Below are 112,921 nucleotides of genomic sequence, written 5' to 3' on the forward strand. Positions count from 1 at the left end.
CTTGGCTGAGCGCCTGTCGATGTATCTGCAAGCGCCCGTCGCGCCGCCTGCATCGGTTCCTCAAGACCAGCCGCCAGCGGCTGCCGAAGGGCCCGGTCACTGGCATCTTTCCGTGCGTTTTGGTGCGGACATGTTTCGCAATGGCATGGACCCCCTGGCGTTCCTGCGTTACCTGAGCACCCTGGGGCACTTGGCGCATACCGTCACGCTGCTCGACGCATTGCCGCCTTTGCTATCGATGGACCCGGAAACCAACTACCTGGGCTTTGAACTGGCGCTGGTCAGCGACGCCTCGCGGGAAGTCATCGACGGCGCCTTCGATTTTGTCCGCGATGACGCCCTGGTGCTGATCCTGGCGCCCCAGGCCGATATCCAGGCGTATCGCACGCACATCGACGGGCTGCCGGAAGACAATGCGGTGTTGCTGGAGCTGTTGGTTCGCTGCGGCACTTTGACTGAGGCTCAGGCCGCGCTCGTTATCCAGGAAGGGTCGCCAATGCCTGCCGCGCCTGAAGTCGCACAGGATTCGCCGCCCAAGGCCGGTAAAGGCGCGGCCAATAATGAAGGCAGCCTGATTCGGGTCGATGCCGCCAAGCTGGATCAACTGATCAACTTGGTCGGTGAGCTGATCATCGCCGGCGCCGGCGCCAACCTGGTGGCGGTGCGCAGTGGGATTGGCGAGATGATCGAGGCGACCAGCCTGTTATCGCGGTTGGTGGAGGAGGTGCGTGACTCGGCACTGACCTTGCGCATGGTGCAGATCGGCGCAACCTTCACCCGCTTCCAGCGCGTGGTCCGGGATGTGTCCAAAGAGTTGGGCAAGGACATCGTGCTGCGCATCGGCGGTGGCGAAACCGAACTGGACAAGACGGTCGTCGAGCGCATTGGCGACCCGTTGACGCACTTGGTGCGCAATGCCATGGACCATGGCATCGAGGCGGTGTCGACTCGCCTGCAACGGGGCAAGCCGGCCCAGGGCACCGTACGCCTGAATGCCTACCATGAATCCGGCAGCATCGTGATCGAGGTGTCGGACGACGGTGGCGGCCTGGCCAAGCACAAGATCCTTGCCAAGGCCCGCGAGCGTGGCCTGGTCGGGGAGGGCCAGGTACCGGCCGACAAAGACATCCTGAACCTGATCTTCGAGCCAGGCTTCTCCACCGCCGATCAGGTCAGCAACCTGTCCGGCCGCGGGGTCGGCATGGACGTGGTCAAGCGCAATATCACCGCATTACGCGGCAGCGTGAGCCTTGAGAGCGAAGAGGGGCAGGGCACCACGGTACGCATTCGTTTGCCGCTGACCCTGGCAATCATCGACGGCTTTCTGATCGGTGTGGGCAAGGCCTCTTATGTCATCCCGCTGAACATGGTGGAGGAGTGCATCGAGTTGGCGCCTGGGCAGGGGGCTGAATCCGGCTTCCTGGACCTGCGCGGCGATGTGCTGCCGATCTTGCGGCTGCGCGACATGTTTGCCGTGCAAGAGCCGGGCGGCATCCGCGAAAACGTCGTCGTCGTGCACTACGCCGGCTTGCGTGCCGGCCTGGTGGTCGATCGCTTGCAGGGGGAGTTTCAAACCGTGATCAAGCCCTTGGGCAAAGTCTTCGGAGAGGCCCATGGGCTGGGTGGTTTCACCATCCTCGGGAGCGGGGCCGTGGCCCTGATCCTGGATATTCCCAATCTGTTGGGACTCGTTGCCAAGGAAGCCACCAACCGTTCGATCCCACGTCCTTTATCGATCCAATAAGCGTCATCAGGAGTTCCTCGCCATGACCGTTATCAAAAATATTACGCTGTTGATTTTCACGGCAATGCTGGGCGTCGTCGTGTTGGGTGGCACCAGTTTCTATCTGACCAGTGAAGTCAACTCCAGCGCCAGTTTTGCCAGCGTCAACACGGTACCCAGCCTGCTTGAGATCGATCGCGCCGCCGAGGCTTTCGCCAGCCTGCACGCCTTGCAATGGGAGCACCTGAATGAATCGGGCAAGAGCACGGTTGCGCCGTACGCCGCACTGATAGCGCAGCATTTGGGTAATATCGACAACGCCCTGGAGCGCTACCGGACCCAACTGGCTATCGACGCGCATGATGCGGCGTTGTTGAGCCAGTTGCGCACCCGGTTTGACGAGTTTGCAACCTTGCAGGGGCGATTCGACAAACTGGTTGAAACAGGCGATATCGCCGGCGCTCGCGCGTTGCTCGAAGCGAGCCAGCCTCTGCAAACGGCGACCCAGGCGGCAATCGCCGATGTGCGCCAATACAACCTGGAGCTGGGGCGCAAGGCACAGCTGCTGGCCACCAGCACTGAGCAGAATGCCCGCTACATTATTGTGCTGATCGGCGCGCTCACACTGCTGGTCACTGGACTGATGGGCTTACTGCTGGCACGCAATCTCATGCGCCAGCTGGGTGGTGAACCCGCGAGCGTCCGCGCCTTTGCTGCGCGCTTGTCAGCCGGCGAGTTGGAAGCAAAAGCCACCCTCAAGGCCGGTGATACCACGAGCTTGATGGCTTGCATGCAACAGTTGGGCGCGAACCTGCAGGCGCTGGTCGCGCAGATAAACACGATGTCCAGCGAGCATGACAAGGGTGAGATCGACGCACAGATCGACGTAAATCGCTTTCACGCAAGCTACCGTTCGATGGCCCAGGGCATCAACGACATGGTCAACGGCCATATCGCGGTGAAGAAAAAAGCCATGGCGTGCATCCGTGCCTTTGGCGAAGGTGATCTATCGGCGCAGTTGGAACAGTTCCCCGGCAAGAAAGCCTTCATCAATGAAAATATCGAGCTGCTGCGTAGCAATATCCTGGCGCTGATCAATGAAATGCAGCACATGTCCAGCGAGCACGAGAAAGGTGACATTGACGTCATGATCGATGTCGAGCGCTTTAGCGGTTCGTACCGTGAAATCGGCCAGGGCATCAATGCCATGGTCAGTGGCCATATCAGTGTGAAGAAAAAGGCCATGGCCTGCATTCGCGCGTTCGGCGAAGGCGATTTGGCTGCGCCCCTGGAGCAGTTCCCTGGCAAGAAAGCCTTCATCAACGAGAACATCGAGCAATTGCGCGCCAACATCCTGGCCCTGGTCGAAGACACGCGCCAGATCAGTGACAGCGCGATGATCGGCAAACTCGATACCCGGCCGGATGCCTCTCGCCATCAGGGCGATTTCCGTCGCATCATCCTGGGAATCAACGGCTCGCTGGATGCGATCATCGTGCCGATCACCGAAGCCATGGACGTCCTGGCGTCGATCTCCAGTGGCGATCTGACCCGGACCATCGTAGGTGACTATCAAGGCAAGTTCCTGGAGCTGAAAAACTCGGTCAACGGCACCGTGGAAAAACTCTCGGAAATCATCGGCGAAGTGCGCGGGTCGGCCGACTCGTTGTCCAGCGCTTCCGAGGAGATCTCCGCCACCGCCCAGAGCATGGCGCAATCGGCGTCCGAACAGGCGGCATCGGTGGAGCAAACCTCGGCGTCGATGGAGCAAATGTCAGCGTCCATCGCCCAGAACACCGAAAACGCCAAGGTAACCGATGGCATGGCGGGCAAGGCTAACAAAGAGGCGTCCGAAGGCGGTCGCGCCGTGAAGGACACGGTGGCGGCGATGAAGACCATCGCTGAAAAAATCGGCATCGTCGATTCCATCGCCTACCAGACCAACCTGTTGGCGCTCAACGCGGCGATTGAAGCGGCGCGGGCCGGCGAGCACGGTAAAGGCTTCGCGGTGGTGGCAGCCGAGGTGCGCAAATTGGCCGAGCGCAGCCAGATCGCGGCGCAGGAAATCAGTGAAGTGGCCAAGAACAGCGTGGCCCTGGCCGAACGGGCGGGCAACCTGCTGGATGAAATCGTGCCTTCGATCGCCAAGACCTCTGACCTGGTGCAGGAAATTGCGGCCGCCTCGGAAGAACAATCCATTGGCTCCGAGCAGATCAACAGCGCGATGTCGCAAATGAGCCAACTGACTCAGCAAAACGCATCGGCCTCCGAAGAGTTGGCCGCGACTGCCGAGGAAATGAGCGGCCAGGCCGAGCAGTTGCAGGAACTGATGGGCTTTTTCACCGTACAGGGCAAGCGCGTCGGGCGCGCTGTTGCACCGTCGGGTCTGGGGCGTGCGGCGTCGCTGTCGGATCATGACAGCCGTGCGGTGGAGAGCGGTTTCGTCCGCTTCGGGAGTTGACCCATGAGTGCCTCAGCCGTTGTGCCTGGCACTTCAGCCCCAGCGCTGCAAGGCGGCGAGCCCTTGCAGTACCTGACCTTCTCGGCTGATCAGGAGATGTACGCGGTCAACACACTGAGCGTTCGCGAAATCATCGAATACAGCCAGGTGACCAGCGTGCCGATGATGCCGGAGTTCCTGCGCGGGGTGATCAATCTGCGTGGCTCGGTGGTACCGGTGGTGGACCTCAAGGCCCGGTTCGGCAAGGGCGTGACGGACCTTGGCAGCCGCACGTGCATCGTCATTCTCGAAGCGGCCAAGGAGGGCGAGTCCCAGGTGCTGGGAGTGGTGGTGGACTCGGTCAGCGAGGTGATCGAGATCCTCGATATCGACATCAAGCCCGCGCCGGCCTTCGGCAACCCTATTCGTACCGACTTCATCAGGGGGATGACCAAGGTGCGAGGTGCGTTTGTCACGCTGCTGCAAATCGAGCAGGTGCTGTGCGTCGATGAGATCGCCGGCCTGATGCGCGCTTGAGGTGTACGACCGTGCCCCCCAGGTGCGGGCGCAAAGCAATTGATCCGAGGTGAATCATGGCGTTATCCATCGAAAGTCCTGGCAGTGCTGCGATCTCGGGCCCGAGCCAATACCTCACCTTCGAGTTAGGCGGGGAGATGTTCGCGGTCGGCACGCTCAACGTGCGCGAGATCATCGAATATGGGCCGATCACCCATGTGCCGTTGCTGCCGGCCAGCCTGCGCGGGGTGATCAATCTGCGAGGCGCTGCGGTGCCGATACTGGACCTGGGCGTGCGCTTTCGCGGCGAACGGACGCTGCAAACCTCAAGAACCTGCTTTGTGATTCTGGAGGTACTGGTCGGTAGCGTGCGCAAGCCGGTGGGCATCATTGTGGATGCAGTCAGCGAGGTGCTTGAAATCGCCGAGCAGGATATCGAACCTTCGCTGAGTGTCGGCACCGAGGTCAGGGCCGATTTTCTGTTGGGTATCGGCAAATTGGACAGCGGTTTTGTGCTGTTACTGGATATTGGTCGCGTGTTGTCCCTGGAACCGATCGAGGTGCTGGCAGACCTTGAAGCCTTGCTGCCTGCCACCGCCTGATCAACTTTTGGGATGCCCTTATGAACGTTATTCTTTCCGACGCCGAGTTCCAGCAGTTTCGCAGCCTTATCCATCAGATCGCCGGCATCAGCCTGTCCGATGCGAAAAAACAGTTGGTCAGCGCACGGCTTGCCAAGCGACTGCAGGCGTTCGAGCTCACGACCTACGGTGCTTACTACAAGGTGTTGATGAAGGACGCCACGGAACTGCAGGTGGCAGTAGACATGCTGACCACCAACGAGACCTATTTTTTCCGTGAGCCCAAGCATTTTGACTTCCTGCGTGACGTGGCCCTGCCCGAACTGCGTGGCAACGCAACGCTGCGGGTATGGAGTGGCGCCTGCTCCACCGGTGAAGAACCTTACACCCTGGCGATGGTGCTGGCCGACAACCTGGCCGGTCGGCCCTGGGAGATCATGGCGTCGGACATCAGCAGCCGTGTGTTGGATAAAGCCCGCCAAGGGCGCTACCCCCTCGAGGGTATACGCGGCATTCCCGAAGCGCTGCTGCACAAATATTGCCTCAAGGGCGTCGGCGCCAACCACGGTTGCTTCATGATCGAGCCGGCGCTCGCGGCGAAAATCGATTTCCAGGCGATCAATTTGAACAATCCGCTGCCGAAAGTCGGCATGTTCGACGTGATCTTCCTGCGCAACGTGATGATCTATTTCGACAGCGATACCAAAGTGCAGGTCGTCAAGCGTCTGGTCAGCCATCTCAAGCCCGGCGGCTATTTTCTGGTCAGTCACTCGGAAAGCCTCAACGGCGTGACCGACGAGCTGAAGCTGATCAAGCCGTCGATCTATCGGAGGCCACATGCCTGACACTCAACCTTCCCGCGAGGTGTTCCTGAATCCTGGCGAGTGGTTTTTCGGCACCGGCGCGATCCGGCTGCGCACGGTGCTGGGCTCCTGCGTGGCCCTGGTGTTCTGGCATCCGCAGCGCTTGTTGGGCGGCATGTGTCACTACCTGCTGCCCCAGCGTGCTGCGACGAGCGCCAAGCCCCTGGACGGTCGATATGGCGATGAGGCGCTGCAACTGCTGCTCGATGCCATGCGCGCGAGCAAGGTGCCGCCGACGGAGTTCAGGATCAATGTGTATGGCGGCGGGAATATGTTTCCCGGGCTGGTGCGCCCGGACAACCACTACGTCGGGCAACGCAATGTCGAGCAAGCCCGGCGCCTGCTCGACGTGCATCACCTGCGGTGCCTGAACTGGCACGTGGAAGGCGTGGGGTATCGCGCCGTGGTATTCGACCTGGCCAATGGCGATATTCAACTCAACTATCTGGCGCTGCAGCGCCCCCTCAGCAGCCCTCAACGAGAGCGTGCGCTATGAGTCCTATCAAAGTACTGATCATTGACGACTCTGCCGTGGTCCGCCAGGTATTGACGGCGACCCTTGGACGAGACCCCGCCATTGAAGTGATAGGCGCGGCGGCGGATCCGGTGTTCGCCATGGATAAAATGAACAAGCAATGGCCGGATGTGATCGTGCTGGACGTCGAGATGCCGCGCATGGATGGCATTACGTTCCTCAAGAAACTCATGGCCGAACGCCCCACGCCGGTGGTCATCTGCTCGACCTTGACCGAGAAGGGCGCGGCCACCACCATGCAGGCGTTGGCGGCAGGGGCCGTCAGTATCGTCACCAAGCCGCAGTTGAATTTGCGCCAGTTCCTGACCGACAGCGCCGATGAACTGGCGGGGGCCGTCAAGGCCGCAGCCAAGGCCAACATGAAACGGATGGTGGCGTGCGGTGAACGTGCTCCCCAGAGGGTGAGTGCCGACGCCATTCTTGCGGCGGGCGCCCAGGCAATGGCGCGTACCACCGAAAATATTGTCGCCATCGGCACCTCAACAGGCGGTACTCAAGCCCTGGAGTTCATACTGACCGCGCTGCCCAGGGTGTGCCCGGGCATCGTGATCGTGCAGCACATGCCTGAACACTTCACCGCGGCGTTTGCCGAGCGACTCAATCGACTGTGTGAAATCGAGGTCAGGGAGGCGAAAAATGGCGACCGGGTCATCCCCGGTTGCGCATTGATCGCCCCCGGCGGCCGACACATGGTGCTCAAGCGCAACGGTGCCCAATACCAGGTGGAAATCGTTGACGGCCCACCGGTGAGCCGGCATCGGCCCTCGGTTGACGTGCTGTTTCGTTCCGTTGCCCGCAGTGCCGGTGGCAACGCGCTGGGCATCATCATGACCGGGATGGGCGACGACGGCGCGCGCGGGCTCAAGGAGATGTTCGACGCCGGTGCCGCCACGGTGGCCCAGGACGAGGCCAGTTGCGTGGTGTTCGGCATGCCCAAGGAAGCGATCAAGCTCAACGCCGCCCAGCGCATCATGGCGTTGGAGGATATTCATCGGGCGATTTTGCATCGGTGAACTTGTCTGCCAGGCTGCTTATGCCGGTACACAACTCTGGCGTGACCCTGAACCTGTAACGAGTTAGCTTGATTTCGTGGCGGTCTGCTTGACTGCACGCGATAAAAATGTGGGAGGGGGCTTGCCCCCGATGGCCATAGGTATCTACACAACTTTGGGGCGACGCTGGACCTGTGGCGAGGGAGCTTGCTCCCGTGACGGACTGACAGCCGACGCTGATCGAGCTGACGCACCGCGATCCAAATGTGGGAGCTGGCTTGCCTGCGATGACGGCCTGCCAGCCGATGCCAATCTACCTGACACCCCGCAATCAAACTGTGGGAGCGGGCTTGCTCGCGAAGGCGGCCTGACAGGCGACACAGCTAGGAGGAACCGCGCGTAAAGGCTGCGCTGTTACGTAGCCTGCTTCTGTTTGGATTGTCAGATGAGCTCACGTAGAGCTGGAATGCTGAGGTGATAAAGGACGAGACCACATGAACGTGCGCTTTTCTGTTCGAGCTTGATATCCCCCAAAAAAACTACACATCCACTGCGGCGGCTTCTTACACACTTTAAGCGTGTTACCGGCTCATTACCGCAATGTGGTATTGCGCAGGTAACGGGCCGGTGAGGTGCCCAGGGTTTTACGAAACATCGTGATGAACGAGCTGACAGACTCATAGCCGAGGGCTTCAGCGGTTCTCTGCACCGATTGCCCTTCGGCCAGGCTTTGCAGGGCGACGATGATCTGCCACTGCTTGCGCCATTGCCCGAAGGTCAGGCCGGTTTCGGCTTTTACCAGGCGGGCCAGGGAGCGTTCGCTCATGGCGACGTGACGCGCCCAGCTCGCCATGGTGGCGCGGTTGGCGGGATCTTGCGCCAGTGCCCGGGCAATGGTGCGCAGCGGGTTTGAGGCGGGTAAAGGCAGGTAGAGCTGTTCGGTGGGGGCCAGTTCAAGTTCTTCAAGCAGTACGTGGGCCAACCGCGCACTCCGTGAGTCGGCCGGGTAATCCTGGGCCTGGCCGCTCAGGTGCAGGATCAGTTCCAGGATCAATGGCGACAGCGCCAAGGTACAGCAGCGATCCGGCAGCGACGCGACGCCGGGCTCCACGAACAGAAAACACACCTGCCCGTTGGCCGTCACGCGGTTGCTGTGGGCGACGCCCCCCGGAATCCACACGCCGAACCCTGACGGCACCATCCACACGCCATCTTCCACCGTACACACAATGCCACCGCAATACGCCACCACCAGTTGCCCCTTGCGGTGCTTGTGTACGGCGGACTCGCTGTCGTTGCGCTGGGTTTCCAGCATCAGCGCTACGGCGGGCTGGGAAAGGGTGTCGTACTCAAACTGATCGACGTGGATTTCGGCCATGCACGGTCATCCAAGGTTGTCCGAATTTGGTTATATTTTGGCAGTGTACTCAATATCGGCAGTGGCAGTCATTCCCTAGCATTACCTGCAAGCCCCGCCTTCAGTAGGCGGGCGAATGCCAGACCTTCCGAACCCGGTGCTTGCCATGCTCAGCGAAATCTCGATTGCCAACCTCTACTTTCCGCCCTTGCTGGTTTACCTGGGTGCATCCGTCCTGGCCTACCAGTTGATCGAGCGCCTGACCCGCCGCTGGCTCGACCGGGCGTGGCACCCGGCGCTGGCGCGTTTTTTCGTCTCGCTCATTGTCGTGTCGACGATGGTCGTCAATTACTGAGTGAGGCCGCGCATGTCTATCGTCAAACTCCTTAAAACTGCCGCCACCCTGGGGCTGGGCGTGTTGGCCCTGTTGTTTTGCCTGCAACTCTGGCGGGCCTACGTGCTGGCGCCCTGGACGCGGGACGGGCGGGTGAGTGCCCAGGTGATCCGCATTGCCCCCGAGGTGTCCGGCCAAATCGATCAGCTGTGGGCCAGTGACAACCAATGGGTGGCAAAGGGCGACCCGCTCTATCGCATCGATGCGCGTGCTTATCGATTGACCCAGCAGCAGCGCACCGCAGAGTTCGCAGAAGCGCGCAGTGTGTTCGAGCAGCGCAGCGCGCAATTCAAGCGGCGAGCGCAGCTGGGCGGCGCCATTGCCCGTGAAGAGATCGACAATGCCGCGCGTGACTTGGCCGTGGCCCAGGCGCGCCTGGACGCGGCACGCAGCCAGTTGGCCCAGGCCCAGCTCGACCTGGACCGCACCACCATTCGTGCACCGGTGGATGGCTATGTCACGCAACTGCGCCTGCAGCCCGGTGACTATGCGCAGGCGGGCACCACCAACCTGTTTGTAGTCGACGGTCATAGTTTCTGGATCACGGGCTATTTTGAAGAGACCAAGCTGCCGGGCGTACGCATCGGCGCAGCGGTGTCGATCAAGCTGATGGGCTTTGACCCGCTGCTGCAAGGTCACGTGGCAAGCCTGGGCAGAGGCATTGCCGACACCAATGAGTTGCGCAACGACAGCGGCTTGCCCCAGGTGAGCCCGACCTTCAGCTGGATTCGGTTGGCGCAGCGTGTGCCCGTGCGCATCGAGTTGGACAAGGTGCCGGACGGGGTAGAGTTGGCGGCGGGCATGACCGCCAGTGTCGAAGTGACGCAGCCGGGTGCCGCACCGCGTTGGCGACTCACCCAATGGCTGCAGGCGTTCATGTGATGACTGACCTGGCGACACGCTTTTTCGCGGCGATCCCTCGGCCCTGGACATCCGCCACGCTTGCCTACGTGCTGCGCAGTCTATTGGCGGCCGGCCTGGCACTGTGGCTTGGCTTGCAACTGCATCTGGATTCGCCGTTCTCGGGTGCTTCCACCGTGTTGCTGCTGGTGCAGCCTATCCAGGGGGCGGTGCGAGGCAAGGGTGTGTACCGGATGCTGGGCACGCTGGTCGGTATGGTCGCGGCCTTTGTGCTGATGGGGTTGTTCGCGCAACAGATGCTGTTGTTCATACTGGGCGTCGGCATATGGCTGGGCCTGTGCGTCGGTGCAATGACGGTCCTGCGTCATTACCAGGCCACCGCGGCAGTGGTGGCGGGCTATACGGTGTGCTTGGCGCTGGGCCCTGCCATCGTCGCCCCGGAACAGGGCTTCGACCACATCATCACCCGTGGCACGGCGGTAGCGCTCGGCGTGCTCAGCTTGAGCCTGGTAGCGACGCTGTTCAGCGCCAAGACCATGGAGCATAAAGTTCGAAGCTCGCTCGTCGACGCCTGCGCGCGCAGTGCCCGGTTGCTCGCGGCAAGCCTTGTGGGCGAAGAGCCTGCGCAGCTGGCGACGCAACGGCACCAGCTCGCGATCGATATCGGTAAGGTGGACGACCAGCTGGGGCTCGGCCGTGGCGAATCGTCGCTGATCCGCTCGCGGCAGCTGGCGATTCAGGCCGGTCTGGCGCATCTGCAATCGGCGGTGCTCGACGCGCACCCGGAGGACCCATACCACGGAATCGACCCGGCGTTGCGCGCCCGGATAAGCACAGGGTTGCAGCAACTGAGTGAACGCCTGGCGGATGCTCGCTGCGGCTTTCGCGCCGCAGCCGATACGCTGGAGCCGTTGCGTCGCTGGGCGGATGATCTTGCCGACTCAAGCCCACACTCGCGGTTGCGCAGCGAACGCTTGGACGACCCACTGACAGATCTGCGCGAGGCCCTGCTGAATTTCTCCAGCCTCGACCAGGCTCGGCGCGGGCCGATACGCGCCGTAGGGTACCACCGCAATTACGCGGATGCGGCGCGAAACGGCATCCGGGCACTGCTCGCCACACTGAGTGCGGGTGCGATCTGGTATTTCAGCGGTTGGGATCAGGGCCCCACCTTACTCGCGGTGCTGGGGCCGTGCTGCACACTGGTGGCGACGGCTGCCGCGCCGGCCCAAGGCATCAACGGCTTTATCCGCGGCACGCTCTACGCGATTGTGGCGGCGGCGCTGTGCAAATTCCTGCTGATGCCCCAGATCAACGGGTTTCCTCTATTACTCCTGGTAATGGCTGCGTTCTGGTCATTCGGCATCCATGCGACGAGCCAGCCTCGCCACGCGCTGCAAGGGGTTGCCTACCTGATCGGGTTCAACACCCTGGTGAGCACCGGCATGACCGCCACCTACGATTTCGTCGGTTTCGCCAACCAGGCGCTGGCCTGGATCGTGGCGATGCTTGTATGCCTCTTGGCGTTCCAGATCCTGCCCAAAGACCCAGCCAGGCAGGTACGCGCATTGAAACGTGCGCTCCACCAGCACACACGCCTGCTGCTACGCCAGGCCAGTACAATCGATCATGCTCAATGGCAAGCGAAGCAACAACACCGGTTAGTTACGTTGAAGAGTTTGCTTGGTGCTGATCACCCGCACATTGACCCGGCGGGCTACTTGTCGCTGCAACTGAGCAAGCAATTGAATCGGCTACTGCGCAAAGCCAGCGGTATTGATCCGGCATCTCCCGTCGCCCGATGTGTGCAAAGCGGTGCGCGGCGGGTTGCACGATATGCCCATCATCCCGCAATCGGCGCCGCACAGGCGCGGCGCACATCCCGGTCGTTGAGCAGGCTCGGCGCGCCTCATCTGGCGAGCGGTTATCAGGACTTGGCGTGGTTGCTGGAGCAGTACGCGAACATCGTGCATTAGCGCTAACATGAGTCAGCGTTCATGCTCAGCGCTTACTGCCAACTCGACGGACCCTGCCTATGAGAGATCTGCCGCCCACTGCGACCTTGCGCGCCTTTGAAGCCGCCACTCGGCACCCGACCTTTACGGCGGCCGCCCAGGAGTTGCATGTCACCCAGAGCGCAGTCAGCCACCAGCTCAAGCATCTGGAGGCGCTGTGGGGCTTGGCGTTGTTCGAGCGTGGCCAGTCGTTACGCCTGACCCCGGCGGGGGCTACGCTGGCGCCCATCGTGCGCGAATTCTTCACGAGCCTGGAGGCCACCCTGGCCGACCTGCGCGAGCAAAAGGGCAGGGTGCGACTCAAGGTCAGCACCACTTATTCCTTTGCCTTGAAATGGCTGCTGCCACGCTTGCCGAACCTCGCGCGCCAGCACCCCGAGCTGTTGGTCGCGCTGGACACCACGGACAACGTCATTCACTTTTCTGACGCCCAGGCCGATGTCGCGGTCCGGCTGGGCAAGGGGAATTACCCGGGCCTGTATTCGGAGTTTTTATTCGGCGAGCAGGTGTTTCCCGTGGCCAGCCCCGAACTGTTGCGGCGTCTCGGCACCCCGGACAGCCCCGCCCATTTGTTGGATTTCCCGCTGCTGGCCCGGGATGGCGCCGAGCTGGCGCCGAAATGGGAGGTCTGGTTTCAAGCCGTGGGGCTGGCCTTTTCGCCGCTCAGGGAAAGCGTCAGGTTTGGCGACACCAACATGACCGTCGAGGCGGCCTTGCTCGGTCATGGTATCGCCTTGGTGCGCAGCGGGCATGTGGAGCAGGAAATCAGCGATGGCCGCCTGGTGCGCCTGTTCGATGTGCCGTTCCCGTCACCGCTTGCCTACTATTTTGTGTGCCCCAAGGGCATCGAGTCGCAACCCCATGTGGTCAGCTTTCGTCAATGGTTGCTCGCAGAGTCGCTGAAACTGCAACGGGCGGTATGAGTATCTGTTCATGCTGTGATGAGGAGACTTCGCTGTAAGCCGGGGCCTTGGCTTGCCTAAGATGGCGCATGCCGACTCATATCATCTTCCTGGTGCTGTTCGCCGCACTGCTGCATGCCAGCTGGAACGCGCTATTGCGCGGTGGTGCCGACCGGCTATGGTCGATGACGGTCATGTGCATGGCCATTGCCGTCACCTGTGTCATCGCCGCAGCGTTCATGGCACCGCCGGCGATTGAGAGCTGGGGCTATGGGGTGCTTTCGGCGTTGCTGCATGTTGGCTACAACCTGTTCCTGGTGCGCAGCTACCGGGTGGGCGACCTGGGGCAGATCTATCCGATTTCCCGTGGCTCATCGCCGGCACTGATCACCCTGGGAGCTGCGGTCTTCGCCGGGGAGCGCATCGCCCCCAGCGAGTTGCTGGGGGTTGCGCTGGTGTCAGGCGCGATTATTTCCCTGGCCTTCAGTGGGCGCCGGCTTTCGGTTCCCAGCCTGCCTTATGCGCTGGGAACGGGTTGTTTCATCGCCGCCTACAGCGTCGTCGATGGCATTGGCGCCAGGCTCTCCGGCGCGCCGCTGGCCTACACCGTATGGATGTGCGCGTTGTGGGGCGTGCTGATGCCAGCGGTGTACATCGGCCTGCGCGATGCCCGCAGTTTATTAAGCCTGCGCCCCGGAACCCTGGCCGCGGTGGTCGGCGGGCTGGTGTCTTTGCTCGCCTATGCGATCGTGATCTACGCCATGAACGAAGCGCCGTTGGGCGCGGTGTCGGCATTGCGCGAGACCAGCGTGTTGTTCGCGATGTTGATCGGCTACTTTTTTCTTGGCGAAACCCTTACCGCACGCAGGATCCTGGCGTGTGTGGTGATCGCCGGCGGCACCTTCATCATCGGCTGACATAGCCATTTTCTAAGGAGGTATTTTCAATGGTTGACGTATCGCAGGCACCGCTGATCCTGATCACCGGTGGCAGTCGCGGAGTGGGTGCCGCGACCGCCCGGCTGGCTGCCGCAAAAGGCTATGACGTGGCGATCAGCTACGTTGCCAACGAGTCCGCGGCGCTGGCGGTGGTTGCGGATATCGAGGCCATGGGCCGCAAGGCCCTGGCCGTACGGGCCGATAGCGCCGACCTCGATCAGGTCGCCGATTTATTCACGGCCATCGACCGCAGGTTCGGGCGCCTCGACGTCCTGGTCAATAATGCCGGCGTGCTGGCGACTCAGTCGCGCCTTGAGGGCCTGAGCCTGGAGCGCATGCAGCGCATTTTCGCGGTCAACGCCATCGGCCCGATGCTCTGCGCCCAGCAGGCGGTGAAGCGCATGGCGTACCGGCACAACGGTGCGGGCGGCGTGGTGGTCAATATCTCCTCGGCCTCGGCGCGCCTCGGCAGCCCGAATGAATACCTCGACTACGCGGCGTCAAAGGGCGCCCTGGAAACCTTCACCATCGGGTTTGCCAAGGAAGTGGCCCGGGAAGGCATCCGCGTCAACTGTGTTCGCCCCGGGCACATCTACACCGACATGCATGCCAGCGGCGGCGAGCCGGGGCGGGTTGATCGGGTCAAGGACTCGATCCCCATGGGGCGTGGCGGCCAGCCGGAGGAGGTGGCGCGGGCAATTTTGTGGTTGGCCAGTGCCGAGGCGTCATTCGTGACGGGTACGTTCCTGGATGTGACGGGAGGCAAATGAGTCAGTCATGCCGGCGTCGGTGAGCGCCGGCCAGGCCTGACGGCAGTCTAGACCAACGCTGCTTGGATTTGATCATCAAAGCCGGCGAGAAAATCCTGCATGCTGATTTCTCCGAGATCTACCGCTTTAGCGCCGCCGGCTGCAATAAAGGTGATATCGGTGATGCCCAGGACATTCAGGATCAGCTTCAAATACTGGCTCGCAATGTCACGCTCCCTGATCGGCGAATCCCCGCTGTACACACCGCCCGAGGCGATCAGCACCGTGGCCTTTTTACCGGTCACCAGCCCCTTGCCGTCAAAGCCCAACGTCAGGCCTTTGCGTACCACGTGATCCACCCACGCCTTGAGCGCGGCAGGCACATTGTAGTTGTAGACCGGTGTCGAGATAACCAGGTGATCGGTTTCCAGTAACTCGGCCACCAACTGATCAGAAAGCTGCAACACGGTTTTCATCTCTGGCGAGTGTTGGCTCTCTGGCTTGAAGTAAGCCTGGAGCCAGGGAGCCTCCACGAACCTGAGCGGCGTGTCAGTCAGATCGCGTATTTTGATCGTGCCTGCCGGATGTGCAGCTTCCCATGCGTCGATAAACCGGCGAGTGAGTTGCCGGGAAATCGAGGCAGCGCCGCGTGGGCTGGTTTCAATGCTCAGTAGCCGGGACATGAACGTAACTCCTGGGACGATGGTGTGTTTTGCGTTGTCGCTGTCGGCGATGTGCGACACACTCTATCCAATGCGATCTCTAAGCAGGAGTGATGTAAATATGATTGAGTCCATCTGTCCAAGTGATAGGTCATGATCGGGAACCTCAGCCTGGATCAGTTGCGGATTCTGGTCACCATCGCAGATACCGGGAGTTTTTCAGCCACCGGACGCCAGCTGCGCCGCGCTCAATCTGCCATTAGTCAGTCAGTTGCCACGCTCGAGTCCGTTCAAGGTGTGCAACTGTTTGATCGCAGCGGCCATCGTCCGATGCTCACTGAGGTGGGCAGGGTGCTGGTGGTTCAGGCTCGCGCCGTGCTGGCCAGCGCTGCCCAGTTCGAAGCAATGGCTGCCAGTACGGCAGCAGGGCTTGAGCCGGAGCTGGCGCTCGCCATAGACCCGCTGGTCCCCAGCGCACCGCTTATTGAAAGCCTGCGCGCTATCCGTGAGGCTTTCCCGCACCTGGCCGTGAGTTTTTCCACGGAGGGCCTGGGTGGGGCAGAGCGCCGACTGCGTAACGGCGCGGCGGCATTGGCGCTGTGCACACTGATTCCCACCGTGCCCGATGATATCCACGCCTTGGCGCTGCTCAGCGTCGCCCTCAGGCCTGTCATCGCCAGCGGGCACCCCTTGGCGATGCTGGGCCGTCCGGCTACCCGTGCGGACCTCGCGCCCTATGTACAACTGGTACTCTCCGATCCGGTTTCCCCCGACGGCCCCAACTATGGGGTGGTGGGCAGTCAACCGTGGCGGTTTGTCGACCTGGCACGGCGCCTGGATTTTTTGCTCGCCGGGTTTGGTTGGTGTCGCATGCCCGAGCATCTGATTGCCGATCATCTGGCATCAGGGCGCCTCCTGCCCCTTGAACTGAGCGCCGAACTTCAGCGTACCCCCGACACACTGACGATCTATGCGGCGCACATGCAAAATCGTTCTCTGGGCATAGCAGGCCGATGGCTTCTGAATGATCTGGCCCGGCGTCTGTGCGGGTAGGTCTTGACGCAACAGCACGGATTCAACCTATGCGCTCACAGTAGCTGCAGCCACGCCAGACTGCTTGTATGCTTGCGCCGCGGAACATGTGGCCGCGGTAAGCGCCGGCGTTTGAATGACGACTGGAGTGGGAAACCGGACTTCCTTAAGGGGCTGACGTGAAGCGTGATATTCGCCTGGTGATGCTGTTGCTGTTGGTGATTGGCTGTTCCCTGACCTCCCTGACCATCTGGAAAGTCCTGTCTTCCCGTGAGCGCGCGCTGGCGGAGGTGGACGTGCACGGCCTTAACCTGACCCAGGCACTCACCACCTACACCGAAGGTATCGTGCGGCAAAGCTCGCTGCTGTTGCTCGGGCTGGTCGAACGCCTGGAAACCGAAGGCAGTGGCCCGGCGCAGATCCAGCGCATCAGTGCCTTGATCGGGCGTCAGCAGCCGTTGATGCCGCAACTCAGTGGCATCACCGTCTACGACCATCACGGCCACTGGTTGATGTCGTCCAACCGGCCGATCCCAGCGGGTGCCCACAGCAGCGATCGCGCTTATTTCATTCATCATCGCGATGATCCGAGCCGTGAGCCTTTTATCGGCCCGCCGATCCAGAGTCGTACCAACCATGAGTGGGTGGTGACCATCAGCCGCCGCTTCAATGATGCATCGGGCAACTTCGCCGGGGTGGTTGCGGTCACCCTGGGGGTGGAAAACTTCCTGCGCGTATTCGGCAAACTCGATGTAGGCCAGGAGGGGGCGATCGGTTTGTCCTACGCCGATGGCACGCTGTTGGTGCGCTATCCTTTCCGCGAACAGGACATGGGCCGCAACTTTTCCAAGTCGCCTATCTATGCCAAGTACCTTGTCGACCAATCGGTCGGCACCGCCGCCTACACTTCCAGCCTGGACGGTGTGGAGCGGCTCTACGCGTTCCGCAAAAGCGAGACCCTGCCGCTGATCACCACTGTCGCATTGGGCAAGCATGAAGCCCTCGCTGCGTGGCGTATCGAGGCGGCGTTGTCCGCAGTCGTGGTGGCAGGGCTGCTGGGGCTGACAGGGTTGATCGGCTGGTTCCTGATCCTCGATATCCGCCGACGTACAGCGGCGGAAGATGCGCTGCGCGTCGCCCAGCAACAGTTGCTCGACTCCAATCGGCAATTGGCGCTATTGGCCAGGAAGGATGCGCTGACCGGCCTGGCAAACCGCCGCTGCTTCGACGAAACCCTGGCCCTGGAAGCGCGTCGAGCGCAGCGTGAAGGCACCTCGCTGGCGTTGCTGATGATCGACATCGACTATTTCAAGCGCTACAACGACGCTTGCGGTCACGTCGCGGGAGATGCGTGTTTACAGGCAGTCAGTACACTGTTGGAGGGCTGTGTGCAGCGACCATCAGACTTGGTGGCGCGCTATGGCGGAGAAGAAATAGCGATCATCATGCCGGCGACCGACAGCGAAGGCGCGACGGTGGTCGCAGAAAGGATCCTTGCGCGACTGCAGCAGGCAAACATCCCCCATCCCGGCAGCCCTTTCGGGCGCGTGAGCGTGAGTATCGGCATTGCGACGGGTACAGGCTCACGGCTGGAGCCAGTATTAGGTTTGATCGAGGCGGCCGATGCGGCGCTTTACGGTGCGAAGGCTGCCGGACGCAATGGGTTTTCCCGGCAGCCCACGGACATTGCTTCGGGCGGCTGAAAACGGCCTGTACTTATGTGCTTGCCGGGTCGCAGTTCACATCCCAAGTGTCGGCATCGTGAGTTCGCCGCACTCCATGAGCTGGCCAGCTGTGACTTGTAGCTCGGTTGTGGGTTTCGCCGCATAGCCAACGATGAAGCCGGCGCTGAGCAGTGAAAGGCAGAAGGCGGCTTTAATCAGGATCAAGGTGGTTCTCACATCAGCTCAAAAGGGTGAACCACAGATTGTGTATTCAAGAAAAGGTTCCTGGGGCGCCATCAGCGCTCCAGCACATCACCTTTTCCAAGTGACCCGTATGTTCGTCCCGCTGTTCGTTGAGTACGATGAACCCGTGCTTCTTGTAAAAGTGCAGGCTGGGTAAATTTTGCGAATACACGCTCAGTTGTAGAACTGATCGGGACCCCATTGCGTCTGCAAGCAACTGCGTACCCACGCCGCTGCCCTGATGCGCGGGCGCTACAAACAGCGCCGCCAGGGTGTCTTCATACACGCAGCTGAACCCGAGGACTTTGCCGTCGGCCTCAAACACGCGTGTCACGGCGCTGGGCAGGTAGACGTCACGCATGGCGTCCAGTTGCTCATGCCAGAACGCCGGGGCGATGAAATGATGGGCCAGGATTGACGCTTGCAGCCAAATATCCAGCACAGGTTCCAGGTCAGTGTGTTGAAAGTCGCGAATCATGATGCCTCAACAGTTGAGTGAACAGGCCGAACCCCAGTGTGGCGGCCGACAGTACTGCGCTTGAACGCCCCTGCGGCAGCGATTTTGAGCAACCGCTGGAAGTTCGGGCATTGCGCGTGGTTGGGGGCAGGGCAAGCGGCGGCGTGACGTAAGCCTCGACTCATGGCCTTCAGTTGTTTGACCGTGGCATCCATCTCGTCGGCCTTGGCCAGCAGCACACTTCTATCCACCTCGGCCTGGCCATTGGGCGACAGCATGACCTGTATCTCATCCAACGACAGTCCACCGGCCTGGCCGAGCGCGATTACCGCCAACTGTTCAACCACTGCCGCGGCAAACTGGCGGCGAGCGCCCGGTTGGCTGGTCGAGGTGATCAAGCCTTTCTTGTCATAAAAACGCAACGTGTGGGCAGGCACGCCGGTGCGTTTGACCACCTCGGTGATATCCATTGGCAGACCCTTGACTTGAAGTTGACTTCAACTTCTATGATGCCTGCGCAGGTTCAATGGGTCCATGGATATGAGGTGGGTATGGCGGTGTTGGAAGTGATTGCACAGGTGGTGTTGTTGGGCACAGGGGCCACTCTGGTGATGGATATGTGGATGCTGCTGATGAAGGCCCTTGGCGTGCCAACGCTGAATTTCGCGTTCGTGGGGCGTTGGGTTGGTCATGCGTGCCAAGGCCGTTTCACTCATTCGAGCATCGGGCAGGCGTTACCGGTTCGAGGGGAAGTGACCCTGGGCTGGATCGCGCATTACGTCACGGGTGTGGTTTTTGCGCTGCTGCTGGTGTGGGTTGAAGGAGCTGACTGGTTGCAGGCGCCCACCTTTGTGCCGGCCCTCGTGTTGGGTGTGGTCACCGTGGCTGTCCCGCTGTTGGTGATACAGCCCGCCATGGGCGCAGGGTTTGCTTCATCCAAGACGCCTACGCCCCGCAAGAACTGCCTACGCAGCCTGATCAATCATGGGGTGTTTGGTGTGGGCCTCTACTTGGCTGCGTGGGTGATCGCCTGGGCGTGATCAGTCACAAATGGATCTGTAGATCAGCGAATGAATTTGACGTACACCCGCTCAGGGTCACCTTCGTCAAGGTTCTCGATCTGCCCGCTGGGGACAAACCCGGCCTTGGTCATGAGTGCCTGGGATGCGGTGTTGGAGGCATTGGTCGAGGCGAAGAGCTTGGGCGTCTTGCAGGCCGCTTCGGCTGCCGCCAGCAGACGCAGGGCCACCCCCTGACGCTGGTGCGCGGGTGACACAACCACCAGCGCGACGAAGCCGTGATCGAAAAAGTCATGGTTGAGCACCAGGTAGCCGGCGCATACGCCAGCGTCGACGGCGACCAGGCACTGCTGGCGAACCACGGCGTCGTAGATAAACACGCGACGGCTGGCGTGGGCGGTGGCGTAGGCATCCAGTTCGACCAAGGCATGCACATCATCGGGCATGGCCTGACGGATCAGCACCTGTGGAGGGGCGGGGGTAAAGCGGGATTGAGTCATGAAGGGCCCGCTTCGATTTGCGCTTTTATCCAGCCTGCTTGCTGATCAGTCACAGTCATGGTGTTCCGTACAGTGGCAGTGGAGAGGGGCCAGATCGAACCAATCATACAGGGTTGCCCACTCTCAATCGGCGCACACCAGCGAGGGCCTGCGGTTTTTGCCCAGGCGCTCGTGGCGTGTGTGTTCATGCCCGGTGATGGGCGTCGGCGCTGTGTCGGCGGTAATCGCCTGGTCATGCAGCGCGGCTTCCAGCGCTTGAAGATGACGCGAGAGGATCTTCACCGACCCACTCGGGTTGGCCGGGTCGAACGGGATCCTGCCATTGGCAATCAATACCATGGCCAGTTCCCAGGCGCGTTGTGAGTCGTTCATCAGGCCACCTCCTTGGCAATTTGCACGTTTCTGGAGCGCTCATTTTCATGCAATGAAGACGGTGCCGGAAAATGCTCGTTGAGCACGCCGAGGTGATCAATCGCTTCACGGAACAGCGCCTCAGCCTTGCCGCGCAGGTGCAGGTATTGATCAAACAGCTCGCTGTCCAGGTCGGGCCTTTCCAGCAATTGGAATGCGCTGCGGCTGAGGGCATTGGCCTGGTCGAACAGCTTCTGGTTTTGCTCCATCGCCAATTGACGGCAGGCCATCATCTGGGGGTACGTGTCGTTGTATTGCATGACGAAGCTCCTGGTTAAGCGGGACTGATAGAGCTGTGACCCGCTCAGGCAGGCTCGGTATCAACTGGGTTGCCGTTGAAATTTCGATCATTTCAACGATTCAGTTCCGCCCAAACCATCTTCTTTTTAGATGGTGGCGGGGTGGTCCCGCGAAAGAATGAACCCACGCGGCCCCACGCACACCTAAGACGTTATGAACCGGACCCGGGGACAGGGTATGAAGCCGCCAGACCATCGTGACCTGCATAGCCGCAATTACCCGGTCAGCGAGGACATGACTTTGCAACGCAAGGTCTGGCGCTTCGAGCGATGGGGTTGGTATGCAATGGTGCTGCTGATGGGCTTGACCTTGGCCGGCCTGTTTTCCAAGGGCCCATTGAGCAGTGCCGAGGTACGCAGCGCCGATGGGCAGCTGCGTGTCGAGTACCAGCGCTTCCTGCGCAATGGTTCTTCCGATGCACTGGTGATTCATGTGCGAGGCCGGGCGCGTGAGCCCCTTGAAGTGGAGCTCAGTGGCGCGCTGTTGCAGGGCTTCAATGTGCAAATGCTGCAACCCCAGCCACTCAAGGCCAGTACGGCAGGCGATGGCATGAAGGTGTGGGTGCTCAGCGACAACGACGGTCATGCGAGGCTTCACGTGACCCTCAACAGCGACGGTGTTGGCAGCTTTCAAACCAAGGTGGCGCTGGCATCGGGCGCTTCAGTGGGCCTTTCCCAATTCATTTATCCCTAGGGGCGACCATGGACTCTGTGTTGCGGGCTGCGGCGATTTACCTGGTACTGCTGGTGCTGTTCAAGGTTGCCGGCAGGCGCACACTGGCTGAACTCACCACCTTTGACCTGGTGCTGTTGATGGTCATCGGCGAGGCCACCCAGCAGGCGCTGCTCGGCGACGATTTCTCGCTGACCAATGCCGTGATGGTGATCGTCACCTTGATTGTCATCGACATTGGCCTCTCACTGGTCAAGCAGCGCTCAACCTGGTTTGCACGGGTACTGGATGGTGGGCCGACGGTGCTGGTCGAGGATGGCCAGGTACTGCACAAACGCCTCAAGCATGCGCGCCTGGATGAAGGCGACATCCTTGAGGCGGCCCGGTCCACCCAAGGGCTTGTCGAGATCCGGCAGATACGCTTCGCGATTCTGGAGCGCAACGGCAAGATCTCGGTTATCCCCTACGAATAACGCCCGGGTTGGCGCTTACTTCCCTTCGCCCGATGGATTCGCATCCATTCCTGATACGCCGCCGTGCGTTGCGCATCCGCGAGCTTCTTGGCTTCGGTGAAGCGCAGCCAGGTGTTCGCATCGCCGCTGTAGGACTCGATGATTTGGTACGCCAAGGTATCGAGCCGATCGGCTTCGAAAAACATCCGGGTGTTCCGTGCTATTTCGTCTTCCCATGCCTCTGAAGGCGTGTAGTCGAGCGTCTGGCTGTTCATTGTGTCAAATCCTCCGCCCACTGGAGTTGCGCCGCACCGCACCAGCGCACATCAGTGATGCCATATTTTTCCGCCATCGGTTTGGAAACGCGCTTGAGGTTGTTTTGCCCGAACCTCGGTATGACCGCCACACCGGCATCGCAACTTGCCCAATGCCAGGCGTCGGCGTTATTCATCTGCGGCGCACGCAAGATGAACGACTTGGGCTTGCCGTGAAGTTGATACTCGATGGTAAACAGTTCGTTGGTTTTCATGAGGCCTCCCTAAACTCATGTGCTACAGATATTTGACGCCAGAAAAAATTCAGAAAGATTGTCGGATACCTCGATAGCTGGCACTGCGGTGGTCAAGCGGTCAGTGCCGGTGGGGAGTCTGGGTCGGATCGTCGATCTGGATAATCGTGCCTTGGCGCCACGCGTCCGCCCCTGGAGCAATGGCGCGTGTGGCGATATCCGCGCGTGCGGCCTTCTTCTGGTTGCTGTCCACACCCAGGCGCTTATCCCGCTCGGCGACCATCTTCGGGTCGGCCTGGCCGTCGGCGGTAAACCCCATCATCAGTTGTGGCACGCCCAACGGCAGCTGCTTGTGAAGGTCCGTATGCCAGGTGTGCCAGGTCTTGCCATAGGTATGCACGAGTTTCTCCATCAGGGCATGTTCAGCCACTTGTGGAATGCCCGGTGCAACCAACTGGCCTGATTTGACCTCATGCACGTGGCTATGCCACAGCGCCTTCTCCTGCGCGGGCAGGGTGTTGAACAGCTGCTCGCTGATGATGTATTCCACACCCATCAGCTTGGCATCCTTGCGGTTGCCGTCGTAGATCACACACTGGATCACTTCTTCATTGAGGATCGCGCAGTAGTGGTGGGCTTCCATCTGCACATCGGGGTGGCCGTTGTAGAAATGGAAGCCGTCCAGGTAGGCATTCAACGCATCCACCGGCGGGCGCGATTGCAGCACCGCAGCGCCAGCATCCAGGGTGCGGGTGCTGGGCGACTTTGCGTCACCGGGCGCAACCACATTCGATGGTGAGTTGTTGCTGGCGCAGGCGGTCAGCAAGGCAATGGACAGTGTCAGGCTGAGTTTTTTCATCGTGGATTCCCTCCATGGGCAGTGAGTCTGTACCGAGGGTTAGAAGGCTTGGCCGAGCAGGTGTTCAACCGGATTGGCGGGCGGCTGTCGATAGGCGCCGCATCGCCGGGGAGGCAGCCTAAGTGCTAAAAGTTTTGGAACGCTGGTCAACGCGACGGGTCATTTTTCATAAGCGCTCAAGCGCGGCGGTCGATGCAGCGAACAGCGTCGCCCATGAACCGTCCGATATCGATTTCGACAAGGGAGAACCCGGCGGATGCAGCCCCAGCCAAACGATGACCATTCCAACGACGATGCACAGGGCGTGGCACAACTGCTTGAACGGCTGTTGCGCGCGCGCGGCCCCGGAGGCCAGGAAGACGAGGTGCGTGCCATTTGCCTGGAAAGCCTCGGGCCGCTGTGTGACGAAACCTGGGTCGATCCCGCTGGCAATGTGATTGGCCTGGTCAAGGCGACGCAGGGCAGCCACGAGCCCGGGCGTGCGGTGAAAATCATGGCGCACATGGATGAAATCGCCATGGTGGTCAAGCATGTCGAAGCGGATGGCACCTTGCGCGTGACGGCGTTGGGCGGCGCGAACCCGGTGAACTTCGGCATGTGCCCGGTGGATATTCTGGGCGATCACCAGTTTATCCCGGGTGTGCTGTCCTTTGGCTCGATGCACATGACTGCCAACGCGCCCCAGGGCGCCGATGTGTTGTCCGGGGATGTGCACTGGAACGATGTGCATGTCATCACGCGTTGCTCAAGTCAGACCTTGCGTGACTATGGGGTGCGTCCAGGCAGCCGCGTGACCCTGAGCCAACACTGGCGCGAGCCGTTTCGGGTGGGGGATGCCATTGCCGCGCATTTCCTGGACGACCGTGCGCCCATCGCCGCGGTACTCTTTGCTGCGCAGTGCCTGAAGCGACGACGACAAGCGCTTTCCTGCGATGTGTACTTCGTCTTCACCACCCTTGAAGAAGAGTGCAATGCCGGCGCGATGTACGCTGCGGCAACGCTGCCGGGCGATACCACTATCGCGGTGGAAGTCGGCCCGGTGATGCATGAGTACGGTACGCGTCTGGGGGTAGATCCGATTATCAATACCGGTGACCTGAAAAGTTATTACACCCGGTCGGTGGTGAGCGGCCTGGCGGCTGCAGCGCAACGCTGTGGTTATGCGCCGCAATATGCCCTGCTGGTGGATTTTGCCTCGGATGCCAGTGCGGTCATGAGTAACGGCACCTCGGCCCGCGCTGGCTGTGTGGCGATTCCCACGGAAAACACCCATGGCTATGAGGTGATTGTCGACGGTGCGATCGAAGCGTGCGCACAGACTTTGGCCGACTACCTGGCCACGTACTGAACCAGCATCAGGCTCGCACATGACGTGCAGGAGGATAAAACCGTGTCTATCGCCGTTTCCACTATTGACTACCTGAAACAATACGATATGACCCTTACCACGGCCGAGTCCTGTACAGCGGGGAAAATCATCACCCTGCTGTCGGAAGTCGAGGGCGGTGGGGCGTGTATCGAGAGTGGGTACGTGGTGTATTCCCCTGAAGCCAAGCAGCGTTTGTTGGGTGTGCGTGCGTATACGATTGAGACCTTCAACCTCACCAGTTGCGAGGTCGCCCGCGAGATGGCCGCGGGCGCGATGCGCGACAGTCCGGCGGACGTGGCAGTGGCCACCACTGGCCTGCTCGGCCCTGACGACATGGATGGCATTCCGGCCGGGACCATTTGCTTCGCCTGGGCCTATCGGATGGGGCAGGGGGTGAATATTTTCAGCCGCAAGGAACGCTTCCTGGGTTCCCGTGAGCAGGTGCAGCTTTACGCAGCGGAGCATGCCTTGAAGTGGCTGTCACATTTTCACCAGCGCGCCCTGGCCGGCGAGCAAGGCTAGCGAAGCCTTATTTGACTGGCTGCGAGGCCCATTCGCCGCCGGCTTTTTCACAGTCGATCCTGGCTTGGACCAAGTCATTGGCGGCATAGTAGTAGGTCACTACGCTGGCATTTTTGGGCAGCAATGCGCCTTCGTGATCCGGCGCCTTGGACGTCGAATGGGGGTTGGCCAGGGCCTCTTGGGTCGGCGTGGCCTTGCAGCTGGCGACATGGTTGCTGGCACAGGCCGCGACCTTGTTTTTCGTAGTGGGCATCATCTCCTTGTTCTCGTTGCTGCAAGACCAGTCGATGGCTTCAGGCGGCATGCCCTCGTAGCGGTAGCAGGTATGTTGCTCGACCATCGGCACTTGGTCGCTTTGCCCGCGTGTAACCACATCGCAGGCGTCGGCCAGGGCTGTGGAAGATGTGAAAATCAACAGCAGGGTGATCGGCAGTCGTACGTTCATGAACCTAATCTCCGCGCTTGCTTGAAGGGGCGAGTAAATGCCCCGCCGCATACGGATTGGAAGGGGCCATGTGAGCTAAAGTTTGAACAATTTGCACAGGCTTCGACGAGTGGCCGACCATTCGTCCAAGCCTGCGCCGATTTGTTGAACGCCTGCACCTTCATTTCGGACAGATACATCAAGGGCCGACGAACGTTGCGCTCGTCCGGCGCCCTGGATATCACTCACTCAGCAGCAGGTGAATCATCATGAAGAAGCTCTATATGTGCCTGGGATTGTGCAGCGCGTTCATGCTTCACGGCTGTTTTGACAGCTCTGACAACACCACCAAGGACAATACCAGCGGGACTAAGTCGTCGGTGCAGATGCAGGAAGGCAAGGCTGACGAGAGCAAGTAGAGGCCCCTGGACTAAATGTGGGAGGGGGCTTGCTCCCGATATAGGTGTGTCAGTCTATGCAACTGTGACTGAACTACCGCCATCGGGAACAAGCCCCCTCCCACAGTTCATACATCACTCAGCGCATATGCAGGATGATCGGGCTGCTGCTGGCGGGGTCGGTGTGCCCGCGCAGTTTGCCGACGGCCTTGGTGTCGACTGTGCCGCCCTGATTGCCCCAGGTGCTGCGCACGTACGTCAGGACCTGGGCGATTTCCTCGTCTGACAACTGCTCGCGAAAGGCCGGCATACGGTAAGCGTCCGGCAGGCCGGCGGTCACCACGCGTTGCGAGCCGTTGAGGGTGATGTTGATCGCGGAGGCATCTTCCTTTGCCAGCGCTGAAGTGGCCCCAGCCAATGGCGGCATCCACTCCGGCTGGCCCTTGCCGTCCAGGCCGTGGCACGAGGCGCAGCGGGTGGCATAGGTGTGGGCGCCCAGGTTTTGCGCCGGGGTGATAGCGACGGCCTGGTACTGCCAGGGCGAGCCATCACGCTGCGGGTCGCCAGGCAGGGATTTGAGATAACGAGCGATGGCGGCGAGGTCTTCGTCCTGCATGAACTGCGTGGAGTTGTTGAACGCTTCGGTCATCGAACCGTAGACCACCGCATGGGCATTGCGCCCGGTCTTGAGGAACTGCACGATCTGCGCCTCGCTCCAGCGGCCCAGGCCGGTGTTGTGATCCTGGCGCAGGCTCGGCGCGTACCAGCCGTCGAGCAGGGCACCGGCGAGGAACGGTGCGCCGGACTCATCCAGGGCTTTCTCGTTGAAGGCCAGGCCACGGGGTGTATGGCAACTGCCGCAATGGCCGGGGCCCTGGACGATATAGGCGCCACGGTTCCACAGTGCGTCCTGGCCGGGGTTGGCCGCATAGGTGGCGGTGGGGGCGAACACGCCGTTCCACAGGGCGATGGGCCAGCGCATATTGAGCGGCCAGGGGATGTCACTGGGGATGTTCGCTTGGTTGGCCGGTTGTACGCCTTGCATGAAAAACGCGTACAGCGCCTTCACGTCGTCATCGTTGAGCTTTACATAGGACGGGTAGGGCATGGCCGGGTACAGCCGCCGCCCGCCTGGCGCCACGCCATGGCGTACGGCACGGTCGAAGTCGGCCAGGCTATAAGCGCCAATGCCATGCTCGCGGTCGGGGGTGATGTTGGTGGCGTGGATCGCCCCCAGCGGTGTGGCCATTTCCAGGCCGCCGGCAAAGGGCTGCTTGCCGGTCAGGCTGTGGCAGGCCACGCAGTCACTCACCCGCGCGACATATTCGCCGCGACTGACCAAGGCGGGCTCGAAACTTGTAGCCTGTTGCTGTTCAAAAGGCGAAGCGGGCTGGCGTGTGACGTACCAGGCCAGCAGGCCCGCGGCGACCACGCAGAGCAGCACCAGCCACCCTGCGGTTCTTGCGAATCGGCGGTTATTCATGGCGTTCCCTGTCGGTTAGCTAAAGGTGTAGCGGCTCAATGGCAGGCTGCGGATGCGCTGGCCGGTCAACTGCGCCACCGCGTTGGCCACCGCCGGCGCCACTGCAGGCAGCGGCGGTTCGCCGATACCGCCCATCTTTTCGCCACTCTCGACAATACGCACATGCACCCGCGCCATCCGCGCAGGCGGCAGCACTGGGTAAAGGTCGTAGTTGCGTGCCCGTGGCTTGCCGTCCACGTACACCGCTTCCTCGACCAGCGTTTGCGACAGTCCCAGGGCCACGGCGCCGTGGACCTGGGCTTCAATGATCGCCGGGTTGACGATGCTGCCGGGGTCGATGGCCTGCCAGATGTCATGCACCTTGACCTGGCCGTTTTCAATCGACACTTCGGCGATCACCGCCGCATGGGAGCCAAACGGTGACGCCATGGCCACGCCCCGTGCACGCCGGCTGCCGTCTTCGGCGGTGAACGGGCCACGCTTCCAGCCACCGGACAGCTCACCCACGGCTTGCAACAGGGTGGTCAGTCGCGGGTTATCACGTAGCAGGTGCAGGCGCAGGTCGAAGGGGTCTTGACCGCCTTTGTCCGCCAGCTCATCGAGAAACGCTTCGTAGAAGAAATCGTTGAGCGAGTTGCCTACAGAGCGCCAGTAGCCCAGCATCACCGGGCCCTTGACGTAGATCTGCGCGATGCGTTTGTTGGGGATTGCATAGGACTTGCCCGACAGCCCCTCCATGGCGGTGGGGTCGATTTTTTCGCCCTGTTTGCCGGCGAGGGCTTCGGTCGGTCCTTCGGTGGCGCTGACCGCCTCGATGGCCACCGGCAGGCCGTTGGCGTCCAGGCCGGCGCGGAACTTGACCACCGCCACCGGGCGCAGCACATCGCGCAGAAATTCTTCTTCACGGCTCCAGATCAGCTTGATCGGGCGCCCCACGGCCTTGGCCAACTCGATGGCCTGGGGGTAAGGATTGGCGGATTCATAGAGAAAATGCCGGCCAAAGAAACCGCCCAGCAATGGCGAGTGCAGAGTGATTTTCTCGGCGGCCAAGCCAGTGCGCTTGGCAATGTCGTCGCGGAACATATCCGGCGCCTGGTTGGGCAACCACACCTCCAGGGTGCCGTCCGGGTTGTAGCGTGCCAGGGCCGACGGTGGCTCCAGTTGGGCGTGGTTCAGGTATTGGTTGTGGTAGGTGGCTTCCACCCGGGTCGTAGCGCCGGCAAGGGCGCCGGCCACGTCGCCTTCATTTTCGTCATCGCGGGCCGGGCCTTGCTGGGCGGCGAGGAAGTCGCGGTGCTTGTCGCTGGAAAAATCCGCCGGCATCACCCGTACCGTCGAATCGGCAGGGGCTTGCTGCCAGTCAACCTGGATGGCCTCGACCGCGCGTTTGGCGTGCCACCAGCGCTCGGCCACCACCGCCACCGCGCCAGGCAGCACATGCACCGAGTGCACGCCTTGCATGGCTTGTACCTCGGCCTGGTTGCGCAGGCTGCCCACGCTCATGCCCAGGCGAGGCGCATGCTGCACGGCGGCGTGGAGCATGCCGTCGACCTTGAGGTCGATGCAGTACTGCGCCTTGCCGGTGGATTTGTCGTAGGCGTCGAGGCGCTTGACCGGCTTGCCGATCCAGCGAAACTGGCTCGGGTCGCGCAGGGTGATGCTGGCCGGGTCGGGCACCGGCATGTCCAGGGCGCGACTGGCCAACTCACCGTAGCCCAGGGAACGGCCCGACGCGGTATGCACCACGAGGCCGGGTTGCGTGGTCAATTGCGCCACCGGCACACCCAATTGTTCAGCCGCCGCTTGCAGCAGCATGGCCCGCGCGAGGGCGCCGAGGCGGCGCATGGTCGGGTAGCTCAAGCGCACCGACATACTGCCGCCGGTGATGCGCAGGCCGTTTTCCATCACTACATAGGCTTCGCCGGGCGGCGCACTTTCGACGATGAAAGTGGCCGGGTCGGCATCCAATTCTTCGCCGACGATTTGCGCCATGGCCGTGTGGGTGCCTTGCCCGCCTTCCATGAACGGGCTGAGCAAGCGCACGCTGCCGTCCGGGCGAATCTCCAGGAACGCCGGCACCTGGGTGCCACGTTCGGCGGCGGTGGCGGCTTGTACCCGAGCCGAGCCCAGGGGCAGGCCGAAACCGATTACCAGCGCGCCCACTGCGGTACTGGCCAGGAAGCGGCGGCGGGACAGGTTGATAGGCTCACCTGATGCCAGATCGAGCAGGCCTTGAGGAAGCTTGATGGGCGTATTCATCAAACGCTCTCCTGCTTGGCCAGGTCCTGCATGGCGCTCTGGATAGCGTTATAAGTGCCGCAGCGGCACAGGTTGATCATCGCCGCGTTAATCTGCTCAGCGGTGGGCGCCGGGGTGTGCTTGAGCAGCGCAGTGGCCGCCATCACCTGCCCGGACTGACAGTAACCGCATTGCGCCACTTGGCGTTCGACCCAGGTGGCGACCACGCGCTTGCCCACCTCATCTTCTTCGATGGCCTCGATGGTGGTGATTTCGCGGCCGACCACGCCGGCCACCGGGGTGACGCATGAGCGCACTACATTGCCGTCCACCAGCACCGAGCAGGCGCCACATTGAGCCAGGCCGCAGCCGTACTTGGTGCCGGTCAGCCCCAAATTGTCGCGGATCACCCACAACAAGGGGGTGTCGGCTTCGGCATCGACTTGATAGGCCTTTTGGTTAATACGTAATTCCATGGCTCACCTGCTGATCAACGGTTGGTGGTGCTTTGTTTTTTTATAAGGGGAGTGCGGCATGGCCTTCCCTTGGGGTCGCTCACGGGCGACTTGGTGTGGCGGCGCGGTCGGGCAGGATTTTCATCCCCACCCCGCGCGCATTATTGGACTCTAGACTACGGCGCAAGGCCTATCTATGGCAGGGGCTGATAAGTCGGAGGATCAGGCAAGTATTCGCGAGGATTGAGCTATAGCAAATGTGGGAGGGGGCCCCGATGGCGGTGGGTCAGCCACAGATGCACTTATTGGACGCCCTCATCGGGGCATAGGTATCTACACAACTTCTGGTATGGCGCTGTACCTGTGGGAGGGGGCTTGCCCCCGATGGCGGCCTCAGGGCCGACCAGGATGTTGGATCGGGCTGAGTACATATCCATTATTTAGGTAACGGCCACTTAGGGTTCCGCCCTGACGGCGGGTCACTTTGGAAAAGAGCCCCAAAGTAACCAAAGGGCTCTTGCCCCACCACTCGGCACCTCGCCTAGGCTCGGTGTGCCCGTAATCCGACAGGGATTTGGGGGGCCGCCGCCACGCGCCATCCATGGCGCGGGGCGGCTAAACCGGCATCCCTGCCGGTTTACCCCCCAAATCCCTGTCGAATTCCGGCCAGCGTGGTTTAACGGGGCGCCTAAGATCAAAAGCAGATCAAGATCAAGATCAAGAGCGGCTCGCTGCGCATCGTGGTTACGTATCGGGGGCAAGCCCCCTCCCACATTTTCGCTGATGTCAGCCAATACCACCTTGATCAAATGAACCGAAACCCTCCCGCCAGTTTCTCCTTCAAATACCCCACCAATGCCGTCACTGCCTTGGGCACATGGGGCGAGTACGGCCGGATCAAATAGATCTCATCGGCAAACGCGCCCTTTAGCGTCCACCCTTTCAACACCTGCACCAACTTGCCGCTGGCTAAAGCGGCCTGGGCGCTGAAGTCTGGGAGCAGGGCGATGCCCAGGTGGTTGAGCGCCGCGTCACGCAAGGCTTCGCTGTTGTTGGTGGAAAAGCTGCCGGCGATGGGCACGGTGACGCGTTGGCTGTTTTTGCCGCCGCGCTCGAAGGTCCAGGCCGGCTGGTCGCTGCCCCGTGGGTAGTAGAGGCAGTTATGCGCGCTGAGATCTGCCGGGGTTCGCGGTTCGCCGTGGTGTTGCAGGTAGTCTCGAGTGGCGACCAATACCGAGGTGGTGTCGCACAGCTTCCACGCCACATGGGTTTCCGGCACCTGGAAACCATGGCGCACCGCCAGGTCGTAACCCTCGGCAGCCAGTGAGCTCAAGGCGTCGGACACATCGAGCTGAATGCGCACCTGCGGATACTGCTGCAAAAAACCGGAAAGGTGCGGCACCAGTTGTTGCCGGGCGAACGCCACCGGGGCGGTCAGGCGTACCAGGCCGCGAATCTCGCCGACGGAATCGCGCACCGAGGAGAAGCTGCGGGCGATCTGCGCGTAGGCGCTGCGCACGTCGCGGGTCAAGGACAACCCGGCCTCGGTCAGCCGCACGCTGCGCGTGGTACGGGTCACCAAGCGCGTGCCGGTGGCTTTCTCCAGGTCGGAGATACGCTGGCTGACCGCGGATTTGCTCACCCCCAGGCGCGCAGCCGCAGCGGTGTAGGTGCCGTGTTCCTCCAGTACCGACAGCCAGTGAATGTGGGTCCACAAGCCTTCGATCTCAGCCTTTTCCATGGGTGTATTGTTCGCCTATAAGGACAATAAGTTCTGGATTCTGCTCTGGTTTGGAACAAATCGAAAGCCTATCGTGTGTTCCAACGCTACCCACCGGGGATCCACTGCCATGACCGCAACCATCGAGCACTACATCAACGACCAGCGTGTAAGCCGCGATGATCGCTACCAGAACGTCTACAACCCAGCCACGGGCGAAGTGACCGGGCGCGTGGCCCTGGCCAGCCGCCAGACCGTGGCCGAAGCCGTCGCTGCCGCCCAGGCTGCATTTGCCGGGTGGGCCGACACGCCGCCGATCCGCCGCGCCCGTGTGCTGTTCGAATACCTGCACCTGCTGCGCGAACGCAAGGACGACCTGGCGCGCATCATCGTCGCCGAGCATGGCAAGGTCTTCACCGATGCCCAGGGCGAAGTCGACCGTGGCATCGATATCCTCGAATTCGCCTGCGGCATTCCCAACCTGCTCAAGGGCGAGCATTCTGACCAAGTGTCCCGTGGCATGGACAACTGGACGATGCGCCAACCCCTGGGCGTCGTCGCTGGCGTCACGCCGTTCAACTTCCCGGTGATGGTGCCGATGTGGATGTACCCCATCGCTATCGCGGCGGGCAACACCTTTATCCTCAAGCCCAGCCCCACTGACCCGAGTGCCGCGCTGTTCATGGCCGAGCTGCTGCGTGAAGCCGGCTTGCCCAAAGGTGTGTTCAACGTGGTACAGGGCGACAAGGAATCGGTGGACGCACTGATCGAACACCCCGACGTCAAGGCCGTGAGCTTCGTCGGGTCCACGCCCATCGCCCAGTACATCTATGAGAGCGGTGCCCGTCACGGCAAGCGCGTGCAGGGCCTGGGCGGGGCGAAAAACCATATGGTGGTGATGCCCGATGCCGATATCGAGCGTACCGTCGACGCGCTGATGGGCGCCGCCTACGGCAGTGCCGGCGAGCGCTGCATGGCGATCTCGGTGGCGGTGCTGGTGGGGGATGTGGGCGATAAAGTCATTGCCGCCTTGACCGAGCGCGCCAAGACGCTGCGCATCACCGATGGTCGCGATTTGAAAGCCGAGATGGGCCCGATCGTGTCGCGGGCCGCGCTGGAGCGCATCAGCGGCTATATCGAGCAAGGCGTACAGGCCGGCGCGCACTTGTTGCTCGATGGCCGTGACTACGTGCCCACCGAGGCTGGCCTGGAAAACGGCTTCTGGCTCGGCGCCACCTTGTTCGACCACGTGACCCGGGACATGAGCATCTACCGCGAAGAAATTTTCGGCCCGGTACTGGCCTGTGTACGCGTGAATGATTTTGCCGAGGCGGTAAAGCTGGTCAACGACCACGAGTTCGGCAACGGCGTCAGCTGCTTCACCCGCGACGGCAACATCGCCCGCGAATTCGCCCGGCGCATTGAAGTGGGCATGGTCGGCATCAACGTACCTATCCCGGTGCCGATGGCCTGGCATGGTTTTGGTGGCTGGAAGAAGAGCCTGTTCGGCGACATGCATGCCTACGGCACCGAGGGTGTGCGCTTCTACACCAAGCAGAAGTCGATCATGCAGCGCTGGTCGGAGAGTATCGAGCAGGGCGCGGAATTTGCGATGCCTGTTTCAAAATAAGGTCTCACAGGTACTGTAGATCCAAGTGTGGGAGGGGGCTTGCCCCCGATTGCAGAGTGTCTGGCACTGTAAAGGTGGCTGATACACCGCAATCGGGGGCAAGCCCCCTCCCACATTTTTATGTGTTTGCCCTGAATTGACGCGAAGAACATTAAAGTCCAGTATGGAATTATAAGTACAAATTTATCGCTGCACGTTTTTCTTCACTCTTGCCAAACCAACAACAACTTGCGAGAACCCAAATCATGAAGAAACGCCACCTCATTCCCGCCCTGGCCCTGAGCCTGTTTGCCGCAAGCCACTTGCTCGCCGCCGAGAAACCGCTGCGCATCGGCATCGAGGCCGCTTACCCGCCGTTCGCCTCAAAGACTGGTGACGGCAAGATCGTCGGTTTCGACTACGACATCGGCAATGCCCTGTGCGCGCAAATGAAGGTCAAGTGTGTGTGGGTCGAAGGTGAGTTCGACGGCCTGATTCCTTCCCTCAAGGTCAAGAAGATCGACATGGCGCTGTCGTCCATGACCATCAACGAAGACCGCAAGAAATCGGTGGATTTCACCCACAAGTATTACTTCACCTCCTCACGCCTGGTGATGAAGGACGGTGCGGTGGTAGATGACCAATACGCCAGCCTCAAGGGCAAGAACGTCGGTGTGCAGCGCGCCACTACCACCGACCGCTATGCCACCGAGGTGTTCGAGCCCAAGGGCATCAACGTCAAGCGCTACAGCAATAACGAAGAAATCTACATGGACCTGGCAGCAGGGCGCCTGGATGCGATCTTTGCCGACACCATCCCCCTGAGCGACTTCCTGGCGATGCCACGCGGCCAGGGCTATGCCTTTGTCGGCCCGGAACTCAAGGATCCGAAATACGTGGGCGAGGGCGCGGGGATTGCGGTGCGCAAGGGCAATACCGCATTGGTCAGCGAGTTGAATGCCGCTATTGACGGCATTCGTGCCAGTGGCGAGTACCAGAAGATTTCCCAGCAATACTTCAAGGCCGATATCTACGGCGACTGAAGATCACTGCCGCAGAGGCGTGGTGGCGGGCGTTAACCCTTCAATTCCTTCAAATGCTTGTAGACCGTCGCCCGCCCCATGCCCAATACATTGGCCACATAGTTGGAGGCGCTCTTGCCCTTGAATGCGCCTTCGGCATGCAGCGCCAGCACCAGTTCACGTTTGTGGTCGCGGGTCAGCAGGTTGAGGCTCAACTGGCGTTCGCGCAGCCAGGCATGCAGGAACGTGTTGATGCGTTCCTGCCAATCATCGCGAAACAGCGCATCCGGCTGGGCGATCAGCTTGCTTGGCGACAGGAACAAATCCAGCGCCGCCTTGGCGGTTTCAAACATCGAGATATTCAGGTTGATACACAGCACGGCCAGCCGGCGGCCTTTGTGGTCGTGCAGCACGGTGCTCAAGCTACGAATTTTCTGACCGTCCCAGTTGAGCTTTTCGTAGGGGCCGATATTCACTTCGCTGACGTCACCGTCCAGCATGTCCTCCAGCGACGAATCATCACCCAAGCTGCGTTTAGACAGATTGTTGGCGATGTAGTCGACGGTTTGCGTGCGCAAGTCATGCAACACCACTTCCGCATGGGGAAAGAACAGGGTGGCGATCGCATCGGCGATCCCACGAAAGTTCTGCATGACGGTGTCTTGTTCGGCGATGGTCATCAATGGGGCTCCAGGCGGACGGGGGAGAGCATACCAGCGTCCAGGCCGAACCGCGTCAGTGCCTCGGGCAGCGGCGCGCCACGCACCAGTGCGGCGCTGGCCTGGCCCATGGCGGGCGACGTCTGGATGCCATAGCCGCCCTGTGCCGCGACCCAGAACAGCCCTGGCACGACGGGGTCGAAGCCGGCCAGCAAGTCGCCGTCGTGCACGAAACTGCGCAGGCCGGCCCAGGTGCGCGTGGGGCGGCGGATGGTCAGGGTGGTGGCTTCCTCAATCTGGTAGATGCCCATGGCGATATCCAGCTCTTCGGGCTGCACGTCCTGGGGCTCCACTGGGTCGGCGTTGGCCGGCGAGCCAAGGAACATGCCGGCATCCGGCTTCATATAGAAGGCTTCGTCGAGGGCTACCAGCATTGGCCAGCCGTGGCTGTCCATGCCGTCGGGGCCGGCAAAGATAAAGGCCGAGCGGCGCTTGGGTTGCAGGCCGATGGACGCCGCGCCGGCCAGCCCGCCGATATGGTCGGCCCAGGCGCCAGCGGCGTTGATGATGACTGGGGCGCTAAAGGTTGCGTCCTGGGTACGCACTTGCCACTGACCTTCGGCGTCACGACTCAGGCCCAACACATGGCTGTCGGTGCGCACCTCGCCGTGGTTACGGCGGATACCGCGCAGATAGCCCTGGTGCAGGGCGTCGGTGTCGATATCACAGGCGGTCGGGTCATAGATGGCACCGTGGACTTTTTCACGACGCAGGATCGGCAGCCGTGCACAGGCTTGGTCGGCACTCAGGCGTTCCACCTGTTCCACGGTAGCCTTGGCATTCAGGTATTGGCTGTCCAGCTCCGCCGGATCGCCGTTAAAGTCGACGGTCATTTCGCCCCGGGGTGTGAGCAGTGGATGCTCGCAGAAGCCCGCTGGCGGTTGATCGAAAAACGCCCGGCTGGCCAGCGTCAGCGCACGTACTTGCGGGGTGCCGTAGGCGGCCGTGTAAAGCGCCGCCGAACGGCCGGTGGAGTGATAGGCCGGATGGTTTTCACGCTCCAGCACCAGCACCTTGCCATGCTGCGACAACCAGAAACCGGTGGACGCGCCGGCAATGCCGCCGCCGATGATGATGAAGTCTGCCTGGTGCATAACAATCTCCGGGTTAGCGCTGCAGTTGGTACAGGGCATTGGCCAATGCAATATCTTCCAGGCCCAGGCCGATGGAGCGGAAAAATACAGGCCGATCGTAGTTTGGACGCTGCGCCATGTCGCTGAGCAATTCGGGCAAGTCGCCGAGCACTGCGCGCTTGTCCCAGCCGTGCTGTTCGCTGGCAATCAGCATATCGCCGGCCGCGCCCGGAGTGGTCTGCCGATAGTCGCAGTACACCTGCATCTGGTTGAGGCATGCCGGGGGCACTTCATGGGCACGGGGTGCATTGGTGCTGATGGAGGTGATCAGGGCAGGCTTGCGCAAGCGCATCGGGTCGATCACCGGGCCTGCCGATGAGGTGCAGAGCATGATCACATCCGCGTCCTCTACCGCGGCATCGCAAGTTTCAGCGAGGGTCAGGCGCGGGTCCAGGCCGGTCAACTGTGCGCGGGTGTCGGCGCTGGCACTGCCAAGGCTGGGGGAATACAGGCGAATGTGCTGCCAGTCGCGCAGGTTGTGCACGTAACGCAGGTGCGCCTGGGCGACCTTGCCGCTGCCGATGATCGCCAGGCGCTGCGCCCTCGCCGGGGCCAGGGCGTCCACCGCCAGTGCGGTGGTCGCAGCGGTGCGCGCGGTGGTCAGCTCAGAAGCGTCGCACAACAGCAACGGCTGGCCACTGTGCATCGACATCAACAGCGTCCAGGCCGTCACGTGGGGCCCTTGCTCACCCACGATATAGGGTGAGGTCTTGACCCCATACACCCCGTCTTCGGCCAGCACACCCAGGTAGTTGATAAAGTCACCGGCGCCGTGGGGGAACTCTACCAACTGCTGCGGCGGTTGCACGGCCTGCCCGGCGGCCAGGTCGCGGAACAGCTTGCGCAGGATCAGGGGCACGTCGACCTGGGCGAGCAATGCCCGCGCCTGAAATTGATCGATGATGAAGGGGGCATTGGACATGGATGTCTCCAGGTAAACTAATTTGTCTATTATGGACATTTAGTTCTTGTGCGCAATAACCCCAGGAAAAAATGCAGATCAATGTGGGATGGAGCAAGCCCCCTCCCACAGTTTTAACCGCGTTTTTATGCAGTGGCTTTTGTGCAGGTCAGGCATTCGATGGAGCGATCCACCGTGGTCTTGGCTATCTCCAGCAAATGCCACACCGCCAGGATCTTCGCCCGCTCGGGGCTTTGCAGCAGCTCGCCGCAATCCAGTGCGGTGGCGGAGGCGCTGTCGAGCAGGCTGGCGGTGTAGAGCAGGGCATCTTCGAAGCTCAGGTCTTCGTTGACGCAGTGGAAGCCATGGGTGGGCAGGTAGTGGACGATGGCGCGGTTGAAGGCGGCGCGGTCTTTTGCGGGATCGCGGGGTGGATCGGGTAGGACTTTGTTCATGGTGTAGTTCCTGTCTGAATATCAAGGAGCTGACACCTTTCGCGACTAAACGAAGGTGGCGGCTGTACGCAGGTTAGTCGACCGGTCAGAACAGGAACCCGGCGCGCCCGAGGGCGCCCTGCGCACAGCCACCATAAAGCTTCATGGGAGCATGTGCCTGTTCAAAATCCGGGCGACTAAACCCGATCACTGAATTGGCAGTGACGGACCGCAGACTAGCCACCGATTCCAGCAGGCACAAGGCGGCAGGGATTGTCTAGGAAACGTCCTGCAATTTAAAGGGACCCGCCCTGCTGGCCCTTTAAAAACCATGACCAAATGCCACCAACCCCTCATTTGGAATGCAGACAAGTGTGGGAGGGGCTCCGGTGTTGGTAAGTATGGGTTTACCGCCGACCCGCCCGCGTGCTCACATCCACCCACACCGCCAGCACCAGAATGCTGCCCTTCACAATCATCTGCCAGTAACTGTCCACATCCAGCATCGACATGCCGTTATCCAGGCTGGTAATCACCAAGGCCCCGAGCAACGCGCCGTATACCGTGCCCGAGCCGCCGCGCATCGAGGTGCCGCCAATAAAGCAGGCGGCGATGGCGTCGAGTTCGCCCATGTTGCCCGCCGACGGTGACCCGGCGGCGAGGCGCGCGGTGTTGACCAGGCCGGCGAGGGCGCACATTACGCCCATGATGCCGAAGATCCACAGTTTCACCGCCTGCACATTGATGCCCGACAGCCGTGTGGCTTCCATATTGCTGCCCACCGCGTACACCCGCCGGCCAAAAACGGTCTGGCTGGTGACGTAGCTGAACACGCCGAGCAGCACCAGCAACAGCAGCACCGGCACCGGAATGCCGTCGTAGCTGTTGAGGGTGGTGACAAACCCGGCGAGCACCGCGCCGATCAGCATCACGCGCAGCCCGTCACGCACCAGCGAGTGCGCGGCCAGGCCATGCAGTGCGCGGTTGCGCCGTTGTTTCCAGGTCAGAAAAAGCGTCAGCGCGAACAGCACTACACCCAGCCCTGCGCCCACCGTGTGAGGCAAGTAGCCCTGGCCCACATACACCAGCGACGGCGACACCGGCGCGATGGTGGTGCCGCCGGTAATCCCCAGCAGAATTCCGCGAAACGCCAGCATGCCGCCCAGGCCGACAATGAACGAGGGGATGCGCAGGTAAGCGGTCATGTAGCCGTTGGCCAGGCCGATCATCAAGCCGCACAGCGCCACCAGGCTGAGGTTGGCCAGCAGCGGCACGTGATAGACCACGTCGAGAATCGCCGCCAGCCCGCCCAGCAGCCCGAGCAATGAGCCCACCGACAAATCGATCTCGCCACTGATGATCACCAGCACCATGCCGCACGCCAATATCCCGGTGATCGACATCTGCCGCAGCAGGTTGGACAGGTTGCGCGGGGTGAGGAAGCCGCCCTCGGTCTGCCAACTGAAAAACAGCCAGATGAACGCCACGGCGATCACCAGCGCGAGCATTTTGTAGCGGGTGAAAAGGTGTTTGACCTGATTCATCTACAGGGCCTTCCGATGGTTATTAGGTTGGCTGAGCGCCGCGGCGAGCACCTGTTCCTGGGTCAGGCCGGCATTGACGAAATCGCCCCGCAGCTGGCCGTCGCCCATCACCAGCACGCGGTTGGACACCCCCAGCACTTCGGCCAGCTCCGAGGAGACCATGATGATCGACACGCCTTCGGCCGCCAGCGCGCCCATCAGCTTGTAGATCTCGTACTTGGCGCCCACATCCACACCCCGCGTGGGTTCATCGAGGATCAGCACCTTGGGCTTGGCCATCAGCATTTTCGCCAGCACGGCCTTCTGCTGGTTGCCCCCGGAGAGGCTGGTGATCGGCAGGAACGGGCTGGCGGTCTTGAGGTGCATGCGTGCGATCTGCTGGTCGATGCTGCCCAGTTCGGCCTCGGCGTCGATGCGGGTCAGGTGCGCATAGCTGTCGAGCACCGCCAGGGTGATGTTATGGCCCACACCCAGGTCGGGAATGATGCCCTGGCGCTTGCGGTCCTCGGGCACCATGCACAGCCCGGCGCGGATCGACTTGAGCGGCGTGCGCGTGTCGATCAGTTGCCCGTCCAGCCACACCTCGGCGCTGTAGCGGCCGGGGTAGGCGCCGAACAGCGCTGACACCAGTTCGGTGCGCCCGGCACCTACCAGCCCTGCAATGCCGAGGATTTCGCCGCGCTTGAGCACGAAGGACACATCATCGACGCGCTTGCGCCTGGGGTTGTCGACGTCATGACAGGTGACGTGGCGCGCCTCGAAGATCACCTCGCCCACAGCATGGGGTTGGGTCGGGTAGAGGTTGCTCATCTCGCGGCCGACCATCTGCGTGATGATTTGCGCGATGTCCATGTCCGCCATGGCGGTGGTCGCGATGTGCTTGCCGTCGCGAATCACCGCGATGGTGTCGCACACCGCCGCCACTTCATCGAGCTTGTGGGAGATGTACACGCAGGCCACGCCCTTGGCCTTGAGGCCTCGGATAATATCCAGCAGCACCTCGATTTCCGAACGGGTCAACGCCGAAGACGGCTCATCAAGAATCAACAGGCGCGCCTGCTTGTTGAGGGCCTTGGCGATTTCCACCAGTTGCTGGTAGCCGCCGCCGTACTGCGACACCGGCAGCGCCACATTCATGTCCGGCACCTTCAGCTCGCGCATCAAGGCTTCGGCACGGTGCAGCATCGCCGGGTAATTCATGCGCCCGCCGGGCAGGGTCAGCTCGTGGCCCATGAAGATGTTCTCGGCCACCGACAGGTCCGGCACCAGGGTCAGTTCCTGGTGGATGATAACGATGCCGGCCGCCTCGGTTTCGCTGATGGATTGGGCCTTGAGCGGCTGCCCATCCCAAAGGATTTCGCCCTCCCAGGTGCCGTAGGGGTAGACCGCCGACAGCACTTTCATCAAGGTGGATTTACCGGCACCGTTCTCGCCGCACAGGCCGACGCATTCCCCGGGCCTGACTTTGATATCGATGCCATTCAGCGCGTTGACACCGCCAAAGCTTTTGACGATGCCGTTCATTTGCAGCAGGTAGTCGGCCATGGCGGTCACTGCCCGGCGATCTGCTCTTTGGTATAGAACCCGTCCTTTTCCAACAGGTCGATGTTGGCCTTGGTCAACGGCGTCGGGGTGAGCAGGATGGTGTCGACCTTCTTGCTGCCATTGTCATACTGCGAGCTGTAGGTGGGTTTTTCGTTGCGCGCCAGTTGCACCGAAAGCTTGGCGGCTTCGGTGGCGATCAGCTTGAGCGGCTTGTAGACGGTCATGGTCTGGGTGCCGTCGATCACGCGCTTGACTGCCGCGAGGTCGGCGTCCTGGCCGGAGATGGGCACCTTGCCCGCCAGCTTCTGCGCAGCCAGGGCCTGGATCGCGCCGCCGGCGGTGGCGTCGTTGGAAGCGACGATGGCGTCGATCTTGTTGTCATTACGGGTCAGGGCGTTTTCGACGATGCTCAAGGCTTCGGTGGGGTTCCACTCCTTGACCCACTGCTGGCCGACAACCTTGATATCGCCCTTGTCGATGGCCGGCTGCAGCACCTTCATCTGGCCTTCGCGCAGCACCTTGGCATTGTTGTCCGTCGGTGCGCCGCCGAGCAGGAAGTAATTGCCCTTGGGCGCCGCCTGCAGCACACCGTTGGCCTGCATCTCGCCGACTTTTTCGTTATCGAAGGAAATGTACGCGTCGATATCCGCGTTGAGGATCAGGCGGTCATAAGACACCACCTTGATCCCGGCCTTCTTGGCTTCGGCGACGGCATTGGTCAGCACGGTGGCGTTGAAGGGCACGATGACGATCACATCGACGCCCCGGGAGATCAGGTTTTCAATCTGGGAAATCTGCTTCTGCTCGTTGGCATCGGCGGACTGCACGAACACCTTGGCGTCGAGTTTTTCCGCCGCCGCGACAAAGTAATCGCGGTCGCGGGACCAGCGCTCCAGGCGCAGGTCATCGATGGAAAAACCGATCTTCGGATGGGCAGGATCGGCCATCACTGGCAGGGCAAGCAGGGCCAGGGCGCTGGCGAGCAGGGTGCGTTTGAATGATTTCATGGTGGTGCGTCCTTTTATTGTTGTTGGAAAGACACAGGGTGATGCGGGTAGAACTGTAGAGCGTCCCATGACGCTCTGTGCATAGATTTGTCGTGCAAATGTCACCGATAGATAAACCGATTCACAACCCCCTCCAGCATCTCCTGCCGACCACTCACCGCCTGCGGGTTCAGCTCCTGGGCAAACGCATGCTCAGCCAAGGACTGCAGGCTGAACTCACCCGCAAGCACCGCCTGGCCCAACGGCTGCTGCCAACCGGCATAACGCTGGTCCTTGAACTGCTGCAAGCGGTCGTCCTGCACCATCGCTGCCGCACGCTCCAGGGCCAGGGCCAGCACATCCATGGCCGCTACATGGCCGTGGAACAGGTCCACCTCGTCCAGGCTCTGGCGCCGGACCTTGGAATCGAAGTTATAGCCGCCGTTCTTGAAGCCCCCGGCCTTGAGGATTTCATAGGTGGCCAGGGTCATTTCCTCGACGCTGTTGGGGAACTGGTCGGTGTCCCAGCCGTTCTGCGGGTCACCGCGGTTGGCGTCGATGCTGCCGAAGATCCCCAGTGACACGGCGGTGGCGATCTCATGATGAAAACTGTGCCCGGCCAATGTCGCGTGGTTGGCCTCGATGTTCACTTTGATCTCGTGTTCCAGGCCGTACTCATGCAGGAAACCGAACACGGTGGCGCTGTCGTAATCGTACTGGTGCTTGGTCGGCTCCTGGGGCTTGGGCTCGATCAACAGGTCGCCGGTAAAGCCGATCTTGTGCTTGTGCTCCACCACCATGCGCATGAAACGTCCGAGCTGTTCACGCTCGCGCTTGAGGTCGGTGTTGAGCAGGGTTTCGTACCCCTCACGGCCGCCCCACAGCACATAGTTGGCACCCTTGAGCCGCAGCGTGGCGTTCATCGCACTGAACACCTGGGCGGCAGCGAAGGCGAACACTTCCGGGTCCGGATTACTCGCGGCCCCAGCGGCAAAACGCGGGTTGCTGAAGCAGTTGGCGGTGCCCCATAGCAGCTTGATGCCGGTCTGTTCCTGGTGACGCTCCAGATGATCGACCATTTGTGCAAAGTGGTTGCGGTACTCCTTGAGCGAGCTGCCCTCCGGCGCCACGTCGGTGTCGTGGAAACTGTAGTAGTCGATACCCAGCTTGGAAAAAAACTCAAAGGCCGCCTCCGCCTTGCCGATTGCCAGCTCCATCGGATCGCCAGTGCGCTGCCATGGGCGTTTGAACGTGCCCATGCCAAACATATCCGCCCCTGGCCACACAAAGGTGTGCCAGTAACAGGCGGCCATGCGCAGGTGCTCACGCATGGGTTTGCCGAGGATCAGTTTGTTGGCGTCGTAATGGCGAAAGGCGAGGGGGGATTCGCTGGCAGGGCCTTCGAAGCGAACCTTGTCGACACCGGGGAAGTACAGCATGGCGGTTTCCTTATTGTTCTGGGCGGTGTCTGGATACTAGCAACGGCACCTGGGGTGCTGATTATGAAAATCACCAAGGTGTAGTGCGATTTTGAGTGGGGTGTTCAGAAAGGCTCAGGGAGTACGTGATTTAGGGAAACGTCTGACTTTACGGTGGGGATATGCCTCTTCAAAGTTTGGGGTGCCAGTCATTGTCTTGATGTGAATAGGCGAGCGCGGCGAACTAAGCTGAGAATAAGGGATATAGAGATGAATAAGTCGCAAGCCTTGCTGTATACCAACGACGTATCGCTTGAATTTTTGAGTGAGTTAAATAAGTCATCGTTCACCGAGCAAAAACGTTCGGAATTCACCAAGCAAGTTTTGGACGTGATTGATGAACAAAATGCCTACCGCAAAGCTCATCCGCCTATTGCGATTTATCGAGTGGCGGCCGAAGGCAGCCAGACGCGTAACGGTGGGGTGATTAAAAAAACCACATCGCAAATGGCATTCAAATTGGCTGATGGTTCGCAAGTGCGTGCTGCGCACAAAGGGGATTGCGTTGTATACGCCGACGGCACGACGGCGCAGATCGTGACGTGTGCGGGTGAAGCTAATAGCCATATTGCGCTTGTGGGAAGCACGCTCAGCAACGGTGACGAAATTATCAATACGCCACAAGGTTCAGTACTGCTGATTGCTCGTGAAGGCGTGCAGAAGGCAGATGATTTTTTATGAGGGATCACTAAGTGCGTTGTGTATGAGTTAGTTGTTTTTTTCGCGCTGTGCAATTGGGTAGATAAAACTTTAAAAGAGGGGGCGTGAATGAGTGAAGGGTATTTTGTCGGTTTGGGTGATAATACAACCTGTGGCGGAAAAATTATCGAGGGCGATCCTAGAGTTAATATATATGGAGTATTCCATGCTCGCGAAGGCGACTTGGTTACTTGCGGAAAACATGAAGGTACGTACCAGATTTTGGGTGGCATTTCTCATATCGAAAGTCATGGAAAACGTGTGGCCGGCACGCTGGACAGCTTCAGCAGCTGCCCCTGTCGAGCTCGGCTTATTCCTTCGGTTTACTCCGCCACCTATGAAAATGAGAGTTCAGAGCCGCCAATTAATCAGCGAGTTGATCAACCGAGCACATCATCTGCAAATGGCAGCCCTGTGGCGCCGCGTCGGTCTGGTTTCGCCCCGTCGGGTCGTACAGTTCCAACGGCATACAACGGCATGAATGGCCATGAGCCAGGCTTCTATATCGTGCCTAAGAGTATGACTCGCGAAGCGCTGGAGGCCACACTTTTTCCGACTCTCGACCCGGCTGTAATGCGCAAGTTTCAAGCACTGAACCCAAATACGAGCCACGTCAAAGCCGGCTCGATGATCGTGCTCAGCGACCCGAACAACGGCTCCTGTACTTATCAGGAAGCGCAGCTTATGCAGGCTGCTCAACACGTCGATGCATCTCTGGATTCCCTGACGCCCGACGAGGCCGACTTTCTGTATCGCCATGGAGCTGAAATCGCTGGGTTCATCGGCCATACCTCAACCTGGTTAGGCGTCAGTGCGGTGGTGATGGAAAAGCACCTGAACAACCTGCGCGAGACGCTGCAGGCCATGGAGCGCCTGCATCAGGACAGCTATCGGCAGCACGGCCACCTTAGATCGCCGCAGTTCTTTGCTGATCGTCAGCGGCTGATGAACCAGCTGGACGCCCATTTGCTCAACTCCACGCGCCTGCGCGGGCAGACAACTTTGGGCGATCACCCGAAGTTGAAAACGGCCCTGGGTATTTCCAGCCGCAGCCTGGTGCATCACTGGGACAAGGCGGGCGGGCCGGGGCAGATTCCGGGGTATGCCGCTCATGTGGAGGCGGTTAGTCGTGCCACGAAGTATATGAAGGCAGGGGGGTACATCGGTATAGGCCTTGGTGGGGGGGCTTCGTTGTTGGCTATTCAGCAGGTCTGCAATGGGGATTCTGGAGCAGCATGTAAAAAGGTGAAGTTTACTGAAGCAGGAAAATTTGCAGGGTCCACGTCTGGTGGTTATGTAGGTGGGGAGATAGGTAAGTACGCCAGTGGGCCTATTTGTTTGGCGCTGGGTGTTTCTACAGGCGTAGGAGGTGTTGCCTGCTTAGCGACCATAATCGGAGCTGGCGCGTGGATCGGTACTAATGTGGGTGAAAGAGGTGGCGAATATATGGGTGAAAAAATTCATGAAATTAACCAATTATGACCAGTATTGACGCGTGGTCGCCCTGGGTTGCGCTAATCATAGTAGGTGCTCCAATCCTGCTAGCGATGGTGAGCTTTGTATATAGTTTGTATCTGCGCAGTCGTCATCTAGATGCCATAAAAGAGGCGTTGAAGAACAGTCATTATATCTACCTATGGGGGCCGAGCTTGGGGCGTCGGGGTTTGATTTGGTCCCTCTTGGAGATCGTAAAAATCACTGGGATGATAACAATGCCAAAAACACACATCCGTCTGGGTGATTTGGCCCCCATGGATGCTGAAAATTTTCCTCCTCGCCTCAGACGGCTTTTGAAAATTAAAGCAGTGATAATGATTGGAGGCGGAATCTGGTGGGCTGTTGTATTTGCGCTACTGCAATTCAGGTAGCGTACTTGAACTCGCCAATTATCGAAAAGATACTTTTGGCATATCTAGTAGACGCTTGCCGCATTACTGGAACAGGGAAGTTTGGTCGCGGCTCATACCCGGTATTCGGCTCGTGGAGGCGGCGAGTCGGGCTGCCTTTACAGGCCAGTGGTGCTGTCTGCCTGGCGCTAGGTATCTCTACAGGTATAGGAGGTGTTATTTGTGCTGCGGCACTGGTAGGAGCTGGTGCATGGGTGGGCACGACTGCAGGTGGAATGGGAGGGGAACTAGGTGGAGAAATCCTGTACGAGAAAACTGCACCATGACTGAGGAGGAATTCTGGAAGTCCTGGTTCGCTTTTTTGATTCTTTGCGGTGGTCCTTTTTTGCTTGGAATTATAAGCATTGGATACACGTTGTATCTGAGCCGCTGTCACTTGGACGCCATGAAGGACGCGTTGAAGAATAGCCGTTACATTTACTTATGGGGACCGAGTTTGGGGCGGCGGGGTGTGATTTGGTCCCTGTTGGAGATAGCTAAAATCGCAGGAATGGTGACGTGGTCGAAGGTGTATATCCGAATTGGGGATGTAAACGCTGCTGATCTTGAAAGCTTTCCACCTTACCTAAAGCGACTGCTGGTTATTGATACGGCTATGAAAGTAATTGGTTTTACTTGGCTTGTCACCGTAGCTGTACTACTGAAGTTTAAGTAGTTGAGGGGGTGACATCCCTACTTGAAAAGCCCTCGGCGTTTCCAATTCGTAGCCTGACGCATCACTAGGTTTTAGTGGGTACGCCGATGCAAACCTCAGGAGTGAAAAAATTTACAAGACCAGGCAACCATGACCAGTATCGACACTTGGCCTCCCTGGATCGCAATCATCGTTACAGGGGGCCCAATTTTGCTTGCTGCTGCTGGCATTACTTTTAGTCTTTACCTTAGTCGTCGACACTTGGACTCTATGAAAGATGCGCTGAAAAATAGTCGTTTTATTTATATCTGGGGAACAAGCCTGGGAAAGAGGGGGGTAATCTGGTCGCTTTGGGAAATATCAAAAATTGCCGGAATGGTGACGTTACCGAAGGCGTCTATCCGCATCGAAGAACTCGACCCTGTCGATCTTGAAAATTTCCCCCCTCATCTAAAACGACTGTTGACCATCAATATGATGATGTTGATCGGTTCTGTGTTTTGGGCAGCAGTTGCAGCCATGTTCGTGGAATTTAGGTAAGTGCCGATCGCCAGCTCCGTCGGATCGCCACTGCGTTGTCAGGGACGTTGGAACGTGCCCATGCCAAACATATCCGCCCCTGGCCACACAAAGGTGTGCCAGTAACAGACGGCCATGCGCAGGTGCTCACGCATGGGTTTGCCGAGGATCAGTTTGTTGGCGTCGTAATGGCGAAAGGCGAGGGGGGATTCGCTGGCAGGGCCTTCGAAGCGAACCTTGTCGACACCGGGGAAGTACGGCATGGCGGTTTCCTTATTGTTCTGGGCGGTGTCTGGATACTAGCAATGGCGCCTGGGGTGTTGATTATGAAAATCACCAAGGTGTAGTGCGATTTTGAGTGGGGTGTTCAGAAAGGCTCAGGGAGTACGTGATTTAGGGAAACGTCTGACTTTACGGTGGGGAAATGCCTCTTCAAAGTTTGGGGTGCCAGTCATTGTCTTGATGTGAATAGGCGAGCGCGGCGAACTAAGCTGAGAATAAGGGATATAGAGATGAATAAGTCGCAAGCCTTGCTGTATACCAACGACGTATCGCTTGAATTTTTGAGTGAGTTAAATAAGTCATCGTTCACCGAGCAAAAACGTTCGGAATTCACCAAGCAAGTTTTGGACGTGATTGATGAACAAAATGCCTACCGCAAAGCTCATCCGCCTATTGCGATTTATCGAGTGGCGGCCGAAGGCAGCCAGACGCGTAACGGCGGGGTGATTAAAAAAACCACATCGCAAATGGCATTCAAATTGGCTGATGGTTCGCAAGTGCGTGCTGCGCACAAAGGGGATTGCGTTGTATACGCCGACGGCACGACGGCGCAGATCGTGACGTGTGCGGGTGAAGCTAATAGCCATATTGCGCTTGTGGGAAGCACGCTCAGCAACGGTGACGAAATTATCAATACGCCACAAGGTTCAGTACTGCTGATTGCTCGTGAAGGCGTGCAGAAGGCAGATGATTTTTTATGAGGGATCACTAAGTGCGTTGTGTATGAGTTAGTTGTTTTTTTCGCGCTGTGCAATTGGGTAGATAAAACTTTAAAAGAGGGGGCGTGAATGAGTGAAGGGTATTTTGTCGGTTTGGGTGATAATACAACCTGTGGCGGAAAAATTATCGAGGGCGATCCTAGAGTTAATATATATGGAGTACTCCATGCTCGCGAAGGCGACTTGGTTACTTGCGGAAAACATGAAGGTACGTACCAGATTTTGGGTGGCATTTCTCATATCGAAAGTCATGGAAAACGTGTGGCCGGCACGCTGGACAGCTTCAGCAGCTGCCCCTGTCGAGCTCGGCTTATTCCTTCGGTTTACTCCGCCACCTATGAAAATGAGAGTTCAGAGCCGCCAATTAATCAGCGAGTTGATCAACCGAGCACATCATCTGCAAATGGCAGCCCTGTGGCGCCGCGTCGGTCTGGTTTCGCCCCGTCGGGTCGTACAGTTCCAACGGCATACAACGGCATGAATGGCCATGAGCCAGGCTTCTATATCGTGCCTAAGAGTATGACTCGCGAAGCGCTGGAGGCAACACTTTTTCCGACTCTCGACCCGGCTGTAATGCGCAAGTTTCAAGCACTGAACCCAAATACGAGCCACGTCAAAGCCGGCTCGATGATCGTGCTCAGCGACCCGAACAACGGCTCCTGTACTTATCAGGAAGCGCAGCTTATGCAGGCTGCTCAACACGTCGATGCATCTCTGGATTCCCTGACGCCCGACGAGGCCGACTTTCTGTATCGCCATGGAGCTGAAATCGCTGGGTTCATCGGCCATACCTCAACCTGGTTAGGCGTCAGTGCGGTGGTGATGGAAAAGCACCTGAACAACCTGCGCGAGACGCTGCAGGCCATGGAGCGCCTGCATCAGGACAGCTATCGGCAGCACGGCCACCTTAGATCGCCGCAGTTCTTTGCTGATCGTCAGCGGCTGATGAACCAGCTGGACGCCCATTTGCTCAACTCCACGCGCCTGCGCGGGCAGACAACTTTGGGCGATCACCCGAAGTTGAAAACGGCCCTGGGTATATCCAGTCGAAGTCTGGTGCATCACTGGGATAAGGCTGGCGGGGCGGGGCAGATTCCGGGGTATGCCGCTCATGTGGAGGCGGTTAGTCGTGCCACGAAGTATATGAAGGCAGGGGGTTACATCGGTATTGGTCTTGGGGGCGTGTCTTCGCTGTTGGCTATACAGCAGGTGTGTAATGCGGATTCTGGAGCTGCATGTGAGAGGGTTAAGTTCACTGAAGGGGGGAAGTTCGCAGGCGCTACATTTTTTGGTGTAGGAGCAGGAGCGTTAGCCGGTGCGACAGGCGGCTCAGTCTGCTTGGCACTGGGTGTTACGACGGGAATAGGGGGAGTGGTCTGCGTCGCGGCTTTAGTAGGAGCTGGCGCATGGGCAGGTACCACCTATGGTGGTCAAGGTGGTGAATACGTGGGTGAAAAGATCTACGAGGCCATACAACCATGACTAACATGGATACTTGGCCACCTTGGGTTGCGATTATCTTTGCCGGAGGCCCTATTCTGCTTGCAGCTGCTGGCCTTGCTTTTAGCCTTTACCTTACTCATTGTCATCTGGAAGCCATGAAGGAGGCTCTAAAAAATAGTCGTTATATGTACATATGGGGGACAAGTTTGGGGAGGCGCGGTTTGATTTGGTCTCTCTTGGAAATGTCGAAAATCGCCGGAATGGTGGTTTGGCCAAGGGCCTCTATCATTATGGGAGAGGTTGATCCAGTCGACATCGAGAAGTTTCCTCCCTACCTGAAGCGACTTTTAGTTATCGATTTGGCAATGATGATAGTTGCCTGTATTTGGATGGGTGTCGTGGTTGTACTGCTTAGATTTAGGTGACCTCAAAGCGGGCCTCATATGAGGCCCGCTGTCCTGATCAGGCAAACCTCCGCGTACTCGTTACTGGCAATTCAGCAGGTGTGTACAAGAGTCTCTGGGGAGGATTGCAGGAGGATCAAGTTTACGGAAGCGGGGAAGTTCGCTGGGGCCACGTTCTTCGGTGGTTTGGGTGGATGGGCGGCGCTGTTATCTGTGTCGCAGCCATTGTAGAAGCTGGCGCATGGGCAGGTACCACCTACGGTGGCCAAGGTGGTGAATACGTGGGTGAAAAGATCTACGAGGCTATACAACCATGACTAACATCGATACTTGGCCACCTTGGGTTGCAATTATCTTTGCCGGGGGGCCTTTTCTGCTCGAACTCGTGAGTATTGCGTACAGCTTGTTCCTGAGTCATCGACATTTGGATGCGATAAAAGAGGCATTGAAGAACAGTCGCTATATTTATCTTTGGGGGCCGAGCCTGGGGAGGCGCGGCTATATTTGGTCGTTGCTGGAGATGGCAAAAATTACCGGGATGATAGCGATGCCAAGGACATATATCCGCATTGGTGACTTGAGCCCTATCGATTATGAAAACTTTCCCCCGTACCTAAAACGCCTGTTGAACCTACATTTAGCAATGGTAGTTGGCACTGGCGTTTGGCTAGGAACTGTATTTATAGTTTTAAAATTTAGGTAGATAGAACGGGCCTCCCTGAGGCCCGATATGCCCAGACAGCCCCCAGAATGCGACATCGATTTGAATCTAGCTAGGCGTCCGTAGTACACAAGCCTAATCTGCACCCACCGGCCCCAGGACAAAAACAATGAAAACCCTACCGCCCGTGCACCGCATCGCCTTGCTCTTCAACGGCAGCAAAATCTACGACCGCGGCATCATCACCGGTATCGGCAATTACCTGAGCAGTACGCGCGCGTCCTGGGACCTGTTCCTGGAGGAGGATTTTCTCTGCCGTCTGCGCGGTATCGAGCGCTGGCAGGGGGACGGGATCATTGCCGACTTCGATGACCCGCTGATCGGCGAGGCGCTGGCTGGGAGTCGGATACCGGTGGTGGCGGTGGGGGGATCTTACGAGGACGCAAGCTCGTACCCCAAGGGCATTCCCTATGTCGCCACCGATAACCACGCCTTGATGAAGCTGGCCTACGAGCATTTGATCGAGGCCGGGCTGACGCGGTTTGCCTGTTTCAGCCTGCCCGAAGCCCAGGCCAATCGTTGGGCCCAGGAGCGTGAGAAAGCCTTTCGCTGCTTGATGCAACGCGATGGCTTGCAGGTGGAAATCTATCGTGGCCTGGGTACCAGCGCGCCGTTGTGGGACAGCGCGGTGGAGCAGCAGATTGCCTGGCTGCACAGCCTGCCCAAGCCTATCGGCATCATCGCCGTGACCGATGCCCGCGCCCGGCAATTGCTGCAAGCCTGCCTGACCGCCGGGATTGCCGTGCCGGAGGAAGTCGCGTTGATCGGTATCGACAACGACCCGCTGACCCGCACCCTTACGCGGGTGCCGCTGAGTTCGGTGATCCAGGGCACCGAGACCATGGGCCGTACCGCCGCGGCCTTGCTGCACCAGATGCTGCATGGCAAGCCCTGCACCGGCACGCAGGTGCTGGTGCCGCCGGATGCGATCAACGTGCAGGCCTCCAGCCTGCATCAGCCCCTGGGTAACCCTTATGTGATGCAGGCGCTGCTGTTTATCCGGCAATACGCTTGCCAGGGGATCAAGACCGACCAGGTTGCCGCTTATGTCGGCGTCTCACGCTCTTCCCTGGAAGCGCACTTTCGCAAGGTGCGCGGCTGCAGCGTGCATGACGAAATCCTCGGTTTCAAACTCGCCGCCGCCGCCAAGGGCCTGGAGAACCAGGACCTGGCCATCGCCGACATCGCCGCCAGTTGCGGCTTCACCTCCGCGCAGTACTTGCATACGGTGTTTCGTCGTGAGTTTGGCTGTACGCCACGTCAGTATCAGCAGGGCACGCCAGTTGCAGCGCCTGTTGCATGCTTGCCAGCTTGATCTGGGTTTCTTCGTATTCGTTGGCCGGCAGCGAGCCTTCGACTATCCCGCAGCCGGCAAAGGCATGGCAGTGTCTCGGCGTGATCAAGGCCGAACGCAGTGCCACCAGGAAGTCACCGTTGCCATTGGCGTCCAGCCAGCCCACCGGCGCGGCGTACCAGCCACGATCGAAGCCTTCGTGTTCACGGATAAAGCCCAGCGCAGGTGCCCTGGGCAAGCCGCCGACGGCGGGGGTGGGGTGCAGCGCCTGGACGCCGTCGAGCAGGCGCTTGCCGACATTCAGTTGCGCGGTGATGGGCGTGCTCAGGTGCTGCACGGTGGCCAGTTTCAACAGGCCAGGGCACGGCGCGGCGTGCAGGTCGGTGACCTTGTCGTGCAGAGCCTGGGTGATGGTCTGCACCACCAGCTGATGTTCGTGCTGCTCCTTGGGGTCGGCCAATAACCGCTCGCCCAGGGCTTGGTCTTCATCCGGCCAGAGCCCGCGACGGGTGCTGCCCGCCAGGGCGTGAGTGGTCAGGCGGCCCGCCGCGCAACTGAGCAATCGCTCTGGCGTGGCGCCCATGAAACAGTGCTCGCCACGGTGGATGGCGAACAGGTGCGAGGCATTACGGCGTGCGTGCAAACGGCCCATCACCGCGCCGGTATCGAGGGTGGCGTCCAGGTGGTGGTCGATATGTCGCGCCAGCACCACCTTGTTCAACTCGCCCCGGGCGATGGCGTGCAGCGCGGTGTCGACCTTGGCCTGCCATTGATGCCGGGGCAGTGCGTTGCGCTCCAGCACATCGGGTGTAGAGGTTACATGGGGGGCGGGGTTGAGCAACTGTTCATAGGCGGCCAGGCTTTCCTGCACCAATGCAGCAGGATCGCTGCCCGGCTCGACCACACGTTGGCAGCGCAGCCAGCGCCCCGTGGCGTCTTCGCTGAGCAACCAGTGGGCGAGGTGGAAGCTGGCGCCGGCAAACGGCGCCCAGTGGGGCGCGCAAGGTTGCTGCTCATCGAAGCGCATGCCACCCAGCAGCAACGGCGGGCAGGGCCCCTGCACCAACGCATCGGCGCACAGCGCAAACCATTGGCGATCCACCTCAGCCATGCGCCCAGGCCCGCAGGCTTCGATCTGCCAGGCGCAGCCCAGGCCGAACAGGCTCAGGTCCGGTGAGTGCGCGCACCAGAAAAAGCCCTGCCGGTGGGCTGCATACAGTGCCAAAGGCGCCAGCGTCGGTGCGGGGTGCGCACTGACGGCAATCACCGGCCGCTGGTATGCCACTGCCCGTTGGTGCGCGGCCTGGAACACCTTGAGCAAGTCGGCGGCGTTCATACCGCCTTGCTCTTTTTCTGCAGCCAGAAGGCCGTCTGCTCGGCGATGTACCAGTGGATGATCTGGTTGAACAGGCTTTCGATAAATTCCCCATCCAGCCCCACGTCCTGTGCCCATTGCCGACGCTGGGGCAGCATCGCCGCGACGCGCTCCGGGGCGGCGATGCTGGCCTGGTCCGGCTTGAATGCCGAGGCGGCCTTGACGTACTGCATGCGCAAGCCCAGGGCGTCGATGATCTGCTGGTCGAGGCTGTCGATGGCGTGGCGGATGTCGTGAAGGCCAGTGCAGTGTTCCGGGGTTTTCATTGTGAGTCTTCCTGAAGGTAGGCGGTGCGCTGCAACAGGTGGTGGATCACCGGTCGCGGCTGATGCTTGAGGTAAAAGTGGTCGCCGTCGAACCAGCGGATATCCGGGGTGTGGCGGCTCAGGCCGGCCCAGGCGCGGGCCTGCTCCAGGCTGACCTCGGCGTCGTCGTGCGCCAGCAGCACATCGAGCGGTGCGGCCAAGGGCAGCAGGTGTGCGGGGCGCCAGGTCTCGATGGCCTGGTAGTCGCTGCGCAACACCGGCAGGAACAGCGCACGCAACTGCGGGTTGGCCCACAGGCCGGCGGCCTGGGCATCCTGGCGCAGGATGTCGGCGATCAGCGTGGCGTCGTCCTGGCGGTGCAGGTCGCTGGGCGGTTGTCGGTGCGGGGGCGCGTGGGCCGAGACGAATACGTGGGCAGCACCCATGCCAGCGGCTTCAAGTTGTACGCCCACGGCATAGGCAAGCGCTGCGCCCATGCTGTGGCCGAACAGCCACATGGGCCGCGTAGGCAAGGCCAGCAACGCCTGGCTGATGTGTTCGGCGAGGCTCGCCAGGCAGGGGATATGCGCCTCGTTGAAGCGCTCTTCACGGCCCGGATACTGCACCGCCAGCAGGTCGATGTCCCCCGGCAGGTGCGCCAGCCACGGGCGGAAAAAACTCGCGCTGCCGCCGGCATGGGGCAGGCATACCAGGCGTGCGCGGGGCTGCGGGCCCTCACGCAACACGCGCAGCCACGGGCTCATGAGGCCAATACCTGTTCGGCCAGGGCCTTGCGGTTGACCTTGCCCAGGCGCGTCAGCGGAAACTCGCGCAGCACCTGCAAGCGGTCCGGCAACTTGTAGGCGGCCAGCCCACGCTCGCGCAGCCAGGCGTTGATCGAGGCCAGGTCCAAGGGTTCACCGTGGGCCAGTACGCAGGCGCAGCTGCGCTCGCCCAGTAACTCGTCGGCCAGGGCCACCAGCGCCACATCGCGGATCAGCGGATGGCCGAGCAGCAGGTTCTCGATCTCTTCCACCGGGATCTTCTCGCCGCCGCGGTTGATCACATCCTTGCTGCGCCCCTCGACAATCAAATGCCCCTCGGGCAGGCGCCGGACCAGGTCGCCGCTGCGATAAAACCCGTCGGCGGTAAACGCCCGCTGGTTGTGCTCGGCGGCGTTGTAATAGCCACGGATGGTGTAGGGCCCGCGCACCAGCAATTCCCCCACGGCACCGGGCGCCACCTGTACATCGTCGGCATCGACGATACGGATCTCATCTGCCGTCGTAAGGGGAAGGCCCTGGGTGTCGAAGACCCGTTCCTCGGGATCGTCCAGCGGCGTAAAACACAGCAAGCCTTCGGCCATGCCGTACACCTGCTGCAGGCCACAGCCCAGGCCCGGGCGGATACGGGCGGCGATCTCGGCCTTGAGCCGCGCGCCACCGACTTGCAGCCACTGCAAGCTGCTGAGGTCGTGGTCGGACCATTGCGCGACTTCCAGCCACAGCAACACCAGCGGCGGGATCAAGGCGGTGTGGGTGATGCGTTCGCGTTCGATGAGTTCGAAGGCGGTGTCGGGGCTGGGCTCCGGCGCCAGTATCAGGGTGGCGCCGACACTGAACACCCCGAGCGCGCCAGGCGAGGCCAGCGGGAAGTTGTGCGCCACCGGCAGCGCTGCCAGGTAACGGGTGTGGGCGTCGAAGCCGCAGGCGCGGGCTGCCAGCCGCGCATTGCACGCGTAGTCGTCATGGGTGCGCGGGATCAGCTTGGGCAGGCCGGTGGTGCCGCCGGACAACAGCAGCACCGCGACGTCCCGGGCATCCGGCGCGGGGAATTCGCGGGGCACGGCGACGCAATCGGCCAGGGCCACGAACTCCTCGGGCGCGCCCACCACCCACACCTGTTGCAGGCTCGGCACCTGCTCACGCAGGGTGCGCGCCAGCGGGCGGTAATCGAAGCCCAGGTGCTGATCGACAATCACATAGGCCACCGCCTGGCTCAGGTGGGCCAGGTGCGCCAGTTCATGTTCGCGATGGGCCGGCAACGCAAACACCGGGATCACCCCCAGGCGCAGCAGGGCGAAGGTCAGGCTGAAAAACTCGGCGATATTCGGCAGTTGCACCAGCACCCGCTGGCCGGCGACCAGCCCGCGTTCGGCGAGGCCGGCGGCCAGTCGGTCGGCCTGTTGGTCCAGTTCGGCGTAGCTCCAGCGCCGATTGCCATCCACCAGGGCTTCCTGCTGCGGCGTGCGTCGGGCTTGTTCGCGCAGCAGTTGGCCCAGGGGTACGCCTTGCCAATAGCCTTGCTCGCGGTAGCGGCGGATAAAGTCTTCGGGCCAGTCAGTGCAACCATCAAGCATGGGAATCTCCTTGGGCAGTCGGGCAGCCCAGCAACTGGGCGCCGTGCAGGGTCAGCGGTTGCGCCAGGCCGGCGATTTGCACCGCCTGTACGCCGGTACATTCAGCCGGATGCAGGCGCAACATCGGGTCGTCGCCCGCCAGCAGGTCGAGGGCGGTGCGGTCGGCAGGGCTGACCCCCAGGTGAATCGCCGTCAGCCCGGTGGCGCCGTTGGGGTGGATCAACCGCTCCGGATGTTGGGAAGGCGTGTAGGGCGTGACCAGGAACGGCAGGCGCGCATGGCGCGGGTAGACGAAACGAAAGCGCGTCTGGCTGCCGTTGGCACAGGTGCGCTGCCACTTCACCACCCGGCCCATGGCTACGCCGCAGGCGGCGAGATCCTTGAGGCGCGGTGCCAGGCGCGGCTCATCGCAAAGCAAGGCCAGGTCGCAGAAGCCTTCGCCGTGGGCGGCCCAGCGCAACATGCGCTGCCCGGCACCTCGGCCGGCCAGGCAGTCGATGGGCCACTTGAACAGCCAGGCGTGGCGGGGTGTGGTGAGCAGCTCGATGATCGGCCCGTGGCTGAACCAGATATGCGCGTGTTGGGCGCGAGCCTCGGCGGTGGCGTAAGTGACCTCGAAGCCGGCAGCACGAAAGTTCGCCACGGCCTGGTGCAGGTCGCGCACCCACAGCAGCACATGGCTGCAGGACGAGGGGGATTGGGCAGTGTTCACAAGGGCAGGGCTCCCAACAGTTGTGCGCCGGGGTCAGCGCAGGGCGGTTGCACCGCGTCGGCGCGGCGATGCAGTTCGGCCAGCGGCAACGCCCGGGGCACCGGCGGTTCAATCAAGGCGGGCATACCGATCAGGCTGTTCATCTCGCGCCAGGCCATCGACACCTCGGTGGCCCACAGGCCGCTGCGCAGGCGCCGCGCCGGCTCATCGATGTCGTCGCACAGCGCGTCGAGGGCGAGGCTGACTGCGTCCGGCCAGAGCTCGCTGAATACCTGGTGATAGCTGGCGGGTATCTGCAGGTCGAGCACCACCATGCTCGGCCCGGCCAGCCGCTCGCTGCCTTCGCCTGCCATGATCAGGCGGTCGGTGGCGTCCCGTGGCGCATGCAGGCGCGGGTTCCACAGCACCGGACCGTGGGTGTCGCACAGGCTCAGCACGCCGCCTTCACAGCCGACTTCAAGGCGATGCAGCAGGAACGAGTGGTTGTCCGGGTCCTGGGGATGCACCTGGTTTTGCACGCGCAGGCTGATCGGCACGCCATTGAAGCTGGCGTTCAATCGTGTGAAGGGCTGCGCGCCGACGCTGGCGGCCGGTGCCGCAAATGCCCAGGGCCGCAAACCACCGGCCAGGCGCCCGAGAATATCCAGCAAGGGGTAGGCCACCTGGCTGTTACAGGCCGCGTCGATATAGGCCAGCCCTTGTTGCTCACGCAGGTACGCGGCCACCGCCAGAAAGCGGCGGATCGCAAGGATATTCGGGTACAGCGTATTCACCGCGTAGGCCGCCCGGCCCTGGCGCGCCGCCTGCATGCACGCGGCAATTTCGCGATGGTGCACCGGGTGTTCCTGCAACACGTGGATGCCACGGCGCAACAACTGCTGGGCCAGTTCGCTGCCGGCGCCTCCGGTGGCGCCGGAACGCACCACCACGCAGGCGATATCCACCGTATTGGGCACCTGCTCGACCGCTTCGAACAGCGGTACGCCATAGTGCCTGGCGCAGGCTTGGGAATAGGCATTGCCCCGCGAAAGGATGCCCACCAGTTCATAGCGCTCATGGGCACGGGTCAGGGCTTGCAGGTAGATGCGGCCGAACGCGGTGCCGGCGACGATTACGCGTTTACGTGCGCCCCTCATGACCAGGTCACCGGCAGGCAGTGGGCGCCGCGAAAGAACGTCGCGGTTTTCCACTGCACCTCACCGCAGCGTTGCAGGTTGGGCAGGCGTTCCACCAGCGCTTGCAAGGCCTCCTGCAATTCCACCCGCGCCAGGGCCGAGCCGATACAGTGATGCAGGCCATGGCCGAAGCCGACATGGCCGCTGGCATCGCGTTGCAGGTCGAGGGTCTGCGGCTCTGCAAAGCGCGCCGGGTCATGGTTGGCTGCACCAATTGAGGCGAATACTGCCTCGCCCTGGCGCACCAGGGTTGCACCGACCTGGATATCCTCCAGGGCGTAATGCACAAACATCGCCGCCGAGGCCAATGGGATATAGCGCAGCAGCTCTTCCACCGCCTGGGGGATCTGTTCGGGATGATCCTTCAACTGCTGCCACTGCGCAGGATTGTCCAGCAGCACCTGGATGAAATTGGGGATCTGCGACGCGCTGCCTTCGTAGCCAGCGACGAGGATGGCGATGCACAACAGCAGCAGTTGGTCTTCGCTCAGGCGCTCGCCGTGTTCATCGGCCTGGGCCAGGGCGGTCATGAAATCGTCCCGTGGCTGGCGGCGGCGCTCGGCGACCAGGCCCTTGATATACGCCGCGAGTTCGCCCAGGTGTTGCTGGGTCAGGGCGGCATCTTCGGGGCGGGTCGACAGCAGCGAGTCGTTCCACAGCTTGAAGCGTTCGCGGTCTTGCAGCGGCACGCCGAGCAGCTCGCAGATCAATGCCAGGGGCAGGGGCAAGGCATAGTCGTTGACCAGGTCGGCGGGCGGGCCAGCAGCGAGCATGCGGTCGATCAATTCATGGGCGTAGGCCCGGGCATGGGGGCGCAAGGCTTCGACGCGGCGCCGGGTGAATGCCTGGGCGGCGCGGGAGCGGATACCTGTGAGTTGCGGCGGGTCCATCATCACGATGCCGCCGGCAATCCGCGGGAACGCCCGTGGAGCGTCGTCACGACGAAACGCTTCGCTGCGGCTGAAACGCCGGTCACCCAGCACCAGGCGTACATCGTCGTAACGGGTGGCGAGCCAGGCGGGCGCGCCGATGGGCATCTGGATACGCAACAGGCCCGGTGCCTGCTGGGCATGGCGGTATGGCTCAGCCAGCTCCAGGTCGGTGAAGGCGTTGAAGGGGTAGGCCAGCGGGGTCATGGCAAGTCCTTGACGTTAGGCAGGTCGGGCAAATGGTCGAGCAGTTCAAGCTGCAGGTCGGGGTGTTCCAGGTGGGCGGCCAAGGCGGCGCGGCTCAGGCGCTGGCTTGGCACCTGAGCGACGAACACCCGATGGCCCAGGCATGCCAACGGGTGATCGGCAGCGGGCAGGCTGCGATTGCCCTGGAAGCCGGCGCGGGCCAGGGCGGTCTGCCACTGCTCGAGGTTGAGGAAGGTGCTGCGGCCCAGCGCACGCTCGTCACTGGCCTGGTTGAGCATGAACGCCTGGGACGCCATGACCCAGAATTCCTCCTGGGTCGGCTCGCTGAACACCAGCCAGCCGCCCGGCTTGAGCAAGGCCAGCAGGGTGGACAGCGAACGCTGGGTGTCGCGGGCGGCGTTGAGCACGCCACCGGCGACGATCAGGTCCCAGCTCTGGGTTGGATACCCCTGAGACAGGACGGCGCGGTCGATATCGAACACGCCGTGGCGCACCCACGGCCAGGCGCGCAGGCGCTCGGCGGCCTGTTCACTGAAGTAGCGCGACACGTCGGTGCACAGGTAGTCCACCGTTAGATTCGCCAGGGCCGGCAACACCGCCTGGGTGGTGGCGCCGGTACCAGCCCCCACCTCCAGCACGCGCAAAGGTTCAGTTGATTGGCGTGCAGCCCAGGCCCCGATCCAGTGGGCCACGGCGCGGTGCTGGTACTGCGCCGCCAGGCTTTCGCGATACAACGCCGCCGCACGTTCGGTACGGCCTTCGGGAAACAACAGGTGCACCGCCGCACATTCACCGCGCATCAGCGCCGGCAACTGGCGAGCATTGTCCCGCGCATAATCGAGGGTGGCGCAGCCGCCGGTGTTGTGTTCCCAGTCCAGGCTCAGTTGCGCCCAGATAGCGTCCAGGCTGGCGTCGCTCCAGGCGTTGGGGTCGAGGTTGGGATGCAGGTGGTCGCCTTGGCGGCGCAGCAGTTCCTCGGCCTGCAACACGTCCAGCCAGCGTGCGATCAAGGGCCGGTGACCAGGGGCGATGCCGGCGTTGGCGAGGCTTTGCGCCACGTCGTTAAGGGGCGAGGGCAGCAGGCCGCATTGCTCAAGGCCGTTAAGCATCGACAGCAACGCGGCGTGGCTCAAGCGTTGGTTCAACTGCACGGCGTCGTGCAGTTGCGTGGCGCTGAACTGTTGATCGACGGCGGCCCGGGTCGTGTCCAGATGATCGTCCACTGCCGCCGGTGCGCAAGGCTGGGGTACGGCGAACAGAGTCTGGCCATGCAGCGCGACCGCGCTGACCTGAGGATGCGCCAAGGCCTGCTCACACCAGCGCTGGTGCTCACGCTTGGCGCTGGTCAGCTCGCGCCCGTCAACGGTAAAGCCCTGCACGCGGCAATCGAGTTGCGCCGCGGCGCGTTCTGCCAGTTGCCAGTCGCCTGGGCGCGGGCTGACGAATAGCACCTGTTCCAGATAGCTCAGGTCACTCAAGGCCAGGGCAGGAAAGTCCAGCAGGCGCTGCAGTTGCTCGGCACCCATCACCACCACCGCCGGGCGCTGGCGTTCGAGTACTGCCAGCACCCGGGCCGGAGCCTGTTGATGCACGCCCAGGTCGGTAAAGGCCGGTAGATGCCAAGGAAAGGCGGCGGCGGGTAAGTCGATCAGCAACGCGTCGACATTCATGTTGAAACTCCTCTGGCATGGAACAAGCGTTGCCCCGCAGCGGCGAGCGGTTCCGACGCGGCGGGCCATACCTCGAGCAACTCAAAGCCGGCCGCCTGCAAGGCCAGGCGCCACGCGTCGGGCGTCATGAAGGCTTCATCGCTGGCGCGCAACGGCGCATCGGCGGGGGGCGACAACAACAGGTGCATGAAGGTCAGCATCGCGGGGTTGTCGGCGATGGACTCGCTGAACAGCAAGGTGCCGCTGTCGCTCAGGCTGGTGCGGATCTGCCCCAGGCAATCGGGCAGGTCCCGGGCGTTGTGCAGCACATTGCCGGCGATCACCAGGTCCTGGCTGTGGGGCGCAATACCCTGGTCGCTGAAGCTGCGATCGAGGTCGAGCAGAGCGAATTGCATCCCCGGTTCGAGGCGAAACTGCCGCTGCGCCGCGCCGGTAAACAGCGAGCTGATGTCGGTGAAGCGATAGTGCTTTTCACGCGCTTGCAGCGCCGCCAGCACCGCGTCGGTGGTGCAGCCGGCGCCGCCGCCCAGTTCCAGCACCCGCAACGTTCCACCCGCGGCGCTGACTTGCCGCGCCCGTTCGGCCAGGGCTTGATTGATCGCCGCTGTGAAAGGGTTGTGCTGGTAAGCGCCCAGCACTTTGACCGGGTCCCCGCCGCGCATCAGCAAGTGGGTGAGGGTCAATTGATCGCGCAGCAGCTCGGGCAGGCACTCGATGACTTGGGTGTGCAAACGCGCCATATAGGCCGGGAAGCCCAACTCGGCATACAGGCGCGGCAGTTCACCGACCTGCGGATCGAGGGGTGTTGCTTGCCAACCCAGCTGTCCACCGTCTTCGCGCAGCATGCCCGCACGGGTCAACGCCGCCAGCCAACGCCGCACCACCCAGGCATGCCGTGCAGCCGTGCCCAGCGCTGCGTTGATCTGTTCGGCGTTGCGCCAGGCGTGCAACGGCAACGCCTGGGTGTGCAGCAGCACCTGGGCCATCACGCCCAGGCTCAAGTGCTCCAACTCGTTCAGGGCGGTGTTCATAGGCAACCTTCTTCGGCGGCATGCAGTTGATCGAGCGGGCTGTGCAGCAGGTTCAAGGCGCGGATCGCCGAGGTGCGCAGCAGGCGTTCAAGGCTGGCGGCGGGCGGCAGGGCCTCGGCGGCCGCATGGCAGCCGGACCGGATCTCGCCCGCCACCACGCTGATCACCGTGGTGGCGGCCATGGCACCGGTCAGCGCTGCATTGCCGGCGCCGCTGAGCACCAGGCTGCGGGTCCGGGCCTGCGCGTGGTGCAGGCCATCGAGTTGCAGCAGCAGCGTCACGAACGGCGCCTGGCCGCTGAGGTCCAGGCAGCTGGCGGCGCACAAGCGCTGCACGGCGTCGGCCCGTGGCAGGCCGTGGGCCTGGTCGAGGGCCTTGAGCACGTAGCCATCGGTGATCACGTTGAACCACTGGCCGACCTCCAGGTTCAGGTCCATGGCCAGGCGTTCACCCTCGAGGTTCAGGTAGGGCAACAGCTGGACCTGGCCGGGGAAGCACGGCACCGACACCTGGCGCTGACGCCGCAGTGCACGGCTGCAACGGCCGTTGCGCCAGGCCGCCAGCGGTTCGCTGCTGCCGTCCACCGCGCCTTGCAAAAAGTCGTCGGCGGCCACGGCGGTGAAGTGATCGCGCAAGCCGAAATAGCTGGTCAGGCTGCGCACCCGGGTGAATGCCTGCTCGGCCAGCCAGCGCGGCAGCAGGCCAGTGAGCCCGGGTTGCAGGCCGGCATCCAGCACCGCGCAGCGACCACGCCATTGGGCCGGGTCGAGGCGCATGTGGCCGGCGGCATCGACGTAATGGGCGTCGGCCTGCAACGCGGCGTGTGCGGCACGCGCCTCTACGCGCCAGGACGGGCCGGCGCAGTTGAGCAGCACATCGCAACCACCGGCGAACGCGGCCAAGGCCCTGGCATCGTTGAAGTCCGCCGCGGCCCATTGCAGGCGTGCCTTGGGCCATTGCTGCTGGAGCACTTGCACGCAGTGCGCACCTTTGACCGCATCGCGCCCGCCCAGGCGCAGCTCATTGACTCCCAGCGTCAACAACGCCTGGGCGCTGGCCAGCCCCACGTCGCCACTGGCGCCCAACACCCCGATCAGCATGGCTGGGCCTCGGCGTTCAGGCGCCAGCCACCGGCGCGCTGGCGGTCATGCCAGAACCCGGCGTAGCGACCGTTGCGGGCCAGCAACTGCGCATGGGTACCGGACTCCACCAGGCAACCTTCATCCAGCACCAGGATCTGGTCGGCGGCCATGATGGTTGGCAGGCGATGGGCAATCACCAGCACCGTGGAGCTTTGCATCAGGCTGCGGATCGCTGCCTGTACAAAGGCTTCGTTGTGCGGGTCCAGCGCCGCCGTGGCTTCATCCAGCAATACGATGGGCGCGCGCTTGAGCAGGGCCCGGGCCAGGGATACGCGCTGGCGCTCACCGCCGGACAGCGCCGCGCCGCCTTCGCCCACTGGCGTGTTCCAGCCTTGGGGCAGGCGTGCGACGATTTCATCCACGCCGGCCAGCCGCGCCGCTTCGGCCACTTGTTCGGCACTGGCGTCCGGGCTGCCGACGCGAATGTTGGCCTCAAGGCTGTCGTCGAACAGGTACACGTCCTGCATCACCAGGGACAATTGCGCCATCAGCGCGGCATTGGACAGCTCGCGCACGTCCACGCCGCCGACCTTGACGCTGCCCTCGCTGGCATCGAAAAAACGCATCAGCAGGCGCGTGACGGTGGTCTTGCCCGAGCCCGAGGCGCCGACAATCGCGGTCATGGAATGGGCCGGGGCGTTGAACGTCAGACGGTGCAGCACCTTGGGCCCGCTGGGGTAAGCGAAGCTGACCTGATCAAACGCCAGGCTGCCGGGCGCCGTCAGCGCTTGGCTCACCGCCGGCTCCGGCAACGACGGCTCGCGCAGGATGCTCACCAGTTGGTCGAGGTCGTTACCGGCCATGCGCAACAGGCCGCTGCGCGCCGCCGCTTCGGCCAGTGGCCCGACAAAGCGCGCCGCCAGGGCCAGCAGGGCGACCAACTGGATGGCATCGATTTCACCGTGGGCGGCCAGGGCAATGCCCACTCCCACCAGCAGCGCAAAGGCCAACTGCACGGTCAAGCCACCGGCCAGCAACTTCGGAAAGGTCTGGGACAGCATTGAGCCGCCCGCATGTTTCTGCGCCAGGTTGGCGGCCTGCAACGGCGCGTACCCGTCCTGGGTGCGACCAAAGGCGCGCAGCACTTGCTGGTAACGGGCGAACTCCACTACGCGGTTACCGGCCAGGGTCGCGGCGGCTTCCACCCGTGCGTCGTTGCTGCCGATGGCCGCCGCCGACCAGTGATGGGTGAAGTAGATCAGCGGCGCACACAACACGGCCGTCAGGCCCAGGCGCCAGTCGAACACAAACAGGCTCAGCGCCACCGTGGCCGGTACCACCACGCCGGATACCACCGGCCCCAGGTAATGGGCAAACAAGCCGGTGACCATCAGGGTGCCGCTGGTGGCACTGCGCGACAGGCGCCCGACCTTCTCCGAATTGAACCAGCCCAAAGGCAAGGTCACCAGGTGCTGGCCGAGGCGATCATGCAGGGTGGTCAACACCACCAGGGCCAGGGCAAACCCCTTCATCGCCTGCTGGTAGTGGGCAATGCAGGTCAGCACCACCATCGCCGCCAGGCCCGCCAGCCACTGAAAGGCGCTGTACAGGTCGCCGGCAAACAGCGCGTGCAGGATCGGCACCAACAACGCCACGGCCACCCCTTGCAACACGGCACTGGTCACCAGCCAGGCGAGGTAGCGGTACAGGCGTGCGGCATGGGCCGGGCCCAATAAAATCAAGAGGCTGCGGATCACAAGGACATCTCCAGGTCGGGGGCGGTGGTTTCGGCGCTGGCGCGCCACAGGCGGGCATAGGCGCCGTTGGCCCGCAGCAGCTGGTCATGGCGGCCGCTTTCGAGGACGCGGCCCTGGTCGAGCACGACGATCTGGTCGACGCCGCAGATACTCGCCAGGCGATGGGCGATCACCAGCACCGTACGACCGCGGGCCAGGGCAGACAGCGCGTCCTGGATCAAGGCTTCGGACTCGGGGTCGGCGTGGGAGGTGGCTTCATCGAGGATCAGCACCGGCGTATCGGCCAGCAGCGTGCGGGCGATGGACAGGCGCTGGGCTTCACCGCCGGAGAAAATCGCGTCTTCGCCAACCACCGATTGATAGCCCCGGGGCAGGGCCTGGATGCGTTGATGAATCTGCGCCGAACGGGCGGCGGCCTCGACCTCGGCATCGCTGGCCTCAGGGCAGCCCAGGCGCAGGTTGTCGGCCACTGTGCCGTGCACCAGTTGCGCGTCCTGCAACACAAAACCCACGTGCTGATACAGCTGGCGCGGGTCGATCTCGCGCACATCCACACCGCCCACGCAGACCCGCCCGGCGCTGACGTCGTGAAAGCGCGGCACCAGCTTGGCCAGGGTCGACTTGCCCGCGCCGGAGGCACCCACCAGCGCGGTGACGCTGCCGGCCGGGCAATGCAGGTCGACGCCATTGAGGATCATATGCGCGGGGTCATAGCCGAACTGCACCTGTTCAAAGCGGATGTCGCTGCCCTGGGGCGGTACGCAGACCTTGGGCGTCGGCAGCTCCTCGACGCCCAGCAGCGCTTCGATGCGGTCGGCCGCCGCCAGGGCGGTACGCTGCGCGGTGAGGCTCTGGTTGATCACCAGCAGTGACTGTGGGATCACCACCGCCACCAGGGTTTCGGCGAACAGCTGCAATGGCGTGATCCAGCCCTGGGCCAGCAACAGGCTGCCCACGCTCAGGCTGACCAGCAGGATCACCGGCACACTCAAGGCCATCGACGAGAAGGCTTCCAGGCGCAGCAGTGGCTTGACCCAGCCGGCGTATTGGGTGCTGAACTGGTTGACCGCCTGCTGATAACTGCGATGGGCCTGGCCGACCTGGCCGAACGCCTTGACCACGGCGATGCCGTGGACAAACTCGACAATCGCCGCGCTGACCCGGGTCATGCTCTTGTCGAGCAACTGCATCTTGGCGCCGAAGCCGCGCATCATCAGGCTGTAGGCTAGCGCGTAGATCGGCAGAGTGAGCACCGCCAGCAGTGCCAGGCGCCAGTTCAACGTCGCCAGCCAGATCAATCCCGCCAAGGGCGTGACAATCGCCGCCGTCACTTCCACGGCGTGATGCGCAACCAGGTGGTGCAGGTCTTCGAGGTCGTCCTGCACCACCTTGCGCACGGCGCCGGACGTGGTGTCGGTATACCAGCCCAAGGGCACGCGCCCCAGCTTGCGCACCATGGCCTCGCGCAGGCTCGATTGCAGGCGGTGGTCGGCCAGGTGGGTCAGCCACAGTGCGACGCCGCTGGCCATCCATCCCAGGCTCAGGGCGACCACCACCAACGCTGCCCACTGCCACAGGGTGGCGCTGTCGGCGTTGCCGGCGAGCAGCAGGTGGCCAAGTTCAGTGAGGCCGATAAAGGGCACCAGGTTGACCAGCGCACCGACGGCGGCAAATACCACGCCGAGGCGGATCAAGCGGTTGACCGGGCGTTTCAGGGTATCCAGGGCGGTGGTCATGAGTTTTTCCGAAGGGCCTCAAGCAGGTGCGCGGTGACGGTGTGCACGTGGGGTGGTTCGATCACGCTGAAGTGGTTGCCGGGCACGTCGATCAAGTTGAACTGGCCCAGGCATGCGTCCTCCCAGAACGGCGCCGCCAGGTGGCCGACACCGCCGGTAATGCCGAACGACTGCTGCTCCAGACAGCGCAGGTAGGTCATGTTGCCGAGGAATGGTGGTGGGTCGAACCGCGCCGCCCGCATGCTGTGGCGACACACGCGAAACAGCGTCGGCACCAGCTCGGGGCCGATCGGCACCCCGGCCTGGCCAGACGCCAGGCGGGCGTACTCGGCCAAGCGCTCTTCCTGGCTGCGCGCCGATTGTTGCCGGACCGCCAGTGCCAGTGCCTCCAGGCCCGGGTCGCCGCCCAGGACAGCCATGGCCCCGGCGGGCACGCGCCGGTTATCGCGGGCCATCAGCAGGTCGATGGCGCGGTACACGTCGTAGTCTTCGATATGGGTGCCGAACACGGTCTTGACCGGGTCGAGGTTGAGGTTGGGCACGAAGATCGCCTCATAGGCCAGCTCTTCGTCGGTGTCGATAAACATCGGGATGCTGTCGATCAGGCTCAGGTCCACCACCTCCATGCCGCGCTCCAGCAGGCGCCGGGCGACTTCGGTAGCGAGCAGGCCGCCAAGGCAGTAGCCGATCAGCTGGAAGCGCTGATGGCCGTCGGCGATCAAGCGCTCGGCGTAGTCCTGGGCCACGCTTTCGATCAGGCGCTTGGGTTCCAAAGCCAGGTACTGCGCGGTGTCGGCCACCGCAAAGCCAATCACCGGCCCGGCCTGCTGGGCGGCGAGCGCACGGCCCAGGTGCTGGAAATAATCCAGGGTGCCCAGGGCGGCATGGAACATCACCCGTACCGGGCCGACCTCGCCACCGCCAAACGGCACCACCAGGGCGTTGCTGTGGGTGGCGCGCAGCGACTGGTCAGGCGCCGCGGCGGTGGGCGTGCTTTCATCGTGATTGAGCAGGCGCGCCAGGGCGCTGACCGTCGGCTCGTTGAGCATCTGCCGCAGCAGGGTGTCGTAGCTCAGGCTGTGCGCCTGGGGCAGTTGTTCACGCAGCTGGCCGGCAACGCGGGCGAGGATCAGCGAATCGGCGCCTTTCTCGTAGAAATTGTCGTCGGCGCCGATCTGCGTCAGGCCCAGGGCTTCGGCCCACACCCGGCACAGCTCAGCGGTGAGCGGGTCACTGGGCACCGCTTCGTTGCCGCCGGCCTGTGCATCGATGGCGGGGCGCCAGTTGGCCAGGGTCTTGCGGTCGACCTTGCCGTTGGCGGTCAGGGGCAGGCGGTCGAGCACTTGCAGGTGCGCCGGCAGCATGTAGTCCGGCAGGCGTTGCGCCAGGGCGCGGCGCAGGCTGTCGACGCTCAAACGTTGCAGCCCGGCCTTGAAGCGAGCGGCGAACACCTGCATGCCGAGGGCGGCCAGCGGGTGGTCGGCGTGGGGCAGGGCCGGCAGGCATTCGCCGCCGAACGCCTGGACCCGTGCCTGCCAGATATCGGCAGCGCGCAAACCGCTGCGGCCCACGTCGTGGTCGTCGCCTGCCGGGGTCATCATAAAGCCTTGGGTCAGCAGGATCGGCGGCCATTCGCCGGTCGGTTCGCTGAACACCAGCCAGCCACCGGGGCTGAGCAATTCGGTGATCTGGCCGAGGGCGTTGTCGATGTCCTTGACGCTGTTGAGCATGCCCGCGCACAGCACGATATCCACGCTGTTGCTGGCCAGGCCCTGGGGGCGGATATCCTGGTCAATGTCCAGCACGCCGTAGCGCACCCAGGCGTGATCAGCAAAGCGCTGCTTGGCCGCCGGCAGGAAAAACGCGGTCATGTCAGTGAACAGGTAATCCACGTCCAGGCCGTCGAGCAGGCTGATCACCGGCGCGCTGGTGGCCCCGGTGCCCGCACCGATTTCGAGGATGCGCAGCGGGCCATCGCCGTCATGGCGGGTGGCAAGCCGGTTGATCAGCGCGGCGATGCTGTGGTTGTTGTAGCGCGATACCGCATCCCCGCCATACAGCTGCAACGCCAGGTCTTGCTGGCCCTGGGGGAACAACAGATCGAACGGGTTGACCTCGCCGCGCAGCAGTTGCGGCAGTTGCGCTACATGGCTGAGCTGGTAGTCGAGCAGCGCCTGGCTGCACAACCCGCACGCCACCGCCCGTTCCACCCGGCCCCAGGCCAGCGCCGGGGTTGGCTCTCCATGCAGCAGGCGATAACGGGATTGTTCGCGCTGCAACAGGCCCGCCTCACACAAGGCCAGCAACCAACGCCGCACCAACCAGTGATGGCGCGGTTGCACCTGCAAGGCACTGAGGATAGCGGCTGCATCCGGCTCGGCCAGCGCGCCGTTGAACAACTGGGCCTTGAGCATGATATCCAGCATTGAACTCAAGGCGGCGACGTTGAGGTCAGCCTGATAGTCCCGTACCTGCTGCGGGTCAAAGTTGCCGACCTGGCTGTCGGCATAACGTTGCACCGCCGTCAGCAGTGGTGTGCCCGGCAGCTGCTCGGGTTCGATGCGCGCCGCCGTGACAAAGGCCAGCAGCTCGCCGCTGAGCAGGCTGACGGCGCTGTCCACGCCTGGGGTGGCGAGCAGTGCGGCGTCGATTTCTCCAAGCTCTACGCGGTGCCCACGGATCTTGACCTGGCCGTCGTCACGGCCGAGAAACTCCAGCTCACCCCCCGGCAGGTAGCGGCCACGGTCACCGGTGCGATACAGGCGCTGGCCGTCGAGCGGGTGAGCGAAGAAGCGCGCAGCACTCAACGCCGGGTCGCCGAGGTAACCCTGGGCCAGGCCGACCCCGGTGATGTACAGGTCGCCCGGCACCCAGGTCGGCGCATCGCGCCATTGGTTGTCCAGCACGCGCAAGCCCTGGTTGGCCAGCGGCAGGCCGTAGGGAATGCTGCGCCATGCCGGATCGATCGCGCCGATGGGGTGCAGGTTCGACCAGATCGAGGCTTCGGTGGCGCCGCCCAGGGCCACCAGGGCCAGGCCCGGCAACAGCGTTTGCAGCTGTGGTGGCAGGTTCAGCGCGATCCAGTCACCCGACAACAGCGCCAGACGCAGGCTGTCCAGGGGGCGTGGCTCGGCCTGCAGGTAGTGGGCCAGCATGTGCAGCTGCGCCGGCACCGAGTTCCACAGCGTGACCTGATGGCGCTGTATCAGCTCGGCCCAGTGCGACGGGTCGGCGCCCCGTGCCGGGTCGGGCAGCACCAGGGTGCCGCCTACGGCGAGGGGGCCGAACAGGTCATACACCGACAAGTCGAAACTCAATTGCGCCAGGCCCAGCACACGGTCCGCGGCGTTGACCGCAAAGCGCCGGTTGATGTCCTGCACGGTATTGAGGGCGGCGCGGTGGCTGATCATCACGCCTTTGGGCTCGCCGGTGGAGCCGGAGGTGTAGATCACGTAGGCGAGGTCGTCGGGGCTGGCGTCCTGTGCCGGCAAGTCCGGCGTGGCAGCTGCCAGTTGGTCCACCCCATGCCAGTGCACACCCTCAGGCAATGGCGTGTCTGGCACTGCCTGGGAGTGGCCGAGCACATGCCGTACCTTGGCACTGTGCAGTACGCGGTCGCGGCGGGCGGCCGGGGCGCTGCTGTCCAGCGGCAGGTAGGCGGCGCCCGCCAGCAGCACGCCGTAGGCCGCCACCACTTGGTCACGGCCCTTGGGCATCAGGATTGCCACCGGTTCCTGGGCGCGGCAACCGGCGGAGCCCAGGGCTGCGGCGACTGCCAGGGCGCGCTCCATCAGGGCGGCGTAGGTCAGGCTGCCGTGGGCGTCGACCACTGCCAGGGCCTGTGGCCGTTCCCAGGCCATGGCCAACAGGCCGTCATGCAGGCGGCCGGTGGGCAGCGGCGCGGCGGTGGCATTGGCGGCGAGGCGTTCGCGCTGTTGCCAGGCCGGTAGCGGCACTTGCATGGGCTGGTCCCAGGTGGCCGGGTCGAGGGCCAATGATTGCAATTGGGCAACGAAGGCTTGCTGCATGTCCTCGACCAAACCGTCGGGGAACACGCCTTGGCGCACGTCCCAGTGGATGTGCAAGCCGTTCGCGTCGTCCATCACCTGGCAGTCAAGAGTTACCTGCGGGGTCTGGGTGATGCCGTGGCCGACCCGGCGCTGGCTGGCGGCCTGCGGTTCAATCGCCAGGCCGATGGCACTGGTGAATACCACCGGCATGGCCGCCGCCTCACGCCCGCGACGGCGGCCGATTTCGCGCATCACTTGAATGCCGGAAAACAGCCGGTGCTCCAGGTCGGCGAACAGTTGGTTGCCCAGTTGCCGTGCCTGGGCGGTGAAATCCAGGCCCTGGGGATCATTGACCTGCAACAGGCTGACCGAGGTGAAATCCCCCACCAACTGGTTGACTTGTGGGTGCAGCGCCAAGCGGTTGAGCAGCGTCAGGTTGAGGCTGAACGCCGGTTGCTGGCTCCAGCGTTGCAAGGTGCCGGCATAGGCGCTGAGCACTACGATGGAGGGGGTGAGGCCGAGGGTGCTGGCGGCTCTTTTCAGGGCGGCCCATGGTTGCGCTTCGAGGTGCGTCGAGTGGCGTTGGAAGCGTGGCACCGTGGTGTCTTCGCCGCTCAGGGGCGCCGGCAGTTGCGGGGCTGGGGGCAGTTCATCGAGACGCGCCAGCCAGTAGTCACGGTCGCGTTGATGGCGGCTGCCTTCGAGCAGGCCGCGTTCGGCCAGCAGGTAGTCGCGGAAGGTGATGTCCAGGTCCGGCAAGCTGGCCTGGGGATCGTGCAGCAACTGCTCCAGCTCATTGAACAGCAGTTGCGCGCTGGCCCAGTCGGCGATCAGTGAGTCCATGGAAAAGTGCAGGGTGTCGCCGCTGTCGCTGCGGCTCAGGCGCAATTCGAACAGCGGCCAGGTCTCGGTGGGATAGAGCTTCTGCTCCATGGCCTGGCGAATCTGTTGTACGGCATGCTGGTGCTGCTCGCCAGTGCCGCCGCGCAAGTCCGCGACAGCCAGTGGGTAATGGGCGACCTCGGCCAGCACGCGTTGGGAGCCTTCGCTGGCAATCACCGCACGCAACATGTCGTGGCGGGCGATCAGGCGGTTCCAGGCCTGTTCCACCTGCTGCGGGTCGAGGCTCGGCCAGCTCAACTCGAGATAACCGTGGCACGCCACGTTGCCGTAGCCGAATGATGATTGGCGGCCGAGCAGGTAGGCATTCTGTACATCGGTGAGCGGGAAGGGCGCGTGACGTTGCAAGGGGTCGGCCACCACCTCGGGCCGCTCCTGGGTTTGCAGCAGGTGCAGGATCTGATGCTTGTGCTCGCGCAATTGCGCCAGGCGTTCGGCGTCGAGCAGGCCCTGGGGCGCACGGAATTTGAGTTGGCCATCCTGGGGCCAGAGTTCGACGCCCAGGGACTTGAGTTCGCTTAACAGTTTGGCGGCGGGCATGGGGACAGCTCCTGGGATAAGGGGAGGTTGTGCGGGCATCAGATAACGCCCTCTTCAACGGGGTGCGGGGCGGGCTGGCGCTCGAGGGTTTGCGCTACTTCGAGCAGGCTGGCGGCGCCGAACAACTGGCCCATGGGCAGTTCCACACCGATGCGGCAGCGCAGCATTTCGAGAAAACGCGTAGCCAGCAGGCTGTCGCCGCCCAGGCGGAAGAAATTGTCGTGGCGCGACACGCAGGGCACGTTGAGCAACTGCTGCCACAGCTCGGCGACCAGCTGTTCAGTGGCGCTCAACGGCGTTTCATCCAGCGTGGGGCGTGAGTGGGCAGCGGCGGCCAGCGGCGCGAGCAAGGCGCGGCGATCGACCTTGCCGTTGCTGCTCAGGGGCAGGCGATCGAGCACCAGGATCTGTTCCGGGCGCATATACGCGGGCAGGCACTGCTCCAAGTGCAAGGCCAGCACTTCGGCGCAGGTGCTGGCAGCGACGGCGGCGAGCAAGCGCTGGTCCGCGACCAACGCCACGGCCTGGTTCACGCAGGGGTGACGGGCCAGGGCCGCTTCGACTTCGCCCAGCTCGATGCGATGGCCGCGCAGCTTCACCTGGGTGTCGGCGCGGCCGAGGAATTCCAGCAAGCCGCCGGGGTGGTAGCGGCCCAGGTCGCCGGTGCGGTACCAACCGTCGACGAAGCGCTCGGCATTCAATTGCGGCGCATGGCGGTAGCCACGGGCGACGCCGGCGCCGCCGATCCACAACTCCCCCGTGACCCAGTCCGGGCAGTCGCGGCCAAGGGCGTCCACCACGCGGTAAGCCTGGTTCGCCAGTGGCACGCCATAGGGGATCGAACGCCAGCCCGGCAGCGGTTGCCGTACCTCGAAATGGTTGGACCAGATCGCCGCTTCGGTTGCGCCACCGAGGGCGATAAAGCGGCAGTCCGGGGCCTGTTGCCGCAGGCGTTGCGCCAGGTCGAGGCCAATCCAGTCGCCTGACAGCAGCGCCACCTTCAGCGCCAGGGGGTGCTGCTCCACCGCGTTGGCTTCGAGCAGCATGTCGAGCAACGCCGGCACGCTGTTCCACAGGCTTACGCGGTGGTGTTGCAGGGCCTTGAGCCAGGCACGGGCGTCGCGGCGCTGCTCTTCATCAATCAACACCAGGGCGCCGCCCACCGAGAGCAGGCCGAACAGGTCATACACCGACAGGTCGAAGTCCAGCGCCGACAGCGCCAGGCCACGGTCCGAGGCGTCGATGCCGTAGCCGCGGTTGATCTCGGCCACGGTGTTCATCGCGGCGCGATGGGTGATTTCCACGCCCTTGGGCTGGCCGGTGGAGCCTGAGGTGTAGATCACATAGGCCAGTTGGTCGGCGCTCACGGGCAACGGCGCGTGCAGCGGTTCGGCGCTTTGCGCCTGGGACGGCTTGAGGTGCTTGACCCCGGGCAATTGCGGGTCGTGCTCGGCGAGGATCAGGCTGACGCCGGCCTGTTGCAGGATGCGCTGGCAACGCTGTAGCGGTTGGTCCACACCCACTGGCAGGTAGGCCGCGCCCGCTGCCAGCACCCCCAGCACACTGGCGATCTGTTGTGGTCCCTTGGCCAGGGACACTGCCACCAGATCCCCGGCTGTCACGCCCGCGTCCAGCAGGCTGCGGGCGATGCGCAGTGCACGTTCGGCCAGTTCGCCGTAGCTCAGGCTGCCATGCTCGCCCCACAACAATGCCGGGCGTTGCGGGGTTTGCTGTGCGTGTTGAAAGAAACCCTGGTGCAAGGTCGGGTCACCCGGTACGCCGGGACCGGGGGCATTCAAGCGGGCGCGCAGTTGGGCCTGGGCCACCGGCAGCAGGTCCGGCGGGGCGCTGTCCCAGGGGTGTTCGGCGAGCCAGTGGAGGCTGCCCAGGTAGGCATCGAACATCGCTTCGACGAGGTCGTCGGGGAACAGGCCGACCACCCGGTCCCAGTTCAGGGCGATGCCGCCGTCGGCTTCCACCACCTGATGGTCGAGCCACACTTGCGGGGTTTGGGTCAGGCCGAAGACCTGCCTGGCGAACGGGCCGTCCACCGGCGCGGCGGTGCCATCGGGCACGCCCAGGGCGCTGGTGAATACCACCGGCATGCTCACCTGTTGCTCGCCGCTGTCCCTCGCCAGTTGGCGCAACAGGCTGACCGAACCGACGCAGCGGTGCTCCAGGGCTTCGCCCAGATGCTGCTGGGTGCGACGTGCACGGTCGAGCCAGCGTTCGCCCGCCACGGGCTCATAACCGAGCAGCGTCAGGGAGGTGAAATCGCCCATGACCTGATCGATCTGCGGATGCACCGGGCGGCGATCGAACAGCGTGAGGTTCAGGCTCAGGTCCGGGCGCGCACTCCAGCGGCCCAGGGTTTCGGCAAACGCACAGAGCAGCACTGCCGAGGCGGTCAAGCCATGCTGCTGGGCCTTGGCCAGAATCGTTTGCCAGGCATCCGTCTTGACTTGCCCTTGCAGGCGCTCGAAGCGTGGCCGGCCCAGACTGGCAGGGTCGGCCGCCAAGGGCAGTTGCGGGTGCGGCGGCAATTGGGGCAAACGTGCCTGCCAGAAGTGTTGCGCGGCGTGCAGTTCGGCAGGCTGCACACCGGCCTGCAGCTGATAGTCGCGAAACGACAGTTCCAGCGGCGCCAGGGCCAGCGTCGGCTGGCGATACAGCGCGTCGAGTTCGGCGTAGAAGCGCAGGATGCTCAGGGCGTCGAGGATCAGGTTGTCCAGGCTGATCGCCAGCCGGGTGTGTCGGCCCTGGGTCACCGCCTGCACATCGAACAGCGGCCAGTGGGCAGGATCGAACACGCGGTGGGCACAGTGTTCGCGCAGGTCCTCGATGCAGGCGTAGCCTTGGCCGATCACGAAGGTGGGCACCTGAGGAAGGATGCGCGCCTGGCCGCTTTGATCGAACACTGCGCGCAGCATTTCATGGCGTTCGATCAGGCGCCCGAGTGCGTGTTGCAGGCGTGGCAGGTCGAGGTCCGCGACGTCGTATTCGCGGTAGAAGTGGCAACTCACACCGCCCAGCACCAGGCTTGGATCGCGGCCCAGCCAGTAGGCTTGCTGCACCTCGGTGATGGGGAAGGGCGCATGGCGCTGGGCGAGGTCCGGCATCAGGGTGCGCGGCGGCTCGGCCTGGGCCTGTTGATGCAGATCGGCGCAAAACTGTGCCAGCACCGGCTGGGCGAATACCTGGGCGATGCGTGCGCCGCCCACGCCTTGCTCGGCCAGCAGGCGCACCAGGCGCGTGGCGCTCAGGGAGTCGCCGCCCAGGGCAAAGAAGCTGTGCTCACGACAGACTTCGCCACAGCCGAGCAACTGCCGCCAGGCGTGGGCGACCTGTTGTTCGATGGGCCCGCAGGGCTGCGACAGCTGGCTCGGGGCGCCGCCGCCGTGTTCCGCCAGCCAGCCGTTGAGGACCTTGCGATCCACCTTGCCATTGGTCGTCAGGGGCCATTGCGCGCAGCCCAGGATCAGGCTGGGGATCATATAGGCCGGCAGATGCTCGGCCAGGCTCGGGAACGCCAGTTTGGTGGGCTGCGCCGGGCCGTGCGCCAGGCGCACCACCGCCGCCAGGTGCTGGCCGGCGAGCAGCGCCACTGCCTGCTCGACGCCGGGGCAGGCCAGCAGCGCGTGTTCCACTTCACCGGCTTCGATACGGTAGCCGTGCAGCTTGAGTTGGAAGTCGGTCCGCCCAAGGAACTCCACCGTACCGTCGGGGTGGTAGCGCGCACTGTCGCCGGTGCGGTACCAGCGCAGGCCCTGGTACTGCACAAAGCGTTCGGCACTGCGCAGCGCATCGCCCCGGTAGCCCTCGGCCACCCCGGCACCGCCGATCCACAGTTCACCGGCCACCCAGTCCGGGCAGTCATGGCCGTGCGGGTCGACAATGCGCAGGCTGACGTTATCCAGTGGCTTGCCGTAGGGCAGGCAATGCCAGTGCAGCGCCTGGCCGGGCACGACTTCGAACAGCGTTGAGTGAATCGCCGCTTCCGTTGCACCGCCCAGGGCCATGAAGCGGCAACCGGGGGCTTGGGCCCACAGGCGCGGCGCCAGCTGCGGCGCGACCTTGTCACCGCCGAGCAAGACAGCGCGCAGGGGCAGCGGCGCGTCGGCGCAGCCGAGCAACATGTCGAGCAGCGCCGGCACGCAATTGAGCACGCTGGCGCGGTGCTGCACCGCCAGTTCGCGCCAGCGTGGCGCGTCGCGCTGAGCGTCGGGCTCGATCAGGATCACCGCCGCACCGCAGGCCAGCGGGGCAAACAGGTCGAATACCGACAGGTCGAATTCCAGCGCCGAGAGTGCCAGGACCCGGTCATCGCGGTTGAGCTGCAAGCGCCGTTGCAGGTCCTCCAGGGTGTTGGCGGCGGCGAGATGGCTGATTTCCACGCCCTTGGGCTCACCGGTGGAGCCGGAGGTGTAAAGGATGTAGGCCAGGTCGCTGATTGCACCGGGGCGGGGTGCTTGCAATGGGCTGGCAGCGTCCGGCAACTGGGTAAGCAGCAAGCGCGCACCGGCGGCCTCGCAGATTTTGCGGCAACGTGCGGCAGGCTGGTCGATGCCGATGGGCAGGTAGGTGGCGCTGCACGCCAGGATGCCCAGCACCGCGATCACCTGTGCGGGGCCTTTGGGCAGTTGCAGGGCCACCACGTCACCGCGCTTCACGCCTTGGCCTTCGAGATAGGCCGCGACGCCCAGGGCACGCTCGGCTAACTCGCCATAGGTGATGGCCTGATTGCCGTACAGCAATGCCGGCAGGGTCGGGGCCAATTGCGCTTGGGTGAAGAAACCTTCGTGCAGGCGCTCGACCGGCAGCGCGGCGGGCTGGCCCTGGGCGGCGCTGCGTACGCCAAGCTGACTGGCGGGAATCAGCGCCGGCACCGCCTGATCCCAGGCCGCGGCGTCATGGCACAGGCGCTGTAACAGGCCGGTGTAGGCGTCGAACAGCCCATCCAGTACACCCTCGGCAAACAGCCCTTCACGGGCATCGAGGTTGACCAGGATGCCGCCGTCCAGTTCGGTGACCTGGGCGTCCAGCCATACCTGCGGGCCCTGGGAAATGATCCACGCCGGCTGGCCGAAACTCTCCTGCACACCCTCGGCGAACAACTCCCCCAGGCCCAAGGCGCTGGTGTACACCACCGGCGCCAGTACTTGCTCTCCGCGATGGCGCGACAGTTCGCGCAACACTTCAAGCCCGGAAAACGCGCTGTGGGCCGCGTCACCATGGAAGCGTCGTTGTAACGCTGTGGCTCGGGCGGCAAAGGTGCCGGACACACGGCCATCCCAGGCCAGCAGGATCGACGAGGTGAAGTCTCCGACCAGGCGCTCGACATCGGCATGCAACGGCGTGCGGTTGAACAACGGCAGGTTGAGCAGCAGTTCGGGCGCCTCGCACCAGGCCGCCAGGGCCTCGCAAAACACCGCTGCCAGGGCCATGGCCGGGGTGAGGGCGTGCTCGCGGGCATGGCGCTCAAACGCCTGGCGCTGGGACGGCGATAACCAGTGGTGACGGCGGCGCACCTGGCCTTCATCACCCTGGGGCTTGATCGGCAGGCGTGGGGCACCCGGCAATGCGTCCAGGCGCTGCAACCAGTAATCGCGGGCTTGGCGATGGCGCTCACGCTGCTCAGGGCTGGCCTGTTCCTTGCGCAGGTCGGCCAGGTAGCGGGGGAAGCTGTAGTCCAGCGCGGGCAGGGGTTGTTGGCGGTACAACTGCACCAGGTCGCCCAGCAGGGTGCGCAGGCTCAGGGCGTCGGCGGCGAGCATGTCGAGGTTCAGGTGCAGGCGTGTGCCCTGGGGCAACAGCGATAGCTGGATGTCCAGCACCTGGCCGTGTTCCACCGCCAACTGGCGATGGGACAACTCGGCGCGCAAGGCCTCCAGTTGCTGTTGCAGCTGTTCGGCATCGGCCTGGCGCAGGTCATGCACCTTCAGCCCCGGCCATGGGCTGTGGGGCAGGATCTGTTGGCGGCCATCGTCGAGGAACTGCGCCCGCAACATCGGATGGCGGGCCAGCAAGGCCTGCACCGCGGCTTCCAGGCGGCTTGGGTCAACGTCGTGGCCGTCGAATTCGTTATAGAAGTGCGCGGCCACACCGCCCAGCGCTTGGCCAGGGGCGCGGCCGATCCAGTAGGCGTGTTGCATGGGCGCCAGTTCGAAGGGCAGGCCGTCGTCCGCACTGTGATTGGCGGGGGCCGGAGCGACGCGGGCGGTCTCAAGCAGCGTCAGCCACGTGCACAGGCGTGGGTCGGCTACCAGCTCGGCGAAACGCGCGGCCAGGCCCTGGCGCCGCCATTGGCCGGCGAGACGGATCAGGGTGACTGAATCCAGCCCCCATTCAATCAGGTTGGCCTCCAGGGGAATCTGTTCGGCGGGCTGGCCCAGGGCTTCGGACAGGGAACGGCGCAGCAGGGTTGCGGTTGAGGTGCTGGGAGTGGCCATGGCTCAACGTCTTCTCATCGCTAGGGCCCGGACCGGGGTTGGCCCAGGCGCTGGGGGCAGGTCATTGTGTGGAAGCAGATGCTAGTCATTCTCATTGTGACGACTACCCGGATCGAATCGTTTTTGCCCCGTATCCGTTTGCCAGACGCGGGTTCTGGCGTGACGGCGGTGGGACATAACGCTGATCACTGAGCGGGATACGGTTGGAAAATGACTTGAATCGGGTAGAACCGCGTTGCCGGCCTTGACTACCGTCGCTCGCCGCCCTTTTGCAGGGCTTGTCCTTGATGGAGTTGTGGATGTCAGTCGATTCAGGTTTACAGGTGCGCGGCTTGTGCAAGCGCTACAACAACGGTGTCGAGGCGCTGCGCGGTGTGGACCTGAGCGTAGGGCCGGGCATGTATGGCTTGCTTGGCCCCAATGGCGCAGGCAAGAGCAGCCTGATGCGCACCCTGGCGACCTTGCAGCAACCGGACGCCGGCAGCATTCACCTGGATGGCGTGGATGTGTTAGCCGATGCCGAGCATCTGCGCCGTCGGCTGGGTTACCTGCCACAGCAACTGGGGGCGTACCCGGGGGTAAGTGCGCGGGATCTGCTCGATCGGTTTGCCTGGCTCAAGGGGCGTACCGACACCCGCCAACGTCGCGAAGAAGTGGAGGGCCTGCTGGCCAAGGTCAACCTGCAAGACGCCGCGCACCGGGCGCTCGCCACGTATTCGGGGGGCATGTTGCGTCGCTTCGGCATCGCCATGGCCCTGATCGGCTCGCCGCGTTTGCTGATTGTCGATGAGCCCACCGCGGGCCTTGACCCGGCCGAGCGCAATCGCTTTCACCGGGTACTGGCGGACGTGGCGGCCGAGTCCATCGTGTTGCTGTCGACCCATATCGTCGAAGACGTCGAGAACCTGTGCAGCCGCCTGGCGGTACTGGCCGGTGGGCGGATTATTGTCGAAGGCCGCCCGGCGGATTTGCTCGGTGCCGAGCAGGGTCGCCTGTGGGAGGCGTCGTTTGGCCGAGGCGAGCCACTGCCCGCCGCCTTGCACGTAGCCGCCAGCCCCGCCGGTAGCCGCGTGATCGTGCACGGCGAACGCCCGGCCGATCCGCGCTTCACCCCTCACGCGCCGCGTCTGGAAGACATCTATTACCTGGCGTTGGCCCAGGCCGGTGAGGCGCTCGAGGCATGAATACCTTTGTTCTGTTGATGCGCGAGGCCTGGGTGGAAGCCCGCGCAGGGCTGCGCAGCGGTATTCCGTTACTGGTGTTCCTGGGCCTGACCGGTTATTTGCTGATGTCCCTGGCCAATGCCGACTACGTGCAGAAAATGGGCGCCAGCGACATTGCGCGCAACGCGCCGAGCCTGATCTACCTGATGTCCTGCGGGTGCATGTTCTTTCTGTTTTTCGCCTGGGCCTGGGTGTTCGCGCAACCGGCCTTGCGCGACCGCAAGGCGCAGTTGGAAGAGGTGTTGCTGGCTTTACCGCTGTCGCTGCCTGCGCTGCTGTGGGGACGTTTTATCGGCGCGGCGCTGGTGGGCGGTTTGCTCGCCAGTTCGCTGATCGTCGGCTTCCTGGTCAGCCCGGTGCTGGGCTGGCTCGGCTGGGTGCCGGCCGCCAGTATCGGTGCGCCGATGTGGTCGGCCCTGGGGTTTGCCTGGGTCGCCTTGCTGTTGCCAGTGAGCACCGGGATCGGTGCGTTGTATTACCTGCTGGCGCTGCGCAGCCGTGGCCTGGCGGCGCCGTTCGGGTTGGCGACGGTGTTGATGCTTTTGTGGATGTTTGCCGTGGTGGTGCTCAAGGGCGGGCATATCAACCCGCTGCTGGCCGCCAGCCTGGACCCGTCATTGTTCACCTTTGCCCAGGCCCAGGTGGAGACCTGGAGCGCCGCGCAAAAGTCCCAATCGCTGCTGGCCTTGACGCCGGGGTTCTGGCTTAACCGTGTGTTGTGGTGCGCAGTGCCGCTGCTGTTGCTGGCCGTCGTATTGGCCCGCACCACGCGTCAGGGCTTGATGGGCAAGCGTAGCGGGGCCGTGTTGGCCGAGCCGCCGATGCTGCTGGCGATCGGCGTGACCTTGCCTGGCCCCCTGGTGCGCAGCCAATGGCCGCGAGCCCTGTGGTGCGAGGCGCGTTGGCAGGTACGCCAGCTGTTTGCCCGGCGCATCTGGTGGGTGGCCCTCGGATTTCTGTTGGTGATGGGCGTGCTCAGTGGATTTGTCCACGGGGTGTGGCATGCCCGTGGGCCGATGGTGCCTCGAGCGGACCTGACCCTGCCGTTGCTGTCGAGCGCGTTGTTCCTGGTGATCGCCTTTATCGTCGCGGCCCTGGTCGGGCTGGTGTGCCGGCGCGATGACGTCGAAGGCTTTGGCGCGATGTTGCAGGCGACCCCGGCCCCGGCGTGGCTGCGCCTGTTGGGGCGGGTGGCGTGTGTATTGATGGCGACGCTGGTCCTGGCGTTGGTGCCGGGCCTGGCCAGCTTGCTGATCAGTGCGATGGCCGCCCCCGAAAGCCTGGCGCCGGGTTTTGTGCTGGTCTATCAGGCGCTGGTATTCGCGCCACCGCTGGTGGAGCTGGCGATGCTCACGGTGCTGGTGCATGCGCTGGTTCGCCGCTCCGGACTGGCGTACGCCACCTCGATGCTGCTGACGTTTTTCCTGGTGCTCAACCATGAGTTGGGGCTGGTGAGTTACCCGCTCTATGCCATGGCGATCCCGGCGCATGTGGGGGTTTCGTTGCTGACAGGATGGGCGCCATGGCTGGGGTTTCTGGCCACCTTGGCCAGCTGGAAACTCGCCGGTTGCCTGGTGTTGCTCGCGGTGGCGGCACTGGCCTTGCCCCGTGGGCCGGAGCGCCGTCGGCTGAGTGATGTGCGCCGCGGTTTGCTTGGCCTGCCGGGTGCGTTGCTGGCCTTGGGCATCGTCGGCTTGCTCGCCAGCGGCCTGCTGTTGCAGCGGCATCTGGTGGAGCAGGGCGATTACCAGTCCGTCGCCGAGCAACGTGCCGAACGTGCCGACTGGGAACAGCGCTGGCTGCCCGGGGCGAGCGCCTGGCAGGTGGCGGGTGGACAGTTACAGGTGCAGGTTGATTCGGCGGCGCGGCAGGTCCTGGGCCAGTGGACGTTGGATGGGGTGGTCGCTGCCCATCTGGACGCTGAGTTGCCGCCGGGCCTGCAGGTGACGGCGGTCAGCGTGATGGGGCGAGCGGTCGCGTTTGAACAAGCAACCGCGCATCTGCGTATGCCTTTGCAGGGTTGCGCAGCGAGTGGTTGCCAGGTGGTGTTGAACTGGACGCTGAGCGCTGACGGCTGGCCTGCCGAAGGCGAAGCGTTCTGGCTTGGGCCCCAGGGCGTATGGCTGGAAGCGCGCCGCATGGTGCCGCGCCTGGGGCTGGACAGCGAGCGACTGTTGCGTGCGCCGGCCCAGCGCAGCGAAGCCGGTTTGCCGGTCGCGGTGCCCCGGTTGCCAAGGGGGGCTGAGGTGGCGGTGGATGCCGTAGCACCGGCCGGACACTGGCAATGGCAGCTTGAGGTCGATGGCCAGGCCTTGACCGGCAGCAGCCTGGGCCCACTCGACTTCGGCTATGCCACGCCGGTTCGCAAGGATGCCAGCCGTGAGCACACCGCCCGTGAAGTGCAGGAAGACTTGGACCTGATGAGTGCCTGTGTGGCGCGACGCCTGGGCAGCCGCCCCAGCGTCGAACACCTGAGCCAGTGGCCGGCCGGCATGGGCGCCAGCCGCTTGAGTCACCGCCATCTGCTGCTCAGCCAGTCGCCCAATTGGGACGTGGCGCCAGCAGGCGTCGGGCGCTGGACGCGTCGCGCCCATATTGCCGAACTACTCGCCCGCCGCATGTTGACCGACGCCAGCGACCTGCGTCAGGCACCCGGTTACCTGTGGCTGAGCCAGGGTGTGGCGGGGGCGCTGGGCCTGCTGTGTGTGGAGGATGCCGATGGCGCTGACGCCCGGGCCACGCTGGTCAAGCTGATGGCCGATGACCTGACCCGCGCCCTGGGCAACGACGGCGAGCCCGTCGGCATCCTGGCCGATGCCCGCGAACAAGGCTGGGCCGCCAGCTATGCCGCGCTGGTCAGCCTCGACTGGGTCGCCGCGCAAACCCCCGAACACCTCACGGCGATGACCGCCGACGTCCGTCACGGCCAGGGATGGCCCGCCGCGATCCAGGGCCTGCTGGGCGCGCCCTCCGATCCGGCGATTGCCGCCGCGCTCAAGCGCTGGGGGCCTGCGCAATGAAGTTTGAATCATCCCTGTCTTTTGGAGCTTTGCCATGACATCTGAACTGTCTATCCAGCCGCTGCGTCGTCCTCTCGGTTGGCGGGCCAACGTATTGACCCAAGCCATGGCGCTGACCTTGTCCAGCCAGATGTGTGCGGCCTATGCCGCTGACCATCAACCGGCCGCCAGCGCCGAGACCATCGAGCTGGCACCGGTGACGGTGAGTGCCCGATTGAATCAGGAAAGTGCCAAGGACATTCCGTTCGGCCTTTCGGTGCTCGATGGGCAAACCCTGGAGACCCGCCGCCTGCGCACCCTGGAAGAGGCCTTGCGCACCACGCCGGGGGTGGATGTGAACTCCTGGGGCGGCGCCAACGATGCCAATGTGCGTATCCGTGGGGTCGGCTCGCTGAACCAGATGAGCATGGACGACGGTTCGGTGGTGCTGAACGTGGACGGGGTGCCGATGTCAGTGCGCAACGCGGCCATGGCCACCCTCGACGTGCAGCAAGTGGAAGTGCTCAAGGGCCCCCAAGGCACGCTGTTCGGGCGTAACAGCGAAGCGGGGGCGATCAACGTCACCACCCGCAAGCCCACTCGCGAGCTGGAAGGATATGTGCGCGGCGAAGCGGGCAACCAGGGCCAGTTCATGACCGAAGGCGCAGTGGGCGGGCCGCTGACCGACTCCCTGGCCGGGCGTATTGCGGTGCGGCGCAGCGGCTTTGATAACTGGGTCGACGACCAACAGGACGGCGACCCCCTGACCAAGCCACGCGACCTGGCCCTGCGCGGCAGCCTGCTGTGGGACAACGACGAAGACACCACCGGCCTGCTGACCGTCGAGCGCCAGCGCGCTGACCACTATGCCGGCTCGGAGATCCTGCGGCCATTCGGCAATCGTCCCAGCCTCGACTACACCCCCGGCACCTTCGATAGCAACAAGAAGACCAACGAGCGTTATTCCTTCGAGCTCAACCACGACCTGGCCCAGGCCCGGATCACCTCGATCAGCGCCTACACCAGCACCGACTTCAAGGCGATCAAGGGCTATGATCGCAACATCACCCAGGCGTTGTACGGCCAACCCTTCGAGTACCTGGTCGAAGACGCGGCCCATGAGCGGGTCTGGAGCCAGGACCTGCGCCTGGGCTCCCTGGCGGATGCCGAGGTGTTCTGGGTGAGCGGGGTGAACCTGTCCCGTTCAGAGCGCAGCTTCGATTCCACCAACTTCACCAACGGCGCCAGGCAGATGCGCGACTTCACCACCAACAGCTATGCCGCCTACGGCGAAGTAACCTTCCCGATTGCCGAGGATTGGAAACTCACCACCGGCCTGCGTCACACCTGGGACCGCAAGACCTATGGTGCCGACTACAGCAGCGGCGGCAACCAGGTCAGCGACAGTCGTCGCTTGCAGGACGACTACAACACCGGGCGCGTGGCCCTGAGCTACGCATGGACGCCGCAGACCAACCTGTATGCGGTGTTGTCGCGGGGCTATAAGTCGGCCGGGTTCAACGATTACGCCACCTCAGTCAAGGACAGCGAGCCTTACAAGGCGGCCAAGGTGAACTCCGCCGAAGTCGGCTTCAAGCATGAAAGCGAAGGCGGTGCGTTGAGCCTGGAAGGCGCGTTGTTCATCACCCGTGTGCAGGATGACCACCTGTTGGGGTACGACTTCAAAAGCATGGCAGTCAGCGCTGTGAATGCCGACACCCGCAGCAAAGGCGCTGAGTTGTCGAGCACCTGGCACGTCACCGATGAGCTGACCCTGGGCAGTGCCATCAGCTACACCAACGCAGTGGTCACCTCGGACGCGCCGGGGGTTTCCGGCGGTGATGTGGCCAAGGGCAGCCGTGTGCCGGATGTGCCGTTGTGGAGTGGCAATTTCAGCGTGGCCTGGAACAAACCCCTGGGTGAACTGCTGGGCTTGCCCGCGCCGCGCTTGAACACCTTGCTCAACTACCGCGTGCAGAAAAACCGCCCGGCTGATCCGCAGAACCACTATGACCTCCAGGGTTACGCCAAGTTGGACTTGCACCTGGGTGTGGAGAGCGGTGGCTCGGAAGTTTATTTGTGGGGCGATAACCTGCTGGATGCACGGTATGACCTGTATGGCGCGTACTCCACCGACACGGTGCTGACCGGGATGCCGGGGCGCGGACGTTCGGCGGGAGTGGGGTATAGCTACCAGTTCTGAGGTAGCCACTCGGTGCAATGTGGGAGGGGGCTTGCCCCCGATGGCGGCCTGACAGTTGACCAGGATGTTGGATCAGACCGAGTACATATCCATTATTTAGGTAACGGCCACTATTGGTTCCGCTTTTACAGCGGGTCACTTTGAAAAGCGCAAAGTAACCAAACGCTCTTGCCCCACCACTCGGCACCTCGCTCAGGCTCGGTGTGCCCGTAATCCGCCATGGATTTGGGGGGCCGCCGCCACGCGCCATCCATGGCGCGGGGCGGCTAAACCGGCATCCCTGCCGGTTTACCCCCCAGATCCCTGTCGAATTCCGGCCAGCGTGGTTTAACGGGGCGCCTAAGATCAAGATCAAAAGCAGATCAAGATCAAGAGCGGCTCGCTGCGCATCGTGGTTACTGACGGTGGCTACGTAAGAGTCGTGTAGATACTCATGCCAAGATGAGGGAGTGTCAGTGAACACATCTGAGGCTGACACACCGCCATCGGGGCAAGCCCCCTCCCACATTTGGACGGCGTACAGTCAATCGAATCGCCGTCAGTTCAGAATTGATAGGTATAGCCCACGCCCAAGGTACGCCGACGCGATGGCCCACCATAGGCCACCGGGTCACTGTAGAAACCATAGGTGTCATACGTCTGGTTCAACAGGTTGTCGGCAAACGCATACACCTCGCCAAATTTGCTCTCCAGCCCCGCCCTCAGATCAAGCTTTTCATAGTTATCCAGGTTGAAATGATTCTGCGGATCGGCCGCGCGTTCGCCCACCAGGTGGTAGTTGAGGCTGGTGTTGAGGGTGGTTTCGCCGAGGCTGGCGAGACTGCCTAAAGGCTGTTTCCAGCTGGCGTTAAAGTTGCCGCTCCAGCGCGGCACATCCGGGGTGCGGTTGCCGGCGGCAACGTCACCGGCCTGGATGCCTTGCACACCGCTGGTGACCTTGGCATCGAGGTAGGTGGCGCTGGCAGCCAGGGTCAGGCCGTAGTCGAAGCGCCAGCTGCCTTCCAGCTCGGCGCCGCGGGTGCGGGTGTCGGCGTTGAAGGCGTTGGTGGCGAAAGTCGCGGCGTCGTAGCCGAGCAAGTGGTCGTCGTGCACACGGGTGTAGAACAGCGCGCCGTTGAGGCTGCCGCGACGGTCCTCTGTCTCGCTCTTGAAGCCAAGTTCAGCGGCCTTGCTGACGGCGGCCTTGTAGGGCGCGCTGTCGCTGACCTGGGAGGCATAGTCATTGAACCCGCCGGATTTATACCCCCGCGCCAGTTGCACGTAGACGTTGGTCTGCGCGGTGATCGCGTAACTCAGGGCGGCGCGGCCGGTGCCGTAATGGTCGGTGAGTTTGCGTGAGTCATCCACGGCGCTCGAACCTGCGAAGTATTGGCCGTCGTACGTCTTGCGGTCCCATGAGTGGCGATAACCGGTGGTGAGTTTCAGGCGTTCGGTCAGCGGGAACGTCACTTCGCCGTAGCCGGCATAGGTGGTGGTGGTGAAGTCGCGGAACTTGGCGCCGGAGGTACCGTAGGTATTGCGCGGGGTGTCGTAGCTGCGCTCGTTGCGGCTGGCGGCGACGCCTGCGACCCAGAACACGTCAGCGTCGGGCAGTGAGCCCAGGTGCAGGTCCTGGCTCCAGCTGCGCTCGAAGGATTTGTCCACCACCCAGAACTCGCCGGGCGTGCCATAGAGCGCGCCCATCAGCTTGCTGTCGTAGGCGATCAAGCCGGTGAAGTCGGCGGTGCCAGTGGCGGTGGTGGAGGTCAGGCGGCTGTTGGCGAAGTCATGCTCTACCTTGATCGTGTAGCGCTCGGTGGTCTTGCCATTGTCGTCGAACAGGCCGGGGGTCAGGTCCAGGCTCGGGTGGCTGCCGTAGGGGCGCAGTACCAGGGAGTTAGTGGCGCGTTCGGTCTGCTGGCGTTCGGCGCTGAACAGTATGTGGGTGTCATCGTTGAGGTCCCACAGCAAGCTGCCGCGATAGGCATCATTGCGCGGTTTGGTGATGGGGTGGTTGGTCTGGTCGTTGTCGATCCAACTGTCGTAACCGGCACGGCGCACCGCCAGGCGGGCGCTGAAGCTGTCACTGAGCGGCCCGCCAATGGCGCCTTCGGTGAGGAACTGGCCTTGCTGGCCGACTTCGCCACGTACATAGCCTTGCAGGTCGCGGGTGGGTTGGCGGGTGGTGATATTCACCGCGCCGGCCTGGCCAATCGCACCGGACAGAGTGCCCTGGGGGCCCTTGAGCACTTCGATGCGGTCCACATCGAGGGTGCCAAAGCCCAGGCTGCGCGACGACACCGGCACGCCGTCGATGTTGAACGCCACCGAGCTGTCATCCATGGACATCTGGTACAGCGAACCCACGCCGCGGATCAGCACGTTGAAATCATTTGGTCCGCCTGAGGAATTGACGCTGACCCCGGAGGTGTTGCGCAGCGCGCTTTCCAGGGTGTCGAGGCGTTGGCTGCGCAGTTCTTCGCCACTGGTCACACTGACGCTGATCGGCACTTCCTTGGGGTCTTCCTTGGCCATGCGCGCAGTCACCGTCGAGGCGGGCAATTGCAGGGGCTCGCTGGCGGCGAAGGCTGATGGAGACAGTGTCAGTGCAATTGCTATTGTTATAGTATTACATTTGTAGCAAGATTGGCGGGTAGCCGTCGTGTTGCATCGTGCAGACATGATGGGACCTTGACTGAGAATTCTGATCGGCGCGCGGTGCACAGGGGCAGCGGCGGTTTGGTGTAGCGTTTGCGGCGCGCCAAATGCTAATAATTATCAATTGCGCACATCTACCCCAATGTGATCTGATTCGAGCCGTATCCGGTCAGCCAGGAGATTTACGATGTCAGCCGTTCAAGGAGGCGCAGGGGAGCCGATGCCGGTCTCGCGAATCATTACGGGAGGCTATGGAAGCGATCTCGGGCCAGGGGCGCATTGCCGGGTCACCCGCATGACGCTGCAGGAGGGCCTGGATATCGTGCGCTGGCAAAGTACGTTCGAGCAGCCGGTGGAACTACCGTTGCAGGACGACAGCGAGTGCATTCACTTCAGCTTCACCAACCTGCTCAAGGGCAAGGCCGCGTGCAGCTTTCGCGATGGGCGTCGGCAACGGCGCTACGCGATTGACGAAGGCGCGGGCAGCATCAGCTATGGCCGCTGCCGCCATGGCCTTTATCACCAGCACGGCGAGATCGACAACATCACGGTCATGATCCGCCCCGAACTGCTGACCCAGTGGGAACTGAAACTCGACCCGCTGCTGAACCAGGCGTTGGCTTGCGAGCAGTGCTTTCTCGACGGCCATCGCAGCGGTGAAATGAGCGCCACTGCACATATGCTTGGCCTGGCCATGGATCAAGGCGCCAGCCTGCCATCGGTCCAGCCACGCAGCAGCCTGTGGTTGTATGGGCAAAGTGTCACGTTGGTGAGTTTGTTCCTGGAAGCGCGCCAGGATGCGGAATGCACCTGCCGTGTCAGCCACACCGACCGCCAGCGGCTGGTGCGGGCCCGCGATCGTTTGCTCGCCGACCTGGGCAAGGCGCCGAGCCTGTCGGAGTTGGCCCGCGAATCCGGCCTGAGCCAGCCCAAGCTCACCCGCGGGTTTCGTCAACTGTTCTCCAACAGTGTCTATGGCGTGTTCCAGCAGATGCGTATGATCCAGGCGCGCAGCCGCTTGATGAACGGCGACGAATCAGTGATGCGCATCGCCTCGGACCTGGGTTATGCCAACGCCAGTCATTTCGCCACGGCGTTTCGCAAGCAGTTTGGGATCAACCCGTCGATGCTCAAGAACGGTGGCCGTGGCAAATCCTTGGGCGCCGGCTGAAGCTGCCGTTAGAACACCGCTTTGACCTGCAGGCCCAGCACCAGTGCGTTGTCGATGTTGTCGCCGGAAAACGCCCCCGGCTCGATGATGTATTGCACATCCGGGCGCAGGGTCAGCCATGGCGTGGCCTGGTAGCCATAACTGAGTTCGATCAGCTGTTCGGCTGTGTCCAGGTCCGGGTAGGCCGTGCCTGCGTTGAACGCTGCCAGCTCTTGCACATCGCGGCTGCGGGGGTTGGGTACCGCACGGCCATAACCCAGGGCGACCGTATCCCGCGGGCGACCTTCGAGCGGCTTGTACAGCACCACGCCCGCGCCATACCACTTGGTGAATGGCGACGCGGCTTCGCTGGCGGCGGAGTACTGGCCAAAGGCGTGCAGGCTGCGACCTTCCGATGACCCGGAAGCCCACACGGCCTGATCGATCAGCAGGTAGTGGCCGCCACGGCCGCTGACCTTCTTATTGCTGCCGATACGCTTCACATCGGAGCTGTCGTAGTAATACCCCAGCTTGTATTCACCCGGCAGGGCGCCTGTGTGCTTGTAGATCAGCTCGATGGGCACCACGGTACCGGTGGTGTGCTTGGGGCCCACATGCCAGGCGCGGCTGGCGTTGCCGTTACTGGAAGGGTCGACATTGAACGCCGCCACGCGCAGCTGCCAGTTTGGCGAAAAGTCATATTTCACCCGTGCGCCCAGGTGCGCATTCGGGTAGTTGGCCCAACCGCTGCCGCCGGACATGTTCAGCGGATGCCCGCAGAAACCGGCGTTCATGAAGTTGCACAGGATGCCGCTGTCCAGGCCGCCCAGGTCGTTGCCCATGGCCATATAGCCGAGTTTCACATTCAGCGCGGGGGTGAACAGCGTGCGCTCGTAGCTCAGCTCGGTGAGGCGGGTGTAGAGGCCGCCGTAGTTTTCCTGGATCGGCAGGCGGTTGCCGACCAGATCCTCGGAAGCACTGTTGCCGCGGCGGTCATTGATGGTCAGTTGGATACGGTCGCCGTTGTTGAAACCGTAGAGCTTGCCCAGGTCGAACTGCACGCCGAGCTTGAGGTTTTGCGAGTAGCGTGCCGAACGATGCTGGCCGCCGTGAGCGTTGTAGGCGGTCTCGCCGCTGTAGTCGCCGGTAAAACGCACACCTTGTGCGTCGAGTTCGCGACGCAGGCCGCCCCAATCGCCGGTCAGGGTAGTGTCGTCGGCTTGGGCGGGCAGGGCGGCAGTCAGGGCCAGGCCCAGCACCAGGCGGCCAAAGGACGTATGAGAAGTAGGGGTCATGCGCAGGGTTCCAGGCACAGAGCGCGGTGCCGGAGCACCGCGCGAACAGAGGGGTTACGGCAGGGCGTAGGCGATCACGTAGTCGCCACGGTCGGTGGACTGGCGTGCGCCACCGGCGGTGACCACGATGTACTGCTTGCCGGTTTTCGGCGACACGTAGGTCATCGGCCCACCCTGGCTGCCGACCGGCAGGCGGGCTTTCCAGATTTCATCGCCATTGCCGCTGTTGAAGGCGCGCAGGTAGAAATCCTGGGTGCCGGCGATAAAGATCAGGCCACCTTGTGTCGACAGCGTACCGCCCAGGGTCGGCAGGCCCACCTTGATCGGCAGGTGCATGCGGATGCCCAGCGGCCCGGTGTCTTCAACGGTGCCCACCGGTACTTGCCAAGCGACCTTTTGCGTCTTCAAGTCGATGGCGGTCAAGGTGCCGAACGGCGGCGCCTGGCAGGGGATGCCGGCCACCGACAGGAAGCGGTTCTTGTTCACCGCGTAAGGCGTGCCCTTGAGCGGCACGGCGCCCATGCCGGTGTTCAGCGCTTCACCGCCGGAAGAGGCCTGGGCCTTGTTCTGCGACGGCACCATCTGGATCCACAGGCCCAGGCGCATGTCATTGACGAAGATAAAGCCGTGCACCGGGTCGGTGGAGATACTGCCCCAGTTCATGCCACCCAGGGAGCCCGGGAAGCTCAGGGATTTATCGGTGCCGGGTGCGGTGTACAAGCCGTCGTAGCGCATGCCCTTGAAGTCGATGCGGCACAGCAGCTGGTCATAGGGTGTGGCGCCCCACATGTCCGATTCGGTCAGGGTCTGCGCGCCGATCTGCGGCATGCCCACGGATTTGGGTTGGGTCAGGGAATAAGGCTCGTTGGGAATGTTGGCGGCCTTGACCGGCACTTCCTGCACGTCGGTCAACGGTTTGCCGGTGGCGCGGTCGAGCACATAGATCTGCCCGGCCTTGGTGCCGATCACCACGGCCGGTACTGCCTTGTCGCTGCCTGGCGGGGTGAAGTCGATCAGGCTGGGTTGCATCGGCAGGTCGAAGTCCCACAGGTCATTGTGGACGGTCTGGTACACCCATTTTTCAGCACCGGTGGAGGCGTCGAGCGCCAGTACTGAAGCGCCATACTTGTGGTTGAGAGCGGTGCGCTCCACGCCGTAGATATCGGTGGATGAACTGCCCATCGGCAGGAAGACCGTGTTCATCTGCGGGTCGTAGGACATCGGTGCCCAGCTGTTCGGGGTGCTGCGCACGTAGGTGCTGTCGCCCGTCGGAGCCTGCTTGTCTTCGGGGTTGCCCGGGTCGAAGGCCCAACGCATCTGGCCACTGATTACGTCGAAACCACGGATCACGCCACCGGGCATGTCGGTCTGGACATTGTCGGCGACACGGCCACCGACCACCACGGTGGTGCCGGCAATCAGCGGCGCAGAGGATAGTTGGTAGTAGCTGTCCGGCACATTGCCCAGGCCGGCTTTCAAATCGACCTGGCCATGGGTGCCGAAGTCTTCGCAGAACTTGCCGGTGCCGGCGTCCACCGCGATCAGGCGTGCATCGATGGTGTTGGTCAGCAGGCGACGCTGGCACTGCGCGCCGGCTGGCACGCTGGCGGCAATGATCGGTGAACTGTTGGGTTGGGTAGGTTGGGCAATGGGTGCAGTGGCGTCGAAATACGCCATGCCCCGGCAACGCTGCCAGACCGCCGATTTAGCGTTGACCTCGTTCTTCCACAACTCTTTGCCGGTGTCGGCATCCAGTGCGATCAGGTTGTTGTGCGGCGTGCAGATAAACACTTTGTTGCCGATCTGCAAGGGTGTCAGTTGGTCTTCGGCCCCGTTGCCGTCGCTGAGGGCTACGTCGCCGGTGTGGTAGGTCCAGGCGACCTTGAGCTTGTCGATGTTGTCGCGATTGATCTGGTCCAGCGCGGCGAAACGGCTGCCACCTTCGGTATTGCCGTAGTGCGCCCAGTCTTTCTGCGCATCGGCTGCAGCTACCGGGGTGATGCCCGGGCCAGTGCCGGTGGGCGCCACGCTCGGGTGGGCGACAAACATATTGCCTGCCGCTACCGCTACGCCCACGGCCAACACGGCGGCGACGCCATAGGCCCCCCGCGCACGTTGGTTGACGAGCAGCGGGTAAACCAGCGCTACCACCATACCGATGACCGCAAACATGAACAGTCGCGAGAACAGCGGCCAGAACACCAGCCCTACATCCGCTATGGCCCAGATGGCCGTGCCGACCAGGAAGGCCGCGAACAGCCAGGCGCCGGCCGGTTTGCGACAAGCGAGCAACAGCCCTGCAATCGCCATGACCGCGCCGCCGATCAGGAAGTACCAGGAGCCTCCCAGGCTCACCAGTTTGACGCCGCCGATGGCCAGCGCGAGGCCGAGCAGGGCGATGATGACGCCCAGGCCCAGCAGTAAGAATCTAGAGGCGCCAGCGGCGCGCGATGCTCGTTTCATGTCGATCAGGACTCGAGTGAGGAAAGGCAGGGGCCGGATTTTAGCAAGATAAGTAACCAGTTAGTACATTTAGCTCGGTAATGCACTCTTACAAATCCTGCGATTATCCCAGGCAGCAAAAAGCCGCGTGCGTCAAAAGGCGCAAGCGGCTTGAGTGGGCCAGTACCCGGGTCAGAACTTGAAGCGACCGACCAGCCCCTTGAGTTGCCCGGAGATATCCGTCAATCGGCCAGAGCCGGTCTGCGCCGAGTGGGCAAACTCTTCGACCAGTTGCGCATCGGCATGGATTTGCGCGATGTGGCGGTTGATCTCCTCGGCGACCTGGTGCTGCTCCTCGGCGGCGGTGGCGATCTGGGTATTCTGGTCGCGAATCGAGTCCACCGAGCCGCGGATCTTGTCGAAGCTGTCGCGGGCCTGTTGGATGCGTTCGACGCTGGCGTGGGACACCAGCAGGCTGCCCTGCATCTGCTGGGTGACCTCCTGGGTGCGGCGGGCGAGGTTGCCGAGCAGGCTGTCGATTTCGCCGGTGGAGTCGGCGGTGCGACGGGCCAGGGCGCGAACCTCATCGGCCACCACGGCAAAACCGCGGCCCTGGTCGCCGGCCCGCGCAGCCTCGATGGCGGCGTTGAGGGCCAGCAGGTTGGTCTGTTCAGCGATGGAACGGATCGTATCGAGGATGGTGTTGATGTTCTTGCTGTCCTGCTCGAGCAACTCCATGGTCTGGGTCGACTTCTGCAGGTCCGCGCTCAGTTTGTGCACGCTGCTGGTGGCTTCGCCGATATGTTGCTGGCCGTTGTGGACATCGCGGTAGCCTTCATCGGCACTCGTCGCTGCCGCGCTGCATGAGCGCGCCACTTCGTTGGCGGTGGCCACCATTTCGTTGAACGCGGTGCTGACCAGTTCCACCGCTTCACGTTGGCGCCCGGCCGCCTGGTTCATGTTGCGCGCCACTTCGCTGGTGTCGGCGGCAGCGGTTTGCAGGTCGGAGGAGGCATTGCCGATGCGCTGCACCAGTTGTGCGATCACGCCCAGGAACTGATTGAACCAACCCGCCAGGCTGGCGGTTTCATCCTTGCCCTGCACCTTGAGTTGGCGGGTGAGGTCGCCTTCGCCTTCGGCGATCTCTTGGAGGCCGTCGGCCACGCCGCGAATCGGTCGCACGATCACTCGGGCAAAGCTGGCGCCGACAATCGCGAACACCAGGGCGAGGATCGCCGCGATGCCGGCGATCAACCAGGTCAGGCGGGTGGCGCCGGCCATGACTTCGTCGCGCTTGATCAAGCCGATAAAGCGCCAGCCCAGCCCTTGGGAGCTGACCACATTGGCCATGTAGGGCACGCCGTCAATGTCGATCTGGCTTACGCCGTCGCCACGCTTGGCCAATTCGGCGTAGTTGGCGCCCAAGTCTGCCAGCGGCTTGAAGTTGTGCTTGGCATCGCTGGGGTCGACCAGCACGTTGCCGTTGGCTTCCACCAGCATCAGGTAGCCACTGTCGCCCAGCTTGATGTTACGGACCAGCTCGGTCAGTTGCTTGAGCGACACATCCAGGCCGACCACGCCGAGGATATTGCCGCTGGCGTCGACGACGGTGTGCACGGTGCCGATCAGGGAGACGTCGTCCGGCGCCCAGTAATAGGCGCCAGTGCGCACGGTGGTGCCTGGCGCGGCAATGGCGGCCTGGTACCAGGGGCGTACGCGCGGATCGTAATGAGTGAGCTTGGTGTCGTCAGGCCAACTGGCATAGCCGCCGTCCTTCAAGCCCAGGGACAGGTAGGCGGTGCTCGGATGGCTCTTGGCGAACTGGTCGAAAATCGCCAGCAGTTCTTGATTGGTCGGTGTCAGCGGGATTTGTGCCGCATCGGCGCCGGCATAGCTTTTGAGGCCCTTGGCTGCGACAACGCGCGGGTCCTTGGCCACGTACTCGACGTTCTGGCTGATTCCGTCGAAGAACTGCTTCATGCCATTGTCGATCTGGCGGATTTCGCGGCCACTGCTGTCGAGAAAATTCGCCAGGGCCCCCTCGCGCAGGTTCAGCACCACCAGGACGGCCACCAGGATGACTGGCAGGCACGCGATGGCGGCAAACGCCCAGGTCAGCTTTTGCTTGATATTCATGACTTCTCCCGCGGGTATTTATAATTTTGGCAAGGGGGGAAACGGTAGCGGTGAGCGTCGCATGTGTTGTTTTGCAGTCTGAGCGGCCCATGCTTACCCCTGTATATCGACTGCAAGGGCAAGCACTTGAGGCCAGGGCCAAGGTTTAACCGATGTGCTCGGCGCCCAGGGACTCCACCAGGCCCACCGGCACGATCAGGCAGAACAGTGAAATGAACACTTTCGTGCACGGGGGAAGGTGTGCGAGCTATTGACTATCTTCGATTGCGCAATACATTTTTATGAGTGTGGTTGTGATGTCGTCACTTCTCTACGTTTGTTGAGCACACTCGCCAGCGCCTTGGCTACGTGATGGATGTTTTTATTGTTCAGCCCTGGCATGCACAAGCGTCCGGAATCCAGCAGGTAAATACCTTCGTTAATGCGCAGGTGTTCGACCTCACTCGGCGTCAATCCGGTGTAGCAAAACATGCCACGTTGCTCAAGCAGGTAACGACAATCTACTGAGGGCGCCAATGTGCTGAGGGCATCATAGAGTTGCTGGCGCACCGTGGCGATACGATTGCGCATTTCAGAGATTTCCTGGCGCCATTGTGCTTGCAGCATGTCATGTTGAAGGATCGTGGTGATGAGCAGGCTCGCGCGTGAGGGGGGAGTGCCATAGCTGCCAAGGGCGCGAGACTTGAGCTGGCCTACTACTCGCTTTGCTTGCGATTGGGTTCGGCACACCACGTTCACGCTACCGCAGCGTTCACCATACAAAGAAAAATTTTTCGAAAACGACTGCGCAACAATTGTCGTTATTTCTGTGTTGGCGATTGCCCTCACAACCCATGCATCTTCATCAAGGCCTTCACCGAAGCCTTGATAGGCCATGTCCAGCAGGGGTATCAAATTTTTCCGGCCAAGCAGGTCGATGACCTGCAGCCACTGGTCCCGGCTGAGGTCCAAGCCTGTAGGGTTATGGCAAGACGGTTGCAGCAGTACCACGCTTTTTTCGGGAAGGCGTTCAAGTGCAGCCAGTAGGCGGCTGAAGGCGATCTTCTTGTTAACCGGGTCGTAGTAGGGATAGCTGTAAACTTGAACGTTGGCGTTTCGGAAAAAAACTTCGTGGTTCCCCCAGCACGGGTCGCTGATCCATATTGCACTGTTGGGCAACCAGTTTTTGATCAGGCTGGCAGCCATGGCCAACGCACCCGAGCCTCCCAGGGTCTGGATGGTCGCTACCCGACGTTCATGCAAAGCACTGTGGTCATTGCCAAATATGAGCGCTTGTGTGGCATGCCGGAAGTCAGATTGCCCCTCAATGGGTAAATAGCTACAGGGGCTCGCGTCGTTATCGGTAATGTGCGCTGCTTTCTGAACGGCTTTGAGGTAGGGAATCTGGCCCTTATCGTCGAAGTAGAGTCCTATCCCAAGATTGACTTTGGATTCACGAGGGTCACGCTCATAGGCGTCAAGTAACACGAGCGCAAGGTCACCCGCGTAATTATCCAGATGTTCGAACATAAATTATTTTCTCGCGTTTTTGTAGTTGCGATATTTGATCAAGAGCGGCATTGATATGTAGCAACTAGCGCAACGCGCGCCTTACGTCAACGTCAGATGAACTTAGTTGTTAGGCTTGTTTTTCCCATACGAGCGTTGCATGGACGGCTTGATCGTCCTGAGTAATGGGGTTCACGCTGCGTAGTTGAAGCCGATTTCCCTCTATTGAAATGTGTCGACATTGGTCTGTATTTGCCCAGGCTTCGTAAGTACTGAGTTGAATATGATGGGTTATGACAGCGTTACGCTCGTCATATGTATAGTGGCCGCTATAAGCCATTGGTTGTCTGGCAATTGCGGTCGTTGCCAGAGGGTTGCCTGCAATGTGTACGGCCATGAAATGCTGCTCGTAGATAATCAGACCTTCAGGACGAGTTCCGAGCGGATGATGTTTTGTGGGCGAGGATAAAGGCACGACTGAATACTCAATTAATCGCCATGCGCCAATCAATTCGCAAACAAGCGGTTTAAGTGTTTGGGACGGGTTCGTAAGTTTCATGGTGAACTGTCGAAGTTGGGGTAATGGTCAATGGCTTTTCCAGGGGAGCGAGTTTAATCGGTAGCCGAGTGAGCGAACGTACGGACAGATTTATCTGCCAGTCTGGTCGGCTTTCCACGAGTTTGATAGAGCGCGTGCGCTTAAATAGTTCGGTAAACAGGATCTGGGTTTCAAGTTGTGCCAGCGTATTCCCAGGGCATAGGTGTATTGAGTGACCAAATGCCAGGTGGTTTTTAGTGTCCCTCTCAATATTGAATTGGTCCGGGTCTGGGAATTTTTGATCATCTCTATTTGCCGAAGCCGCCATTAAAAATATCAAGTCGCCACGTTTGATGTGTTCATTTTGTAGTGTGAAGTCGTCCACCGCCATACGCGAAAGCCTTTGCACCGGGCTCTCGTGGCGCAGCATTTCCCCAATCGCGCCTCGCATCAGGTCGGGATTATTTCGTAGCTGAGCCTCGATGTGTGGATGTTGCAAGAGCAGGAGCAGGCCATTGCCGATCAGATTGGTAGTCGTTTCAAACCCTGCAAAAACCATCATCAGACACGTGGCAAGGATTTCCTCTTCACTCATGACATCGCCGCGCTCTTCGGCCTCAACCAATGAAGATATAAGATCGGCAGCAGGCTGTTTACGACGCATCAGCAAAATGTCGCGAAGCATTTGTGTCGCTTCACTGATACTACGCATTGCGGTCTTTGCCCGCACTTCGTATTCATGGGGCGGGCTGCCGAAGAAGTTGACGATATCCACCGCACAGGCTTTGAGTAAAGGGCGTCCTTCCACCGGTGCACCAATGATCTCAGACACCACATTCAATGGATAAGGCGTGGCGATGTCGGCGATGAAATCCACACTGTTGCTGGCCAGTGCTGAATCAAGAAGTTCGTCCACCTGGCCTTGAATGACCGGAATAAAACTTCGCACTATTCGAGGTGTCATCGCCTTGTTGATCAATTGACGCAGGCGAGTGTGGTTGGGGCGCTCTAACATGAGCGGCCACATCGACAGGGTTCTTTCCAAGGGCGCCAGTTGAATTCTTAATGCTTCCGGCATTTGTTGCATGCGCGGAAGTATCCTGTTCGCGGAAATTCTCGGGTCATGCAGGCAAGTGAGCACATCCTCATATCGTGTCACTACCCACGCTTGTATTTGCTCGCTCCAGTAGACGGGCGCTTGCTTTCTGAGTTTAGCGTAGGTGGGGTAAGGGTTTTGTTGAAAGTCGAGACAAAAGAGATCTGCAATTGGACGGGGTTTCAAGCTTCGATTCCTTATGGTGACTCTGGCCGACCTTGGCGTGGGTTTAAACGTACCCGTTTATGCAGGAGACCAGAGCGCATAGATTTGCCTGAAAAAATTATGTCGTCTGTAAGAGTATTCTTAGGAACAGTACGGATGTTGGTCCTTTTTTAAATGGTTTAATCCGGCTCAGTTCAGGTTCCAAGCACTTTGTTGTAACGGTTTGATGAGTTATGGGCAGCCAAGAAACGGCTGCATATGAAGCTCTCTGGCCTTTTGCGTCGCTACGCTCTGTCAACGAGCGGGCGGCATTCGCTGCTCAGGAAGCATGATCACCCAGGGCATCACGCTGCATCGACTGCAGGTTCTTCTCGATGGTTTCGCAGATGCTTTCCATCTGGATCTGGTGTTCGCTGGAGTTGAACGGGCTTTGCAGGTCGGTGCCGATGCGTTCGATGGCCAGCAGCATGAAGCCCACCACCGTGGAGGCCAGCGGCGTGAACCAGCCCAGGGACTCCACCAGGCCCACCGGCACGATCAGGCAGAACAACGAAATGAACAGCCGCGGGAAATACACGTAGGGGTAGGGCAGCGGGGTGTTGGCGATACGCTCCATGCCGCCTTGGGCATTGGACAGGTCCACCAGGGTCGATTCCAGACGTGCCAGGCGAATGCTGTCCAGGCGCCCGGCCTGGTATTCGCGGGCCAGCAAGGTGGCGGAGCCGGTGAGGATGTCGTTGGCGAAATTATTGGTGGCGCCGTTGCGCGCAAATTCCTCGGCGGGGATAAATGCCCGCACTTCTTCCGGGCACGGCTGGCCCTTGAGGTGCGCGGCCAGGCAATTGACGTAGGCCACGTGCCGGCGCAACAGCGTCGACTTGACCGGGTTCACCTCACCGGGAGCGTCATCCAGCAGGGTCAATACTTGCCGGGCAAAGCTGCGCGAGTTGTTGACCATCGCCCCCCACAGCGTGCGTGCTTCCCACCAGCGGTTGTAGGCGCTGCTGTTGCGAAAACTGATCAGCACTACCAGCGCCGAACCAAGCAAGGTCAGGGGCATCAGCGGCAAGTTGATCTTAGCGGTGAGAAACAGCATGAAGTCCACCGTCACGGCCACATCCCATAGCAACAGCCAGAACAGCGCCCAGCCCACATAGCCCATGGTCTTGATGATCAGGCGGTATTTTTTCAGGACAGCAGCTTTCAAACGAGCACCTCGCAGTGGGTGGTTGGCAACAATGCCCTGTTACGACGTCGCGAGAGAGGGAAGGTTCGCAGGGTGCTGAATCGATTAGTTGATAAGTCGCTAGCCCGGGAGAATGTAACGAGAGATGTCGCGCAACTGCAGGCCACAGATGATTTGAATGTGGAACAACTTTGGTACTGATGACGTCTGGTGCGGCAATCGCTGTACATTGCGTTCGAGGCAAAAAGCCATTAATGGCAGGGTTTTTGACGTGATTTGTTTTTGGGGCCTGGCTGCAGGGATTTCGTAGCCGAGATCAGTGGAATAATTGGTTGATCAGGGCTCTTTCATGCGTGTCAGTTCGTTGAAGTCAGCTATGTGTAATACCGCGCAAGCACTCGAACGTCATAGGGATTTTGAAGCGTGCATGAGAGCGCATTACCACGTGCTGCTCGTGCCCTATTCAAGACGACCGTTTTTCTACAAGAGTGCACTTAAATACAGCCGCTTGATGGTGTCGTTTGCGTTATTGAGCCGGTACTTTTCCACCCCTCTGCCATTGTTGGCAGAAGTTAAGGCCCTGTGCGTGGCGCGCAGGTATTGTTCGAAAAACAGCCTGGAATCAATCTTCCTGTTGTTTCGGGCCCTGGGTTTCATGGAGGTTGCACCGCACCCCGAAGACAGTCGCTTCCGGGTGTATTCACCCTCGGATGAAGCTTGCCGTGAAGCGCGCTTGATGCTGACGGCGCTTACTGAGTCGTTGGCGCTGCTGTACCCGGAACGGGAGATTTTCCGGCAGATGCGCGACCTTGATGATCGCGGGTTCCTGGCCCTCTATTTCAAGGGTTTCGCCGTGATCCTCGCCTCTGAACTGACGGTGGATGTGTTACTGCCCGAGTGTTACTGGCTGGTGAAACGCGACGCCGGGCATCTGTTGATGCTGGCAATCTATAACGATGCCTTTGCGCCGGACAATGACCGCGCTACCTTCAGGTCGTCGTCCTACCTGGCATTGGCCAAGCAACTTTCCGTGTCCAAGACCCACATTATCCGCATGGTGCAGGAGGGCGTGGAGAAGGGCTATTTCAAGGCTCACTCCAAGACCCGGCTGGAAGTCCTGCCGCCTTTCGCCAGTCTGGTAAAGCGCTTCATGGCCTTTTCATTTGCGGTTGGCCTGCATGCTATTGAGATGGGAGCGTAGGGATGCCTGCTAACTTGAAGTTGCGGCCCCGGATGCGCAGTTTGCTGTCGCCCGCCGTGACGCAAGCCGAATGGATAGGGATTATTGCCTGGGTCGGCATGTTGTTGATTCATCCGGCCCTGCAGTTGGATATTTATACGGTGGGCGTCACTCTTGGCCTGTTGGTTGTCTGCCGCGTGCATACCAGGACCGCCAACTTTCTACTTTGGCGGGTGCTGGGGGTGACCTATATGGTGCTGTTGTCGGTCGGCTTCGCCTACATCATTCGCTTGAATGAAGAGTTGCGCATTTATGGCCTGCCATTGGCCGTCACCCTGGTGGTGGGCAGCGCCATCTTGTTTATCAGTATCCAGGATTATCTGGCCGACGCGCTCCTGGTCTGGCTTATTCTGTGGCCGCCGATGCAGGCCGATATATATGCGGGCACCGAGGTCTATCTGCTGATGTTTTGTGCTTCTTCGGTGTCCATTGGTTTTATCTTGAGTTACTCCTATCTGAAGAACCTGCGCTCGGTATTGCTGGTGGAAAGTGAGTTTCGCGCATTGGCCGAAACGGATTATCTGACCTCGATCCTCAACCGGCGCGCCTTTATGCAAAGTTTCGAAAAGTTGCTCAGTGATGGCCAGAGCGGCTACTTCATCATGTTGGATATCGACAGTTTCAAGGAAAAAAATGACCTGTATGGCCACGATGTGGGCGACAAGATCCTGCGCGCCATGGCCGTGTGCCTGAAAAACGCCAAGGGTAGCCACAGCTTTGGTCGGATCGGCGGGGAAGAGTTCGGTGTGTTGTTGCAGGGCGATGACCCGGAACTGGCCTGCGATTTTGCCCTGGCGTTACTGCAGTCGATCCGCAGCAGTGTCGCTGCACCGCATCACTACACGTGCAGTGCGGGCATGGCGCGCTTTTCGGCGGGCGACGACCTGTCGACGGTGCTCAAGATGGCAGACAAGAACCTGTATGGCGCCAAGCGCAACGGCAAGGACTGCGTGCATCTGGACGGTGCGCTGCTGCAGCCGGTTTTATCCTGACGCGCAGGCGTCCTCTACAGCTGCGACAGAATACTCGCCAGCAACCCGGGAAAGCGGCTCTCCAGTTCGTCGCGACGCAACGAATTCATATGGGTAGTGCCCACGTTGCGGGTGTGCACCAGGCCGGCATCGCGCAGCACCCGGAAGTGGTGGGACATGCTGGATTTAGGCCGCCCGCCATCCAGTTCACCGCAGCTGGCTTCGGGCACGCCGGCCAGGCAGCGCACGATGTCCAGGCGTACGGGGTCGCTCAAGGCGTAAAGCACGCGCTCAAGCGTCAATTCTTGCGCAGTAGGGTGTTTGAAGGCTCGCATGGGCGGATCATAACAGGGGGGTAGCGTTCAATACCATAGTTCGATTACCATCGAACTATCGAATCAAACACCCTTCCTTGGAGTATCTGATGTCCGCCTTGTTCGAACCGTTCAAACTTAAAGACGTTACCTTGCGCAATCGCATTGCCATCCCGCCGATGTGCCAATACATGGCCGATGACGGCATGGTCAACGATTGGCACCACGTACACCTGGCCGGCATGGCCCGTGGCGGGGCCGGCCTGCTGGTGGTCGAGGCCACCGCCGTCGCTCCCGAAGGGCGTATCACCCCAGGCTGTGCCGGTATTTGGAGCGATGCCCATGCCCAGGCGTTCGTGCCCATGGTCAAGGCCATCAAGGCCGCAGGTTCGGTGCCGGGCATCCAGATCGCCCACGCCGGCCGCAAGGCCAGCGCCAACCGCCCATGGGAAGGCGATGACCACATCCCGGCTTCCGATGCACGCAGCTGGGAAACCATCGCCCCTTCGGCCATCGCGTTCGGGGCCAACCTGCCCAACGTACCGCGTGCCATGACCCTGGACGATATCGCCCGCGTCCAGCAGGACTTCGTCGACGCCGCCCGCCGTGCCCGTGACGCCGGTTTTGAATGGATCGAGCTGCACTTCGCCCACGGCTACCTGGGCCAGAGCTTTTTCTCCGAGCATTCCAACCAGCGCACCGATGCCTACGGTGGCAGCTTCGACAACCGCAGCCGCTTCCTCCTGGAAACCCTGGCCGCCGTGCGTGAGGTCTGGCCGGAAAACCTGCCGCTTACCGCGCGGTTCGGCGTGATTGAATACGACGGCCGTGATGAGCAGACCCTCACCGAGTCCATCGAGCTGGCTCGCCGCTTCAAGGACGGTGGCCTCGACCTGCTGAGTGTCAGCGTCGGTTTCACCATTCCCGACACCAACATACCGTGGGGCCCGGCTTTCATGGGCCCGATTGCTGAACGTGTACGTCGTGAAGCCGGTATCCCGGTGACATCCGCCTGGGGCTTCGGTACCCCGCAACTGGCCGAAGGCGCGTTGCAGGCCGGGCACCTGGACCTGGTGTCGGTAGGGCGTGCGCATTTGGCCGATCCACATTGGGCGTACTTTGCGGCCAAGGAGCTGGGTGTGGAAAAATCCTCCTGGACCTTGCCGGCGCCTTACGCGCATTGGTTGGAACGCTATCGCTGAGGCGGGCCAGGCATACACAAGAGCCACTCAAGTGAGTGGCTTTTTTTCGCCTGGTGTTTATGCACGCACTACGGAGGCCAAAGGTCTGAGCGAAAAATAACAAATGAGAATGGATGCCAAATGAGAATCGGCTGGGCTATGATGCTCGCGAATTCTTGGCAGGTTTGCCGTCCCATCTGGCTCTTTCACTAGGTTCAACACCCATGCGTCGTACCCTGATTTCCATCTGCGTGCTTCAGGCGTTTTCCCCTTTTTCGTGGGCAGAGGATGCCCCGGCAGAAACAGCCAGTATCGAGTTGCAAGCCACCAACGTCACCGCCACCGCCGACTTCGAGTCGGCCCAGGGCCCGGTGCAGGGTTACCACGCCACACGATCAGCCAGTGCGACGCGTACCGACACCTCCATTCATGAAACCCCGCAATCCATCAGCGTTGTATCCAAGGACGTGGTCGAGGACATCGGCGCGACGCGTCTGCAGGATGCCCTCGACTATGCCGGTGGTGTCGGCCGCGCCAACAACTTCGGCGGCCAGGGCCTGACCACCTTCACCGTGCGTGGCTTTACCACCGGTGAGTTCTACCGCAATGGTTTCCCGATCAACCGCGGCTACCCGAACATGCCGGACGCCAATACCATCGAGCGTCTTGAGGTATTGCGTGGTCCGGCGACCATGCTCTACGGTCGTGGCGACCCCGGTGGCACCTTCAACGTTGTGTCCAAGCAGCCGCTGGCCGAGCGTACCGTCACCCTGGGCAGCCAGGTGAATGACCAGGGCATGAAGCGCGGCACCCTGGATGCCTCCGGCCCGCTGGACGAAGAAGGCCGCCTGGCCTATCGCCTGAACGTGGTAGGTGAGGGCGGCGATACCTTCCGCGATCATGTCGAGACCGAGCGCTACGGCGTGACGCCGGTGATCACCTGGCAGGCCAACGATGACACCAAGGTGATCTTCGAAGGCGACTTCATGCGCAACAACCACCCGTTGGACCGTGGCCTGACGCGCCTGCCCAACCAGCGCAGCACGCCGTCGCGCGATACGTTCTGGGGCGACAAGGACGCCGGCAAGCTGCACAACGACAACAACATGGCGCAGTTGCGTTTCGAGCATGCGCTCAACGACAACTGGACCCTGGGCGGTGGTTTCCAGTGGTTGGACGGCAGTTTGAAAGGCAACGCCATCGAAGCCAATGGGGCGGGCAGCCTGGGCACCGATGGCCGCACCCTGCAACGCAACTTCAACTACCGCAAGCTGGAATGGACCGACAAGGATTACCAGCTCAACCTGACCGGGCATTTTTCCACGGGCGGCTTCGATCACACTTTGCTCACCGGTATCGAGTACGAGGATTACGACTACAAGTCGATCATCCAGCGTTCCAGTGCGGCCCTGGGTACCTACCCGATCGACATTTTCAATCCGGTGTATGGCCAGGCGCGTCCGCCGCTGACGCGTACGCCGACCCACGACAAGGAGAACCTCAAGACCTATGCCGCGTTTGTACAGGATCAGGTGGCGCTTACCGAACGTTTGAAAGTGCTGGCGGGTGCCCGTTTCGAACGATTCGAGCATGATTACGAAACCTATGTACCCCTCGGCAAGAACTGGCAAGCCGCCGACAACGCGGTCACCCCGCGTGTGGGCGTGATCTACGACCTCACCGACACCGTCGCGGTCTATGCCGACGCCGCTCGTTCGTTCAAGCCCAATACCGGCGCCAGCCGTGAAGGCGGTGGTTTTGCGCCGGAGAAAGGCAAGTCCTATGAGATGGGGATCAAGTGGGAGGCCCTTGACCGTCAACTGAGTGTCGACGCGGCGATCTACCAGATCGAAAAGAAAAACGTGCTGACCAACGACCCGGCCGACCCCACCAACACCTTCAGCGTCGCCGCTGGCCAGGTGCGCAGCCGCGGCTTCGACCTGAACGTGGCGGGCAACCTTACACCCGAGTGGCGCGTGATTGGCGGCTACGCCTACGTGGATGCCGAGGTCACCCGCGACAACACCTTCCGTGCCGGCACCCGTCTGATGAACATTCCGCGCAACAGTTTCAGCCTGCTCAACGTCTACGAGTTCCAGGACGGCGCGCTCAAAGGCCTGGGCCTGGGGGCCGGCGGCAAGTACGTCGACCAACGCGCCGGCCAGACCGCCAACACTGGCTTCTCGATGGACGCCTACGCCGTGGTCGACCTGCTCGGCTACTACAAGGTCAATGAGCAGGTACGCCTGAACCTGGACGTGAAGAACCTGTTCAACCGCGAGTATGAGGAAGGGGCGTTCGGCAATATCTACGCCTACCCTGGGGCGCCGCGTACGGTGCAGGTCGGAATCTCCTACACCCTATAACGCGCTGTACACAGATCCAAAATGTAGGAGGGGGCTTGCCCCCGATAGCATTATCTCAACCAACATAAGCGCCGGGTCACAACGGCGTCAGCACATTCATCACCGTATCCAGCGCCACCCGGGTGTCATCCAATTGCACCAGCGAGGCATGTCGCGCACCCAGTGCATCGCGGTTCTGGATCGCGGTGAGGATCGCCTTGTGCCGGGGCAGGCTCAAACCCTGGATATCCGGGCGGCGGTTGGTGATGTTGATCGACTCGCGCAACGGCAGCGAAAGCATGTTGCACATATAGGCGAGCAGGTCGTTGCGGGTGGCGTCGGCAATCGCACGGTGGAAGTCCAGGTCGGCCTGCAACAGCTGTTCGTGGGTCTGCGCGGTTTCCATGCCCTGGTAGGCTTGTTCGATGGTGGCGATGTCTTCATCGGTGGCGGTGGTCGCGGCCATGGCGGCGATTTCCGGCTCCAGGATACGACGCACCCCGGCCAGGGTGTTGAAGAACTCGCTGTGGGGTGTGGATTGCATCAACCAGGACAGCACGTCCGGGTCGAGCAGGTGCCATTTCAAGCGTGGCCGCACCACCGCGCCCACCCGTGGCTTGGAATACACCAGGCCCTTGGCACTCAGCACCCGCGTCGCCTCGCGCAATACCGAGCGGCTGACCTGGTATTCCTCGCACAGCGTAGCTTCCATGGGCAGCCGTTCTTCGGGCTTGAAGCGGCCGGAAACGATGTGCATGCCCAAGTCCTGGACGATCTGGGCATGCTGGCTCTTGCGCGGCTTGGGCGGCTGGTGATCCATAACGACGGATAGGCTCTGGCTTAGATTCGCCGCATCATAGCATCCCAATTAGTGGGAATGCCGTGGGACTTCGGCGCCGCGGCAACCCACCAGGAAGTCGAAATCACAGCCCTGGTCGGCCTGCAGCACATGGTCGATGTACAACTGGCGGTAGCCGCCGACGATCAGGTTCTGCGCCGGCTTGAGGTCGGCCATGCGTGCCGCCAGCTCGGCGTCCGGGATGTCCAGGTGCAGGCGGCCATTGGCACAATCGAGCTCGATCCAGTCACCTTCCTGCACCGTGGCCAACGGCCCGCCGGCAGCGGCTTCCGGTGCCACATGCAAGACCACGGTGCCGTAAGCGGTGCCGCTCATGCGTGCATCGGAAATACGCACCATGTCGGTCACGCCCTGGGCCAGCAGCTTGGCCGGCAAACCCATGTTGCCGACTTCGGCCATGCCCGGGTAACCCTTGGGGCCGCAGTTCTTCATGACCAGGATCGAGTTGGCGTCCACGTCCAGGTCCGGGTCGTTGATGCGCGCCTTGTACATGTCGAAGTTCTCGAACACCACCGCACGGCCGCGATGCTGCATCAGCTCGGGACTGGCCGCCGATGGCTTGAGCACCGCACCCAGGGGCGCCAGGTTGCCGCGCAACACGCAGATGCCGCCGTCGGCGCGGATCGGGTTGTCGAGTGTGCGGATCACTTCATCCTGGCCATAGATCGGTGAGTCCTTGGTGTTCTCGCCCAGGGACTTGCCGTTGACGGTCAAGGCATCGGGGTGGGGGATCAGGTTGGCTTCACCGAGGCGCCGCAGCACCGCGGGCAAGCCACCGGCGTAGTAGAACTCTTCCATCAGGAAGCGCCCGGACGGTTGCAGGTCGACGATGGTCGGCATGCCGCGGCCGATGCGGGTCCAGTCATCCAGGTCCAATTCAACCCCGATGCGCCCGGCGATGGCCTTCAAGTGGATCACCGCATTGGTCGAACCGCCGATGGCCGCGTTTACCCGAATCGCGTTTTCAAACGCCTCCTTGGTCAGGATCTTCGACAGCTTCAAGTCTTCGCGCACCATCTCCACAGCACGCATGCCGGACATATGCGCCAGCACATAACGCCGTGCATCCACCGCCGGGATCGCCGCGTTGTGGGGCAGGGACGTGCCCAGTGCCTCGGCCATGCAGGCCATGGTCGACGCCGTGCCCATGGTGTTGCAGGTGCCCGCCGAGCGCGACATGCCGCCTTCGGCCGCGAGGAAGTCATCCAGGGTGATAGTGCCGGCCTTGACCTGTTCGCTGAGCTGCCACACCACGGTGCCCGAACCGATGTCCTGGCCCTTGTGCTTGCCATTGAGCATCGGCCCGCCGGTGACCACGATGGCCGGCACATCGCAACTGGCCGCGCCCATCAGCAGCGCCGGGGTGGTCTTGTCGCAACCGGTCAGCAGCACCACGCCATCGATGGGGTTCCCGCGAATGGCTTCCTCCACATCCATGCTCGCCAGGTTGCGGGTGAGCATGGCGGTGGGGCGCAAATTGGATTCACCGTTGGAAAACACCGGGAATTCCACCGGGAAGCCACCGGCCTCGATCACGCCGCGCTTGACGTGCTCGGCGATCTGGCGGAAGTGGGCGTTGCACGGGGTCAGCTCCGACCAGGTATTGCAGATGCCGATGATCGGCTTGCCATGGAACTGGTGGTCGGCAATGCCCTGGTTCTTCATCCAGCTGCGGTACATGAAGCCGTTCTTGTCGGCGGTACCAAACCACTGGGCGGAGCGTAGGCCGGGCTTTTTGTCAGGCATGATCGATTCTCTTATTGTATGACTATATGTTCTATGCGTGGTTAAACATAAGCGCAAAATCGAAGCTTTGGAAGTGTTGTTTTGCAAATAGTCATACTATATAGTCGATCTCAACTGAGGTATGACCCTGGCGGATTTCGCGAGAGGCGTCCCCCGAGCTTCTATAAAAACAACAATCGGAGATCGACCCATGAGCCAGGAATTGCGGCTTATTCGGCGCATCACGCTGAAACTGATTCCCTTCCTGATCCTGCTGTACCTGATCGCCTACGTGGACCGTTCCGCCGTAGGGTTCGCCAAGCTGCACATGGGCGCCGACGTCGGCATCGGTGACGCCGCCTATGGCCTCGGTGCCGGGCTGTTCTTCATTGGCTACTTCCTGTTCGAAATCCCCAGCAACCTGATGCTCGACCGCTTCGGCGCGCGGCGCTGGTTTGCGCGCATCATGATCACCTGGGGCGCCATCACCATCGGCATGGCCTTCGTGCAAGGCCCGCACAGCTTCTATGTGATGCGCTTTTTGCTCGGCGCAGCGGAAGCGGGGTTCTTTCCTGGCGTGCTGTACTACATCACCCAATGGTTCCCGGTACGCCATCGCGGCAAGATCCTCGGGCTGTTCATCCTCTCCCAGCCCATCGCGATGATGATCACGGGGCCCGTGTCCGGCGGTCTGCTCGGCATGGACGGCATCCTTGGCCTGCACGGCTGGCAGTGGCTGTTTATCGTGATCGGCACCCCGGCGATCCTGCTGACCTGGCCGGTGCTGCGCTACCTGCCGGACGGCCCGAAACAGGTCAGCTGGATGAGCGAGCAAGAAAAGACCTGGCTCACCGGCGAGCTGGAAAAAGACCTGCAAGCCTACGGCCAGACCCGCCATGGCAACCCGTTGCATGCCCTCAAGGACAAGCGCGTGTTGCTGCTGGCGCTGTTCTACCTGCCGGTGACCCTGAGCATCTACGGCCTGGGCCTGTGGCTGCCGACCCTGATCAAGCAGTTCGGCGGCAGCGACCTCACCACCGGCTTCATCTCCGCCGTGCCGTATATCTTCGGCATCATCGGCCTGCTGATCATCCCGCGCAGTTCCGACCGCTTGAATGATCGCTACGGCCATCTCGCGGTGCTGTATGTGCTCGGCGCCATCGGCCTGTTCTGCAGCGCCTGGCTGAGTGTGCCGGTGTTGCAGATGGCTGCGTTGTGCCTGGCGGCATTTGCCATGTTTTCCTGCACCGCGGTGTTCTGGACCTTGCCGGGGCGCTTCTTTGCCGGGGCCAGCGCGGCAGCCGGTATCGCCTTGATCAACTCGGTGGGCAACCTCGGCGGCTACATCGGTCCGTTTGTGATCGGTGCACTCAAGGAATACACCGGCAACCTGGCCTCGGGCCTGTACTTCTTATCCGGCGTGATGGTGTTCGGGCTGGTCTTGACCTTCGTGGTCTACCGCGTGCTGGAGCGCAAGCACGTGCTGCCCGTCGACCAATTCGCCGCCAGCGCCCGTGGCGCCACACGTACTTAAATCCTGGAGAAAATGCATGCGTCTAGTTCAGTTCGAGTTGGGTAACGGTGAGCGCCGCGTCGGCGTTGTGGAAGGCAACACCCTGCGCGAAGTGCAGGGCGCACACAGCGTGCGCGAGTTGGCGCTGGCCGCCATCAAAGCCGGCACGGGCCTTGCGCAACAGGTGCAGGGCCTGGGCCTGGGCGATAGCCATGACTACGCCGCGCTGCGGGCCGAGCTGAAAATCCTGCCGCCACTGGACCACCCGGACCCGGCCCATATGCTGATCAGCGGCACCGGCCTGACCCACCTGGGCAGCGCTTCGGCCCGCGACAAGATGCACCAGCAGGCCGGCGACGACAGCGCCATGACCGACACCATGCGCATCTTCAAATGGGGCGTGGAGGGCGGCAAGCCTGCGGCGGGCCAGGCAGGCGTGCAGCCGGAGTGGTTCTACAAGGGCGACGGCAGCATTGTCGTACGCCCGGGCGCCGCCTTCCCGGTGCCGCCGTTTGCCGAAGACGCTGGCGAAGAGCCGGAGATCGGCGGCCTCTACGTGATCGGCCACGACCGCAAACCTTATCGCCTCGGCTTTGCGGTGGGCAATGAGTTCTCCGACCATGTGATGGAACGCAGGAACTACCTGTACCTGGCCCATTCCAAGCTGCGCAGTTGCAGCTATGGCCCGGAACTGCGCGTGGGCGAGCTGCCCCAGCACCTGGCCGGCAGCAGCCGCATCCTGCGCAACGGCGAGGAAATCTGGCGGAACGAATTCCTCAGTGGCGAGGCCAATATGTGCCACAGCCTGGAAAACCTTGAGTATCACCACTTCAAATACAGCCAGTTCCTCAAGCCGGGGGATGTGCACATTCACTTCTTCGGCACCGCTACGCTGTCATTTGCCGACGGTATACGTACCCAGCCGGGCGACGTGTTCGAGATCAGCCAGGCTGAATTCGGCGCGCCGTTGATCAACGGTATCGGCAGCAGCGATGCGGCATTTGAACCCGGCCAAGTCACCCCCCTTTAAGGAGATCAACATGACCCAGTTCCTCGGCCACAACTACATCGGCGGCCAGCGCAGCGCCAACGGCAACGTCAAGCTGCAAAGCGTCGATGCCACCAGCGGTGAAGCCTTGCCGCAGGATTTCTACCAGGCCACACCGCAAGAGGTCGATGCCGCCGCCAAGGCCGCCGCCGCTGCGTATCCGGCGTTCCGTGCGCTGAGTGCCGCGCGCCGTGCGCAGTTCCTGGACACGATAGCCGACGAGCTGGATGCCCTGAGCGATAACTTCATCGACTTGGTCTGCCGCGAAACCGCGCTGCCCGCCGCCCGCATTAAAGGCGAGCGCGGGCGCACCAGCGGCCAGATGCGCCTGTTCGCCACGGTGCTGCGCCGTGGCGATTTCTACGGGGCGCGTATCGATAAAGCCTTGCCGGATCGCCAGCCGCTGCCACGCCCGGACCTGCGCCAATACCGTATCGGCCTGGGCCCGGTGGCGGTGTTCGGTGCCAGCAACTTCCCCCTGGCCTTTTCCACGGCGGGCGGCGATACCGCCGCTGCGTTGGCCGCAGGCTGCCCCGTGGTGTTCAAGGCCCACAGCGGGCACATGGCGACGGCCGAGCAAGTGGCCGATGCGATCATCCGCGCGGCCGAGGCCACCGAGATGCCGGCGGGGGTATTCAATATGATCTTCGGCGGCGGCGTCGGCGAAGCCCTGGTCAAGCATCCGGCGATCCAGGCCGTGGGTTTCACCGGCTCGCTCAAGGGTGGCCGTGCCCTGTGCGACATGGCCGCGGCACGCCCGCAACCGATCCCGGTGTTCGCCGAGATGTCGAGCATCAACCCGGTGATCGTGCTGCCCCAGGCCTTGCACGTCCGCGCCGAAAGCGTGGCCCGCGACCTGACCGCCTCGGTGGTGCAGGGCTGCGGCCAGTTCTGCACCAACCCCGGCCTGGTCATCGGTATCGCGTCGCCACAATTCACGGCGTTCACTCAACAGGTCGCGCAATTGATCGGTGCGCAACCGGCGCAGACCATGCTCAACGCCGGCACCTTGGACAGCTATGGCAAGGGCCTGGCAAAACTCCTGTCCCACCCAGGCATCCAGCACCTGGCGGGTAACGCGCAATCGGGCAACCAGGCTCAACCGCAGCTGTTCAAGGCGGATGTACGCCTGTTGATCGACGGCGACGAAGTGCTGCAGGAAGAAGTGTTCGGCCCCACCACGGTGTTCGTCGAAGTGGCCGACCAGGCCCAGCTCAGCACCGCCTTGCAGGGGCTGCACGGGCAATTGACCGCCACCATCATCGGCGAACCGGCTGACCTGCAACAGTTCGCCGAACTCACGCCGCTGCTGGAGCAGAAAGTCGGGCGCATCCTGCTCAACGGTTATCCCACTGGCGTCGAAGTCTGCGATTCGATGGTGCACGGCGGGCCGTATCCGGCAACGTCCGATGCCCGTGGCACCTCGGTCGGCACCCTGGCCATCGACCGCTTCCTGCGCCCGGTGTGCTTCCAGAATTACCCTGATAGCCTGCTGCCCGAGGCGTTGAAAAACGCCAACCCGTTGCGTATCCAACGGCTGGTGGATGGCACGCCATCCCGCGACCCGTTGTAAGTCACCAGGAGGCTTCATGTCAGTGAATGCAGTGACCCCACACCGTGCCCGGTTGGGCGAGGGGCCGTTCTGGGACAGACCGACCCAGGCCCTGTATTGGGTGGATATCGCTGCCCGGCAGGCCCTGCGCCTGATGGGCGGCGAGTTGCAGGTCTGGCAATTGCCCGAGCATGTCTCGGCATTCATCCCCTGTGAACGTGGCGATGCGCTGGTGACCTTGAGCAGCGGCGTGTATCGCCTGGACCTGGCCACCGAAGCGCTGACCCTGCTGTGCGTCGCCGACCCGCAAGCGGGCAACCGTGGCAATGAAGCGCGCTGCGATGCCCAGGGCCGGCTGTGGCTGGGCACCATGCAGAACAATATCGGTGAGCAAGGCGAGGACTTGCCCATCACTCGGCGTTCCGGAGGATTGTTCCGCATCGATGCCGATGCCACGGTCACGCCGCTGCTCAGCGGCCTGGGCATTCCCAACACACTGCTCTGGAGTGAAGACGGTGGTCACGTGCACTTCGGCGACAGCATGGACGGCACGCTGTACCACCATCCAATCCAGCCTGACGGCCAACTCGAACCCGCGCGGGTGTGGTTCGGCCCCCACGAGCGGGGCGGGCCGGACGGTTCGGCCATGGACGCCGAAGGCTACATCTGGAATGCCCGTTGGGACGGCAGTTGCCTGCTGCGCCTGACGCCCCTGGGTGAGGTGGATCGCATCATCGAACTGCCCGTCAGCCGTCCCACCAGTTGCGTGTTCGGTGGGCCCAATCTCACCACGTTGTACATCACCAGTGCCGCCAGCCCTTTGGAACACTCTTTGGACGGTGCGCTGTTGGCCATTGAGGTCGATGTGCCTGGCAAACCTTGTCACCGCTTCGCCGGTTAAACCCAAGACTCAAAAACAACAACAAGAGGTGTCGTTCATGAAAAAGGTTCTACGCGTTCTGGCTGCCGCCGTTGCTTTAAGCAGCCTCAGCAGCATCGTATCGGCTGAAGAAGTGAAGATCGGCTTTCTAGTCAAGCAGGCCGAAGAACCCTGGTTTCAAACGGAATGGGCCTTCGCCGAAAAAGCCGGCAAGGAACACGGTTTCACCGTGATCAAGATCGCCGTGCCCGACGGCGAGAAAACCCTCTCGGCCATCGACAGCCTGGCCGCCAACGGCGCCAAGGGTTTTG

The 112,921-nt window shown here is 62.2% G+C and carries 91 protein-coding genes and 4 pseudogenes (1 of these 95 cut by a window edge); 45 read left to right on the top strand and 50 right to left on the bottom strand.

Features of this window, described 5'->3' with window-relative positions:
* The 8 genes and pseudogenes from TU73_RS11985 to TU73_RS12015 all read left to right on the top strand — a co-directional run.
* On the top strand, positions 1-1,744 hold the 3' portion of the coding sequence (locus TU73_RS11985; RefSeq protein WP_082642588.1) for a chemotaxis protein CheA. The gene continues 377 nt to the left of window position 1, outside the view; 1,744 of the gene's 2,121 nt are visible here — the last part of the coding sequence; its start codon lies off the left edge, out of view; its stop codon occupies positions 1,742-1,744.
* Between the two features lie 64 nt (positions 1,745-1,808).
* A pseudogene (locus TU73_RS29330) lies at positions 1,809-3,065 on the top strand (MCP four helix bundle domain-containing protein); the annotation flags it as partial.
* Positions 3,066-3,119: 54 nt separating this feature from the next.
* Positions 3,120-4,184, top strand: a complete 1,065-nt coding sequence (locus tag TU73_RS29335) for a methyl-accepting chemotaxis protein (RefSeq protein WP_414860422.1) — start codon at positions 3,120-3,122, stop codon at positions 4,182-4,184.
* A 3-nt stretch (positions 4,185-4,187) separates the two neighbouring features.
* Positions 4,188-4,700 (top strand): chemotaxis protein CheW, encoded by a 513-nt coding sequence (locus tag TU73_RS11995; RefSeq protein ID WP_057012365.1) that lies wholly within the window; start codon positions 4,188-4,190, stop codon positions 4,698-4,700.
* Between the two features lie 56 nt (positions 4,701-4,756).
* On the top strand, positions 4,757-5,281 hold the full coding sequence (locus TU73_RS12000) for a chemotaxis protein CheW (protein ID WP_057012366.1): 525 nt from the start codon (positions 4,757-4,759) through the stop codon (positions 5,279-5,281).
* Positions 5,282-5,301: 20 nt separating this feature from the next.
* The gene (locus TU73_RS12005; protein ID WP_057012367.1) at positions 5,302-6,105 is read left to right on the top strand and encodes a CheR family methyltransferase; all 804 of its coding nucleotides are present in this window, start codon (positions 5,302-5,304) and stop codon (positions 6,103-6,105) included.
* A complete protein-coding gene (locus tag TU73_RS12010; RefSeq protein ID WP_057012368.1) occupies positions 6,098-6,619 on the top strand; it encodes a chemotaxis protein CheD in 522 nt (173 codons plus the stop codon). The genes TU73_RS12005 and TU73_RS12010 overlap by 8 nt, the downstream gene beginning before the upstream one ends.
* Positions 6,616-7,671 carry a protein-glutamate methylesterase/protein-glutamine glutaminase gene (locus TU73_RS12015; RefSeq protein ID WP_057012369.1) on the top strand — a complete coding sequence of 352 codons (1,056 nt, stop codon included), beginning with the start codon at positions 6,616-6,618 and terminating at the stop codon, positions 7,669-7,671. The genes TU73_RS12010 and TU73_RS12015 overlap by 4 nt, the downstream gene beginning before the upstream one ends.
* Before the next feature lie 571 nt (positions 7,672-8,242).
* On the opposite strand, the gene TU73_RS12020 is transcribed toward TU73_RS12015, so the two are convergent.
* A complete protein-coding gene (locus TU73_RS12020; RefSeq protein ID WP_057012370.1) occupies positions 8,243-9,028 on the bottom strand; it encodes an AraC family transcriptional regulator in 786 nt (261 codons plus the stop codon).
* Between the two features lie 115 nt (positions 9,029-9,143).
* On the opposite strand from TU73_RS12020, the gene TU73_RS12025 reads away from it, so the two are divergent.
* The 6 genes from TU73_RS12025 to TU73_RS12050 all read left to right on the top strand — a co-directional run bounded on the left by TU73_RS12025 (position 9,144) and on the right by TU73_RS12050 (position 14,887).
* Entirely contained in the window at positions 9,144-9,362 is a 219-nt protein-coding gene (locus TU73_RS12025) for a DUF1656 domain-containing protein (RefSeq protein WP_414860412.1), read from the top strand.
* Between the two features lie 12 nt (positions 9,363-9,374).
* Positions 9,375-10,283 (top strand): efflux RND transporter periplasmic adaptor subunit, encoded by a 909-nt coding sequence (locus TU73_RS12030; protein WP_057012371.1) that lies wholly within the window; start codon positions 9,375-9,377, stop codon positions 10,281-10,283.
* Entirely contained in the window at positions 10,283-12,238 is a 1,956-nt protein-coding gene (locus TU73_RS12035) for an FUSC family protein (protein WP_057012372.1), read from the top strand. Before TU73_RS12030 ends, TU73_RS12035 begins: the two co-directional genes overlap by 1 nt.
* A 59-nt stretch (positions 12,239-12,297) precedes the next feature.
* Positions 12,298-13,200, top strand: coding sequence for a transcriptional regulator GcvA (gcvA, locus tag TU73_RS12040; protein ID WP_057012373.1), 903 nt, complete (start codon positions 12,298-12,300; stop codon positions 13,198-13,200).
* Between the two features lie 68 nt (positions 13,201-13,268).
* On the top strand, positions 13,269-14,096 hold the full coding sequence (locus tag TU73_RS12045; protein ID WP_057012374.1) for a DMT family transporter: 828 nt from the start codon (positions 13,269-13,271) through the stop codon (positions 14,094-14,096).
* Between the two features lie 29 nt (positions 14,097-14,125).
* Positions 14,126-14,887, top strand: a complete 762-nt coding sequence (locus tag TU73_RS12050) for an SDR family oxidoreductase (RefSeq protein ID WP_057012375.1) — start codon at positions 14,126-14,128, stop codon at positions 14,885-14,887.
* Between the two features lie 47 nt (positions 14,888-14,934).
* Here TU73_RS12050 and TU73_RS12055 read toward each other — a convergent pair whose 3' ends face one another.
* Positions 14,935-15,549, bottom strand: a complete 615-nt coding sequence (locus TU73_RS12055) for an FMN-dependent NADH-azoreductase (protein ID WP_057012376.1) — start codon at positions 15,547-15,549, stop codon at positions 14,935-14,937.
* Between the two features lie 132 nt (positions 15,550-15,681).
* Here TU73_RS12055 and TU73_RS12060 point away from each other — a divergent pair, with 132 nt between their 5' ends.
* Entirely contained in the window at positions 15,682-16,581 is a 900-nt protein-coding gene (locus TU73_RS12060; RefSeq protein ID WP_057012377.1) for a LysR family transcriptional regulator, read from the top strand.
* Positions 16,582-16,739: 158 nt separating this feature from the next.
* Entirely contained in the window at positions 16,740-18,263 is a 1,524-nt protein-coding gene (locus TU73_RS12065) for a sensor domain-containing diguanylate cyclase (RefSeq protein WP_057012378.1), read from the top strand.
* A 232-nt stretch (positions 18,264-18,495) separates the two neighbouring features.
* Here TU73_RS12065 and TU73_RS12070 read toward each other — a convergent pair whose 3' ends face one another.
* Together TU73_RS12070 and TU73_RS12075 are read right to left on the bottom strand one after the other, a co-directional pair.
* Positions 18,496-18,945 (bottom strand): N-acetyltransferase, encoded by a 450-nt coding sequence (locus tag TU73_RS12070; protein WP_057012379.1) that lies wholly within the window; start codon positions 18,943-18,945, stop codon positions 18,496-18,498.
* Positions 18,942-19,394, bottom strand: a complete 453-nt coding sequence (locus TU73_RS12075; protein WP_057012380.1) for a helix-turn-helix domain-containing protein — start codon at positions 19,392-19,394, stop codon at positions 18,942-18,944. Before TU73_RS12075 ends, TU73_RS12070 begins: the two co-directional genes overlap by 4 nt.
* Positions 19,395-19,475: 81 nt before the next feature.
* Here TU73_RS12075 and TU73_RS12080 point away from each other — a divergent pair, with 81 nt between their 5' ends.
* Positions 19,476-19,964, top strand: coding sequence for a DUF2938 domain-containing protein (locus TU73_RS12080; protein ID WP_057012381.1), 489 nt, complete (start codon positions 19,476-19,478; stop codon positions 19,962-19,964).
* A 23-nt stretch (positions 19,965-19,987) separates the two neighbouring features.
* On the opposite strand, the gene TU73_RS12085 is transcribed toward TU73_RS12080, so the two are convergent.
* The 3 genes from TU73_RS12085 to TU73_RS12095 all read right to left on the bottom strand — a co-directional run bounded on the left by TU73_RS12085 (position 19,988) and on the right by TU73_RS12095 (position 21,114).
* On the bottom strand, positions 19,988-20,443 hold the full coding sequence (locus TU73_RS12085; protein WP_057012382.1) for a GNAT family N-acetyltransferase: 456 nt from the start codon (positions 20,441-20,443) through the stop codon (positions 19,988-19,990).
* Between the two features lie 123 nt (positions 20,444-20,566).
* Positions 20,567-20,815 carry a hypothetical protein gene (locus TU73_RS12090; protein ID WP_057012383.1) on the bottom strand — a complete coding sequence of 83 codons (249 nt, stop codon included), beginning with the start codon at positions 20,813-20,815 and terminating at the stop codon, positions 20,567-20,569.
* Positions 20,815-21,114 (bottom strand): hypothetical protein, encoded by a 300-nt coding sequence (locus TU73_RS12095; protein ID WP_057012384.1) that lies wholly within the window; start codon positions 21,112-21,114, stop codon positions 20,815-20,817. Before TU73_RS12095 ends, TU73_RS12090 begins: the two co-directional genes overlap by 1 nt.
* A 217-nt stretch (positions 21,115-21,331) precedes the next feature.
* Here TU73_RS12095 and TU73_RS12100 point away from each other — a divergent pair, with 217 nt between their 5' ends.
* Together TU73_RS12100 and TU73_RS12105 are read left to right on the top strand one after the other, a co-directional pair.
* A complete protein-coding gene (locus tag TU73_RS12100; protein WP_057012385.1) occupies positions 21,332-21,847 on the top strand; it encodes a hypothetical protein in 516 nt (171 codons plus the stop codon).
* Between the two features lie 8 nt (positions 21,848-21,855).
* On the top strand, positions 21,856-22,299 hold the full coding sequence (locus TU73_RS12105) for a DUF421 domain-containing protein (protein WP_057012386.1): 444 nt from the start codon (positions 21,856-21,858) through the stop codon (positions 22,297-22,299).
* On the opposite strand, the gene TU73_RS12110 is transcribed toward TU73_RS12105, so the two are convergent.
* The 3 genes from TU73_RS12110 to TU73_RS12120 all read right to left on the bottom strand — a co-directional run bounded on the left by TU73_RS12110 (position 22,290) and on the right by TU73_RS12120 (position 23,645).
* On the bottom strand, positions 22,290-22,553 hold the full coding sequence (locus TU73_RS12110) for a hypothetical protein (RefSeq protein ID WP_057012387.1): 264 nt from the start codon (positions 22,551-22,553) through the stop codon (positions 22,290-22,292). The two genes, TU73_RS12105 and TU73_RS12110, sit on opposite strands and share 10 nt — an antisense overlap.
* Positions 22,550-22,807, bottom strand: a complete 258-nt coding sequence (locus TU73_RS12115) for a DUF6555 family protein (protein WP_046072110.1) — start codon at positions 22,805-22,807, stop codon at positions 22,550-22,552. Before TU73_RS12115 ends, TU73_RS12110 begins: the two co-directional genes overlap by 4 nt.
* 100 nt (positions 22,808-22,907) lie before the next feature.
* Positions 22,908-23,645: an OBAP family protein gene (locus TU73_RS12120; RefSeq protein ID WP_057012388.1), complete on the bottom strand. Its 738-nt coding sequence runs from the start codon at positions 23,643-23,645 to the stop codon at positions 22,908-22,910.
* A 256-nt stretch (positions 23,646-23,901) separates the two neighbouring features.
* Between TU73_RS12120 and TU73_RS12125 the strand changes: the two genes are divergently transcribed.
* Both TU73_RS12125 and TU73_RS12130 read left to right on the top strand, forming a co-directional pair.
* A complete protein-coding gene (locus TU73_RS12125; protein ID WP_057012389.1) occupies positions 23,902-24,993 on the top strand; it encodes a zinc-binding metallopeptidase family protein in 1,092 nt (363 codons plus the stop codon).
* Positions 24,994-25,035: 42 nt separating this feature from the next.
* Entirely contained in the window at positions 25,036-25,536 is a 501-nt protein-coding gene (locus tag TU73_RS12130) for a CinA family protein (protein WP_057012390.1), read from the top strand.
* A 7-nt stretch (positions 25,537-25,543) separates the two neighbouring features.
* Here TU73_RS12130 and TU73_RS12135 read toward each other — a convergent pair whose 3' ends face one another.
* Positions 25,544-25,981 carry a hypothetical protein gene (locus tag TU73_RS12135; protein ID WP_057012391.1) on the bottom strand — a complete coding sequence of 146 codons (438 nt, stop codon included), beginning with the start codon at positions 25,979-25,981 and terminating at the stop codon, positions 25,544-25,546.
* Between the two features lie 248 nt (positions 25,982-26,229).
* On the opposite strand from TU73_RS12135, the gene TU73_RS29150 reads away from it, so the two are divergent.
* Positions 26,230-26,379: a hypothetical protein gene (locus TU73_RS29150; RefSeq protein ID WP_164484430.1), complete on the top strand. Its 150-nt coding sequence runs from the start codon at positions 26,230-26,232 to the stop codon at positions 26,377-26,379.
* Positions 26,380-26,497: 118 nt separating this feature from the next.
* Here TU73_RS29150 and TU73_RS12140 read toward each other — a convergent pair whose 3' ends face one another.
* The 4 genes from TU73_RS12140 to TU73_RS12155 form a co-directional block, all read right to left on the bottom strand.
* A complete protein-coding gene (locus tag TU73_RS12140) occupies positions 26,498-27,841 on the bottom strand; it encodes a c-type cytochrome (protein ID WP_057012392.1) in 1,344 nt (447 codons plus the stop codon).
* Between the two features lie 15 nt (positions 27,842-27,856).
* Positions 27,857-30,100, bottom strand: coding sequence for a xanthine dehydrogenase family protein molybdopterin-binding subunit (locus TU73_RS12145; protein ID WP_057012393.1), 2,244 nt, complete (start codon positions 30,098-30,100; stop codon positions 27,857-27,859).
* Positions 30,100-30,555 carry a (2Fe-2S)-binding protein gene (locus TU73_RS12150; RefSeq protein ID WP_043051632.1) on the bottom strand — a complete coding sequence of 152 codons (456 nt, stop codon included), beginning with the start codon at positions 30,553-30,555 and terminating at the stop codon, positions 30,100-30,102. The genes TU73_RS12145 and TU73_RS12150 overlap by 1 nt, the downstream gene beginning before the upstream one ends.
* Before the next feature lie 784 nt (positions 30,556-31,339).
* The gene (locus TU73_RS12155; RefSeq protein ID WP_057012394.1) at positions 31,340-32,275 is read right to left on the bottom strand and encodes a LysR family transcriptional regulator; all 936 of its coding nucleotides are present in this window, start codon (positions 32,273-32,275) and stop codon (positions 31,340-31,342) included.
* Positions 32,276-32,384: 109 nt separating this feature from the next.
* Here TU73_RS12155 and TU73_RS12160 point away from each other — a divergent pair, with 109 nt between their 5' ends.
* Entirely contained in the window at positions 32,385-33,884 is a 1,500-nt protein-coding gene (locus tag TU73_RS12160) for a CoA-acylating methylmalonate-semialdehyde dehydrogenase (RefSeq protein WP_057012395.1), read from the top strand.
* A 245-nt stretch (positions 33,885-34,129) separates the two neighbouring features.
* Positions 34,130-34,906, top strand: coding sequence for an ABC transporter substrate-binding protein (locus TU73_RS12165; RefSeq protein ID WP_057012396.1), 777 nt, complete (start codon positions 34,130-34,132; stop codon positions 34,904-34,906).
* A gap of 32 nt (positions 34,907-34,938) precedes the next feature.
* Here the strand turns inward: TU73_RS12165 and TU73_RS12170 are convergent, their stop codons facing one another.
* From TU73_RS12170 to xylA, 8 genes are all read right to left on the bottom strand, one after another.
* Entirely contained in the window at positions 34,939-35,565 is a 627-nt protein-coding gene (locus TU73_RS12170; RefSeq protein ID WP_046072120.1) for a helix-turn-helix transcriptional regulator, read from the bottom strand.
* The gene (locus TU73_RS12175) at positions 35,565-36,698 is read right to left on the bottom strand and encodes an NAD(P)/FAD-dependent oxidoreductase (protein ID WP_057012397.1); all 1,134 of its coding nucleotides are present in this window, start codon (positions 36,696-36,698) and stop codon (positions 35,565-35,567) included. Before TU73_RS12175 ends, TU73_RS12170 begins: the two co-directional genes overlap by 1 nt.
* A gap of 13 nt (positions 36,699-36,711) precedes the next feature.
* Positions 36,712-37,659 carry an ornithine cyclodeaminase family protein gene (locus TU73_RS12180; protein ID WP_057012398.1) on the bottom strand — a complete coding sequence of 316 codons (948 nt, stop codon included), beginning with the start codon at positions 37,657-37,659 and terminating at the stop codon, positions 36,712-36,714.
* A gap of 125 nt (positions 37,660-37,784) precedes the next feature.
* Positions 37,785-38,093 carry a DUF6124 family protein gene (locus TU73_RS12185; RefSeq protein ID WP_057012399.1) on the bottom strand — a complete coding sequence of 103 codons (309 nt, stop codon included), beginning with the start codon at positions 38,091-38,093 and terminating at the stop codon, positions 37,785-37,787.
* A 386-nt stretch (positions 38,094-38,479) separates the two neighbouring features.
* Positions 38,480-39,616 carry a sugar ABC transporter permease gene (locus TU73_RS12190; RefSeq protein WP_057012400.1) on the bottom strand — a complete coding sequence of 379 codons (1,137 nt, stop codon included), beginning with the start codon at positions 39,614-39,616 and terminating at the stop codon, positions 38,480-38,482.
* Complete coding sequence (xylG, locus tag TU73_RS12195) at positions 39,617-41,161, bottom strand: D-xylose ABC transporter ATP-binding protein (protein ID WP_173668888.1); 1,545 nt, start codon at positions 41,159-41,161, stop codon at positions 39,617-39,619.
* A 5-nt stretch (positions 41,162-41,166) separates the two neighbouring features.
* Complete coding sequence (gene xylF, locus TU73_RS12200) at positions 41,167-42,168, bottom strand: D-xylose ABC transporter substrate-binding protein (protein WP_057012402.1); 1,002 nt, start codon at positions 42,166-42,168, stop codon at positions 41,167-41,169.
* A gap of 101 nt (positions 42,169-42,269) precedes the next feature.
* A complete protein-coding gene (xylA, locus tag TU73_RS12205; RefSeq protein ID WP_057012403.1) occupies positions 42,270-43,586 on the bottom strand; it encodes a xylose isomerase in 1,317 nt (438 codons plus the stop codon).
* Positions 43,587-43,835: 249 nt separating this feature from the next.
* Between xylA and TU73_RS12210 the strand changes: the two genes are divergently transcribed.
* The 3 genes from TU73_RS12210 to TU73_RS12230 all read left to right on the top strand — a co-directional run bounded on the left by TU73_RS12210 (position 43,836) and on the right by TU73_RS12230 (position 47,405).
* On the top strand, positions 43,836-44,306 hold the full coding sequence (locus TU73_RS12210) for a hypothetical protein (RefSeq protein WP_057012404.1): 471 nt from the start codon (positions 43,836-43,838) through the stop codon (positions 44,304-44,306).
* Between the two features lie 87 nt (positions 44,307-44,393).
* Positions 44,394-45,806, top strand: a complete 1,413-nt coding sequence (locus tag TU73_RS12215) for a PAAR domain-containing protein (RefSeq protein ID WP_057012405.1) — start codon at positions 44,394-44,396, stop codon at positions 45,804-45,806.
* A 1,209-nt stretch (positions 45,807-47,015) separates the two neighbouring features.
* Positions 47,016-47,405, top strand: coding sequence for a hypothetical protein (locus TU73_RS12230; protein WP_057012408.1), 390 nt, complete (start codon positions 47,016-47,018; stop codon positions 47,403-47,405).
* A 41-nt stretch (positions 47,406-47,446) separates the two neighbouring features.
* Here TU73_RS12230 and TU73_RS12235 read toward each other — a convergent pair.
* A pseudogene (locus TU73_RS12235) lies at positions 47,447-47,647 on the bottom strand (xylose isomerase); the annotation flags it as partial.
* 249 nt (positions 47,648-47,896) lie between these two features.
* Here TU73_RS12235 and TU73_RS12240 point away from each other — a divergent pair.
* The 5 genes from TU73_RS12240 to TU73_RS12265 all read left to right on the top strand — a co-directional run bounded on the left by TU73_RS12240 (position 47,897) and on the right by TU73_RS12265 (position 52,268).
* On the top strand, positions 47,897-48,367 hold the full coding sequence (locus TU73_RS12240; protein WP_057012404.1) for a hypothetical protein: 471 nt from the start codon (positions 47,897-47,899) through the stop codon (positions 48,365-48,367).
* Positions 48,368-48,454: 87 nt separating this feature from the next.
* A complete protein-coding gene (locus tag TU73_RS12245; RefSeq protein WP_057012410.1) occupies positions 48,455-49,867 on the top strand; it encodes a PAAR domain-containing protein in 1,413 nt (470 codons plus the stop codon).
* A complete protein-coding gene (locus TU73_RS12250) occupies positions 49,864-50,253 on the top strand; it encodes a hypothetical protein (protein ID WP_056846019.1) in 390 nt (129 codons plus the stop codon). The genes TU73_RS12245 and TU73_RS12250 overlap by 4 nt, the downstream gene beginning before the upstream one ends.
* Positions 50,254-50,545: 292 nt before the next feature.
* Complete coding sequence (locus TU73_RS12260; RefSeq protein ID WP_057012412.1) at positions 50,546-50,935, top strand: hypothetical protein; 390 nt, start codon at positions 50,546-50,548, stop codon at positions 50,933-50,935.
* A 127-nt stretch (positions 50,936-51,062) separates the two neighbouring features.
* A complete protein-coding gene (locus tag TU73_RS12265; RefSeq protein WP_057012413.1) occupies positions 51,063-52,268 on the top strand; it encodes a XylR family transcriptional regulator in 1,206 nt (401 codons plus the stop codon).
* Here TU73_RS12265 and TU73_RS28295 read toward each other — a convergent pair.
* From TU73_RS28295 to TU73_RS12340, 14 genes are read right to left on the bottom strand one after another with little or no spacing between them, the layout of a single operon-like run.
* Entirely contained in the window at positions 52,156-53,583 is a 1,428-nt protein-coding gene (locus tag TU73_RS28295; protein ID WP_082642589.1) for an isochorismate synthase, read from the bottom strand. The genes TU73_RS12265 and TU73_RS28295 overlap by 113 nt on opposite strands.
* Positions 53,580-53,888 carry an isochorismate lyase gene (locus tag TU73_RS12280; RefSeq protein WP_043050251.1) on the bottom strand — a complete coding sequence of 103 codons (309 nt, stop codon included), beginning with the start codon at positions 53,886-53,888 and terminating at the stop codon, positions 53,580-53,582. The genes TU73_RS28295 and TU73_RS12280 overlap by 4 nt, the downstream gene beginning before the upstream one ends.
* Positions 53,885-54,631 (bottom strand): thioesterase II family protein, encoded by a 747-nt coding sequence (locus TU73_RS12285; RefSeq protein WP_057012416.1) that lies wholly within the window; start codon positions 54,629-54,631, stop codon positions 53,885-53,887. The genes TU73_RS12280 and TU73_RS12285 overlap by 4 nt, the downstream gene beginning before the upstream one ends.
* A complete protein-coding gene (locus TU73_RS12290) occupies positions 54,628-56,226 on the bottom strand; it encodes a (2,3-dihydroxybenzoyl)adenylate synthase (RefSeq protein WP_057012417.1) in 1,599 nt (532 codons plus the stop codon). The genes TU73_RS12285 and TU73_RS12290 overlap by 4 nt, the downstream gene beginning before the upstream one ends.
* Positions 56,219-56,938 (bottom strand): VOC family protein, encoded by a 720-nt coding sequence (locus tag TU73_RS12295; protein WP_057012418.1) that lies wholly within the window; start codon positions 56,936-56,938, stop codon positions 56,219-56,221. Before TU73_RS12295 ends, TU73_RS12290 begins: the two co-directional genes overlap by 8 nt.
* Positions 56,935-58,074 carry a Gfo/Idh/MocA family oxidoreductase gene (locus TU73_RS12300; RefSeq protein ID WP_057012419.1) on the bottom strand — a complete coding sequence of 380 codons (1,140 nt, stop codon included), beginning with the start codon at positions 58,072-58,074 and terminating at the stop codon, positions 56,935-56,937. The genes TU73_RS12295 and TU73_RS12300 overlap by 4 nt, the downstream gene beginning before the upstream one ends.
* The gene (locus TU73_RS12305; RefSeq protein WP_057012420.1) at positions 58,071-59,249 is read right to left on the bottom strand and encodes a cytochrome P450; all 1,179 of its coding nucleotides are present in this window, start codon (positions 59,247-59,249) and stop codon (positions 58,071-58,073) included. The genes TU73_RS12300 and TU73_RS12305 overlap by 4 nt, the downstream gene beginning before the upstream one ends.
* Entirely contained in the window at positions 59,246-60,919 is a 1,674-nt protein-coding gene (locus TU73_RS12310) for a class I SAM-dependent methyltransferase (RefSeq protein WP_057012421.1), read from the bottom strand. Before TU73_RS12310 ends, TU73_RS12305 begins: the two co-directional genes overlap by 4 nt.
* A complete protein-coding gene (locus TU73_RS12315; protein ID WP_057012422.1) occupies positions 60,916-61,950 on the bottom strand; it encodes a class I SAM-dependent methyltransferase in 1,035 nt (344 codons plus the stop codon). The genes TU73_RS12310 and TU73_RS12315 overlap by 4 nt, the downstream gene beginning before the upstream one ends.
* Entirely contained in the window at positions 61,947-63,050 is a 1,104-nt protein-coding gene (locus tag TU73_RS12320) for a saccharopine dehydrogenase NADP-binding domain-containing protein (RefSeq protein WP_057012423.1), read from the bottom strand. Before TU73_RS12320 ends, TU73_RS12315 begins: the two co-directional genes overlap by 4 nt.
* On the bottom strand, positions 63,044-64,789 hold the full coding sequence (locus TU73_RS12325; protein ID WP_057012424.1) for an ABC transporter ATP-binding protein: 1,746 nt from the start codon (positions 64,787-64,789) through the stop codon (positions 63,044-63,046). The genes TU73_RS12320 and TU73_RS12325 overlap by 7 nt, the downstream gene beginning before the upstream one ends.
* Positions 64,786-66,525 carry an ABC transporter ATP-binding protein gene (locus TU73_RS12330; RefSeq protein WP_057012425.1) on the bottom strand — a complete coding sequence of 580 codons (1,740 nt, stop codon included), beginning with the start codon at positions 66,523-66,525 and terminating at the stop codon, positions 64,786-64,788. The genes TU73_RS12325 and TU73_RS12330 overlap by 4 nt, the downstream gene beginning before the upstream one ends.
* Entirely contained in the window at positions 66,522-71,975 is a 5,454-nt protein-coding gene (locus TU73_RS12335; RefSeq protein WP_057012426.1) for a non-ribosomal peptide synthetase, read from the bottom strand. The genes TU73_RS12330 and TU73_RS12335 overlap by 4 nt, the downstream gene beginning before the upstream one ends.
* A 38-nt stretch (positions 71,976-72,013) precedes the next feature.
* Positions 72,014-78,424, bottom strand: coding sequence for a non-ribosomal peptide synthetase (locus tag TU73_RS12340; RefSeq protein WP_057012427.1), 6,411 nt, complete (start codon positions 78,422-78,424; stop codon positions 72,014-72,016).
* A 299-nt stretch (positions 78,425-78,723) separates the two neighbouring features.
* Here TU73_RS12340 and TU73_RS12345 point away from each other — a divergent pair, with 299 nt between their 5' ends.
* The 3 genes from TU73_RS12345 to TU73_RS12355 are packed head-to-tail and all read left to right on the top strand — an operon-like array spanning position 78,724 to position 84,849.
* Positions 78,724-79,608 carry an ABC transporter ATP-binding protein gene (locus TU73_RS12345; protein ID WP_046072145.1) on the top strand — a complete coding sequence of 295 codons (885 nt, stop codon included), beginning with the start codon at positions 78,724-78,726 and terminating at the stop codon, positions 79,606-79,608.
* Positions 79,605-82,667, top strand: coding sequence for an ABC transporter permease (locus TU73_RS12350; RefSeq protein WP_057012428.1), 3,063 nt, complete (start codon positions 79,605-79,607; stop codon positions 82,665-82,667). Before TU73_RS12345 ends, TU73_RS12350 begins: the two co-directional genes overlap by 4 nt.
* 34 nt (positions 82,668-82,701) lie before the next feature.
* Positions 82,702-84,849: a TonB-dependent receptor gene (locus TU73_RS12355; RefSeq protein ID WP_057012429.1), complete on the top strand. Its 2,148-nt coding sequence runs from the start codon at positions 82,702-82,704 to the stop codon at positions 84,847-84,849.
* A 543-nt stretch (positions 84,850-85,392) separates the two neighbouring features.
* Here TU73_RS12355 and TU73_RS12360 read toward each other — a convergent pair.
* Positions 85,393-87,390, bottom strand: a complete 1,998-nt coding sequence (locus TU73_RS12360) for a TonB-dependent receptor (RefSeq protein ID WP_231984806.1) — start codon at positions 87,388-87,390, stop codon at positions 85,393-85,395.
* Between the two features lie 283 nt (positions 87,391-87,673).
* Here TU73_RS12360 and TU73_RS12365 point away from each other — a divergent pair, with 283 nt between their 5' ends.
* Positions 87,674-88,657 (top strand): helix-turn-helix domain-containing protein, encoded by a 984-nt coding sequence (locus TU73_RS12365; protein ID WP_231984805.1) that lies wholly within the window; start codon positions 87,674-87,676, stop codon positions 88,655-88,657.
* Positions 88,658-88,665: 8 nt separating this feature from the next.
* On the opposite strand, the gene TU73_RS12370 is transcribed toward TU73_RS12365, so the two are convergent.
* From TU73_RS12370 to TU73_RS12395, 8 genes and pseudogenes are all read right to left on the bottom strand, one after another.
* Positions 88,666-89,931 (bottom strand): carbohydrate porin, encoded by a 1,266-nt coding sequence (locus TU73_RS12370; protein WP_057012432.1) that lies wholly within the window; start codon positions 89,929-89,931, stop codon positions 88,666-88,668.
* A gap of 54 nt (positions 89,932-89,985) precedes the next feature.
* Positions 89,986-92,394, bottom strand: a complete 2,409-nt coding sequence (locus TU73_RS12375; protein ID WP_057012433.1) for a glucose/quinate/shikimate family membrane-bound PQQ-dependent dehydrogenase — start codon at positions 92,392-92,394, stop codon at positions 89,986-89,988.
* A gap of 171 nt (positions 92,395-92,565) precedes the next feature.
* Positions 92,566-93,333, bottom strand: a complete 768-nt coding sequence (locus tag TU73_RS29615; protein WP_404822073.1) for a methyl-accepting chemotaxis protein — start codon at positions 93,331-93,333, stop codon at positions 92,566-92,568.
* 99 nt (positions 93,334-93,432) lie between these two features.
* Positions 93,433-94,509: pseudogene (locus TU73_RS29620) on the bottom strand (cache domain-containing protein); the annotation flags it as partial.
* A gap of 279 nt (positions 94,510-94,788) precedes the next feature.
* The gene (locus TU73_RS12385) at positions 94,789-96,018 is read right to left on the bottom strand and encodes an amino acid aminotransferase (protein ID WP_057012435.1); all 1,230 of its coding nucleotides are present in this window, start codon (positions 96,016-96,018) and stop codon (positions 94,789-94,791) included.
* Positions 96,019-96,127: 109 nt separating this feature from the next.
* Positions 96,128-96,556 carry a lipocalin-like domain-containing protein gene (locus TU73_RS28300; protein WP_082642590.1) on the bottom strand — a complete coding sequence of 143 codons (429 nt, stop codon included), beginning with the start codon at positions 96,554-96,556 and terminating at the stop codon, positions 96,128-96,130.
* The gene (locus TU73_RS12390) at positions 96,525-97,817 is read right to left on the bottom strand and encodes a cytochrome P450 (RefSeq protein ID WP_057012436.1); all 1,293 of its coding nucleotides are present in this window, start codon (positions 97,815-97,817) and stop codon (positions 96,525-96,527) included. The genes TU73_RS28300 and TU73_RS12390 overlap by 32 nt, the downstream gene beginning before the upstream one ends.
* A gap of 298 nt (positions 97,818-98,115) precedes the next feature.
* Positions 98,116-99,003 (bottom strand): bestrophin family protein, encoded by an 888-nt coding sequence (locus TU73_RS12395; protein ID WP_057012437.1) that lies wholly within the window; start codon positions 99,001-99,003, stop codon positions 98,116-98,118.
* A 406-nt stretch (positions 99,004-99,409) separates the two neighbouring features.
* Between TU73_RS12395 and TU73_RS12400 the strand changes: the two genes are divergently transcribed.
* Both TU73_RS12400 and TU73_RS12405 read left to right on the top strand, forming a co-directional pair.
* Entirely contained in the window at positions 99,410-100,183 is a 774-nt protein-coding gene (locus TU73_RS12400) for a hypothetical protein (RefSeq protein ID WP_231984804.1), read from the top strand.
* Positions 100,184-100,185: 2 nt separating this feature from the next.
* Positions 100,186-101,214 carry a GGDEF domain-containing protein gene (locus TU73_RS12405; protein ID WP_057012439.1) on the top strand — a complete coding sequence of 343 codons (1,029 nt, stop codon included), beginning with the start codon at positions 100,186-100,188 and terminating at the stop codon, positions 101,212-101,214.
* A gap of 14 nt (positions 101,215-101,228) precedes the next feature.
* Here the strand turns inward: TU73_RS12405 and TU73_RS12410 are convergent, their stop codons facing one another.
* Complete coding sequence (locus TU73_RS12410; RefSeq protein ID WP_057012440.1) at positions 101,229-101,528, bottom strand: ArsR/SmtB family transcription factor; 300 nt, start codon at positions 101,526-101,528, stop codon at positions 101,229-101,231.
* An 89-nt stretch (positions 101,529-101,617) separates the two neighbouring features.
* Between TU73_RS12410 and TU73_RS12415 the strand changes: the two genes are divergently transcribed.
* Entirely contained in the window at positions 101,618-102,709 is a 1,092-nt protein-coding gene (locus TU73_RS12415; protein ID WP_057012441.1) for an NADH:flavin oxidoreductase/NADH oxidase, read from the top strand.
* 203 nt (positions 102,710-102,912) lie between these two features.
* Complete coding sequence (locus TU73_RS12420; RefSeq protein ID WP_057012442.1) at positions 102,913-105,054, top strand: TonB-dependent siderophore receptor; 2,142 nt, start codon at positions 102,913-102,915, stop codon at positions 105,052-105,054.
* 76 nt (positions 105,055-105,130) lie between these two features.
* On the opposite strand, the gene TU73_RS12425 is transcribed toward TU73_RS12420, so the two are convergent.
* Both TU73_RS12425 and TU73_RS12430 read right to left on the bottom strand, forming a co-directional pair.
* A complete protein-coding gene (locus tag TU73_RS12425) occupies positions 105,131-105,853 on the bottom strand; it encodes a FadR/GntR family transcriptional regulator (RefSeq protein WP_034119145.1) in 723 nt (240 codons plus the stop codon).
* 48 nt (positions 105,854-105,901) lie between these two features.
* Complete coding sequence (locus tag TU73_RS12430) at positions 105,902-107,638, bottom strand: IlvD/Edd family dehydratase (protein ID WP_057012443.1); 1,737 nt, start codon at positions 107,636-107,638, stop codon at positions 105,902-105,904.
* Positions 107,639-107,828: 190 nt separating this feature from the next.
* On the opposite strand from TU73_RS12430, the gene TU73_RS12435 reads away from it, so the two are divergent.
* The 5 genes and pseudogenes from TU73_RS12435 to TU73_RS12455 all read left to right on the top strand — a co-directional run.
* A complete protein-coding gene (locus TU73_RS12435) occupies positions 107,829-109,151 on the top strand; it encodes an MFS transporter (RefSeq protein ID WP_057012444.1) in 1,323 nt (440 codons plus the stop codon).
* Between the two features lie 16 nt (positions 109,152-109,167).
* Positions 109,168-110,160, top strand: coding sequence for an AraD1 family protein (gene araD1, locus TU73_RS12440; RefSeq protein ID WP_057012445.1), 993 nt, complete (start codon positions 109,168-109,170; stop codon positions 110,158-110,160).
* A gap of 10 nt (positions 110,161-110,170) precedes the next feature.
* Positions 110,171-111,751, top strand: coding sequence for an aldehyde dehydrogenase (NADP(+)) (locus tag TU73_RS12445; RefSeq protein ID WP_057012446.1), 1,581 nt, complete (start codon positions 110,171-110,173; stop codon positions 111,749-111,751).
* A gap of 16 nt (positions 111,752-111,767) precedes the next feature.
* Entirely contained in the window at positions 111,768-112,631 is an 864-nt protein-coding gene (locus tag TU73_RS12450) for an SMP-30/gluconolactonase/LRE family protein (protein ID WP_057012447.1), read from the top strand.
* A 37-nt stretch (positions 112,632-112,668) separates the two neighbouring features.
* Positions 112,669-112,921, top strand: a pseudogene (locus TU73_RS12455) (arabinose ABC transporter substrate-binding protein); the annotation flags it as partial.

It is taken from the genome of Pseudomonas libanensis (assembly GCF_001439685.1).
Taxonomy (GTDB): Bacteria; Pseudomonadota; Gammaproteobacteria; order Pseudomonadales; family Pseudomonadaceae; genus Aquipseudomonas; species Aquipseudomonas libanensis.

Bases quoted from the DNA above. Each gene is read 5' to 3' on its own strand.
- TU73_RS12095 (WP_057012384.1), bottom strand. From the start codon at position 21,114: ATGCAATACAACGACACGTACCCCCAGATGATGGCCTGCCGTCAATTG.
- xylG (WP_173668888.1), bottom strand. From the start codon at position 41,161: ATGGCCGACTACCTGCTGCAAATGAACGGCATCGTCAAAAGCTTTGGC.
- TU73_RS12420 (WP_057012442.1), top strand. From the start codon at position 102,913: ATGCGTCGTACCCTGATTTCCATCTGCGTGCTTCAGGCGTTTTCCCCT.
- TU73_RS12020 (WP_057012370.1), bottom strand. From the start codon at position 9,028: ATGGCCGAAATCCACGTCGATCAGTTTGAGTACGACACCCTTTCCCAG.
- TU73_RS12030 (WP_057012371.1), top strand. From the start codon at position 9,375: ATGTCTATCGTCAAACTCCTTAAAACTGCCGCCACCCTGGGGCTGGGC.
- TU73_RS12410 (WP_057012440.1), bottom strand. From the start codon at position 101,528: ATGCGAGCCTTCAAACACCCTACTGCGCAAGAATTGACGCTTGAGCGC.
- TU73_RS12105 (WP_057012386.1), top strand. From the start codon at position 21,856: ATGGACTCTGTGTTGCGGGCTGCGGCGATTTACCTGGTACTGCTGGTG.
- TU73_RS12150 (WP_043051632.1), bottom strand. From the start codon at position 30,555: ATGGAATTACGTATTAACCAAAAGGCCTATCAAGTCGATGCCGAAGCC.
- TU73_RS12025 (WP_414860412.1), top strand. From the start codon at position 9,144: ATGCCAGACCTTCCGAACCCGGTGCTTGCCATGCTCAGCGAAATCTCG.
- TU73_RS29335 (WP_414860422.1), top strand. From the start codon at position 3,120: ATGATCGGCAAACTCGATACCCGGCCGGATGCCTCTCGCCATCAGGGC.
- TU73_RS12305 (WP_057012420.1), bottom strand. From the start codon at position 59,249: ATGACCCCGCTGGCCTACCCCTTCAACGCCTTCACCGACCTGGAGCTG.
- TU73_RS12120 (WP_057012388.1), bottom strand. From the start codon at position 23,645: ATGAAAAAACTCAGCCTGACACTGTCCATTGCCTTGCTGACCGCCTGC.
- TU73_RS12000 (WP_057012366.1), top strand. From the start codon at position 4,757: ATGGCGTTATCCATCGAAAGTCCTGGCAGTGCTGCGATCTCGGGCCCG.
- TU73_RS12290 (WP_057012417.1), bottom strand. From the start codon at position 56,226: ATGCTTGATGGTTGCACTGACTGGCCCGAAGACTTTATCCGCCGCTAC.
- TU73_RS12435 (WP_057012444.1), top strand. From the start codon at position 107,829: ATGAGCCAGGAATTGCGGCTTATTCGGCGCATCACGCTGAAACTGATT.
- TU73_RS12145 (WP_057012393.1), bottom strand. From the start codon at position 30,100: ATGAATACGCCCATCAAGCTTCCTCAAGGCCTGCTCGATCTGGCATCA.
- TU73_RS12160 (WP_057012395.1), top strand. From the start codon at position 32,385: ATGACCGCAACCATCGAGCACTACATCAACGACCAGCGTGTAAGCCGC.
- TU73_RS29150 (WP_164484430.1), top strand. From the start codon at position 26,230: ATGAAGAAGCTCTATATGTGCCTGGGATTGTGCAGCGCGTTCATGCTT.
- TU73_RS12210 (WP_057012404.1), top strand. From the start codon at position 43,836: ATGAATAAGTCGCAAGCCTTGCTGTATACCAACGACGTATCGCTTGAA.
- TU73_RS12135 (WP_057012391.1), bottom strand. From the start codon at position 25,981: ATGAACGTACGACTGCCGATCACCCTGCTGTTGATTTTCACATCTTCC.
- TU73_RS12085 (WP_057012382.1), bottom strand. From the start codon at position 20,443: ATGACTCAATCCCGCTTTACCCCCGCCCCTCCACAGGTGCTGATCCGT.
- TU73_RS12450 (WP_057012447.1), top strand. From the start codon at position 111,768: ATGTCAGTGAATGCAGTGACCCCACACCGTGCCCGGTTGGGCGAGGGG.
- TU73_RS12335 (WP_057012426.1), bottom strand. From the start codon at position 71,975: ATGCCCGCCGCCAAACTGTTAAGCGAACTCAAGTCCCTGGGCGTCGAA.
- TU73_RS12265 (WP_057012413.1), top strand. From the start codon at position 51,063: ATGAAAACCCTACCGCCCGTGCACCGCATCGCCTTGCTCTTCAACGGC.
- TU73_RS12215 (WP_057012405.1), top strand. From the start codon at position 44,394: ATGAGTGAAGGGTATTTTGTCGGTTTGGGTGATAATACAACCTGTGGC.
- TU73_RS12430 (WP_057012443.1), bottom strand. From the start codon at position 107,638: ATGCCTGACAAAAAGCCCGGCCTACGCTCCGCCCAGTGGTTTGGTACC.
- TU73_RS28295 (WP_082642589.1), bottom strand. From the start codon at position 53,583: ATGAACGCCGCCGACTTGCTCAAGGTGTTCCAGGCCGCGCACCAACGG.
- TU73_RS12245 (WP_057012410.1), top strand. From the start codon at position 48,455: ATGAGTGAAGGGTATTTTGTCGGTTTGGGTGATAATACAACCTGTGGC.
- TU73_RS12090 (WP_057012383.1), bottom strand. From the start codon at position 20,815: ATGAACGACTCACAACGCGCCTGGGAACTGGCCATGGTATTGATTGCC.
- TU73_RS12180 (WP_057012398.1), bottom strand. From the start codon at position 37,659: ATGTCCAATGCCCCCTTCATCATCGATCAATTTCAGGCGCGGGCATTG.
- TU73_RS12230 (WP_057012408.1), top strand. From the start codon at position 47,016: ATGACCAGTATCGACACTTGGCCTCCCTGGATCGCAATCATCGTTACA.
- TU73_RS12300 (WP_057012419.1), bottom strand. From the start codon at position 58,074: ATGAGGGGCGCACGTAAACGCGTAATCGTCGCCGGCACCGCGTTCGGC.
- TU73_RS12100 (WP_057012385.1), top strand. From the start codon at position 21,332: ATGAAGCCGCCAGACCATCGTGACCTGCATAGCCGCAATTACCCGGTC.
- TU73_RS12425 (WP_034119145.1), bottom strand. From the start codon at position 105,853: ATGGATCACCAGCCGCCCAAGCCGCGCAAGAGCCAGCATGCCCAGATC.
- TU73_RS12310 (WP_057012421.1), bottom strand. From the start codon at position 60,919: ATGAATGTCGACGCGTTGCTGATCGACTTACCCGCCGCCGCCTTTCCT.
- TU73_RS12315 (WP_057012422.1), bottom strand. From the start codon at position 61,950: ATGAACACCGCCCTGAACGAGTTGGAGCACTTGAGCCTGGGCGTGATG.
- xylA (WP_057012403.1), bottom strand. From the start codon at position 43,586: ATGCTGTACTTCCCCGGTGTCGACAAGGTTCGCTTCGAAGGCCCTGCC.
- TU73_RS12355 (WP_057012429.1), top strand. From the start codon at position 82,702: ATGACATCTGAACTGTCTATCCAGCCGCTGCGTCGTCCTCTCGGTTGG.
- TU73_RS12165 (WP_057012396.1), top strand. From the start codon at position 34,130: ATGAAGAAACGCCACCTCATTCCCGCCCTGGCCCTGAGCCTGTTTGCC.
- TU73_RS12400 (WP_231984804.1), top strand. From the start codon at position 99,410: ATGAGAGCGCATTACCACGTGCTGCTCGTGCCCTATTCAAGACGACCG.
- TU73_RS12240 (WP_057012404.1), top strand. From the start codon at position 47,897: ATGAATAAGTCGCAAGCCTTGCTGTATACCAACGACGTATCGCTTGAA.
- TU73_RS12055 (WP_057012376.1), bottom strand. From the start codon at position 15,549: ATGTCCCGGCTACTGAGCATTGAAACCAGCCCACGCGGCGCTGCCTCG.
- TU73_RS12405 (WP_057012439.1), top strand. From the start codon at position 100,186: ATGCCTGCTAACTTGAAGTTGCGGCCCCGGATGCGCAGTTTGCTGTCG.
- TU73_RS12060 (WP_057012377.1), top strand. From the start codon at position 15,682: ATGATCGGGAACCTCAGCCTGGATCAGTTGCGGATTCTGGTCACCATC.
- TU73_RS12110 (WP_057012387.1), bottom strand. From the start codon at position 22,553: ATGAACAGCCAGACGCTCGACTACACGCCTTCAGAGGCATGGGAAGAC.
- TU73_RS12345 (WP_046072145.1), top strand. From the start codon at position 78,724: ATGTCAGTCGATTCAGGTTTACAGGTGCGCGGCTTGTGCAAGCGCTAC.
- TU73_RS12070 (WP_057012379.1), bottom strand. From the start codon at position 18,945: ATGATTCGCGACTTTCAACACACTGACCTGGAACCTGTGCTGGATATT.
- TU73_RS12250 (WP_056846019.1), top strand. From the start codon at position 49,864: ATGACTAACATGGATACTTGGCCACCTTGGGTTGCGATTATCTTTGCC.
- TU73_RS12035 (WP_057012372.1), top strand. From the start codon at position 10,283: ATGACTGACCTGGCGACACGCTTTTTCGCGGCGATCCCTCGGCCCTGG.
- TU73_RS12260 (WP_057012412.1), top strand. From the start codon at position 50,546: ATGACTAACATCGATACTTGGCCACCTTGGGTTGCAATTATCTTTGCC.
- TU73_RS12170 (WP_046072120.1), bottom strand. From the start codon at position 35,565: ATGACCATCGCCGAACAAGACACCGTCATGCAGAACTTTCGTGGGATC.
- TU73_RS12340 (WP_057012427.1), bottom strand. From the start codon at position 78,424: ATGGCCACTCCCAGCACCTCAACCGCAACCCTGCTGCGCCGTTCCCTG.
- TU73_RS12175 (WP_057012397.1), bottom strand. From the start codon at position 36,698: ATGCACCAGGCAGACTTCATCATCATCGGCGGCGGCATTGCCGGCGCG.
- TU73_RS12010 (WP_057012368.1), top strand. From the start codon at position 6,098: ATGCCTGACACTCAACCTTCCCGCGAGGTGTTCCTGAATCCTGGCGAG.
- TU73_RS12125 (WP_057012389.1), top strand. From the start codon at position 23,902: ATGCAGCCCCAGCCAAACGATGACCATTCCAACGACGATGCACAGGGC.
- TU73_RS12080 (WP_057012381.1), top strand. From the start codon at position 19,476: ATGGCGGTGTTGGAAGTGATTGCACAGGTGGTGTTGTTGGGCACAGGG.
- TU73_RS12005 (WP_057012367.1), top strand. From the start codon at position 5,302: ATGAACGTTATTCTTTCCGACGCCGAGTTCCAGCAGTTTCGCAGCCTT.
- TU73_RS12075 (WP_057012380.1), bottom strand. From the start codon at position 19,394: ATGGATATCACCGAGGTGGTCAAACGCACCGGCGTGCCTGCCCACACG.
- TU73_RS29615 (WP_404822073.1), bottom strand. From the start codon at position 93,333: ATGAACCAGGCGGCCGGGCGCCAACGTGAAGCGGTGGAACTGGTCAGC.
- TU73_RS11995 (WP_057012365.1), top strand. From the start codon at position 4,188: ATGAGTGCCTCAGCCGTTGTGCCTGGCACTTCAGCCCCAGCGCTGCAA.
- TU73_RS12350 (WP_057012428.1), top strand. From the start codon at position 79,605: ATGAATACCTTTGTTCTGTTGATGCGCGAGGCCTGGGTGGAAGCCCGC.
- TU73_RS12320 (WP_057012423.1), bottom strand. From the start codon at position 63,050: ATGCTGATCGGGGTGTTGGGCGCCAGTGGCGACGTGGGGCTGGCCAGC.
- TU73_RS12280 (WP_043050251.1), bottom strand. From the start codon at position 53,888: ATGAAAACCCCGGAACACTGCACTGGCCTTCACGACATCCGCCACGCC.
- TU73_RS12370 (WP_057012432.1), bottom strand. From the start codon at position 89,931: ATGACCCCTACTTCTCATACGTCCTTTGGCCGCCTGGTGCTGGGCCTG.
- xylF (WP_057012402.1), bottom strand. From the start codon at position 42,168: ATGAAATCATTCAAACGCACCCTGCTCGCCAGCGCCCTGGCCCTGCTT.
- TU73_RS12285 (WP_057012416.1), bottom strand. From the start codon at position 54,631: ATGAGCCCGTGGCTGCGCGTGTTGCGTGAGGGCCCGCAGCCCCGCGCA.
- TU73_RS12375 (WP_057012433.1), bottom strand. From the start codon at position 92,394: ATGAAACGAGCATCGCGCGCCGCTGGCGCCTCTAGATTCTTACTGCTG.
- TU73_RS12445 (WP_057012446.1), top strand. From the start codon at position 110,171: ATGACCCAGTTCCTCGGCCACAACTACATCGGCGGCCAGCGCAGCGCC.
- TU73_RS12015 (WP_057012369.1), top strand. From the start codon at position 6,616: ATGAGTCCTATCAAAGTACTGATCATTGACGACTCTGCCGTGGTCCGC.
- TU73_RS12415 (WP_057012441.1), top strand. From the start codon at position 101,618: ATGTCCGCCTTGTTCGAACCGTTCAAACTTAAAGACGTTACCTTGCGC.
- TU73_RS12050 (WP_057012375.1), top strand. From the start codon at position 14,126: ATGGTTGACGTATCGCAGGCACCGCTGATCCTGATCACCGGTGGCAGT.
- TU73_RS12115 (WP_046072110.1), bottom strand. From the start codon at position 22,807: ATGAAAACCAACGAACTGTTTACCATCGAGTATCAACTTCACGGCAAG.
- TU73_RS12385 (WP_057012435.1), bottom strand. From the start codon at position 96,018: ATGTTCGAACATCTGGATAATTACGCGGGTGACCTTGCGCTCGTGTTA.
- TU73_RS12185 (WP_057012399.1), bottom strand. From the start codon at position 38,093: ATGAACAAAGTCCTACCCGATCCACCCCGCGATCCCGCAAAAGACCGC.
- TU73_RS12140 (WP_057012392.1), bottom strand. From the start codon at position 27,841: ATGAATAACCGCCGATTCGCAAGAACCGCAGGGTGGCTGGTGCTGCTC.
- TU73_RS12190 (WP_057012400.1), bottom strand. From the start codon at position 39,616: ATGAATCAGGTCAAACACCTTTTCACCCGCTACAAAATGCTCGCGCTG.
- TU73_RS12155 (WP_057012394.1), bottom strand. From the start codon at position 32,275: ATGGAAAAGGCTGAGATCGAAGGCTTGTGGACCCACATTCACTGGCTG.
- araD1 (WP_057012445.1), top strand. From the start codon at position 109,168: ATGCGTCTAGTTCAGTTCGAGTTGGGTAACGGTGAGCGCCGCGTCGGC.
- TU73_RS12330 (WP_057012425.1), bottom strand. From the start codon at position 66,525: ATGACCACCGCCCTGGATACCCTGAAACGCCCGGTCAACCGCTTGATC.
- gcvA (WP_057012373.1), top strand. From the start codon at position 12,298: ATGAGAGATCTGCCGCCCACTGCGACCTTGCGCGCCTTTGAAGCCGCC.
- TU73_RS12045 (WP_057012374.1), top strand. From the start codon at position 13,269: ATGCCGACTCATATCATCTTCCTGGTGCTGTTCGCCGCACTGCTGCAT.
- TU73_RS28300 (WP_082642590.1), bottom strand. From the start codon at position 96,556: ATGAAACTTACGAACCCGTCCCAAACACTTAAACCGCTTGTTTGCGAA.
- TU73_RS12365 (WP_231984805.1), top strand. From the start codon at position 87,674: ATGTCAGCCGTTCAAGGAGGCGCAGGGGAGCCGATGCCGGTCTCGCGA.